General features: G+C 72.8%; 93 protein-coding genes, 3 pseudogenes and 1 riboswitch (2 of these 97 running past the window's edge). Of the genes and pseudogenes, 61 read left to right on the forward strand and 35 right to left on the reverse strand.

The features are described 5' to 3' along the window. The 6 genes from SYYSPA8_RS25410 to SYYSPA8_RS25435 form a co-directional block, all read left to right on the forward strand. Positions 1 to 1,548 carry the 3' portion of a serine/threonine protein kinase gene (locus SYYSPA8_RS25410; protein ID WP_323449618.1) on the forward strand. It extends 798 nt beyond the left edge of the window, so 1,548 of the gene's 2,346 nt are visible here — the last part of the coding sequence; its start codon lies beyond the left edge, outside the window; the stop codon is at positions 1,546 to 1,548. Positions 1,549 to 1,776: 228 nt separating this feature from the next. Beyond that, positions 1,777 to 4,908, forward strand: a complete 3,132-nt coding sequence (locus SYYSPA8_RS25415) for a protein kinase (RefSeq protein WP_456115171.1) — start codon at positions 1,777 to 1,779, stop codon at positions 4,906 to 4,908. A 122-nt stretch (positions 4,909 to 5,030) separates the two neighbouring features. Beyond that, on the forward strand, positions 5,031 to 6,866 hold the full coding sequence (locus SYYSPA8_RS25420; RefSeq protein WP_323449620.1) for a serine/threonine-protein kinase: 1,836 nt from the start codon (positions 5,031 to 5,033) through the stop codon (positions 6,864 to 6,866). Between the two features lie 157 nt (positions 6,867 to 7,023). Continuing rightward, a complete protein-coding gene (locus tag SYYSPA8_RS25425; protein WP_323449621.1) occupies positions 7,024 to 8,826 on the forward strand; it encodes a serine/threonine-protein kinase in 1,803 nt (600 codons plus the stop codon). Between the two features lie 252 nt (positions 8,827 to 9,078). Then, on the forward strand, positions 9,079 to 10,695 hold the full coding sequence (locus SYYSPA8_RS25430) for a succinic semialdehyde dehydrogenase (protein ID WP_323449622.1): 1,617 nt from the start codon (positions 9,079 to 9,081) through the stop codon (positions 10,693 to 10,695). Between the two features lie 66 nt (positions 10,696 to 10,761). Then, positions 10,762 to 12,591: a GMC family oxidoreductase gene (locus SYYSPA8_RS25435; RefSeq protein ID WP_323449623.1), complete on the forward strand. Its 1,830-nt coding sequence runs from the start codon at positions 10,762 to 10,764 to the stop codon at positions 12,589 to 12,591. A 592-nt stretch (positions 12,592 to 13,183) separates the two neighbouring features. Here the strand turns inward: SYYSPA8_RS25435 and SYYSPA8_RS25440 are convergent. After that, positions 13,184 to 13,555: a chorismate mutase gene (locus tag SYYSPA8_RS25440; RefSeq protein WP_407706083.1), complete on the reverse strand. Its 372-nt coding sequence runs from the start codon at positions 13,553 to 13,555 to the stop codon at positions 13,184 to 13,186. Positions 13,556 to 13,906: 351 nt separating this feature from the next. Between SYYSPA8_RS25440 and guaA the strand changes: the two genes are divergently transcribed. After that, positions 13,907 to 15,493 carry a glutamine-hydrolyzing GMP synthase gene (gene guaA / locus SYYSPA8_RS25445; protein WP_323449624.1) on the forward strand — a complete coding sequence of 529 codons (1,587 nt, stop codon included), beginning with the start codon at positions 13,907 to 13,909 and terminating at the stop codon, positions 15,491 to 15,493. A gap of 292 nt (positions 15,494 to 15,785) precedes the next feature. After that, positions 15,786 to 16,313 (forward strand): DoxX family protein, encoded by a 528-nt coding sequence (locus tag SYYSPA8_RS25450; protein ID WP_323449625.1) that lies wholly within the window; start codon positions 15,786 to 15,788, stop codon positions 16,311 to 16,313. Here SYYSPA8_RS25450 and SYYSPA8_RS25455 read toward each other — a convergent pair. Both SYYSPA8_RS25455 and SYYSPA8_RS25460 read right to left on the reverse strand, forming a co-directional pair. After that, positions 16,220 to 16,561, reverse strand: coding sequence for a hypothetical protein (locus SYYSPA8_RS25455; RefSeq protein ID WP_323449626.1), 342 nt, complete (start codon positions 16,559 to 16,561; stop codon positions 16,220 to 16,222). The two genes, SYYSPA8_RS25450 and SYYSPA8_RS25455, sit on opposite strands and share 94 nt — an antisense overlap. Further along, entirely contained in the window at positions 16,551 to 17,849 is a 1,299-nt protein-coding gene (locus tag SYYSPA8_RS25460) for a PspC domain-containing protein (RefSeq protein ID WP_323449627.1), read from the reverse strand. The genes SYYSPA8_RS25455 and SYYSPA8_RS25460 overlap by 11 nt, the downstream gene beginning before the upstream one ends. Positions 17,850 to 18,002: 153 nt before the next feature. Here SYYSPA8_RS25460 and SYYSPA8_RS25465 point away from each other — a divergent pair, with 153 nt between their 5' ends. From SYYSPA8_RS25465 to pcrA, 5 genes are all read left to right on the forward strand, one after another. After that, the gene (locus SYYSPA8_RS25465; protein ID WP_323449628.1) at positions 18,003 to 19,295 is read left to right on the forward strand and encodes a PspC domain-containing protein; all 1,293 of its coding nucleotides are present in this window, start codon (positions 18,003 to 18,005) and stop codon (positions 19,293 to 19,295) included. Then, positions 19,292 to 19,990 carry a response regulator transcription factor gene (locus SYYSPA8_RS25470; RefSeq protein WP_323449629.1) on the forward strand — a complete coding sequence of 233 codons (699 nt, stop codon included), beginning with the start codon at positions 19,292 to 19,294 and terminating at the stop codon, positions 19,988 to 19,990. The genes SYYSPA8_RS25465 and SYYSPA8_RS25470 overlap by 4 nt, the downstream gene beginning before the upstream one ends. 324 nt (positions 19,991 to 20,314) lie before the next feature. Continuing rightward, positions 20,315 to 20,572: a DUF397 domain-containing protein gene (locus SYYSPA8_RS25475; protein ID WP_407706077.1), complete on the forward strand. Its 258-nt coding sequence runs from the start codon at positions 20,315 to 20,317 to the stop codon at positions 20,570 to 20,572. Between the two features lie 108 nt (positions 20,573 to 20,680). Beyond that, the gene (locus SYYSPA8_RS25480) at positions 20,681 to 21,034 is read left to right on the forward strand and encodes a hypothetical protein (RefSeq protein ID WP_323449630.1); all 354 of its coding nucleotides are present in this window, start codon (positions 20,681 to 20,683) and stop codon (positions 21,032 to 21,034) included. Between the two features lie 132 nt (positions 21,035 to 21,166). Beyond that, complete coding sequence (pcrA, locus tag SYYSPA8_RS25485) at positions 21,167 to 23,653, forward strand: DNA helicase PcrA (protein WP_323449631.1); 2,487 nt, start codon at positions 21,167 to 21,169, stop codon at positions 23,651 to 23,653. 154 nt (positions 23,654 to 23,807) lie between these two features. Here the strand turns inward: pcrA and SYYSPA8_RS25490 are convergent, their stop codons facing one another. Both SYYSPA8_RS25490 and SYYSPA8_RS25495 read right to left on the reverse strand, forming a co-directional pair. Then, positions 23,808 to 25,439, reverse strand: coding sequence for a M23 family metallopeptidase (locus SYYSPA8_RS25490; RefSeq protein WP_323449632.1), 1,632 nt, complete (start codon positions 25,437 to 25,439; stop codon positions 23,808 to 23,810). A gap of 297 nt (positions 25,440 to 25,736) precedes the next feature. Continuing rightward, on the reverse strand, positions 25,737 to 26,573 hold the full coding sequence (locus SYYSPA8_RS25495) for an esterase/lipase family protein (RefSeq protein WP_323449722.1): 837 nt from the start codon (positions 26,571 to 26,573) through the stop codon (positions 25,737 to 25,739). 684 nt (positions 26,574 to 27,257) lie between these two features. On the opposite strand from SYYSPA8_RS25495, the gene SYYSPA8_RS25500 reads away from it, so the two are divergent. Next, the gene (locus SYYSPA8_RS25500) at positions 27,258 to 27,671 is read left to right on the forward strand and encodes a cobalamin B12-binding domain-containing protein (RefSeq protein ID WP_323449633.1); all 414 of its coding nucleotides are present in this window, start codon (positions 27,258 to 27,260) and stop codon (positions 27,669 to 27,671) included. 133 nt (positions 27,672 to 27,804) lie between these two features. On the opposite strand, the gene SYYSPA8_RS25505 is transcribed toward SYYSPA8_RS25500, so the two are convergent. Further along, entirely contained in the window at positions 27,805 to 29,427 is a 1,623-nt protein-coding gene (locus SYYSPA8_RS25505) for a DUF5691 domain-containing protein (RefSeq protein WP_323449634.1), read from the reverse strand. A 665-nt stretch (positions 29,428 to 30,092) separates the two neighbouring features. After that, a pseudogene (locus SYYSPA8_RS25510) lies at positions 30,093 to 31,495 on the reverse strand (SWIM zinc finger family protein). A gap of 138 nt (positions 31,496 to 31,633) precedes the next feature. On the opposite strand from SYYSPA8_RS25510, the gene SYYSPA8_RS25515 reads away from it, so the two are divergent. The 5 genes from SYYSPA8_RS25515 to sucD all read left to right on the forward strand — a co-directional run bounded on the left by SYYSPA8_RS25515 (position 31,634) and on the right by sucD (position 39,047). Beyond that, positions 31,634 to 32,761: an ATP-binding protein gene (locus SYYSPA8_RS25515; protein WP_323449635.1), complete on the forward strand. Its 1,128-nt coding sequence runs from the start codon at positions 31,634 to 31,636 to the stop codon at positions 32,759 to 32,761. Beyond that, positions 32,758 to 35,391 carry a DUF5682 family protein gene (locus SYYSPA8_RS25520; protein WP_323449636.1) on the forward strand — a complete coding sequence of 878 codons (2,634 nt, stop codon included), beginning with the start codon at positions 32,758 to 32,760 and terminating at the stop codon, positions 35,389 to 35,391. The genes SYYSPA8_RS25515 and SYYSPA8_RS25520 overlap by 4 nt, the downstream gene beginning before the upstream one ends. Beyond that, positions 35,388 to 36,644, forward strand: coding sequence for a vWA domain-containing protein (locus SYYSPA8_RS25525; protein WP_323449637.1), 1,257 nt, complete (start codon positions 35,388 to 35,390; stop codon positions 36,642 to 36,644). The genes SYYSPA8_RS25520 and SYYSPA8_RS25525 overlap by 4 nt, the downstream gene beginning before the upstream one ends. Positions 36,645 to 36,971: 327 nt before the next feature. Further along, the gene (sucC, locus tag SYYSPA8_RS25530; protein WP_323449638.1) at positions 36,972 to 38,147 is read left to right on the forward strand and encodes an ADP-forming succinate--CoA ligase subunit beta; all 1,176 of its coding nucleotides are present in this window, start codon (positions 36,972 to 36,974) and stop codon (positions 38,145 to 38,147) included. 15 nt (positions 38,148 to 38,162) lie between these two features. Next, positions 38,163 to 39,047 carry a succinate--CoA ligase subunit alpha gene (gene sucD / locus SYYSPA8_RS25535; RefSeq protein WP_323449639.1) on the forward strand — a complete coding sequence of 295 codons (885 nt, stop codon included), beginning with the start codon at positions 38,163 to 38,165 and terminating at the stop codon, positions 39,045 to 39,047. Between the two features lie 138 nt (positions 39,048 to 39,185). Here sucD and SYYSPA8_RS25540 read toward each other — a convergent pair whose 3' ends face one another. After that, entirely contained in the window at positions 39,186 to 40,772 is a 1,587-nt protein-coding gene (locus SYYSPA8_RS25540; RefSeq protein WP_323449640.1) for a sigma factor-like helix-turn-helix DNA-binding protein, read from the reverse strand. Between the two features lie 449 nt (positions 40,773 to 41,221). Here SYYSPA8_RS25540 and SYYSPA8_RS25545 point away from each other — a divergent pair, with 449 nt between their 5' ends. Continuing rightward, on the forward strand, positions 41,222 to 43,003 hold the full coding sequence (locus SYYSPA8_RS25545; RefSeq protein ID WP_323449641.1) for a cell division protein PerM: 1,782 nt from the start codon (positions 41,222 to 41,224) through the stop codon (positions 43,001 to 43,003). Between the two features lie 70 nt (positions 43,004 to 43,073). Here SYYSPA8_RS25545 and SYYSPA8_RS25550 read toward each other — a convergent pair whose 3' ends face one another. Next, entirely contained in the window at positions 43,074 to 43,865 is a 792-nt protein-coding gene (locus SYYSPA8_RS25550) for a hypothetical protein (protein ID WP_323449642.1), read from the reverse strand. A gap of 352 nt (positions 43,866 to 44,217) precedes the next feature. Between SYYSPA8_RS25550 and purN the strand changes: the two genes are divergently transcribed. Both purN and purH read left to right on the forward strand, forming a co-directional pair. Further along, positions 44,218 to 44,874, forward strand: a complete 657-nt coding sequence (gene purN / locus SYYSPA8_RS25555; RefSeq protein WP_407706078.1) for a phosphoribosylglycinamide formyltransferase — start codon at positions 44,218 to 44,220, stop codon at positions 44,872 to 44,874. After that, complete coding sequence (purH, locus tag SYYSPA8_RS25560; protein WP_323449644.1) at positions 44,871 to 46,469, forward strand: bifunctional phosphoribosylaminoimidazolecarboxamide formyltransferase/IMP cyclohydrolase; 1,599 nt, start codon at positions 44,871 to 44,873, stop codon at positions 46,467 to 46,469. Before purN ends, purH begins: the two co-directional genes overlap by 4 nt. A gap of 108 nt (positions 46,470 to 46,577) precedes the next feature. Here purH and SYYSPA8_RS25565 read toward each other — a convergent pair whose 3' ends face one another. Both SYYSPA8_RS25565 and SYYSPA8_RS25570 read right to left on the reverse strand, forming a co-directional pair. Then, a complete protein-coding gene (locus SYYSPA8_RS25565) occupies positions 46,578 to 48,002 on the reverse strand; it encodes a protein kinase domain-containing protein (protein ID WP_323449645.1) in 1,425 nt (474 codons plus the stop codon). Between the two features lie 438 nt (positions 48,003 to 48,440). Beyond that, on the reverse strand, positions 48,441 to 49,025 hold the full coding sequence (locus SYYSPA8_RS25570; RefSeq protein WP_323449646.1) for a hypothetical protein: 585 nt from the start codon (positions 49,023 to 49,025) through the stop codon (positions 48,441 to 48,443). 544 nt (positions 49,026 to 49,569) lie between these two features. On the opposite strand from SYYSPA8_RS25570, the gene SYYSPA8_RS25575 reads away from it, so the two are divergent. The 8 genes and pseudogenes from SYYSPA8_RS25575 (at position 49,570) to SYYSPA8_RS25605 (ending at position 57,521) form a co-directional block, all read left to right on the forward strand. Beyond that, on the forward strand, positions 49,570 to 50,433 hold the full coding sequence (locus SYYSPA8_RS25575) for a bifunctional methylenetetrahydrofolate dehydrogenase/methenyltetrahydrofolate cyclohydrolase (protein ID WP_323449647.1): 864 nt from the start codon (positions 49,570 to 49,572) through the stop codon (positions 50,431 to 50,433). Between the two features lie 30 nt (positions 50,434 to 50,463). Then, positions 50,464 to 51,183 carry a DUF3017 domain-containing protein gene (locus tag SYYSPA8_RS25580; RefSeq protein ID WP_323449648.1) on the forward strand — a complete coding sequence of 240 codons (720 nt, stop codon included), beginning with the start codon at positions 50,464 to 50,466 and terminating at the stop codon, positions 51,181 to 51,183. 460 nt (positions 51,184 to 51,643) lie between these two features. After that, complete coding sequence (locus SYYSPA8_RS25585) at positions 51,644 to 52,810, forward strand: helix-turn-helix domain-containing protein (protein ID WP_323449649.1); 1,167 nt, start codon at positions 51,644 to 51,646, stop codon at positions 52,808 to 52,810. Between the two features lie 407 nt (positions 52,811 to 53,217). Then, entirely contained in the window at positions 53,218 to 54,207 is a 990-nt protein-coding gene (locus SYYSPA8_RS25590; protein ID WP_323449650.1) for a malate dehydrogenase, read from the forward strand. Positions 54,208 to 54,447: 240 nt separating this feature from the next. After that, a complete protein-coding gene (locus tag SYYSPA8_RS25595) occupies positions 54,448 to 55,614 on the forward strand; it encodes a DUF5954 family protein (RefSeq protein WP_323449651.1) in 1,167 nt (388 codons plus the stop codon). A gap of 9 nt (positions 55,615 to 55,623) precedes the next feature. Further along, positions 55,624 to 55,808 (forward strand): annotated as a pseudogene (locus tag SYYSPA8_RS38420) (PLP-dependent aminotransferase family protein); the annotation flags it as partial. A gap of 215 nt (positions 55,809 to 56,023) precedes the next feature. Continuing rightward, positions 56,024 to 56,305 carry a hypothetical protein gene (locus SYYSPA8_RS25600; RefSeq protein ID WP_323449652.1) on the forward strand — a complete coding sequence of 94 codons (282 nt, stop codon included), beginning with the start codon at positions 56,024 to 56,026 and terminating at the stop codon, positions 56,303 to 56,305. Between the two features lie 34 nt (positions 56,306 to 56,339). Continuing rightward, complete coding sequence (locus SYYSPA8_RS25605; protein ID WP_323449653.1) at positions 56,340 to 57,521, forward strand: glutathionylspermidine synthase family protein; 1,182 nt, start codon at positions 56,340 to 56,342, stop codon at positions 57,519 to 57,521. A gap of 100 nt (positions 57,522 to 57,621) precedes the next feature. Here the strand turns inward: SYYSPA8_RS25605 and rocD are convergent, their stop codons facing one another. Next, positions 57,622 to 58,830 (reverse strand): ornithine--oxo-acid transaminase, encoded by a 1,209-nt coding sequence (gene rocD / locus SYYSPA8_RS25610; protein WP_323449654.1) that lies wholly within the window; start codon positions 58,828 to 58,830, stop codon positions 57,622 to 57,624. A gap of 124 nt (positions 58,831 to 58,954) precedes the next feature. Next, positions 58,955 to 59,047: riboswitch (ZMP/ZTP riboswitch) on the forward strand. A gap of 36 nt (positions 59,048 to 59,083) precedes the next feature. Between rocD and SYYSPA8_RS25615 the strand changes: the two genes are divergently transcribed. Further along, complete coding sequence (locus SYYSPA8_RS25615) at positions 59,084 to 60,382, forward strand: serine hydroxymethyltransferase (protein WP_323449655.1); 1,299 nt, start codon at positions 59,084 to 59,086, stop codon at positions 60,380 to 60,382. 224 nt (positions 60,383 to 60,606) lie between these two features. Here the strand turns inward: SYYSPA8_RS25615 and SYYSPA8_RS25620 are convergent, their stop codons facing one another. The 3 genes from SYYSPA8_RS25620 to SYYSPA8_RS25630 form a co-directional block, all read right to left on the reverse strand. Beyond that, positions 60,607 to 61,329, reverse strand: coding sequence for a hypothetical protein (locus tag SYYSPA8_RS25620; RefSeq protein ID WP_323449656.1), 723 nt, complete (start codon positions 61,327 to 61,329; stop codon positions 60,607 to 60,609). Positions 61,330 to 61,591: 262 nt separating this feature from the next. Beyond that, positions 61,592 to 62,401, reverse strand: coding sequence for a hypothetical protein (locus SYYSPA8_RS25625; protein ID WP_323449657.1), 810 nt, complete (start codon positions 62,399 to 62,401; stop codon positions 61,592 to 61,594). Positions 62,402 to 62,686: 285 nt separating this feature from the next. Next, entirely contained in the window at positions 62,687 to 63,289 is a 603-nt protein-coding gene (locus SYYSPA8_RS25630) for an RNA polymerase sigma factor (protein ID WP_407706079.1), read from the reverse strand. Positions 63,290 to 63,344: 55 nt separating this feature from the next. Between SYYSPA8_RS25630 and trpS the strand changes: the two genes are divergently transcribed. Further along, the gene (gene trpS / locus SYYSPA8_RS25635; RefSeq protein WP_323449659.1) at positions 63,345 to 64,421 is read left to right on the forward strand and encodes a tryptophan--tRNA ligase; all 1,077 of its coding nucleotides are present in this window, start codon (positions 63,345 to 63,347) and stop codon (positions 64,419 to 64,421) included. A gap of 468 nt (positions 64,422 to 64,889) precedes the next feature. Next, complete coding sequence (locus SYYSPA8_RS25640) at positions 64,890 to 65,486, forward strand: 2'-5' RNA ligase family protein (protein ID WP_323449660.1); 597 nt, start codon at positions 64,890 to 64,892, stop codon at positions 65,484 to 65,486. A 49-nt stretch (positions 65,487 to 65,535) separates the two neighbouring features. Here SYYSPA8_RS25640 and SYYSPA8_RS25645 read toward each other — a convergent pair whose 3' ends face one another. Beyond that, the gene (locus SYYSPA8_RS25645; RefSeq protein ID WP_323449661.1) at positions 65,536 to 66,291 is read right to left on the reverse strand and encodes a decaprenylphospho-beta-D-erythro-pentofuranosid-2-ulose 2-reductase; all 756 of its coding nucleotides are present in this window, start codon (positions 66,289 to 66,291) and stop codon (positions 65,536 to 65,538) included. Between the two features lie 138 nt (positions 66,292 to 66,429). Beyond that, on the reverse strand, positions 66,430 to 67,830 hold the full coding sequence (locus SYYSPA8_RS25650; RefSeq protein WP_323449662.1) for an FAD-binding oxidoreductase: 1,401 nt from the start codon (positions 67,828 to 67,830) through the stop codon (positions 66,430 to 66,432). 190 nt (positions 67,831 to 68,020) lie between these two features. On the opposite strand from SYYSPA8_RS25650, the gene SYYSPA8_RS25655 reads away from it, so the two are divergent. The 3 genes from SYYSPA8_RS25655 to SYYSPA8_RS25665 all read left to right on the forward strand — a co-directional run bounded on the left by SYYSPA8_RS25655 (position 68,021) and on the right by SYYSPA8_RS25665 (position 70,912). Beyond that, positions 68,021 to 68,809, forward strand: coding sequence for a phosphatase PAP2 family protein (locus SYYSPA8_RS25655; RefSeq protein WP_323449663.1), 789 nt, complete (start codon positions 68,021 to 68,023; stop codon positions 68,807 to 68,809). Next, a complete protein-coding gene (locus tag SYYSPA8_RS25660; RefSeq protein WP_323449664.1) occupies positions 68,806 to 69,783 on the forward strand; it encodes a decaprenyl-phosphate phosphoribosyltransferase in 978 nt (325 codons plus the stop codon). Before SYYSPA8_RS25655 ends, SYYSPA8_RS25660 begins: the two co-directional genes overlap by 4 nt. Positions 69,784 to 69,907: 124 nt before the next feature. Beyond that, positions 69,908 to 70,912, forward strand: coding sequence for a YihY/virulence factor BrkB family protein (locus SYYSPA8_RS25665; protein ID WP_323449665.1), 1,005 nt, complete (start codon positions 69,908 to 69,910; stop codon positions 70,910 to 70,912). Here the strand turns inward: SYYSPA8_RS25665 and SYYSPA8_RS25670 are convergent. Further along, positions 70,881 to 72,143, reverse strand: a complete 1,263-nt coding sequence (locus tag SYYSPA8_RS25670; RefSeq protein ID WP_323449666.1) for a D-alanyl-D-alanine carboxypeptidase family protein — start codon at positions 72,141 to 72,143, stop codon at positions 70,881 to 70,883. The two genes, SYYSPA8_RS25665 and SYYSPA8_RS25670, sit on opposite strands and share 32 nt — an antisense overlap. A gap of 121 nt (positions 72,144 to 72,264) precedes the next feature. Between SYYSPA8_RS25670 and SYYSPA8_RS25675 the strand changes: the two genes are divergently transcribed. From SYYSPA8_RS25675 to SYYSPA8_RS25685, 3 genes are all read left to right on the forward strand, one after another. Beyond that, positions 72,265 to 72,507: an SCO4848 family membrane protein gene (locus SYYSPA8_RS25675; RefSeq protein WP_323449667.1), complete on the forward strand. Its 243-nt coding sequence runs from the start codon at positions 72,265 to 72,267 to the stop codon at positions 72,505 to 72,507. 11 nt (positions 72,508 to 72,518) lie between these two features. Beyond that, positions 72,519 to 74,060 (forward strand): metallophosphoesterase, encoded by a 1,542-nt coding sequence (locus SYYSPA8_RS25680; protein WP_323449668.1) that lies wholly within the window; start codon positions 72,519 to 72,521, stop codon positions 74,058 to 74,060. 132 nt (positions 74,061 to 74,192) lie between these two features. Next, positions 74,193 to 75,746 carry an ABC transporter substrate-binding protein gene (locus SYYSPA8_RS25685; RefSeq protein ID WP_323449669.1) on the forward strand — a complete coding sequence of 518 codons (1,554 nt, stop codon included), beginning with the start codon at positions 74,193 to 74,195 and terminating at the stop codon, positions 75,744 to 75,746. Here the strand turns inward: SYYSPA8_RS25685 and SYYSPA8_RS25690 are convergent. The 8 genes from SYYSPA8_RS25690 to sdhC form a co-directional block, all read right to left on the reverse strand. Continuing rightward, complete coding sequence (locus SYYSPA8_RS25690; RefSeq protein WP_323449670.1) at positions 75,743 to 76,528, reverse strand: TetR/AcrR family transcriptional regulator; 786 nt, start codon at positions 76,526 to 76,528, stop codon at positions 75,743 to 75,745. The genes SYYSPA8_RS25685 and SYYSPA8_RS25690 overlap by 4 nt on opposite strands. Positions 76,529 to 76,539: 11 nt before the next feature. Continuing rightward, a complete protein-coding gene (locus SYYSPA8_RS25695; RefSeq protein WP_323449671.1) occupies positions 76,540 to 76,983 on the reverse strand; it encodes a thiol-disulfide oxidoreductase DCC family protein in 444 nt (147 codons plus the stop codon). Further along, positions 76,980 to 77,414 carry a hypothetical protein gene (locus SYYSPA8_RS25700; protein WP_323449672.1) on the reverse strand — a complete coding sequence of 145 codons (435 nt, stop codon included), beginning with the start codon at positions 77,412 to 77,414 and terminating at the stop codon, positions 76,980 to 76,982. Before SYYSPA8_RS25700 ends, SYYSPA8_RS25695 begins: the two co-directional genes overlap by 4 nt. A gap of 169 nt (positions 77,415 to 77,583) precedes the next feature. After that, positions 77,584 to 78,123, reverse strand: coding sequence for a hypothetical protein (locus SYYSPA8_RS25705; protein ID WP_323449673.1), 540 nt, complete (start codon positions 78,121 to 78,123; stop codon positions 77,584 to 77,586). A 198-nt stretch (positions 78,124 to 78,321) separates the two neighbouring features. Beyond that, positions 78,322 to 79,089 carry a succinate dehydrogenase iron-sulfur subunit gene (locus SYYSPA8_RS25710; RefSeq protein ID WP_323449674.1) on the reverse strand — a complete coding sequence of 256 codons (768 nt, stop codon included), beginning with the start codon at positions 79,087 to 79,089 and terminating at the stop codon, positions 78,322 to 78,324. Next, on the reverse strand, positions 79,089 to 80,843 hold the full coding sequence (gene sdhA, locus SYYSPA8_RS25715) for a succinate dehydrogenase flavoprotein subunit (protein WP_323449675.1): 1,755 nt from the start codon (positions 80,841 to 80,843) through the stop codon (positions 79,089 to 79,091). The genes SYYSPA8_RS25710 and sdhA overlap by 1 nt, the downstream gene beginning before the upstream one ends. A 19-nt stretch (positions 80,844 to 80,862) precedes the next feature. Further along, positions 80,863 to 81,339, reverse strand: a complete 477-nt coding sequence (locus SYYSPA8_RS25720) for a succinate dehydrogenase hydrophobic membrane anchor subunit (protein WP_323449676.1) — start codon at positions 81,337 to 81,339, stop codon at positions 80,863 to 80,865. Between the two features lie 8 nt (positions 81,340 to 81,347). After that, entirely contained in the window at positions 81,348 to 81,728 is a 381-nt protein-coding gene (gene sdhC / locus SYYSPA8_RS25725; protein WP_323449677.1) for a succinate dehydrogenase, cytochrome b556 subunit, read from the reverse strand. A gap of 630 nt (positions 81,729 to 82,358) precedes the next feature. Between sdhC and SYYSPA8_RS25730 the strand changes: the two genes are divergently transcribed. The 4 genes from SYYSPA8_RS25730 (at position 82,359) to SYYSPA8_RS25745 (ending at position 87,605) form a co-directional block, all read left to right on the forward strand. Further along, a complete protein-coding gene (locus SYYSPA8_RS25730; protein ID WP_323449678.1) occupies positions 82,359 to 83,825 on the forward strand; it encodes a beta-N-acetylhexosaminidase in 1,467 nt (488 codons plus the stop codon). A gap of 301 nt (positions 83,826 to 84,126) precedes the next feature. Then, positions 84,127 to 84,729, forward strand: coding sequence for a hypothetical protein (locus tag SYYSPA8_RS25735; protein ID WP_323449679.1), 603 nt, complete (start codon positions 84,127 to 84,129; stop codon positions 84,727 to 84,729). Between the two features lie 567 nt (positions 84,730 to 85,296). Next, positions 85,297 to 86,097 carry an RNA polymerase sigma factor gene (locus tag SYYSPA8_RS25740; RefSeq protein WP_323449723.1) on the forward strand — a complete coding sequence of 267 codons (801 nt, stop codon included), beginning with the start codon at positions 85,297 to 85,299 and terminating at the stop codon, positions 86,095 to 86,097. Continuing rightward, positions 86,097 to 87,605, forward strand: a complete 1,509-nt coding sequence (locus SYYSPA8_RS25745) for a hypothetical protein (RefSeq protein ID WP_323449680.1) — start codon at positions 86,097 to 86,099, stop codon at positions 87,603 to 87,605. The genes SYYSPA8_RS25740 and SYYSPA8_RS25745 overlap by 1 nt, the downstream gene beginning before the upstream one ends. A gap of 219 nt (positions 87,606 to 87,824) precedes the next feature. Here the strand turns inward: SYYSPA8_RS25745 and SYYSPA8_RS25750 are convergent, their stop codons facing one another. Then, positions 87,825 to 88,850, reverse strand: a complete 1,026-nt coding sequence (locus SYYSPA8_RS25750) for a L,D-transpeptidase family protein (protein ID WP_323449681.1) — start codon at positions 88,848 to 88,850, stop codon at positions 87,825 to 87,827. 115 nt (positions 88,851 to 88,965) lie between these two features. Here SYYSPA8_RS25750 and SYYSPA8_RS25755 point away from each other — a divergent pair, with 115 nt between their 5' ends. From SYYSPA8_RS25755 to SYYSPA8_RS25765, 3 genes are all read left to right on the forward strand, one after another. Continuing rightward, positions 88,966 to 90,546: an acyl-CoA mutase large subunit family protein gene (locus tag SYYSPA8_RS25755; RefSeq protein ID WP_323449682.1), complete on the forward strand. Its 1,581-nt coding sequence runs from the start codon at positions 88,966 to 88,968 to the stop codon at positions 90,544 to 90,546. Between the two features lie 93 nt (positions 90,547 to 90,639). Next, the gene (gene leuE / locus SYYSPA8_RS25760; RefSeq protein WP_323449683.1) at positions 90,640 to 91,362 is read left to right on the forward strand and encodes a leucine efflux protein LeuE; all 723 of its coding nucleotides are present in this window, start codon (positions 90,640 to 90,642) and stop codon (positions 91,360 to 91,362) included. 130 nt (positions 91,363 to 91,492) lie between these two features. After that, complete coding sequence (locus SYYSPA8_RS25765) at positions 91,493 to 91,801, forward strand: DUF1876 domain-containing protein (protein ID WP_323449684.1); 309 nt, start codon at positions 91,493 to 91,495, stop codon at positions 91,799 to 91,801. A gap of 123 nt (positions 91,802 to 91,924) precedes the next feature. On the opposite strand, the gene SYYSPA8_RS25770 is transcribed toward SYYSPA8_RS25765, so the two are convergent. From SYYSPA8_RS25770 to SYYSPA8_RS25785, 4 genes are all read right to left on the reverse strand, one after another. After that, entirely contained in the window at positions 91,925 to 92,290 is a 366-nt protein-coding gene (locus SYYSPA8_RS25770) for an ASCH domain-containing protein (protein WP_323449685.1), read from the reverse strand. A gap of 11 nt (positions 92,291 to 92,301) precedes the next feature. Next, the gene (locus SYYSPA8_RS25775) at positions 92,302 to 92,487 is read right to left on the reverse strand and encodes a hypothetical protein (protein ID WP_323449686.1); all 186 of its coding nucleotides are present in this window, start codon (positions 92,485 to 92,487) and stop codon (positions 92,302 to 92,304) included. Positions 92,488 to 92,924: 437 nt separating this feature from the next. Continuing rightward, on the reverse strand, positions 92,925 to 93,557 hold the full coding sequence (locus SYYSPA8_RS25780; RefSeq protein ID WP_323449687.1) for a hypothetical protein: 633 nt from the start codon (positions 93,555 to 93,557) through the stop codon (positions 92,925 to 92,927). A 72-nt stretch (positions 93,558 to 93,629) separates the two neighbouring features. Then, positions 93,630 to 94,040, reverse strand: coding sequence for a helix-turn-helix domain-containing protein (locus SYYSPA8_RS25785; protein ID WP_323449724.1), 411 nt, complete (start codon positions 94,038 to 94,040; stop codon positions 93,630 to 93,632). A 297-nt stretch (positions 94,041 to 94,337) separates the two neighbouring features. Here SYYSPA8_RS25785 and SYYSPA8_RS25790 point away from each other — a divergent pair, with 297 nt between their 5' ends. Then, the gene (locus tag SYYSPA8_RS25790; RefSeq protein WP_323449688.1) at positions 94,338 to 94,907 is read left to right on the forward strand and encodes a hypothetical protein; all 570 of its coding nucleotides are present in this window, start codon (positions 94,338 to 94,340) and stop codon (positions 94,905 to 94,907) included. 429 nt (positions 94,908 to 95,336) lie between these two features. Here SYYSPA8_RS25790 and SYYSPA8_RS25795 read toward each other — a convergent pair whose 3' ends face one another. After that, on the reverse strand, positions 95,337 to 96,110 hold the full coding sequence (locus SYYSPA8_RS25795; protein WP_323449689.1) for a glycosyltransferase family 2 protein: 774 nt from the start codon (positions 96,108 to 96,110) through the stop codon (positions 95,337 to 95,339). A 64-nt stretch (positions 96,111 to 96,174) separates the two neighbouring features. Between SYYSPA8_RS25795 and SYYSPA8_RS25800 the strand changes: the two are divergent. Both SYYSPA8_RS25800 and SYYSPA8_RS25805 read left to right on the forward strand, forming a co-directional pair. Further along, positions 96,175 to 96,675 (forward strand): annotated as a pseudogene (locus SYYSPA8_RS25800) (NAD(P)-binding domain-containing protein); the annotation flags it as partial. 40 nt (positions 96,676 to 96,715) lie between these two features. After that, on the forward strand, positions 96,716 to 96,865 hold the full coding sequence (locus tag SYYSPA8_RS25805) for a hypothetical protein (protein ID WP_323449690.1): 150 nt from the start codon (positions 96,716 to 96,718) through the stop codon (positions 96,863 to 96,865). Between the two features lie 179 nt (positions 96,866 to 97,044). Here the strand turns inward: SYYSPA8_RS25805 and SYYSPA8_RS25810 are convergent, their stop codons facing one another. Further along, positions 97,045 to 97,716, reverse strand: coding sequence for a CBS domain-containing protein (locus SYYSPA8_RS25810; protein ID WP_323449691.1), 672 nt, complete (start codon positions 97,714 to 97,716; stop codon positions 97,045 to 97,047). A 289-nt stretch (positions 97,717 to 98,005) separates the two neighbouring features. On the opposite strand from SYYSPA8_RS25810, the gene SYYSPA8_RS25815 reads away from it, so the two are divergent. Beyond that, positions 98,006 to 98,590 (forward strand): peptidoglycan-binding domain-containing protein, encoded by a 585-nt coding sequence (locus tag SYYSPA8_RS25815; RefSeq protein ID WP_323449692.1) that lies wholly within the window; start codon positions 98,006 to 98,008, stop codon positions 98,588 to 98,590. A 70-nt stretch (positions 98,591 to 98,660) separates the two neighbouring features. Here the strand turns inward: SYYSPA8_RS25815 and SYYSPA8_RS25820 are convergent, their stop codons facing one another. Then, complete coding sequence (locus tag SYYSPA8_RS25820; protein ID WP_323449693.1) at positions 98,661 to 100,082, reverse strand: polysialyltransferase family glycosyltransferase; 1,422 nt, start codon at positions 100,080 to 100,082, stop codon at positions 98,661 to 98,663. After that, positions 100,082 to 101,065: a glycosyltransferase family 2 protein gene (locus tag SYYSPA8_RS25825; protein WP_323449694.1), complete on the reverse strand. Its 984-nt coding sequence runs from the start codon at positions 101,063 to 101,065 to the stop codon at positions 100,082 to 100,084. Before SYYSPA8_RS25825 ends, SYYSPA8_RS25820 begins: the two co-directional genes overlap by 1 nt. 198 nt (positions 101,066 to 101,263) lie before the next feature. On the opposite strand from SYYSPA8_RS25825, the gene SYYSPA8_RS25830 reads away from it, so the two are divergent. The 11 genes from SYYSPA8_RS25830 to SYYSPA8_RS25880 all read left to right on the forward strand — a co-directional run. Continuing rightward, positions 101,264 to 102,577 carry a DUF6716 putative glycosyltransferase gene (locus SYYSPA8_RS25830; protein ID WP_323449695.1) on the forward strand — a complete coding sequence of 438 codons (1,314 nt, stop codon included), beginning with the start codon at positions 101,264 to 101,266 and terminating at the stop codon, positions 102,575 to 102,577. A 164-nt stretch (positions 102,578 to 102,741) separates the two neighbouring features. Then, positions 102,742 to 104,016 carry an acylneuraminate cytidylyltransferase gene (locus SYYSPA8_RS25835; protein WP_323449696.1) on the forward strand — a complete coding sequence of 425 codons (1,275 nt, stop codon included), beginning with the start codon at positions 102,742 to 102,744 and terminating at the stop codon, positions 104,014 to 104,016. Positions 104,017 to 104,125: 109 nt separating this feature from the next. Next, a complete protein-coding gene (locus tag SYYSPA8_RS25840; protein WP_323449697.1) occupies positions 104,126 to 105,106 on the forward strand; it encodes an N-acetylneuraminate synthase family protein in 981 nt (326 codons plus the stop codon). 143 nt (positions 105,107 to 105,249) lie between these two features. Further along, positions 105,250 to 106,371: a hypothetical protein gene (locus SYYSPA8_RS25845; RefSeq protein WP_323449698.1), complete on the forward strand. Its 1,122-nt coding sequence runs from the start codon at positions 105,250 to 105,252 to the stop codon at positions 106,369 to 106,371. A 267-nt stretch (positions 106,372 to 106,638) separates the two neighbouring features. Next, a complete protein-coding gene (locus SYYSPA8_RS25850; RefSeq protein WP_323449725.1) occupies positions 106,639 to 107,982 on the forward strand; it encodes an amidohydrolase in 1,344 nt (447 codons plus the stop codon). A gap of 368 nt (positions 107,983 to 108,350) precedes the next feature. Then, the gene (locus SYYSPA8_RS25855; RefSeq protein WP_323449699.1) at positions 108,351 to 109,397 is read left to right on the forward strand and encodes a BMP family lipoprotein; all 1,047 of its coding nucleotides are present in this window, start codon (positions 108,351 to 108,353) and stop codon (positions 109,395 to 109,397) included. Positions 109,398 to 109,601: 204 nt separating this feature from the next. Next, entirely contained in the window at positions 109,602 to 111,218 is a 1,617-nt protein-coding gene (locus SYYSPA8_RS25860; protein ID WP_323449726.1) for an ABC transporter ATP-binding protein, read from the forward strand. Beyond that, entirely contained in the window at positions 111,215 to 112,327 is a 1,113-nt protein-coding gene (locus SYYSPA8_RS25865) for an ABC transporter permease (RefSeq protein WP_323449700.1), read from the forward strand. The genes SYYSPA8_RS25860 and SYYSPA8_RS25865 overlap by 4 nt, the downstream gene beginning before the upstream one ends. After that, complete coding sequence (locus SYYSPA8_RS25870) at positions 112,324 to 113,613, forward strand: ABC transporter permease (RefSeq protein WP_323449701.1); 1,290 nt, start codon at positions 112,324 to 112,326, stop codon at positions 113,611 to 113,613. Before SYYSPA8_RS25865 ends, SYYSPA8_RS25870 begins: the two co-directional genes overlap by 4 nt. Next, entirely contained in the window at positions 113,610 to 114,005 is a 396-nt protein-coding gene (locus SYYSPA8_RS25875) for a cytidine deaminase (protein ID WP_323449702.1), read from the forward strand. The genes SYYSPA8_RS25870 and SYYSPA8_RS25875 overlap by 4 nt, the downstream gene beginning before the upstream one ends. 103 nt (positions 114,006 to 114,108) lie before the next feature. Beyond that, positions 114,109 to 115,343: the 5' portion of a thymidine phosphorylase gene (locus SYYSPA8_RS25880; RefSeq protein ID WP_323449703.1), read on the forward strand. It continues 43 nt past the right edge of the window; 1,235 of the gene's 1,278 nt are visible here — the first part of the coding sequence; the start codon lies at positions 114,109 to 114,111; its stop codon lies beyond the right edge, outside the window.

Genomic DNA, 115,343 nt, shown 5'->3' on the forward strand with positions numbered 1-115,343 from the left:
GACGGCACCCTGACGCCCCGCAGGGCCGCCGAGGTCGGGCTCGCCATCCTCGACGTGCTGCGCTCGGCGCACCGCGAGGGCATCCTGCACCGCGATGTGAAGCCGTCCAATGTGCTGATCTCCGACGACGGCCGGGTGGTCCTCACCGACTTCGGCATCGCCCAGGTCGAGGGCGACCCGTCCATCACCTCCACCGGCATGCTGGTCGGAGCCCCCTCCTACATCTCGCCGGAGCGGGCCCGGGGCCACCGGCCGGGCCCCGCCGCCGACCTCTGGTCCCTCGGCGGTCTGCTGTACGCGAGCGTCGAGGGCTGCCCGCCCTACGACAAGGGCTCCGCGATCGCCACCCTGACCGCGGTGATGACCGAGCCCCTGGACCCGCCGAGGAACGCGGGCCCGCTGCTGGAGGAGGTCATCTACGGCCTGCTCGCCAAGGACCCCGAACAGCGGCTCGGTGACGCCGGGGCGCGCGCCCTGCTCACCAAGGCGGTGCACGCGCCGGAGACCCCGGCGCGCGCGGAGCCCGCGCCGGAGGCCACCCGCGCGATGGTGCTGCCGCCGATGCCGCCGCCCCCGGCGAGGAAGACCGGGCCGGCCAGGCCCGCGCCGGCCCGCAGGTCCGAGCCGCCCCGGCCCGTGGCCCAGGGCCCGGTCCGGCCGGCCGCCCCCGGGCTCCGGCAGCCGGCCCCCGTCCCGGCGCCGGCCGACCGGCGGCCCGGCCCCGAGCGGGCGCCGCTCACCGATGTGGTGTCCCGTCGCACCCTGGTGTCCATCGCCGTCCTCGTGGCGGCCGTGGTGGCGCTCGCCGTCGTGCTCTATGTGACGGTCGGCCCCGGCGCCGACGACGACCAGTCCACCAGTGGCAAGAAGGAGACCACCACCTCCGCCGGGACCGGCGCGTCCGGCGGCTCCGACGCCACCCCCGACGGCGAGACGGGCCGGACCGCCGACGTCGGCCAGGGCGAGGGGACCACGCCGGACACCGGGGACGCGGCGGGCAAGGAGACCGGCGGGGACGACGGGGCCAAGGACGAGACGAAGGAGGAGGAAGCCGACAAGGACGACCAGGGCGACTCCTCCGACGGCAAGGTCCCCGAGGGATACCAGCAGGTGTCGAACGATCAGTTCCGTTTCGATGTCGCCATGCCCGACGGCTTCAAGATGATCGACGTGGCCGGGCAGGGCTCGGGCGGTATCTACAGCGAGAGCGGCGGCTTCCCCCGGGTCCAGATCGACTTCACCGCGACCCCGGGCGACGACGCGGCCGCCGCGTGGAACGCCGCCGTGCCCGGCACCCGGAGCGCGAGCAAGGGCTACCGGCACATCGGCGTCCGGAGCGTCGAGTTCAACGGCTACCCGACCGTCGCCGACTGGGAGTTCGAGCGCGACCAGCAGGGCCAGCGGATACGCGTGCTCAACCGGGGCTTCAAGGTGGACGGCGGACGCGGCTACGCGATCATGGTCAGCTGCCCGGCGGCCGACTGGAACAAGCCGCAGTGCACCGAGCTGAGGGAGACGGCGTTCGCCACATTCAAGCCCAAGGGCTGATGGGTACACGTATCGTGAGAGCGGACATGCGACGTCGGCAACAGCCGTACGGACGGCCGGAATTGACGCACCGGACACCCGGCCGCCGTGCCGGGGTCGATTCCGGTGCCGGTGCCGGTGCCGATCCCGGCGTCGGTTTCGGTTTCGGCGTCGGTTTCGCGACCGTCGCCCGGAGCGGTCCGTACGGCGCCGGGTGGTGAACGGAGCGTCGGCATGAGGGGAGGGGACGTGCACGACTACGCGGGACGGGTGCTCGCCGACCGTTATCGCCTCCCCCTGCCCCCGTCCGACGAGTACGAACTGGTCGAGACCCGGGCGTTTGACACCTACAGCGGGCAGGAGGTCCTGGTCCGCCAGGTGCCGCTGCCGGAGGTGGTCGAGGCCGAGGTGGTCGACGGCGGCCGGATCCCCGGGCCGGCCGGTGCCCCCGCGCCGCCGAGGGACCGGGGGCGCGGCGTCCGCCGGCCCACCGACCCGGCGGTGCTCCGTGCCGTCGAGGCCGCCCAGGCCGCCGCCGCCATCCCGGACCACCCCCGTCTCGACCAGGTCTTCGACGTCTTCGCGGAGGCCGGTTCGCTGTGGATAGTCAGCGAGCGCGTCGCCGCCCGCCCGCTCGCCGCGCTCCTGGCCGAGCAGCCGCTCACCCCCTACCGGGCCGCCGAGGTGGCCTCGGACGTACTCACCGCGCTGCGGGTCCTCCACGCCCACGGCTGGACCCATCGCAACATCACCGCCCGCACGGTCCTCGTCTGCGACGACGGCCGGATCGTCCTCACGGGCCTCGCGGAGGGCGCGGCCGAGGAGGCGCTGTGCGGCTACGCGCCGGTGCCGACGGCTCCCCCGGAGGGCATGGCCGACGAACTGCCGCTGTACGACGACGGGGACGGGGACGAGGGCCCGTACGGCTACGACACGGAACACTCCGGGGGCGCCGGGGAAGCCGACGAGGACGGCGAGGACGGCGAGTACGCCGACGACGACGGTGACGGCGCCGAGTACGACGACGGGGAGTACGCCGAGTACGAGGAGGAGTACGAGGAGCACGCCGACGGGGCCGACGGCGACGAGGACGCGTACGCCGGCGCCCCCGGGTACGGCGACGACGCCTACGGCTACGGGGACCAGACCGGCGGAGCCGACGACGAGGGCGGCGAAGGTGGCGCAGGCGGCGACCGGTACGCGGGATACGGCGACGACGACACGGACGGCGGCGGGTACGGGGGCCACGGCCCGGGACCGGTCCGGCCCTACGGCGACGACCGGGGCGGCCCCGGGGACGCGCCCGACACCCGGGCGGCCCGCGCGGGCGCGATAGCCGCGTATCGCGCGGGGGCCCGTGCGGGTGCCCAGGCGGCCGGGGCGGAGGACCGCGCGGGCAGCCCCGTACAGACCGGGGCGGACCCGGACTGGTGGGCGCGGCGGCCGGGCGAGGACACCTCGGGGCCCGTTCCCCGGGCGGCGTTCCTTCCCGGTGACGACGGCGGCCCCGGCGGTGGGGGCCGTTCCACCGGCTTCGACGGCCGCGACGACGCGGGCGACCGCTACGGCGACCCCTACAGCGATGACGACGGCGGGGACGACGACGGGGAGGACGGGGCCGGGGCCGGCTTCGGCGCCGACGGCGGCGCGGGCCCCGCGCGGCTGGCGGGGACGTGGCACGACGGGCCGTTCCCCGGCCAGGACGGGCCCCGCGCCCTGCCCGCCGGTGGCGGCACCGGCGCCGGAGGGCTCCGTCCGCTGCCCCCGCCGGGCCGGCCCCTGCCGCTCCCCGAGGGCTTCGGCCCCGCCACCACGCCGCCCCCCGCCCCCGGCTGGACCAGCGACGCCCATCCGCACCGGAACAGCGACCCCTACGGGGTCCGCCGGCAGCCGCCCGCCGCACCGGCCGGGGACAGGCCCGCGCTGCCGCCCGCGCGCTCCGGGGCCGCGTCGCCGCCCCCCGACCGGGGCCGTGGCGGCGCCGGGCCCGACGCGCTGCGCGCCGACGCCCGGCGGCAGCAGTGGCCCGTACCCGCGCCCGCTTCCGAGCCCCCGCCCCCGTCCGGCGGCGGCTGGGACGGACCCGCCGCGCCCCCCGGGGCGTCCGGCTACCGGGGCCCCGCGACCCCGCTGGCCGCCGAGCGGGCCCGGCAGGCGCGGATCGCCGTCGTCGGCGCGGTCACCGAGCGCTGGGCCCCCGAGCAGGCCGGCCCCGTCCATGAGAACTGGCAGCTCGCCGCCCCCGTCGGCCCCGCGACCGACCTGTGGGCCCTGGGCGCCCTGCTCTACCGCTCCGTCCAGGGACACGCCCCCTACCCGGAGGACAGCGCCGCCGAGCTGGTCCAGCTCGTCTGCTCCGAGCCGCCCGCCTTCGCCGAGGAGTGCGGGCCGCTCCGCCCGGTGGTCGAGTCGCTGCTGCGGCAGGACCCCACCGAGCGCCCCGACTTCGAGGAGCTGCGCGGCTGGCTGCGTTCGCTGGTGCGCTCCGCGCCCGAACCGGAGGCCGGTGCCGCCGTCGTCGCCGTACCGCCCGCGCCCGTGGAGGGCAGCCGGCTGCCCGTCGTGCGCCGCCGGGGCGAGCTGGTGCGCAAGCGCCGTTCCGGTTCGACGGAGGTGGTGCACGGACGCCACCGCCACAAGAAGACCAAGGAGCGGGCTCCCGGGGCACTCGGCCGGACCCTGCTGCTGCTCGTTCTCGCGCTGCTGGGCGGGGCCGTCGCGTACGCGGTGTTCTTCCTGCCGGGGGCACAGGAGCGGGCGGGAAGCGGCACCCGCGAGTCCGCCGGGCCGTCGCCGGGCGCATCCCGGGAGCCGGACGCCCCCGCCGAGGGCACGGAGGGGGACACCACGCCCGCCGCGCCGTCGCCGGACGGGCCGTCCCGTACCTCCGGCTCCGAGCAGCAGACGTCGGAGCCGGCGGGCGATCCCCCCGCCGGCTACACCCTGCGCCGGGACCCCGAGGGCTTCAGCGTCGCCGTCGACTCCTCCTGGCAGCGCCGCCCCATCAACGACAGCGGCCAGATCCGCTACAGCGACGGCGACTTCACGCTGATCGTCGTCCCCGGCCGGGACAGCGTCCAGGCGGGCGGCGGCGATCCCCTGGTCTACCAGCGGGACGCCCAGCGCGAACTCCAGCCGTACCGGGACTCGTCCTGGGCCGAGGCGAGCGGGCTGCGACGGATCCAGATCGGCCGGCGGGTGATGGCCGAGGGCCAGTTCACCTGGCAGGACGCCACCGGCCGGCAGGTCTTCGTCCGCAATCTGGTGTCGGTGATCGACGGCCGCTACCACGTGGTCCAGGTGATCGGCCCGGAGGAGCGCCGCGACGAGGTCACCGAGGCCTACCGCGCCGCCGCCGACTCCTACCGCTCGGACGGCTGATCCGATGTCACCACCGGTGCGGTGCCGGGGAAATGCGCGGACCGGCCGTCATGGCGGTTTCCGGTCGCCGTGACCCGTTCCGTAACCTGGGGCGGACCGAGAAGTGGGGCGGGGTAGGGGACGTGGAGAACGTACAGGGCACGGGGGCAGGGCTGTTGCTCGCCGGGCGGTACCGGCTCGGCGAGAGCATAGGCCGGGGCGGTATGGGCCGCGTCTGGCGGGCGTACGACGAGGTGCTGAACCGGGTCGTGGCCATCAAGGAACTGACGGCGGTGATGTACGCGGCCGAGGCCGACCGCACGGTGATGTACACCCGTACGCGGAACGAGGCGCGCGCGGCGGCCCGGATCAGCCACCCCTGCGTGGTGACCGTGCACGACGTGCTCGACCACGACGAGCGGCCGTGGATCGTGATGCAGTACGTCGACGGCCCGTCGCTCGCCGACGCCGTCAAGAAGTCCGGGCGGCTGCCGGTCGCCGACGCGGCCCGGGTGGGGCTCCAGGTCGTGGGCGCGCTGGCCGCCGCGCACGCGGCCGGGGTGCTCCACCGGGACGTCAAGCCCGCCAATGTGCTGCTCGGCCCCGACGGCCGGGCGCTGATCACCGACTTCGGCATCGCGGCCATCGAGGGCGACCCGACCATCACCCGCACCGGTGAGATCGTGGGGTCCATCGACTATCTGCCGCCGGAGCGGGTACGGGGCAGCGACCCGGGGCCCGCTTCCGACCTCTGGTCGCTGGGCGCGACGCTGTACACGGCGGTGGAGGGGGAGTCGCCGTTCCGCCGCCCGTCCCCGCTGACGACCATGCAGGCGGTGGTGACGGAGGACCCCCGCCCGCTGACGCACGCGGGCCCGCTCGCCCCGGTGATCATGGCGCTGCTCGACAAGGATCCCGCGCGGCGGCCGGCGGCGGCGCGGGCGGAGGAGCTGTTCCGGGCGATCAGCGAGGGCCGCACCCCGGATCTGACCGGCCTCGGCACCCCGGCGGGCTTCGCGCCGGGAGCGCCGGGGCCGTTGCCCGATCCGCTGACGGGGGCGACGGCACCGCTGGCCGGGACGGTCTCCCCGGACGCCGCCCGTACCGGGACGCTGCTCGCCGGGGAGACGACGGCGCGACCGGCCGCCCCGGCGCCGCGTCCCCGCCGGGGGTCCCGCGTGGGGACGGTGGTCGCGGCGGCCGTGCTGGTGCTGGCCGCGCTCGTCGGAGCGGGGGCCTGGTACGCGTACGAGAGCGGCGGCGACGAGGGCACGGGGAGGCTGAACGGGGCCGGAGACTCCCTGGCCCCGCCCGAGAACGGGAAGGTTGTCCAGGACGGTCAGGACGGTCAGAACGGCCAGGACGGTCAGAGCGGGCAGGACGGTCAGGACGGCCAGGACGGTCAGAGCGGGCAGGACGGTCAGGACGGGCGCGACGGTCGGGGGAGCACGGCGGAACCGCAGAGTCCGGGTGCGTCGGGCGCCGGGACGCCCACCGCCGACGGGACGGCCGGGGGAGGCGTACCCGCAGGCTGGCGGCGGGTGCAGGACCCGGTCGGCTTCAGTCTCCTCGTACCGCGGGGCTGGACCCGGACGGCGAACGGGAGCCAGGTCGACTACACCTCGCCCAATGGCCGCCAACTGCTCCGGATCGGCATCGACTCCGCGCCCGACTTCGAGAACCCGTACCTCCATCTGCTGGATCTGGAGCGGCTGCTGAAGCCGCGACTGCCCGCCTACCAGCGACTGCACCTGGACACCACGGACTACCGGGACCAGCCGAAGGCCGCGCGGTGGGAGTTCATCTGGACCAACCCGGCGACGAAGTCGGCACCGGGTCCGCGCCGGGCCGTCGACCAGATGTACTTCGACGACGCGGGGACCGAGTACGCGATCTACCTGGAGGGACCCGCCGAGGAGTGGGAGCGGACCCAGGAGCGGTTCGGGACCGTACTCCGGAGCTGGCAGCCGCCGCGCTGAACCGCGTACGGCCGAGGGGCCGGTGAGGGCGCGGCCCGGACCGGCCGGCGGTGGCGCGTGAGCCCTCCGGGGCGCGGGCGTACGCCTGTGGTCACGGGTCTGCATCCGCTGATCGAGCCCGGTGGCAGCGGCCCCGCCCGATCGCCAGGATATGGGCATGACCAACAACCGGGGACGGGCGGACGAACCCACCAGCTACCGGCTCGGGCCGCCCGGCGCGGGGCGGGTTCCGGCGCCGTCCCCGCAGCATCCGGCGCCGTCCCCGCATCCGGTGCCCGCGCAAGTCCCGGCACCGGCCCCGGCTTCGGTACCGGCTCCGGTACCGGAATCCGATCGGCCGGCGGCGCGGGCACGGCCACCGGCCGGTGCCGCCCCGCACGTCCCCGGGCCTGTCCCCGGACACGTCCCCGGGCAGGGGCCCGCGCAAGGCGCCGCGCATGTGGCCGACCCCGGCGCCGGGCGCCGCGTCGGCGGCCGCTACCGGCTCCTGAACCGCCTCGGCGACGGCGGCATGGGCACGGTCTGGCGGGCGCACGACGAGGTGGTGGACCGGGACGTCGCCGTCAAGGAGCCCCGCGTACCCACCCATCTGAGTGCCGCCGCCCGGGACCGCGCCCATCTGCGGATGCAGCGCGAGGCGCGCGCCGCCGCCCGGATCGCCCACCCCTCCGTCGTCACCGTGCACGACGTGGTGATCGAGGACGACCGGCCCTGGATCGTCATGGAGCTGGTCGCGGGCCCCTCGCTCGCCGACCGGCTGCTGGACGGCCCGCTCGACGCGCGCGAGGCGGCCCGCACGGGGCTCGCGGTGCTGGACGGGCTGGCCGCCGCGCACGCGGCCGGGGTGCTGCACCGGGACGTCAAACCCGACAACATCCTGCTGGGCCCCGGCGGCCGGGTGGTCCTCGGCGACTTCGGCATCGCCCGCGTCGAGGGCGAACAGGGGCTCACCGAGAGCGGAGCGTTCCTCGGCTCGCCCGAATTCATCGCGCCGGAACGGGTACTGGGACGGCCGGCCGGCCCCGAGTCCGACCTCTGGTCGCTGGGGGTGGTCCTGTTCACGGCGGTCGAGGGGCTGTCCCCGTACCGCTGTACCAACGCGGCGGCGACGCTCCAGGCCGTCGTCTCCGCCGAACCGCCGCCGCCCGCGCGGAGCACGGGATTCCTTGGTGACCTGCTGACCCGGCTGATGCGCAAGGACCCGGCGGCGCGTCCGGGGATCGCGGAGGTCCGGCACACGCTGGAGACGGTGGCACGGCCGCCGGGGGACGGCGGCGGTACGGCCCCGCGCCCGTCGAACGCGCCGGCCGCCGCCCCCGGAGGCCGCCGGCTGCCGGCGCCGCCGCGCGGAGGCGGCCCCGCGCGGTACGTCCTCGGCGGCGGGGCCCTCGCCGTGGGCGCGGCGCTCGCGCTGCTGCTGCTCACCGACCCCTTCGGCGGCGGCCCGGGAGGGCTGCCGGAGGGCTGGGAGGTCCGTTCCGACCGGGAAGTGGTGGCGGCGGACATCGCCGTTCCGTCCGCGTACCGGAGGGCCGAGGGCGACCGGGGCTCCGTCGTCACCTACCGGGACCCGAGCGGCGTCTTCCGGATCGAGCTGGAACGGGTCGTACCCGCCGAGGACGAGGAGGCGCTGCCGCCGACGGAGGCCGCCTGGCGGCGTCACTACGAGGGGGGCGGCGCGAACGGCACGGAGATCGAGGACGTACGGGTGACCGTGGCCGCCGCCACCCAGCAGGGGGTCCGGGCCTTCGACACCACGGTGGACCACGTGGACGCGCCCGCCGTGGGGGACGACCCGCTGCGGCTGCGCTGGCGGGAGCGGATCGTGAGCCGGGGGGAGGGGGCGGACCAGGTGTACTGGCGGCTGCGGGTGTCCGGCCCGGCCCAGGGGTGGGCGGCCGAGGAGGGCGAGAGGCTCTTCGACCGGGTGACCGGGCACCTGGAGATCCGGGACCTCTGAACCGGCCGTCCCGCGCCATGTGCCCTCCCGGCCGGCCGTCCCTCCCCCTGCCGTCCCCCGGCCCGGCTGCACCGAACACCCGTCCGGGGTGAGTTCCGGACCCCTCCCCGGCGGGTGAACGGGCTCCCCCGCCCCCGACAAGGGCCTGATCAGGGCTTATGTGCCAGCAATCGCTGGCGCGATATCCGGCCACGGCCGAAAGGTGTTACTGGCGGGTACCCAAAGCGTCGACCGCCGCATACGCTCGGGCCCATGACGGACGTGAAGGCCCCCGCCGGCCCCCTGGGCACCAACCCCGTAGCCACCGCTCCGGCCGGAGCGCGCACAGCGGCCGACGTGGTCACACCGGAAGTGGTGGCCCAGCTCACCCGGGACGTCGTCGGTTCCGGCCGGACCGCGAACCACTCGCCCTTCACCGGCGAGAAGCTGGCGGACCTGCCCGAGTCGACCCCCGGTGACGTGGCCGAGACGTACGAGCGCGCCCGCGCGGCCCAGCGCGTCTGGGCGGCCGTCCCCGTCCGTACCCGTACCGCCGTCCTCCTCCGCTTCCACGACCTGCTGCTGGAGCGCCAGGCGGAGGTGCTGGACCTGATCCAGCTGGAGACCGGCAAGGCCCGGCTGCACGCCCACGAGGAGGTGCAGGCCGTCGCCCTGGCCGCCCGCCACTACGGCCGCCGGGGCGCCGCCTATCTGCGGCCCCGCCGCCACACGGGCGTGGTCCCGGTCCTCACCAAGGCCACCGAATTGCGCCATCCGCGCGGGGTCGTTGGCCAGATCGCCCCCTGGAACTACCCGCTGGAGCTGTCCGTCGGGGACGCGCTGCCCGCCTTCGTCGCCGGCAACGCCGTGGTGATGAAGCCCGACACCGAGACCGCGCTGACCGCCCTGTGGGCCCGTGACCTGCTGATCGAGGCCGGTCTCGACGCCGGCGTCTTCCAGGTGGTCCTGGGCGAGGGCCCGGTGGTCGGCCCCGAGGTCGTCCGGCACGCCGACTATGTCTCGTTCACCGGCTCCACCCGCACCGGCCGGGAGGTCGCCCAGGGCGCGGCGGCCCGGCTGGTCGGCGTCTCCCTCGAACTGGGCGGCAAGAACCCCCTGCTCGTCCTGCACGACGCCGACATCGAACGGGCCGCCGCCGGAGCCATCCGTTCCTGCTTCTCCTCCGCCGGTCAGCTCTGCATCTCCACAGAGCGGCTGTACGTCCACGAGTCGGTCGCCGACCTCTTCGTCGCCCGGTTCGCCGAGCGGGCACGGGCGCTGCGCCTGGGCAACTCCCTCGCGTACGGAGCGGACATGGGCTCCCTCGCCGGGCCGCGCCAGCTGGAGACCGTCGTCCGGCATGTGGACGAGGCGGTGGCGAAGGGAGCCACCGTCGTCGCGGGCGGTGTCGCCCGTCCCGACATCGGCCCGCTGTTCTACGAGCCGACCATCCTCGAAGGGGTCGAGCCGCCGATGGCGGTCTGCTCCGAGGAGACCTTCGGCCCGGTGGTCTCGGTCTACCGCTTCACCGACGAGGATGACGTGATCGAGCGCGCCAACGCCACCGCGTACGGGCTGAACGCGAGCATCTGGTCGCGCGACGGCGGGCGGGCCCACGCCCTCGCGGCCCGGCTGCGGACCGGGACCGTCAACATCAACGAGGCGTACGCCTCCGCGTACGGCACCGTGGGCGCCCCGATGGGCGGCATGAAGGATTCCGGTCTGGGTCGGCGGCACGGCTCGGAGGGCATCCTCAAGTACACGGAGGCGCAGACGGTGGCTCAGCAGCGGCTGCTGCCGCTCGCGCCGTCGTTCGGGATGGACGACGCGGGGTACGCGGCGTTCATGAGCCGTTCCCTGCGGGCGATGAAGGCCCTCGGACTGCGCTGACCTCCGCCCCGCCCCTCCCCTCCCGCTGGTTCTCCCCGTTCCTGTGCATCCGTGCTGAGGAGAGCGATGTCCGACCACGGCGACGCCCACGACCACGGCAACGACTACGCCCACGGCAACGATGACGACCACGGCTACGACTACGACGTGATCGTCATCGGCAGCGGCTTCGGCGGCGCGGTCTCGGCGCTCCGGCTCTCCGAGAAGGGCTACCGGGTCGGCGTGCTGGAGGCCGGGCGCCGGTTCACCCGCGAGACCCTGCCCCGCAACTCCTGGGACCTGCGGAACTTCCTGTGGGCCCCCGCCCTCGGGCTCTTCGGTATCCAGCGGATCCATCTGCTGGGCAAGGTGATGGTCCTGGCGGGCGCGGGGGTGGGCGGCGGTTCGCTCAACTACGCCAACACCCTCTACGTACCGCCCCTCGCCTTCTTCCGGGACCCGCAGTGGCGGGACATCACCGACTGGCAGAAGGAACTGAGCCCGTACTACGAGCAGGCGCGGCGGATGCTCGGGGTCCGGCTCAACCCGACGATGACGCCCTCGGACGTCCATCTGAAGGCGACGGCCGAGGCGATGGGGATAGGGGACACCTTCCACCGGGCGCCGGTCGGCGTCTTCTTCGGCGACGGCGAGGACGCCGACGGGGCCACCACGGCCGCTCCCGGCGAGGAGACCGCCGACCCCTACTTCGGCGGGGCGGGACCCGCCCGCCGGGCCTGCACCGAGTGCGGCGAGTGCATGACCGGCTGCCGCCACGGCGCGAAGAACACCCTCAACGAGAACTACCTCCATCTCGCCGAGCGCGCGGGCGCGGTCATCCACCCCATGACCACCGCCGTCACCCTCACCGAGAACGCGCGCGGCGGCTACGCCGTGGGCACCCTGCCGAGCGACGACCGGCGCCGGGTGAAGGGGCGTACGTTCACGGCGGCCAAGGTCGTGGTCGCCGCCGGGACCTACGGCACGCAGACGCTGCTGCACCGGATGAAGGATTCCGGTCTGCTGCCCCGCATCCCGGCGCGGCTGGGCGAGCTGACCCGTACCAACTCCGAGGCCCTGGTCGGCGCGCAGACCGACGACCGGCGCTACCGGCGGCGGCACGGCGTGCCCCGGGTGGACTTCACCCGGGGGGTCGCCATCACCTCGTCCATCCACCCCGACGAGAACACCCATATCGAGCCGGTGCGGTACGGCAGAGGGTCCAACGCGATGGGCTCCCTGACGATCCTCCAGGTGCCCTACCGGCCCGGCGCCCGGGTCGCGGGCTGGCTCGCCAACATGGCCCGGCACCCGGTGCTCGCGCTGCGTTCGCTCTCCGTGCGCCGCTGGTCGGAGCGGACCATCATCGGACTGGTGATGCAGTCCCTGGACAACTCCCTGACGACCTACCGCAGGCCGAGCGGGCCGGGGAAGGGGCTGCTGACGGCCCGGCAGGGGCACGGGGCGCCCAATCCGGAGCAGATCCCGGAGGCCACCAGGGCGGCGTCGCTGCTGGCCCGGGAGATCAACGGCTTCGCCGGGTCCAACGTCGGCGAGCTGATGGGGACCCCGCTCACCGCCCACTTCCTGGGCGGCTGCCCGATCGGCGCGACGGCCGCGACCGGCGTGATCGATCCGTACCACCGGCTCTTCGGCCACCCCGGGATCTCGGTCGTGGACGGCGCGGCGGTCAGCGCCAACCTGGGGGTCAACCCCTCACTGACGATCACCGCACAGGCGGAACGGGCGATGGCCCTCTGGCCCAACAAGGGCGCTGAAGACCCTCGTCCGGCTCAGGGCGCCGCCTATGAACGGGTCGTTCCGGTGAAGCCGGGGGCGCCCGTGGTGCCGGAGGGTGCCTTCGGGGCGCTGCGCCTGCCGTTCCTGGGGATACCGGTGGTGCCGCCGAGGACCTGAGCCCGGCGGGGGTGGCGGGGGAGCGGGAGCGGACGGCGGCCATGGGCAGGGCAAGGGCCCCGTGGGCATCGGCCCACGGGGCCCTTGGGCAGCACCGACGTCAGGGCCTCGTCGGTGCCGGGATGCGGCGCCGGGGGGTTGCGCCGCGTGAGAAAGGTCTGGTGGTCTCCCGGCGCACAGGGGCGGCGGGACAGAGGGCGCGAGGGCGGGCGCAGAGGGGACATGCGCTCCTGTGGGCATCGTGCGGGACGGAGTGCGGCTTGCGCAACCGTTTGGACCGGATTGCGGTCGGCCCCGGGCGTCCCCGGGGCCGACCGCAGGGGGGTGACCGGGCTGCTGTCCCCTGCCGACCGGTCACACGCGCTGGGGCGAGGTCCCACGACGCACCGGGGTGCGTCACACGCTCCAGCGGAGCCACGCGTGGTCTCCTTTCGGGCCCGCCCCTGGCTGGCACGGACATCGGTTCCAACGAAGGCCCGTCGGTTGCGGTCACGCTCCGTACGGGTGAGAGCGGCCCCGAACTCAGGTGCGCCCGGGACCCCCGCACCGCCCGGGGCCCCGGCCCGTCCCGGACCCGGCACCGCCCCGGACGTCAGACACGTCCCCGGGACAGCTCCAGCAGGGTCATCGCCAGCGTGGTGCCCGGCTTGCCGAGCGCGGCGCGGAAGTGCTCCAGGACCTCCATCTCGCGCGCGAGGTTCACCCGCCGGCCGCCCGATGTGATCCGCGCCTCCTGGATCACGGCGGACACGGCCATCCGCTCCTGGACGAGACCGATGATCCGGTCGTCCAGCGCGTCGATCCGCTCCCGGGCGCCCGCGATCAGCCCGGCGGCCTCCTCGGTACGGGCCCCGGTCACCTCGGCGACGGTCTTCCGGGGCCCGGCACCCCGGACGGCGTCCTGGCGGACAGCGCTCCGGTCGGCGGCGCTCCGGCCGACGGTCGTCTCCGCCGCCTCCGGCATCTCCAGCATCTCCGCCTTCTCTGCCGTCTCTGTCATCTTTGTCATCTCTGGGCTCCTGTGGCCGGTGGCGGCGGGCCCGGGACGACACGGTCCGGAAACAGCGAGGCGCCCCGGGCCTTGTCGGCCCGGGGCGCCTGGAATGTCGCTTGTCAGTGGCTCAAGCAGCACGACCATGGCAGCCGGACGGGCCGGTTGCCATAGGTAAAGACGAAGGTCTGCTGCTCGCGCATGGGGCCCAGTATGGCCCCGGTTCCGGCCCCGGACCAAAGCCCCGCCCGGATGATGAGACGGGGACCACATCGCGACCCCGGTAGAATCGGAAGAACCGAACCCCCCGCCGGAAGGCCGCCAGTGTCATCAGCGTCTCCCGCTGCCGCGCCCGATGTCGTACTCGTAGTCGACTTCGGCGCGCAGTACGCCCAGCTCATCGCCCGCCGCGTCCGCGAGGCCCGGGTCTACAGCGAGATCGTCCCGTCCACCATGCCGGTGGCCGAGATGCTCGCCAAGAACCCGAAGGCGATCATCCTCTCCGGCGGCCCCTCGTCCGTCTACGCCGAGGCCGCGCCCCGCCTGGACCGCGCCCTCTTCGAGGCCGGGGTCCCCGTCTTCGGCATGTGCTACGGCTTCCAGCTGATGGCCACCACCCTCGGCGGCACCGTCGACAACACGGGCGCCCGCGAGTACGGCCGCACCGGCCTGCACGTCTCCCAGACCGGCTCCACCCTCTTCGAGGGCACCCCGGCCGAGCAGCCCGTGTGGATGTCGCACGGCGACGCCTGCTCCGCCGCGCCGGAGGGCTTCACCGTCACCGCCTCCACGGACCTCGTCCCGGTCGCGGCCTTCGAGAACGACGAGAAGAAGCTCTACGGCGTGCAGTACCACCCCGAGGTGATGCACTCCACCCACGGCCAGCAGGTGCTGGAGCACTTCCTCTACCGGGGCGCCGGCATCGAGCCGACCTGGACCACGGGGAACGTGATCGAAGAGCAGGTCGCCTCCATCCGTGCGCAGGTCGGCACCAAGCGCGCCATCTGCGGTCTCTCCGGCGGCGTGGACTCCGCCGTGGCCGCCGCCCTCGTCCAGAAGGCCATCGGCTCCCAGCTGACCTGCGTCTACGTCGACCACGGGCTGATGCGCAAGGGCGAGACCGAGCAGGTCGAGAAGGACTTCGTCGCCGCCACCGGTGTGCAGCTCAAGGTCGTCGACGCGCAGGAGCGCTTCCTGACCGCGCTCGCCGGCGTCAGCGACCCGGAGGAGAAGCGGAAGATCATCGGGCGCGAGTTCATCCGCGTCTTCGAGCAGGCCCAGGCGGAGATCGTGGCCGAGGGCGAGGCCGACGGCGAAGAGGTCGCCTTCCTCGTCCAGGGCACCCTCTACCCGGACGTCGTGGAGTCCGGCGGCGGCACCGGCACCGCCAACATCAAGTCCCACCACAATGTCGGCGGCCTCCCCGAGGACCTTGAATTCCAGCTGGTGGAGCCGCTGCGCCAGCTCTTCAAGGACGAGGTCCGGATGGTCGGCCAGCAGCTGGGCCTGCCGGAGGAGATCGTCCAGCGCCAGCCCTTCCCGGGCCCCGGCCTCGGTATCCGGATCGTCGGCGAGGTCACCCGTGACCGGCTCGACCTGCTGCGCGAGGCCGACGCCATCGCCCGCGAGGAGCTGACGGCCGCCGGTCTCGACCGCGAGATCTGGCAGTGCCCCGTGGTGCTGCTGGCCGACGTCCGCAGCGTCGGTGTCCAGGGCGACGGCCGCACCTACGGCCACCCCATCGTGCTCCGCCCGGTCTCCTCCGAGGACGCGATGACCGCCGACTGGACCCGGATGCCGTACGACGTCCTGGCCCGGATCTCCACCCGCATCACCAACGAGGTCGCCGACGTCAATCGCGTCGTCCTCGATGTGACCAGCAAGCCGCCGGGGACCATCGAGTGGGAGTGATCCCCCACCGGGCCCCCTGAGGCCGTCCCCGATGCCGCCGTCCCCCTCCGTGTGGGGGGCGGCGGCATCGGCATGCGGGGTCCCCCCGGCGGGCCCTGCCGGGGGAGGCCCCTCGCACGGCCGCCGACCGAAGCCGCCGAAGCCGCTGGAGCCGCCGAGGCCGCTGAATGCGCCTGAGCGTGAGCCTTGCCGCCCTCCCGTACGTATGGTCAGTTGAGGATCGAACGATCCGAACAATCCGAACGATCGGGTGACGGCGCCGAGGCCGGCAGCGGCAGAAGCGGGGACAGCGATGACACAGACCTATCGGGCGACGGCCGGGCAGGGCGCCCCGGACGCCGCGACGGGCACGGGCGGCTGGAAGGAACAGGCGAGCCGGTACGCCCTGCTGCCGCTGCGGATCTTCCTGGGCATCACCTTCGTCTACGCGGGCATCGACAAGCTCACCGACAGCGCCTTCCTCAAGGCGAGCGGCATCGGCTCCCTCGGCGACCAGATGCGCGGCGTCCGCGACCAGGCCGCCATCCCCGAGATGGTCGACATGGCCCTGAACAGCCCCGTCGCCTTCGGCTATGCCATCGCCCTCGGCGAGCTGGCCGTCGGCATCGGTGTCCTGGCCGGTCTGCTGACCCGCCTCGCGGCGGTCGGCGGCGCGCTGATCTCCCTCAGCCTGTGGCTCACCGTCAGCTGGAGCGTCGAGCCCTACTACCTGGGCAACGACCTCCCCTATCTGATGGCCTGGCTGCCGCTGATCCTCGCGGGGGCCTCCGTGCTCTCCGTGGACGCGCTGATCGCGGAACGCCGTCGGCGCACGCTGTAGACGGCGCCGCTGACCGACCCGGCGACGACGAGCCCCGTGCCGCCGACCGGGAACACCGCCCACCCCGGCGTGGTCCAGAAACCGGCGGCGTCGCCCCCGAACATCAGGGACAGCACCAGCGCCGTCAGCCCGACGATCAGCCGGCCCGGCTGCAACCGGTGCACGGCCCACGGCCGCTGCCGGTCGTCCCCCGGGGACTCGGACCGCCGCTGCCGCTGCCGCTCATGAGGGCGGGTCCTACGATCCACGGATCACCTCCAGCTGTCCGACTCCCACTTCGAGTCGCAGCTCCAGCGTGCCCGACGGAGCGGCGCCCCGGGGTGCGGGGAGCGTGGCATGGCGATCCTGTTCGGGGGAGATGTCGATGTCGTTCTTCGCGTCGCCCGGCAGCCGGATGGCTCCGAGCCCCGCCTCGGCCCGTACGGTCACCGAGACGGACCTGGGTATGAGGACCTTCAGACGGCCCGCGCCCACCTCGGCGGCGGTGGAGACCGTGCTTCCCGCAGGGACGCCGATCCCCCGCAGGTCGAGCGTCCCCACACCCGTGCCCAGCTCGTACCGCTCCTGGACGGCCGCGGCCGACGGCGGCGTCCACCGCGCCTGCGCCCACTCGGTGGAGATGTCCTTCGGCAGGATCGAGGCACCCGCCAGCAGGACCGCGGTGACCAGCGTCATCAGCAGGGTGCCGAAGCCGGTCCGGCCCAGGAACGAGCTGATCGCCATGCCGAGGCCGAACACCCCCAGCGCACAGGCGAGACCGATCTGGAGGCTGGTGCCCAGCGGGCTGCCCTCCCAGCTCAGCCGCGAGCCGAGGAAGCCGGCGATCAGCGCCGCCGTGGACGTCGCGTTCGCCAGGCCGCGCGGGCCCCGGCACTTCCCCGATCCCGGGCGCCGCGCATCACGGGAGGGCGTGCCGTCCACCGCGTCGGACGGTCCCCACAGATAGTCCGTCGCGGGCTCGGTGTCCTTGACCACCGGGTCCCGCCACCAGGACGGGCCGGCGGGGGCCGGCGGGGCCGTGGCCTCCGGCGGGGCGTCCGCCACCACATGGGCGGCCGCCGGATCCAGGGGATGGCTGTCGGGGGCGACCGTCCGCCGCCGGGACCAGACCGCCGCTCCGGCGGTCGTCGCCGCCAGCAGGAGCGCGAACGTCACCACCCCGGCGTTGTTGAGCAGGGTCAGGAAGAGACCGCAGCCGATCAGCGCGAGGAAGACCGCCGTCAGCGCGGCTCCCTCGACCCGGCCGGAGAGCAGCCTGCGGCCCTCGCTGTCCTCGTCGCCGTCCAGGGGGACCAGCAGCCAGGCGAAGCCGTAGAAGATCAGGCCCACGCCTCCGGTGAGGGCGAGCACTCCCACCACGATCCGGAAGATCACCGGATCTATGTCGTAATGCCGTCCGAGCCCGCCGCAGACACCCGCCAGCACCTTCTGGCGCGGTGTGCGGCGCAGCGGGCGCGGCTCGGCGGTGAGCCCCGCGTGCTGCCCTTCGGGGGATCCGCCCGGTCCGTCCCGGCGCGGAGTGGTCGGCTGCGTCATGACTCCATGGTGACGGCCCGGAGGCCGCGACGGCACCGGGGGCGACCCTGGCCCGACCCTGATATCCACCGGCCCTCCCCGGCTTCCGCGCTCAGGGTCGGGCCAGGGTCACCCCTGATACCGCCGCCCCGCCCGGCGTGTGACGATCGGGGCATGCCCGTCGCCCTGTCCCGTCCCGGCCCCGCCCCGCGTTCCCCCGCGGCCGAGGACATACCGCCGCGCAAGCTCTACCGGAGCGCCGAGGGCCGGTTCCTCGGCGGAGTCGCGCGCGGCCTCGCCGGGCACCTGGGGCTGCCGGTCACCTGGGTCCGGCTGTCCTTCCTCGGCCTCTTCCTGGTCCAGGGCATCGGCGCGCTGCTGTACGCGGTGTTCTGGGTCGTCGTCCCGCTCGGGGTCGGCGGCCGCCCGGCCGAGCCCCGCTCGGTCTTCGAGACCACCAGCGACGGCCGGCGCAAGCTGCGCAAGCCCGACAAGGGCCAGCTGTTCGCGATGGTCGTGCTGCTCTTCGGCGCGGCGATCTTCGCGGGTTCCATCGAGACGAAGAGCAGCCGGTACGTGTGGCCGATCCTGCTGATCGCCGCCGGTGTGGTGCTGGTCTGGCGGCAGGCGGACAACGCCCGCCGGGCCCGCTGGACCGAGGCCGGCGGCCGCGGCCGCCGGATGTTCCAGATCGCCCGGGGGCTCGCCGGGGTCGCGCTCGTGGGTATCGGTCTGACCGGCTTCATGGTGGTCCGCGGCTCGGCCGCCCAGCTCGGCAATGTGCTGACCGCCGCGATAGCCGTCATCGCGGGGACGGGGCTGCTCGCCGGCCCCTGGCTGGTGCGGATGACCCAGGACCTCAACGAGGAGCGGACCATGCGCATCCGGGCCCAGGAGCGGGCCGAGGTCGCCGCGCACGTCCATGACTCCGTGCTGCACACCCTGACCCTGATCCAGCGCCGGGCCGGCGACCCGGGCGAGGTCCGCCGCCTCGCCCGCGCCCAGGAGCGCGAGCTGAGGAACTGGCTGTACAAGCCGGAGGGCACCGGCAAGGAGGAGTCCGACGAGCCCGACATGCTCGCCGAGGCCGTGAAGAGGTCCGCCGCCGAGGTCGAGGACAAGCACGGCGTCCCGCTGGAGGTCGTGGTCGTCGGCGACTGCCCGCTGGACGAGAAATTGGTCGCGCAGATGCAGGCCGCGCGCGAGGCCATGGTGAACGCGGCCAAGTACGGTGGTGAGGGCGGTGCCGTCCAGGTCTTCGCCGAGGTCGACGGCCGCACGGTCTATGTGTCCGTGCGGGACCGGGGGCCCGGCTTCGACCCGGACTCCGTGCCGGGCGACAGAATGGGTGTCAGGGAATCGATCATCGGCCGGATGCAGCGCAACGGCGGGACGGCCCGGCTCCGCCCGGCACCCGGAGGGGGCACGGAAGTGGAGCTGGAGATGGAGAGGGCGGCGGAGACATGACGGCGAGCGCGGACGGCGGCAGGGGCGGGGACGGGCGGCGGGTCCGGGTGGTGCTGGTCGACGACCACCGGATGTTCCGCACCGGGGTGCAGGCCGAGATCGGCCGGACCGAGGAGACCGGGGTCGAGGTGGTCGGGGAGGCCGCCGACGTCGACCAGGCGGTCACCGTGATCACCGCGACCCGGCCCGAGGTGGTGCTGCTCGACGTCCATCTTCCGGGCGGCGGCGGGGTCGAGGTGCTGCGGCGCTGTTCCTCGCTGATGACGGCGGCGGAGGCCCCGGTGCGCTTCCTCGCCCTGTCCGTCTCGGACGCCGCCGAGGACGTCATCGGGGTCATCCGGGGCGGCGCCCGCGGATATGTCACCAAGACGATCACCGGCACGGACCTGGTGGGCTCGATCTTCCGGGTGCAGGAGGGCGACGCGGTCTTCTCGCCCCGGCTCGCCGGGTTCGTCCTCGACGCCTTCGCCTCCACCGACGCCCCTCCGGTGGACGAGGATCTCGACCGGCTCACCCAGCGCGAGCGCGAGGTGCTGCGGCTGATCGCCCGGGGCTATTCCTACAAGGAGATCGCCAAGCAGCTCTTCATCTCCGTGAAGACGGTCGAGTCGCATGTCTCCGCCGTGCTGCGCAAGCTCCAGCTCTCCAACCGGCACGAGCTGACCCGCTGGGCCACGGCACGCCGGCTGGTGTGACCCGGGCCGCCCGCCGCCCGTCGGCTGGTGTGACCGGGCCGCCCACCGCCCGCCAGGCGGGCCGGCAAAGCGGCCAACTCCGTGGCCGGCCCGGCGGAGCGACGGCGTCCGACCACCGGAATCCCGGATTCATGTTGTCGCAGGTCGCGCGGGAGGCCGCCCGGGCGACTCCCGCCGTTCCTCCCCGCGCCCCCACCGGCCGGCTCGGCCATTCCCGGACAGGGGCACAACCATCCGGACCGAAGCCCTCCATGGTGACCCACCGCCATGACAGTATCGCCCTGAGCAGTCATCCCAGTTCACCACGGAGTTGACGGAGGGGCCGTGAACGGCACGCAGGTGGGATTCCAGTGCGGCGACAACGACACCGCGGGAGGCATACCCGGGCCCGGGGCCGTCGCGGGGGGCGTCTGGCGCAAGTCCAGTCACAGTGCCAGCGGCGCGGGCCAGTGCGTCGAGGTCGCCGCCCTGCCCCGTACCGTCCGCGTCCGTGACTCCAAGAACACCGGCGGGCCGGTGTTCGGGGTGAACCCGCGGGCCTGGGCCAGCTTCGTCGCCTACGCGGCCGGGCGGACGGACTGACCGGCGGACCGGCCGCTCCCGTCGCCCGGCCGGGGCGCCCGCCCCGGTCCGCGGGTGAGGCATACCTGCCCCGGGAGGGCGGTGGGGCCGGGAGTTAGGCTCCGCCCCATGGACGTACTCATCAATGTCTTCGTCGCCCTGCACATCATCGGTATCGCGTCCCTGCTGGGCGGTTTTCTCACCCAGATGAAGGCGATGGGCGCCGGCACCGCCCGTTTCACCCCGGCCATGCTGCACGGCGCGCTGACGATGCTGGTCACCGGAGTCGCGCTGGTCGGGCTGAACCAGGCCGACGACCAGACCGTGAACAACATCAAGATCGCGGTCAAGCTGGCGGTCCTGGTGGTGGTCCTGGGGCTGGTGTACGTCAAGCGGGACGAGGAGACGGTGGAGAAGGGCCTGTTCGGCGCCGTCGGCGGGCTGACGACCGCGAACATCCTCATCGCGACCGTCTGGACCTGAGCCGCGATCCACCGCCGGGCCGCGCCGGCGTCCCGGCGCCCGGCCGCGCCCCGGCCCGGCTCCCGGGCGCCTTCGGCGTCTTTTCCCAGGGGGCGGCGCGCTGTCAGTGGCTCCGCCTAGACTCGGAGAGCGATGAGCAGCCTCTTTGACGACCACTTCCTGGCGAGCCTCCAGTCCCCCTCGGAGGAGCCCCCGCCGCCCGAGGACCACGAGGGCCCGGAGGGCCACGCCCGCGAGGAGATCCCCGACGATCTCTTCCAGGGCGCCTTCGACGCGCCCCCGGCCAGGGACGCCTACCACCGGGACGGCGCCCCGCGCACGGTCATCGACCCCGAAGCCCTCCTCGACGGGCTGAACGAGCAGCAGCGCGCGGCCGTCGTGCACGCCGGATCCCCGCTGCTCATCGTCGCCGGAGCCGGTTCCGGCAAGACCCGGGTGCTCACCCACCGGATCGCCCATCTGCTGGCGAGCCGCGGCGCCCACCCCGGTCAGATCCTGGCGATCACCTTCACCAACAAGGCCGCCGGCGAGATGAAGGAGCGCGTCGAGCAGCTGGTCGGTCCGCGCGCCCAGGCGATGTGGGTGTCCACCTTCCACAGCGCCTGTGTGCGCATTCTGCGCCGCGAGTCCAAGAAGCTGGGCTTCACCTCGTCGTTCTCGATCTACGACGCCGCCGACTCCAAGCGGCTGATGGCGCTGGTCTGCCGCGATCTCGATCTGGACCCGAAGAAGTTCCCGCCCAAGTCGTTCAGCGCCAAGGTCTCGAACCTGAAGAACGAGCTGATCGACGAGGAGAGCTTCGCCGACACGGCGGCGGACGGCTTCGAGAAGACGCTCGCCCAGGCGTACCGCATGTACCAGGCCCGGCTGCGCGAGGCCAACGCCCTGGACTTCGACGACATCATCATGTCGACGGTCCATATGCTCCAGGCGTTCCCGGACGTCGCCGAGCACTACCGCCGCCGCTTCCGGCACGTCCTGGTCGACGAGTACCAGGACACCAACCACGCGCAGTACACCCTCGTCCGCGAGCTGGTCGGCCAGGGCTACGAGGATCTGCCGCCCGCCGAGCTGTGCGTCGTCGGCGACGCCGACCAGTCGATCTACGCCTTCCGCGGCGCGACCATCCGCAACATCCTCCAGTTCGAGGAGGACTACCCGGAGGCGACCACCATCCTGCTGGAGCAGAACTACCGTTCCAGCCAGACCATCCTCTCCGCCGCCAACGCCGTCATCGAGCGCAACGAGAGCCGCCGCCCCAAGAACCTGTGGACCAACGCGGGCGCGGGCGCGCAGATCACCGGCTATGTGGCCGACACCGAGCACGACGAGGCACAGTTCGTCGCCGACGAGATCGACCGGCTGACGGACGCGGGCGACGCGAAGGCGGGCGATGTCGCCGTCTTCTACCGCACCAACGCCCAGTCCCGGGTCTTCGAGGAGATCTTCATCCGGGTGGGCCTGCCGTACAAGGTCGTCGGCGGAGTGCGCTTCTACGAGCGCAAGGAAGTGCGGGACATCCTCGCCTATCTGCGGGTCCTCGCGAATCCGGAGGACAGTGTTCCGCTGCGTCGGATCCTCAATGTCCCCAAGCGGGGCATCGGCGAGCGCGCCGAGGCGATGATCGATGCGCTCTCGTTGCGGGAGCGGATCACCTTCCCGCAGGCCCTGGTCCGGGTGGACGAGGCCTACGGCATGGCGGCCCGCTCGGCGAACGCGGTCAAGCGGTTCAACGCGCTGATGGGGGAGTTGCGGACCATCGTCGACTCCGGCGCGGGACCCGCCGTGATCCTGGAAGCGGTGCTGGAGCAGACGGGATATCTCGCCGAGCTCCAGGCGTCGACGGACCCCCAGGACGAGACCCGCATCGAGAACCTCCAGGAGCTGGCGGCGGTCGCCCTGGAATTCGAGCAGGCGCGGGCCGAGGCCGAGGCCGAGGGCGAGGGCGGGGCGGGCACGCTCGCGGAGTTCCTGGAGCAGGTCGCGCTCGTCGCCGACTCCGACCAGATCCCCGACGAGGACGAGGAAGGCACCGGCGTCATCACGCTCATGACGCTGCACACCGCCAAGGGACTGGAGTTCCCCGTGGTGTTCCTGACCGGTATGGAGGACGGTGTCTTCCCCCATATGCGGGCCCTGAGCCAGAAGAAGGAGCTGGAGGAGGAGCGGCGGCTCGCGTATGTCGGGATCACCCGCGCCCGTGAGCGGCTCTATCTGACCAGGTCGTCCATGCGCAGCGCCTGGGGTCAGCCCGCGTACAACCCGCCGTCGCGCTTCCTGGAGGAGATCCCCGGCCAGCACCTGGAGTGGCGGCGTACGGGCAGGATGGCCGCCCCGGCGGGGCCGGTGGCCGGATTCGGCTCCCGGTCGGTGTCCTCGACGCCGTCCTCGCGCTCCCGCACGGGCGGCGCGGCCGGCGGCTTCGCCACGGGACGCGGCGGCGCCGAGAAGCCGGTGATCTCGCTGGCCACCGGTGACCGCGTCACCCATGACCAGTTCGGTCTGGGGACGGTCGTGGAGGTCACGGGCGCCGGCGAGCGGGCGGTGGCCGTGGTCGATTTCGGCGACCCCAAGCCGAAGCGGCTGCTCCTGAAGTACGCGCCGGTCGAGAAGCTCTGACGGGTCCGGCCGGGGGCAGGGACGCCCGGCGGCCGGACAGACAGGGGAGGGGCGGGCCGGATCGTGCGGCCCGCCCGCCCGGTGAACACCCCCGGCACGGACCGGCTCCGCCGGGGACGGCGGGATCGGCGGAGCCGGGGGTGGCCGGGACGGATCAGCGGGGGTCGAGGCCCTTGCTCTGGAGCCAGGCCAGCGGGTCGATGGTCGAGCCGCCGCCGGGGCGGACCTCGAAGTGGAGATGCGGGCCGGTGGAATTGCCGGAGTTGCCCGCGTAGCCGATGACATCCCCCGCCTTGACCGGGCCGGAGCGGATCTTGGCGCTGCTCAGATGGCAGTACCAGGTCTCGGTGCCGTCGGGGGCGGTGAGGATGATCATGTTGCCGTAGGCGCTGTTGTACTGCGTACGGACGGTGCCGTCGGTCGCGGCGAAGACGTTGGTGCCGTAGGGCACGGGGAAGTCGATACCGGTGTGCAGCGCCATCCAGTTGACGCCGGACTCCCCGTAGTAGGTGCTCAGGCCCCGGCTCTCCACGGGGACGGCGAACTTGGGGCGGAGGGCTTCGCGCCGCTTCGCCTCGTCCTCGCGTTTCTTGCGGTCCGCCTCCTGGCGGGCCTTCAGGTCGATGCGCTCCTGGGTGCGCGAGGCGCGGTCCCCGAAGTCCCGGGCGCCGGCGCTGAGCGCGGCGAGCTGGGTGTCCATCTTGTTGTTGGCGACGGCGCTCTTGGCCGCGAGGGCCGCCTGGTCGATGGCCGTCACCTTGGTGTCGGTCTTCTTGGTGTCGTCCCCGGCGAGGTTGGTGACGGAGGCGGCGGCGATGCCCGCGACGCCCATCACACAGGCCGAGGGGACGGCGACGGTGAGGAGCGCCGACCGCTTGGCGGGGGTGCGGCGCCGGCCCCGGCTCCCGCCGCCGGAACGGCGCGCGGTCCGGGGGGCGGTGGCCTCGGCGGCCGCGACCGGGGCCAGCTCCGGGGTGTACGCGTAGTCATCGCGGTCGTCCGTGACGACGGGGAGGCTCGCGGTGTCCCCGATGCCGCCGGGCCCGGTGCCCGCTCCGGCCGCCGGACCGTCGAAGTCCGTTTCCGGGAGCGCTTCGGCGTCGTCGCCCTCCGGGAAGCCGGCCTCGTAGGAGGCGTCGCCGTACGCACCGGTGGCGTAGGAGTCCGCGTCGTAGGAGTCGGTGTCGTACGAACCGGTGTAGCCGGGCTGGAAGGCGTGGTCCGCGCCCGGGTCCGGCAGGTCGTCGTACCCGGGCATCCCGGCGGCGAACTCCTGCCCCGCGTCGGTCAGGTGCTCGACCGCCGGATCGAGGGCGAACTCGGAGCCGAACTCGGGGGCGAAGTCCCCCTCGGGAGTGAACTGCGCCGGGACGGAACCCTCCGCCGCGCCCGTGTCGCCGTCCGAGTTCCAGGCGGTCGCGTCGTACGAGCCGGAGTCGAAGGACCCCGCCACCCACTGCCCGGTCGTGTCGTAGGAGAACGCCGTGCCCACGGACGCGAACTGCCCCGTGTCCCGGGACTGGTTCCACGCGGTCGCGTCCCACTGGCCGGTGCCGTCGTACGCGGTGGAGTACTGCTGGACCTGCTCGGCCGGGGGGTGGACCTCGTAGCCGACGCCCTGGTGCGCGCCGGTGTCCCAGGCGGTGGAGTCGTACTGACCACTGTGCCCGGCCTCGTAACCGGCCGAACTGTCCGGCAGCGCCCCGAAAAGCGGGTCGATGCCAAAGCTGCCGGTCGTGTAGTCGTCGTGGCCGACATGCCCGGCATGGGCGTGCTGGTCGTTCACCAACTTCTCTCTCGCCTCGGCAGCAGGAGCTGGATTCTGGGGTCGTGGAACGGCATGGACCCCAGAGGGGAACCAGTGGCGCGACTGTACCCGGCGGTATGCGACGGCGACAATCTTCCCGAGGTTTTGCGGAATCAGGAAACGGGCATTCGAGCGTCTTTCGGGGGAGTGAGGGCACAGCCTTGGCGCTATGTTCGAAACCCGTTCGACGGCGATGACGTCCATTCGGGTTGCTCCGTCGGCCCGGGCGTGCTCGGGCCGGGCCGGCGGGCCGCGGGGGGCGGGCGCGAGGCGCGCTCAGGCGACGGAGAACGTGCCTGCGGAACCGGCCGGACGGGATGATTCCAGCGCTTCCCGGATGCCCGCCGCGACCGCGGGATGAACCGGGAGGGCCAGATGCCCGATGCCGGTGACCCGCACGTTCTCCACGAGGAGGTCGGGATGGTCGAGCCGGGCCGTCTCGACGGGGACCATCATCCGGTCCAGGTCGCTCCAGAAGCTCACGAACCGGGTACGGCAGCCGGGGGCCGGGCCGCGCAACTCCTCGATCAGGGCGGAGCCGGGGCGCATCTGCCGTACGACGGGATGGGCGCTGGCCAGCGGGGCGGCGGTGGTGCCGGCGTGCGGGGTGCCGAGGGTGACCAGGGTGCGCACCCGCCGGTCACCGCCGAGGCACTGGATGTAGAAGCGGGCGATCAGGCCGCCGAGGCTGTGCCCGACCACATCGACCTCGTCCTGGCCGGTACGGGCGAGGACGTCCTCGATCCGGTCGCCCAGGGCTTCGGCGGCGGCCCGGATGTCGCAGGTGAGCGGGGAGTGGTTGAGGCATTCGAGATGCCGCCAGCCGTGCCGGGCGAGCGAGCGGCGCAGCAGCACGAAGACCGAGCGGTTGTCCGCGAAGCCGTGCAGCAGGACGACCGGGGGACGGTCGGGCGCGCCGGGCTTCGTGAGGGCGGCGGCGCCCCGCTCGTCCGCCGTCGCGCCGCGCGGGGAGGGGGCGCGCTGCCGGGCGGAACGCTCCGATGTCACTCCGGTGGGGTAGAGCAGGACATGGCCCGCGAGGATCGCCAGCTCCAGCGCGCCGGCCCGGAACGCCGCCGGCGTCCACAGCTCGCGCAGGCCCTCCAGACCCAGCGCGCCCCAGGAGACCGTCGGACCGGCTCCCGTGCGGTCCGGGCCGGGGCCCAGGGCGCCGAGGCCGAATGTCCCGAGACCCAATGTCCCGAGGGTGGTGCCCAGACCGAGGGTGCCGAGGCGGAGCGCCGGGCAGCGGCTGTCCGGGCCGGGGGAGTCGGTCCCCGTGTCCGTGTCGGTGTCGGTGTCCGTGCCCGCGTCCGTATCTGCACGCAGGGCTTTGTCCGCATGCGGGCCGTTCTCCGTGCACGGGCCCGGGTCGTCACCCGAGTCCGGGGTCGTGCCCTGGCCGGGGCGCGTGCCGGAGCGGGCGGGGCAGCGGGGCAGAACCTTCATGGCCGACCTCCGTACGACACACGGAAGACGGCGATGGCCCCCATGTGCCCTCGTGGAGCCTCTTCGGCGCTGCCGGGTGTTGCGGTCGGTGCGCACTCCGTGTCGGCGGATCGGTCGGTGGCGGCGCTGCCGGCCCCGTGCGACGCGGCTCACGGCACGGTGGACACGGCTTCGGAAGTGCTCCTCGCGACGCCCGCGCGACCGGTGGACCCGGACGCGTGTGCGACGCCGGTGAACATGTCCCACTGTGTGATTTCCCCCTCCGGGCTCCCTGCGAAACGGGTCGGTGCGGGATGCTGGAGATAACGTTCGTTCACTTGCGGCTCAGCCGGGTGTGTGGAGGAAGCGATGGGTGTGACGGGGCCGATCCGTGTAGTGGTCGCCAAGCCGGGGCTCGACGGGCACGACCGGGGGGCGAAAGTGATCGCGCGGGCGCTCAGGGACGCGGGGATGGAGGTCATCTACACGGGCCTGCACCAGACGCCCGAGCAGATCGTCGCGACGGCGATCCAGGAGGACGCGGACGCGATCGGTCTCTCCATTCTCTCGGGCGCCCACAACACGTTGTTCGCCAAGGTGATCGCGTTGCTGAAGGAACGCGACGCCGCGGACATCAAGGTCTTCGGCGGGGGGATCATCCCGGAGGAGGACATCCCGCCGCTGAAGGAGCTGGGCGTCGCCGAGATCTTCACCCCGGGGGCGACCACGTCGGCGATCGTCGCCTGGGTGAACGCCAACATCCGCCAGCCGGCCGGGGCCTGACCCGGCCGGGCGGCCGGCCAGCTGGTCGGTTGGTCGGTTGGTCGGTTGGTCGGCTGGTCGGCGCCCGGACCGATCCGGCCGGGCGGCGGACAACCGGGGCGCGCGGGCCCGCCGGTCGGCCGGCCGGCCCGGATCAGGGTGCGGAGCCGGTCAGTTCACGGTGCATCGCCTCGCGCAGCCGCAGGGTGGAGGTCAGCCGCTGGAACGCCTCCGACCAGTAGCCCTCCGCGCCCGGGGACGACCCCTCGGGCCCGTCCGGGTCCACCGTCAGCGGGTCCAGCCGGGCCACCGCCGACGGATGCAGACAGCGCTCGGCCAGCCCCATCGCCCCGCTGAAGCTCCACGGGTAGCTGCCGGCCTCGCGGGCCGTCTCCAGCGCGTCCACGACCGCGTCGCCCAGGGCCGGCGACCAGGGCACCGCGCAGACCCCCAGCAGCTGGAACGCCTCCGACAGCCCGTGCGCCGAGATGAACGCGGCGACCCAGTCGGCCCGCTCGCCCTGCGGCAGCGTCGCCAGCAGCTTGGCCCGCTCCGCCAGGGACACGGTGCCGGGGCCGTTCTCCGGCGGGATCCCCGGCGGGCCGAGCAGCGCCCGCGACCAGGTGGCGTCGGCCTGGCGCACGGCCGCCCGGCACCAGGCACCGTGCAACTCCTCCCGCCAGCCGTCCGTCACCGGCAGCGCCACGACCTCCTCGGGCGAACGGTCGCCGAACCGGCGCGTCCAGACGGCCAGCGGGGCCGCCGCCACCAACTGCCCCAGCCACCAGGACCGCTTGCCCCGGCCGGGCGGCGGGCTGGGCACCACGCCGTCGTGCTGCATGTCCGTGTCGCACTCGTGCGGGGCCTCGACATGGATCGCCGCCCCGGCACCCCCGTGGTCCGGACCCACGCACGAGGCCGCACGCTCCGCCATCCGTCCGGCGAGCGCCGACCCGGGCAGCGACGACAGCAGCTCCGCCGCCGCGGCCCGGACATTGCGGCTGCGGTCGGCCAGCGCCCGTTCCAGGAAGGGTTCGTCCGCCGGGGACAGCTCCGTGCGCAGGGTGTCGAGGAACATCAGCCGGTCCTCCGCCCGTTCGGTCGCCCAGCTCCCGGAGAGCAGCGCCAGCGCCCGGCCCGGGTCCTCCGCCCGGACGGCCGTCAGCAGCGCCACCCGTTCGGCGAACAGGCCCTCCTCCCAGACCTCGCGAACCTGCTCCGCCGCCGCGGGCTCCGGCAGCGGGACGGTGCTGCCCGGGGCGCCGCGCAGCGCGAACCGCCACTCGGGGTTGAACCGGGCCAGCCACAGCCCCCGCGACCCGGCGAACGCCAGTGTCTGGGGCCGCAGATCGGTCCGGGCCCGAGCCGCGTCGAGCAGCGCGGGCACCAGGGCCACCGGCGCCCGGTACCCCTGCTCCTGGGCGGTGGCCAGCCACTGGGGCAGCAACTCCGTCAGATCGGGTGCGGCACCCCGGCGGCCCCCCGAGGATCCGGCGGCCCGGTCCGCCAGCAACTGCTCCAGCCTGCGGCGCGCGCCCTCGGGCAGCGGCGGCCGGTGGTCGGCCGGCGCGGGCTCCGGTGGTTCGGCGGCGGTCGCGGGCAACAGCCCCGCCCGGCGCCGAACCGTGTGCACGGCCGCCGCGTCCAGCAACGCGACCGCCGCGTCCCCGCCGCCCGGCCCCGCCACGCCGGGCGGCAGGGCCCGGCGGTCGGTACCGAGCAGGGCGGTCGTGACGAGCTGTTCCCACAGCGAGGTGGTGATGGTGGCGCCGGTCATGTCGTCCTCCGTGGAGACGGGTTCGGGCGGTTCGTTCGAAACGGTCGGGCGGTGTACGGGCCGGCAGGGCGCGGCCGACCGGGACGTTCGTCCGGCCTTCGGCACGCGGGGGTGCGTGCGCCGTCGGCCGCCTCGCAAGGGGCACGGACAGTCACGGCCACCGGAGCATGTGGGCCATGGGCCCCGCGCCTGCCGGTCTCCGGCGCCGACCCGCCCGCTCCGGGAAACGGACCCGGAACACGGCGCGGTGCCGATGCGCCTCACGCCCGGACCGAGCCCTGCGGACCGAGCCGGCCCCGGGCTCGCATGCGCCGGCATCGCACCGGCCCAGGACCCGGCGGCCCGGAGATACAGCCACCGCATGGAACCTCCACCTCCCTGCGACACGTCCCCTCGGCCCTGGCGGGCCTGGGGAGACCCCGGTGCCGGATACCGTCCCCCGACCCGGCTCGATCCACGCGACAAGCCCGGCGCCGGCGGGGACGGACCCCGGCCCCGGGACCGTTTCCGCAGGCCGGACGAGGACCATCGGGTGCACTCCGCCCCGGCCACCGGAAAAGGCCCGGGTGTCGGCGTGGCGGAAGACGGGCCGGCACCGGTGGCCGGAGCACGGCGTACCGGCCGGGGTGCGGCAGCCCGTGACCCGCCAGGCCCGCAGTCAGGGGTCAGACGAGGGGGATCATGACCGCCCCCTCCGGCTCCCAGGCCGCGAGCGGCACCACCCCCTGGTGGCCGCACTCGCCGAACACCGTCACCGGGCGGCCGCCGGAGGCCGCGACGAGCCGCCACAGACCCGGCCGGGACCGCGCGGCCGGGGTGAGCGGCAGGGCCGCGCCCCCGCCCCCGTCCGCGTCCGCCAGCTGCCAGCCGTCCCCGTCGGGGACCGGGATCACCTCCGTCAGCGTCACCGGCCAGCCGTCCAGCCGTCCAGCCAGGGATCGTCCCGCAGCGCCCGCCCATAGGCGTCGAGCGCCGCCGCCACCGGACCGCCCGGCGGCGGGCCCACGGCGGGCACGGGCATCCCCAGCCGCTCGCCCGGCTCGGCCCGGAGCTGCGCGCCACCCGGATACGGGGTCAGCTCCGCCTCGATCTCCGCACCGACCGGCAGCGCCAGCCGCGGTGCCCGGCCCGCCGCGCCGAAGGACAGCAGCAGTGCCGCGCGGCCCGACTCCCGCCCGTACACCCATATCCGGCGGGTGGTGAGCTTCCCCTCGGGCGTGTCGTACTGGGCGAGAACCAGCCAGCGGTCCCGGACAGGGGCCCCCGCCGCACCGGCCGGCACCCCCACCCGCGTCCGGACCGTCGCGGCCAGCGGCTCGGGCAGCCGCTCGATTCCCAGCCACGCCGAGTCCAGCAGATGGGTCAGGGCGCACTCCTCCAGGAGCCGCACCGGCCACCCGGGACCCGTGCCCGGCAGCGCCCCCAACTCCCGCACCCGCGCGGCCAGCCCCGGGGCCTGGGCGTCGACCATCCGGGCCGCCGTCTCCTCCCACAGCGCGTATCCCGACCGCTCGGCACCCGCCAGCCCTCCGCGCACCAGGTCCGCGAGACGCCGCTCCAACTCGGTGGCGCCCGCCGATATCCGTGCCGCCCGGCGCTCCGTCCGTCTGCGCGCGGCCTCCGGGTCGGCCGGGCCCGACCGCCGCGCCGTGCCCTCCTCCCCCTCCCCTTCCCCCGCCTGCCCGGCCGCCCGCCGGGCCCGGCCCGCCAGCCATTCCCCCGCCCACTCGGGCGCCTCGCCGGTGCCCACCTCCCCCTCCGCCGCCCAGAGCAGCAGCAGCCCCAGCGCGTGCTTGCACGGGAACTTCCGGCTCGGACAACTGCACTTGTACGCCGGGCCCGAGACGTCCACCACCGTCTGGTACGGCCGGCTGCCACTGCCCTTGCACAGGCCCCACACGGCGCCCGCGCCGCTCGCGCCCGTCCCCGACCACGGCCCGGCCGTGCCGAGCCTGGTCCCCGCCTTCCTGGACGCGGCGTCAGGAGCCGTCGCCAGCACCTGGTCCACCGTCCAGCGCGCCCCCCGCTCCGGGGGGTTCGGGGGCTGTCCCCCGTTCGATCCCAGCATGCGAACGACGTTAGGAGACACCACTGACAATCCGCTCTGAGCTGGGGATATGACCCGTTGTCAGTGGGGTGGTGCAGTGTGGAGAACGCATCGGGTCAAGCGATGCCGACCCATGCCGACCGACACGGAGGGGGATCCATGACTGTGCCCGGAACCACCGCGAGCGAGCCCGCCGGGAGCGACGCGGCGAAGGCCCTGCGGCCCCACGCGGAGGACGCCTTCGCGGACGAGCTGGCCGCGCTGGCGGCCGCCGACGACCGGCCCCGCCCCGTCGGTTGGCGGCTCTCGCCGTGGGCCGTCGCCACCTACCTCCTCGGTGGCGCGCTGCCCGACGGCACCGTGATCACACCCAAGTACGTGGGGCCGCGCCGGATCGTCGAGGTCGCCGTCACCACCCTCGCCACCGACCGCGCCCTGCTCCTCCTCGGCGTCCCCGGCACCGCGAAGACGTGGGTGTCCGAGCATCTGGCGGCGGCCGTCAGCGGGGATTCGACCCTGCTGGTGCAGGGCACGGCCGGCACCCCGGAGGAGGCCATCCGCTACGGATGGGACTACGCCCGGCTGCTCGCCCACGGCCCGAGCCGCGACGCGCTGGTGCCCAGCCCCGTCATGCGCGCCATGGCGGACGGCATGACCGCCCGCGTCGAGGAGCTGACCCGTATCCCGGCCGACGTGCAGGACACCCTGATCACCATCCTGTCCGAGAAGACGCTCCCGATCCCGGAGCTGGGACAGGAGGTGCAGGCGGTCCGCGGCTTCAATCTGATCGCCACCGCCAACGACCGCGACCGCGGGGTCAACGACCTCTCCAGCGCGCTGCGCCGCCGGTTCAACACGGTGGTGCTGCCGCTGCCCGCGACCGCCGAAGCCGAGGTCGACATCGTCTCCCGGCGCGTCGGCCAGCTGGGCCGTTCGCTCGACCTGCCCGAGGCGCCCGAGGGCCTGGAGGAGATCCGCCGGGTCGTCACCGTCTTCCGGGAGCTGCGGTCCGGCACCTCCCAGGACGGACGCACCAAGCTCAAGTCCCCCTCCGGCACGCTCTCGACGGCGGAGGCGATCTCCGTGGTCACCGGTGGCCTCGCGCTCGCCGCGCACTTCGGCGACGGTGTGCTGCGCCCCGGCGACATCGCCGCCGGGATCCTCGGTGCCGTGGTCCGGGACCCGGCCGCCGACCGGGTCGTGTGGCAGGAGTACCTGGAGACGGTGGTCCGGGAGCGGGACGGCTGGAAGGACTTCTACCGCGCCTGCCGGGAGGTCAGCGCATGACGGCGCCGCTGCTGCTCGGGATCCGCCACCACGGCCCCGGCTCCGCGCGCGCGGTACGGGCCGCGCTGGAGGCGGCCGCACCCGCCGCGGTGCTGATCGAGGGCCCGCCGGAGGGGGACGCGCTGCTGCCGCTGGCGGCCGACGACGGCATGCGACCGCCGGTCGCGCTGCTCGCCCATGTCGTGGACGACCCCGGCCGGGCGGCGTTCTGGCCGCTGGCCGGATTCTCCCCGGAGTGGGTGGCGATCCGCTGGGCCCTGGACCGGGGGGTTCCGGTGCGCTTCATCGACCTGCCCGCCGCGCACACGCTGGCACCCGACCCGGAGCGGGAGAGCACCGCGGATTCCGTGGCCGACCCCGAGTGGGACGCCGCTCCCGCCGCCCGGTCGGCCGCCGGGGCCCCGGCCCGCGGCGCCACCGACCCCGAGTGGGACGTCACCGACCCGGAATGGGACCTCACCGGGGTAGCCGCCGTCGACCCCGAGTGGGATCTGACGGCCCACGGCACCGGCGGCGGCCGGCCGGGGGCACGGAGCCCGGCCGCCCTCCGCACCGGCACGGAGCGGGCGGGGGAGGACCCGGCCGCCGCCGACGGGCCCGAGGGGGAGGGCGGGACGGACATCCGGATCGACCCCCTGGCCGTCCTCGCCGAGACCGCCGGGTACGACGACCCGGAGCGCTGGTGGGAGGACGTCATCGAGCACCGGGGCGGCCGGGACGGCGGCGACCCCCTCGCCCCCTTCGCCGCCCTCGCCGAGGCCATGACCGCGCTGCGCGCCGAGTACGGACCCGGCGGTCACCGGCGGGACCTGGTCCGCGAGGCGCACATGCGGCTGAAGCTGCGCGCCGCCCGCAAGGAGTTCGGGGACGCGGTGGCCGTCGTCTGCGGCGCCTGGCACGTCCCCGCGCTCCAGGAGCGGACCACCGTCTCCGCCGACCGGGCGCTCCTCAAGGGCCTGCCCAAGGTCAGGACCGAGACCACCTGGGTGCCGTGGACCCATCGCCGGCTCGCCCGGCACAGCGGCTACGGCGCCGGCATCGACTCCCCGGGGTGGTACGCCCATCTCTTCGAGTCGCCCGACCGGCCCGTCGAGCGCTGGCTCACCAAGGCCGCCGGGCTGCTCCGGGACGAGGGCCTGATGGTGTCGTCGGCCCATGTCATCGAGGCCGTCCGGCTCGCCGGGACACTGGCCGTCATGCGCGGCCGGCCCCTCGCCGGTCTGGGCGAGACCACCGACGCCGTCCGGGCCGTGATGTGCGACGGCTCCGATGTGCCGATCGCCCTCATCGAGGACCGCCTGATCGTCGGGGACGCCCTCGGGGAGGTCCCCGACAGCGCGCCCGCCGTCCCCCTCCAGCGCGACCTCAGCCGTCTCCAGAAGTCGCTGCGGCTGAAGCCGGAGGCGCTGGAGCGCGAGATCGGACTCGACCTCCGCAAGGAGACCGACGCCGCCAAGAGCCGGTTGCTGCACCGGCTCAGGCTGCTCTCCGTCGGCTGGGGCGAGCCCGTCCGCACCCGGGGGAGCACCGGCACCTTCCGGGAGGGCTGGCGGCTGCGGTGGGAGCCCGAGCTGCATGTCCGGGTCGCCGAGGCCGGAGTCTGGGGCACCACCGTCCTCGCCGCCGCCGTCGCCCGCACGAGGAACAGGGCCGCGGCCGCCACCGAGCTGGCCGAGGTCACCGCGCTCGCCGAGGAATGCCTGCTTGCCGAGGTGACCGACGCGCTGCCCGCCGTGCTGCGGGCCCTCGCCGAGCGGGCCGCGCTCGACACCGACGTCGGCCGTCTCGCCGAGGCGCTGCCCGCGCTCGCCCGCTCCCTGCGGTACGGGGACGTCCGCGCCACGGACACGGCCGCCCTCGCCACGGTCGCGGCCGGGCTCGCCGAGCGGATCTGCGTCGGACTGCCCCCGGCCTGCTCCGGGCTGGACGCGGACGGCGCCGACCGGATGCGGGCCCATCTCGACGCGGTGCACGGCGCCATCGGGCTGCTGCCCGGCGCGCAGGAGCTGGGCGAGCGGTGGGCCTCGGTGCTCCACCGGCTCACCGGCCGGGACACCGTCGCCGGGGTGATACGCGGCCGGGCCGCCCGGCTGCTCCTGGACGACGGCCGGCTCGACGAGGACGCGGCGGCCCGGCTGATGGGCCTCGCCCTGTCCGCCGCCGTGGCGCCCGCCGACGCGGCCGCCTGGGTCGAGGGCTTCATCGGCGGCTCCTCCGGCGGAGGCATGCTGCTCGTCCACGACGAACGGCTGCTGGGCCTGGTGGACACCTGGCTGATGAGCGTTCCGGCCGGGTCGTTCACGGACGTGCTCCCGCTGCTGCGGCGCACCTTCTCCGCGTACGAGCCGGGGGTCCGGCGCACCCTCGGCGAGCTGATCGGGCGGCGACCCGGGCCGGCGGCGGGAGGGCGGCGGGGCGCGGGCGCCGCCGCTGCCGGTGCGGTGCCGGGCTTCGGGGCGGGCCTCGACGAGGACCGGGCGGATGCCGTACTGCCGGTGCTCCGGCTCCTGCTCGGCACGCCCGATCCGGTGGGGGCGGCGCCACCGGCAGGGAGCGGCCGGACGGCCCGGCGGAGAGCCGACGGCGGTGCCCAGGACAACGACACGGATCTCGTGGGGGCGGACATATGAGCGGGACGACGACACACGCACGCACACCGCGGGACGCATCGGCCACGCCGGCCGAGGCGGCCCCGTCGACGCCGGGCAGCGGCGGCGGGCCGGGCGCGGTGGACGCCGCCGAGCGGGCGCGGCGCTGGCGTCTCGTCCTCGGCGGTGGCGGCGCCGACGGCATCGGCTGCTCCCTCACCGGGCAGGACGCCGGCATCGACGCTGCCCTGACCGCGCTGTACGGCGCCCCGGCCGACGACGACGGCGGTTCGGGCAGTAGCCGGGCGCGGGGCGCGGGGCTCGGTGCCTCTGCTCCCTCCGTCGCCCGCTGGCTCGGTGACATCCGCGCCTATTTCCCCAGCTCGGTCGTCCAGGTCATGCAGCGCGACGCCATCGACCGGCTCGGGCTCTCCTCGCTGCTGCTGGAGCCGGAGCTGCTGGAGGCGGTCGAGGCCGATGTCCACCTCGTCGGCACCCTGCTCTCCCTCAACCGGGCCATGCCCGAGACGACCCGGGAGACGGCCCGTGCCGTGGTCCGCCAGGTGGTCGACGACCTGGAGAAGCGGCTCGCCACCCGCACCCGGTCCACGCTCACCGGGGCCCTCGACCGGTCCGCGCGGATCAGCCGCCCCCGCCACCGCGACATCGACTGGGACCGCACGATCCGGGCCAATCTCAAGAACTACCTACCCGAGTTCCGCACCGTGGTCCCGCAGCGGCTGATCGGCTACGGCAGGGCCGCGCAGTCGGTGAAGAAGGACGTGGTGCTCTGCATCGACCAGTCGGGCTCCATGGCGGCGTCCGTCGTCTACGCCTCGGTCTTCGGCGCGGTCCTCGCCTCCATGCGCTCCCTCGACACCCGGCTCGTCGTCTTCGACACCTCGGTCGTGGACCTCACCGACCAGCTGGACGACCCGGTCGACGTCCTCTTCGGCACCCAGCTCGGCGGCGGCACCGACATCAACCGCGCCCTGGCCTACTGCCAGTCCCGGATCACCCGCCCCGCCGACACCGTCGTCGTACTGATCAGTGATCTCTACGAGGGGGGCATACGGAACGAGATGCTGAAGCGGGTCGCCGCGATGAAGGCGTCCGGGGTGCAGTTCGTGGCGCTGCTGGCGCTCTCCGACGAGGGGACCCCCGCGTACGACCGGGACCACGCGGCCGCGCTGGCGGAGCTGGGGGTGCCCGCCTTCGCCTGCACTCCCGATCTCTTCCCGGAGGTCATGGCGGCGGCGCTGGAGAAGCGGCCGCTGCCGGTCCCCGAGGCATGAGGACGGCGCGGTTCCGCCCCGGCGGCCCGGTTGCCGCGCCCCGGTGGCGGGCGGCCTCCGCGGTCCGTGACCGGCCCGGTCCCGTCCGGCACTCCCGTAACCGGCGATCCGTGCCGCACCACCTCCGACGAGCTGTGACTGTTATCACCGCCGATGTGTGATCTGCGATTTAGGGAGCCACGGGCCACGGGGATACCCTGCGAGACGGACATGCCGCGTGCCCGGACACCGTGCGCGCCTCCCTTGTGACATCGCAGTCACGTTGCCCTTCGCGGCACGCCCACGCAGACAACGAACCGCGATCACTCAGAAAAGGGACGGACGCGCGTGGACCTGTTCGAGTACCAGGCGAGGGACCTCTTCGCCAAGCACGGTGTACCGGTGCTGGCCGGTGAAGTCATCGACACGCCTGAGGCGGCGCGCGAGGTGACCGAGCGTCTGGGCGGCCGGTCGGTCGTCAAGGCGCAGGTGAAGGTCGGCGGCCGCGGCAAGGCCGGCGGCGTGAAGCTGGCCTCCAGCCCCGAGGACGCGGTCGAGAAGGCCGGTCAGATCCTGGGCATGGACATCAAGGGCCACACGGTCCACAAGGTGATGCTGGCGGAGACCGCCCCCGAGATCGCCGAGGAGTACTACGTCTCGTACCTCCTCGACCGCACCAACCGCACCTTCCTGGCCATGGCCTCCGTCGAGGGCGGCATGGACATCGAGGAGGTCGCGGCCACCAAGCCCGAGGCCCTGGCGAAGATCCCCGTCGACGCCAACGAGGGTGTCACCCCGGCGAAGGCCGCCGAGATCGTCGCCGCGGCGAAGTTCCCGGCCGAGGTCGCCGACCAGGTCGCCGACATCCTGGTGACCCTCTGGAAGACGTTCATCGCCGAGGACGCGCTGCTCGTCGAGGTGAACCCGCTGGCCAAGGTCGCCGACGGCCGGGTCATCGCCCTCGACGGCAAGGTCTCCCTGGACGCCAACGCCGACTTCCGCCAGCCCGGCCACGAGGCCCTGGAGGACAAGGCCGCGGCCAACCCGCTGGAGGCCGCCGCCAAGGCCAAGAACCTCAACTACGTCAAGCTGGACGGCGAGGTCGGCATCATCGGCAACGGCGCCGGTCTGGTCATGTCCACCCTGGACGTCGTCGCGTACGCCGGTGAGAACCACGGTGGTGTGAAGCCCGCCAACTTCCTCGACATCGGTGGCGGCGCCTCCGCCGAGGTCATGGCGAACGGCCTGGAGATCATCCTCGGCGACCCGGACGTCAAGTCCGTCTTCGTCAACGTCTTCGGCGGCATCACCGCCTGCGACGAGGTCGCCAACGGCATTGTGCAGGCCCTGGAGCTGCTGAAGTCCAAGGGCGAGGAAGTCACCAAGCCGCTGGTCGTGCGCCTCGACGGCAACAACGCGGAGCTGGGTCGCAAGATCCTTTCCGACGCCAACCACCCGCTGGTGCAGCGCGTGGACACCATGGACGGCGCGGCCGACAAGGCCGCCGAGCTCGCGGCGAAGTAAGGGATTCACACCACCATGGCTATCTTCCTGACCAAGGACAGCAAGGTCATTGTCCAGGGCATGACCGGTGCCACGGGCATGAAGCACACCAAGCTCATGCTGGCGGACGGCACCAACATCGTCGGTGGCGTGAACCCGCGCAAGGCCGGTACCACCGTCGACTTCGACGGCACCGAGGTACCCGTCTTCGGCACGGTCGCCGAGGCGATGGAGAAGACCGGCGCCGATGTGTCCGTCCTCTTCGTGCCGCCGGCCTTCGCCAAGGCCGCCGTCGTCGAGGCCATCGACGCCGAGATCCCGCTGGCCGTCGTCATCACCGAGGGCATCGCGGTGCACGACTCCGCCGCCTTCTGGGCGTACGCGACCAGCAAGGGCAACAAGACCCGCATCATCGGCCCGAACTGCCCCGGTCTGATCACCCCGGGCCAGTCCAACGCCGGCATCATCCCGGGCGACATCACCAAGCCCGGCAAGATCGGTCTGGTGTCCAAGTCGGGCACGCTGACCTACCAGATGATGTACGAGCTGCGGGACATCGGCTTCACGTCCTGCGTCGGCATCGGTGGTGACCCCGTCGTCGGCACCACGCACATCGACGCCCTGGCGGCCTTCGAGGCCGACCCGGAGACCGAGCTGATCGTGATGATCGGTGAGATCGGCGGCGACGCCGAGGAGCGTGCGGCCGACTTCATCAAGGCCAATGTCACCAAGCCGGTCGTCGGCTACGTCGCGGGCTTCACCGCCCCCGAGGGCAAGACGATGGGCCACGCCGGTGCCATCGTGTCGGGTTCCTCCGGCACGGCGCAGGCGAAGAAGGAGGCCCTGGAGGCCGCCGGCGTCAAGGTCGGGAAGACCCCGACCGAGACCGCCAAGCTGGCGCGCGCCATCCTCGAAGGCTGACGCGACCCGAGCACGGTCGACGGGCCCGCACCCCGCAGGGGGCGCGGGCCCGTCCGCGTATCCGGGGCAGGTGACGGGGCGGGGGCCGGGTCCGGGTCCGGGTCCGAGGCAGGCGCGGGCGTGGGTGTGGGCGCGGTGTCAGCGGGGTTCGGGAGCCAGTCGTTCCGGGCCGCCGGCCATCTCGGCACGGAGCCGTGCCCGCAGCTGTTCGCCCTCCGGACCGAGCCGTTCGGACCCGGCGTGCGCCGGGATGCCCTGGACCGGCCGGCCCGCCGGGACCCCCGGTTCGTACTGGTGGGGCGAGGTCAGCAGGGTGAACCCGGTCGCGCCGACGATCAGCGCCGTGACGGTGAGCGCGGTACGGGTCCAGAGCCAGACATGGCGTTCGCTGCCCTCCCGCACCGAGGGCGCGGGGGCCGGCTCCGGCGCGGGGAAGGCATCGGCCAGCTCGGCGAGGAGCCGGTGCAGGATCTCGGGCGAGGTGAGGCCGGGCACTTGTTCGGCGACCGCCTCCCGGGCGTGCAGCACCCGGTTGGCGGCCGCCGGAGTGCTCGCTTCCGTCTCGGCGGCGGTCTCGGGGAGGTCGAGGCCCAGACCGTCGTAGAGCAGCAGGGTGCGGCGGTACGCGGGCGGCAGTGAGAGCAGTGCGTCCAGCAGGGCGCTCGGGCCGCCCTCCAGCGACGGGGTGTCGGGGTGCCGGTGCGCGGGCCGCAGCCGCTGCCAGGGGGACATCGCGAACTCGTACGCGGCGGCCCGGACCCAGCCCACCGGATCCCGGTCGCGGGCGACTTCCGGCCAGTGCTGCCAGGAGAGGCGGAAGGCGCGTTCCACGCACTCGTGGGAGAGCCGGTGCCGTCCGGTGAGCAGGTACGCCTGGCGGACGAGGGACACGGCGGTGTGGTCGTAGAGGGCGTCGAACGCCTCCTCCGGGGTGAGCGCGTCCAGGGTGGGGGCGTCCCCCGGCGGCCCCGGCGGTCCCGGTGGCGTCGGTGAGGCCTGTGCGGCCGGTGAGGTCGGTGAGAGGGGTGGGGCGGATCCGACCGGTCCGGCGGGCGGGGGAGCGACGGCGGGCAGCGGCTCCGGGGGCAGCCCCGGAGACAGCCCCGGGGGTGGCCCGGGGGCGTCCGCGCGGTTCAGCACGGAGTCGGCCCCGTCCGTTGCGGCCCGTACGGGAGCGATGGTGTCCGGTTCCGCGTGGACGGGCTCGGTCGCCTCGCCGCCGGCTGGCTCGCCTCCGGTCGGCGCGGCGGCGGCGATGACGGGTACCGGGGTGGCCGTCGTCCGCCCCGCCAAGCCGATGCGGGAGCCGCGCGGAGGGCGCGAGTCGACCGGCCCCCGGTGGGCCCTGGCCGCCCGAGGCGCGGCCGAGGGCGGCGCGGCGGCCGCCAGGGATTCCGGCAAGGGTTCCGGCAGGTGCTCCGGCAAAGGCTCCGACACGGGCTCGGCCGCGGCCACGGGCTCGTCAGCAGGAACGGATTCGGCCGCGGGATCGAGTACGGGACCGGGTACGGATGCGGGCGCGGTCAGCAGCCTCGCGTACGCGATCCGGCGCCGTCCCCGGGGATCGCTCCGCCCGGACTCCCAGGCGCGGACGGTGGCCCTGGTGACCCCGAGCGCCGTCGCGACCTCCAGCTCGCTCATCGACTTCGCCTCCCGCAGCCTGCGCCGTTCCTTGGGCGACGGCAGCGGCGATTCCGAGGCGGAGTGGGCCGGGCTCTGGGTCATGAGGGACTCCCGGAAGCGCTGCGCTCGACGTCAAAGTACATAAGCGTATTTTGAGCGACACAGCGGGTATTCGCCCGTTACACGGAGAGAGCGCGTGTCGTTGGCAGCATGGCCGCGTGACCGAGACGACCGGGGCGACCGAGGCGGCAGGGACAGCAAAGGCAAAAGGAACAGCGGATACCGCAGAGACAACAGAGGCGCCAGAGACAGAAAAGGCAGCAGAGGCAGCAGAGGCAACAGAGGAAGCGAAGGCAGCGAAGGCAGCAGAGACCAAAGAGGGGAAGGGGACGGCAGGGACAAGGCGGGCGGCAGGCGCGTCGGAGCCGAGTCCTCCCTTTCCGCGGACCTCCGTACCCGTCCAGGGCAGCCGGAGACCCGCGCTGATCGCCTGCGTCGTACGCGGGGCCACGGCCGCGGGGCTCGGCCTCGGCGTCCTCACCGTCCTGGTGATGATGGTGTGGATCGGCGCCCCCTACCCGGACGACGGCCCCGGGGGAGCGCTGCACGCGGCCGCCGCGCTCTGGCTGCTGTCCCACGGCGTCGAACTGGTGCGCGTGGACACCCTCTCCGGCGGGCCCGCGCCGGTCGGCGTCGTACCGCTGCTGCTGGTGGCCCTGCCGGTCTCACTGATCCACCGGGCGGCGCGGGACGGGCTCAACCCCGATACCCACGGGCGGCGCCCCCGGCCGTCGCCGCAGGGCGCGGTCTGCGCGGTGACCCTGGGATATCTGCTGGTGGCCGCCGTGATCGCGGGTTACGCCGCCGGCGGCTCACCGGCGCCGGACGTGCTGAGCGCCCTGGGACATCTGCCGCTGGTGACCCTCGCCGCCGCGCTGGCCGGGGTGTGGACCGCCCGGGGCCGCCCCTGGGGGCCCCTGCCGGGCTGGCTCCCCGAACCGCTGCGGGTACGGCTCGCACGGACCCGGGTCGCGGTCGCGCTGCGCGCCGCCCTCGCGGGCACGCTGGTCCTGGCCGGGGGCGGGGCGCTGCTCGTCGCCGCCGGGCTGGTGTGGCACTCCGCCGCCGTACAGGACATGTTCCTCCAGCTGTCGACCGTCTGGTCGGGCCGGCTCGCGGTGCTGCTGCTCGCCGCGGCGCTGGTGCCGAACGCGTCGGTGTGGGGTGCCGCGTACGCCCTGGGGCCCGGATTCGCACTCGGCACGGAGGCCACGGCCACGCCCCTGGGGCTGACGGGCGACCCTGCCCTCCCGCCGTTCCCGCTGGTCGCGGCCGTGCCGGCGGCGGGGCCCGGCACGGTGTGGCACGGGGTCTGCCTCGCCCTTCCGCTCATGGCCGCGCTGGTGGTCGCGGCCTTCGTCGTGGCGCGGGCGGCGCCCCGGTTCCAGGACCGTGAGGTGGCGTGGAGCATCCGGGACACAGCGGCGACGGCGTTGCTGGCGGCGGTGGCCTGCGGGGTGGTGACGGCGGTGCTCTCGGCCGCCGCCGGCGGGCCGCTCGGCACGGAACGGCTGGTCGATTTCGGTCCCTTGTGGTGGCTGACGGGTCCGGCGGCGTTCTGCTGGATCACGGCCGTCGCCGTGCCGGTGGCGGTGACGGTACGGATCTGGCGGGTCCTGCTGGCGCGGCTCGCGGGGGCCGGGACGGGCATGGGGATGGGGGTCGCCGGGGTGCTGCGGAGCCTGGGGGTACGGGGGAAGGCGTGGAGAGGCGGGAGGAAGGCGAAGGCGCGAGCGGCGACCGCTGCCGCTCCCTCGGCCCCATCGGCCCTCTCCTCGGCCCCTTCCGCCTCCTCCGGGGCACCGGAACCGAAGGCCCCCCGGGGCTCTGCGGCCTCCCGCTCGTACGACTTCCTGCCGGAGCGTCCGCCGGTCACGGCCACGGCCACCGCCACGGTGCGGCCCGCGCCCACCGGGGACGTCGGAACGGAAGATTCTGAGCAGCAGCAAATCCGCCCGGACAAGGATCAAAAGAGCACGTCAGAAGAGAATTTGGTGGCCGCAGAGTCAGTAGCGGAGCAAGAAACGGAATCAGAGTGTGAGCCGGAGTCGGAACGCCGGTCCGGGCCCGCGCAGGCCCCCGCGCCCCCCTGGGCCGCGCCCGCCAGCCCCTGGCCCGAGGCGCCCGGCTCTTGGGGCGGCGCGGACCACCCCGCAGCCCCAAGCGCCCCTGCTGACTCCGCCGCGTCCACCTCGTCCACCCCGCCCGGAACAGCGAAAACCCCCGGGCCCGAAGAATCCGGACCCGGGGGTGACCGACGTGACGGAGGCTGACACCACCGTCACCGTCGAAGCTTCCCGGTGCTGATGCCTGATGCTGACGCCTGTTACGTGCTGACGCCTGTCACGTGCTGACGCCGAACAGCTCCCGCAGCGGCTCGGGCAGCTTCTCGTTGCACGCGATCTGCCCGTCCTTCGTCAGGGCGTCCCGCTCGCACGTGTAGAAGTCCCGGTAGACCAGCTGCGCGGCGAACGCCACCGCCACGACCATCAGCGCCAGGCCGCCCATCACCAGACCGGTCACCGCGGCCGTCCGCTGCGAGCGGCTCGCGGCCTGCGGCGACCCCGCCGCGCCCGCGCCGCCGTTCGCCCCGGCGGGCGCGGAGATCGCGTCGGCGCCCGGCCGCTTGCCCTTCGCCCGCAGCGAGCTGATGCCCCAGTAGAGCGCCAGCGCGCCCAGCAGCAGCGCGATCTCCATGAAGTCGAAGAGCGTGAAGAAGAAGGCCCACGCGCCCGAGAGCAGCGCGTACCGGGCCCGGCGCTGGGCCGGGTCCGTCGGGTCCCAGCGCAGGCCGGGCGGGGTGCCGCCGCCGCCCGAACCCTGCTGACCGCCCGGCCGGCCGCCGAAGCCGCCGCCGGACGAGCGCCCCGGCTGCCGGCTGCTCCACTGGCTGCCCCAGCCGCCCCGCTCGCCCTGGTCGCGGGAGCCGCCCTCATCGGACCCGGAGGACCCGGAGGAATCAGAAGAACCCGAGGAGTCCGACGATCCGGACTGGTCGTTCCGCGCGGGCCAGCGCGGCCGCCACGGCTGCGCCTGCCTGCCCTCGGGCGGCGCCGCGAACGGGTTGTCGCTGTCGTCGTTGGACTGGCGCTCCCGCGGCAACAGGAGGTCGGTACGGCGGCGTCGGTCCGGCATGTGGTGAACGTCTTCCCCTCAGACCCTGTCGCGCTCGGGTCTTGTGTCGTGGTGCCCGGCCCGGGGACGGGTGGTGTCCAGGGACGGGTGGTGCCCCCTGACGCTACCTCCCGTGCGTGCCCCCGTCCCGTGGGGGCCTTCCCGTGTGCCGGTATCGTTGCTGACGGTCGGCGTCTTCGTAGAGTTCCCCGTACCGGGGAGGACGAGTCATTCGTACGACCATACAAATTCGCACGCTCCGTATCCGCACCGGACCTGCGCAGGGCCCGGCGGCGGGAGGACACGGACGCGCCCGCGACAGACCGCCCCGCGACAGACCAGCGATCCGCGCGCGCCGCGTGCGCGATCCGAGATGCGAGAAAAGAGACCCGCAGTGGCCTCCCCGCCCCCTTCCGCCCGCCCCCTCCGCCTGGTCGTCCTGGTCTCCGGCTCCGGCAGCAACCTCCAGGCACTTCTCGACGCGAGCGTCGCCGATCCCGAGGGCCTCGGGGCCGAGATCGTCGCCGTCGGGGCCGACCGCTCGGGCATCGCCGGCCTGGAGCGCGCCGAGCGCGCCGGACTGCCGACGTTTGTCTGCCGGGTGAAGGACCACGACTCCCGTGACGCCTGGGACGGCGCGCTCGCCGAGGCGACGGCCGCGTACCGGCCGGATCTGGTGGTCTCGGCCGGTTTTATGAAGATCGTGGGCAAGGAGTTCCTGGCCCGTTTCGGGGGCCGGTACATCAACACCCACCCCGCCCTGCTGCCCAGCTTCCCCGGCGCGCACGGAGTGCGTGACGCGCTCGCGTACGGGGTGAAGGTCACCGGGTGCACCGTCCACTTCGTCGACGAAGGCGTCGACACCGGACCGGTCATCGCGCAGCGCGCGGTCGAGGTCCGGGACGGGGACGACGAAGCCGCTCTCCATGAGCGGATCAAGGAAGTCGAGCGTCTGCTGCTCGTCGAGGTCGTGGGGCGCCTGGCGCGCAACGACCACCGCATTGAGGGACGAAAGGTAATTTTCCCGTGACTGTTGACGCTCATGAGTCCGCTGTGACGCCCGAGGCGGGCCGCCGGGCCGTTCGGCGAGCGCTGATCAGTGTGTACGACAAGACGGGCCTGGAGGAGCTGGCGCGCGGGCTGCACGAGGCGGGCGTGGAGCTGGTCTCCACCGGCTCGACCGCCGGCCGGATCGCCGCCGCCGGTGTCCCGGTCACCAAGGTGGAGGAGCTGACCGGCTTCCCCGAGTGCCTGGACGGCCGGGTCAAGACGCTGCACCCGCGCGTGCACGCCGGGATCCTCGCCGACCTGCGGCTCGACTCCCACCGGGAGCAGCTCGCCGAACTCGGCGTCGAGCCCTTCGACCTGGTGGTCGTCAACCTCTACCCGTTCCGGGAGACCGTCGCGTCCGGCGCCACTCCCGACGAGTGCGTCGAGCAGATCGACATCGGCGGCCCCTCGATGGTCCGCGCCGCCGCCAAGAACCACCCGTCGGTCGCGGTGGTCACCAGCCCCGCGCGGTACGGGGACGTGCTCACGGCCGTCGCCGGGGGCGGATTCGATCTGACCGCCCGCAAGCGGCTCGCTGCTGAAGCGTTTCAGCACACCGCCGCGTACGACGTGACGGTGGCCTCCTGGTTCGCCGGCTCCTACGCGCCCGACGAGTCCGCGTCCGGCTCCGGTTTCCCGGACTTCACCGGCGTCACCTACCAGCGCTCCCAGGTGCTGCGGTACGGCGAGAACCCGCACCAGGGCGCCGCGCTGTACCTGGACGGCAGCGGTGGCCTGGCCGAGGCGGAGCAGCTGCACGGCAAGGAGATGTCGTACAACAACTACACGGACACCGAGGCCGCCCGCCGCGCCGCGTACGACCACGCCGAGCCCTGTGTCGCGATCATCAAGCACGCCAACCCCTGCGGCATCGCGACCGGCGCCGACGTGGCCGAGGCGCACCGCAGGGCGCACGCCTGCGACCCGCTGTCCGCGTTCGGCGGGGTGATCGCGGTCAACCGCCCGGTCTCCGTGGCGATGGCCGAGCAGGTCGCGGAGATCTTCACCGAGGTGATCATCGCCCCGGGGTACGAGGACGGCGCGGTCGAGGTGCTCGCCCGCAAGAAGAACATCCGGGTGCTGCGCTGCGAGGGCGCGCCCGCCGCGACCGTCGAGACCCGGCCGATCGACGGCGGCGCGCTGGTGCAGGTCACCGACCGGCTCCAGGCCGCCGGCGACGACCCGGCGAACTGGACGCTGGCGGCCGGTGAGCCGCTGGACGAGGCCGGCCTCGCCGAGCTGGCGTTCGCCTGGCGCGCGTGCCGTGCGGTCAAGTCCAACGCGATCCTGCTGGCCAAGGGCGGTGCCTCGGTCGGCGTCGGCATGGGCCAGGTCAACCGCGTGGACTCGGCCAAGCTGGCCGTGGAGCGGGCGGGCGAGGAGCGGGCGCGCGGCTCGTACGCGGCGTCGGACGCGTTCTTCCCGTTCCCGGACGGGCTGGAGATCCTGCTGGCCGCCGGGGTCCGGGCCGTGATCCAGCCCGGCGGTTCGGTCCGGGACGAGCAGGTGGTGGAGGCCGCGAAGAAGGCCGGTGTGACCATGTACTTCACGGGTACGCGCCACTTCTTCCACTGACACGCGGGATACCCGGGATACCCGGGATGCCTGGGTACGGGGGGTGCGGCACGGTCTCCGGCCGTGCCGCACCCCCCGTCCGCCGCGAGCGGGGGTGCCCGCGGTGGATCAGCAGTTCGGCAGCCACCGCACCGAGCGGATCAGCACCCTTCCGTCCAGATTCCGTCGCTCCAGGGGCTGGAGGCACCCCACCGGCTCCTGGAAGTCGGTGTGCCCGTAGAACCGGGCATGGGGCAGCTCGCCCTCGTACCCGTTGTTCAGCACCGACTTGGGGGCGGTGCTCCGGCCCCACTCACAGGTGTTGAAGCCGGGGTGCCAGTCGCGTTCGTCGTCGTACCACGCGCACATCTCCCCCTGGCCGTTCTCCTCGCTGAAGAAGCAGATGTCTCCGACGGTGCAGCGGTCGTAGCCGGCGGCCTCCGCCATCGGGGCCTCCCGCACCAGCAGTCCTCCCACCACGCCCGCCACCACGACGCCGGTCGCGAGTCCCCAGAGGAGGGCGGAGCCGACCAGGGGGCCGAGCCGGCCGCGCCGGGCGAGCCGTCTGCGGGGCAGCCGTGGTGAGGGCAGCCGCGGCGAGGGCCGGGTGCCCGCCGCCGCCTCGACCCGGCGCAGCAGGCCGGCGGTGTCGATCCGGCCGCGTTCCTCCGGGGTACGGGCCAGACAGTCCCGCACGATGTCCCGCCACGCGTCGGGCAGCCCGGCCGACAGCCGCAGCTCCTCCTCCCCCCGCGCGTACCGCACGGCGGCGTCGCGGCGGGTGCCCGGGGTGGCCCCCGGCAGGGGGTGGGAACCGGTGAGCACCAGATGGGCGAGGACGCCGAACGCCCAGAGGTCGACGGCGGGCCCGACGGGCTGTTCGCGCTCGCCGTCCGCGGACCAGAGGAGTTCGGGGGCGGTGCAGTCGGTGGTCCGGAGCGCGGGGGCGTAGCCGAGGACGGTGGGCGCGCGGCCGCGGCCGGTGCGCCCGGGCTCGGTGGCCAGATGGAAGTCCCCGAGGCGTACGGTCCGGTCGGGCAGCAGCAGCACGTTGCCCGGGGTGAGACCGCCGTGGACCCAGCCGGCGCGGTGGAGCTGGCGCAGCCCGTCGCAGATCTGGGCGAGCAGCCCGGGGCCGGTGACGGGGCACGGCCCGTGCCGCAGCAGTTCGCCGAGCGAACTCTCGGCCCGTTCCATGACGAGCACGGTGGCGCCGTGGAGCAGGGGTTCGGAGGGATCGTCGATGGTGCGGATCTCGTGCGTCCGGACCAGCCGGGGCGCCGGGACGCCGCGCAGCAGCTCCGGCTGGCGCTCCGTGATCCGCCGCAGATGCTGGAGCTGCCGCTCGGTGCGGGTGCCGGGCGGAAGGAACTTCAGCGCGGCGGCGACGGGGGCGACAGCGGTGCCGGAGGTGGTCGAGGTGGTCCCCGAGGGCCGCTCGGCGGCGTACACCGTGGCGAACGCGCTGGTGGCGATGGGTGCGCCGACCTGCCAGGGGCCCACGCGGTAGCCGGGGCGCACCGGCAGCGCCAGGGAGTCGAAGTGGAGGCTCACCGTACGGGCGCCGGTGCCGGTGCGGATGCCGGTTCTGGTGCCCGTACTCGTACTCGTACTCGTACTGGTGCCTGTACCTGTACTGGTGCCTGTACCTGTACTGATACTGATGCCTGTACACATACACCGGTCGTTCCTCGGCGGACCGCCACGGGATCGTGATCCCGGCGGCCTGCCGGTGCGGCCATCACGACGCTGCGCTGCACGGCTGACCCCTCCCCTGAAGCCCCCGTCCGATGGGATGTGCCGCCAGGGTAGGAACCGCCGATAAACGTCTGCACAACGTGGCTTGTGACACCGCGTTGACCGGGGAGTCCGTGGCCGGCCACGACCACTGTCCGCAACGGGTGGGACGGTCGTGGCCTTTCCCGGGTTCCGTGACCGGGCCCGGCGTTTGGGCCCGGAGTTCCGGTCAAGCGTTCCGGTCACGCGTTTCGGTCAGGCGCGGGGCCGGTTGAACCAGGCGGAGCCCGCCGAATTCCCGGTGAACACCGCGATCAGAACGGCAGGGACCAGATGCAGCAGACCGAGGATCGTGAACGGGTAGAGCGCGAGCACGGCGGTCACGATGCCGAAGATCATGATCGTGACGCGCATGCCATTGCGGCCGGCGGAGAAACGGGTGCCGAGGAACGCGGCGAACACGAGCCACACCAGGGCGAAGACACCGAAGGCGTAGAAGACTTCCGCGCCGAAACCCAGTTCTTCGGCGATGCTGACCGTTTCGGTGTCGCTCGTCCCGTCGCTGCTCGTCCCGCCGTTCTTCTCGTCGTCGGCCACGAGGGCGCCGAGACCGAACATCATGGCCGCGCCGAGCAGCTGAAGGGCGACGACGACCCAGGTCAGCACCTGTGCGGCCCGCACGGTGCTCGGCATGGTGAGCGGGCCGGGGCCGCCGTAGCCCCCGTAGCCGTCGGGTCCGCCGTAACCGCCCGGTCCGTACGCCTGGAGCGGGGGCGCCTGCGGAAAGCCGAATCCCGGCTGCTGTCCCGATTGCCCAGGCTGTCCAGGCTGTCCCGGCATGTTCTGCTGTCCGGGATAGGGCGCGGGATTCGGTCCGGGCGCCTGGCCGGGGACCGGTCCTGGTGTGCCTTCCGACTTATGGCCGTAAGGGTTGTTCGGATCGCCGAAGCTCATGACGGGAAAACCTCTGTCGGTCGCGTTATGGGTTCTGCCCGCGGGAAAACGGAACAGTTCCCGGGTGGATACGGGAAGTGCTGAGCGGTACCGGACGCAGACCGGTGCCGTGCGGACCGGCGGAGCGGCTGAGCAGCGCGGCGACAACGGCGGATCCGACCGGGCCGACCGCTGTTTCCGCAGCTCCTCCTCGCCATCGTGGATTTTTGATCAACATTTTGTCCAGCCGGTTGCGGGACGGAACAGAGGATGTTGTGCAAGCGCAACACGGGGTTTTGGGCAGCGGCGCCGGGGCGGGGCGGCGGCCGGTCCCGAGCGGGTGCGCGGGAGCGGGCGGGGGCGGCCGGGGGCGGTTCGGCGGCCGGGCGGGATGGGAACGGGATGGGAACGGGATTGGAACCGGGGCGGGTCCATCCGCCAGGATGGAGCCATGACCGCCCAGATTCTCGATGGCAAGGCCACCGCAGCCGCGATCAAATCCGATCTGACCGCCCGCGTGGCGGCCCTCCAGGCGAAGGGGGTGACCCCCGGTCTCGGCACCCTGCTCGTCGGCGACGACCCGGGCAGCCGCTGGTACGTGAACGGCAAGCACCGCGACTGCGCCCAGGTCGGCATCGCGTCGATCCAGCGCGAGCTGCCCGCGACCGCCACCCAGGAGGAGATCGAGGCGGTCGTCCGCGAGCTGAACGAGAACCCGGAGTGCACCGGCTACATCGTGCAGCTGCCGCTGCCCGACGGCATCGACACCCACCGGGTGCTGGAGCTGATGGACCCGGCGAAGGACGCGGACGGGCTGCACCCGGTGAGCCTCGGCCGGCTGGTGCTCGGCATCGAGGGCCCGCTGCCCTGCACCCCGTACGGCATCGTGCAGCTGCTCCGCCACCACGATGTGGAGATCAAGGGCGCGCACGTGGTCGTGGTCGGGCGCGGGATCACCATCGGCCGGCCCATGCCGCTGGTGCTGACCCGCAGGTCGGAGAATGCGACCGTGACCCAGTGCCACACGGGCACCCGTGACCTCTCGTCGCATCTGCGCCAGGCGGACATCATCATCGCGGCGGCCGGCGTACCGCACCTGATCAAGCCCGAGGACGTGAAGCCGGGCGCGGCGGTGCTGGACGTCGGTGTCAGCCGGGACGAGAACGGCAAGATCGTCGGGGATGTGCACCCCGGGGTCGCCGAGGTGGCCGGCTGGGTGGCGCCGAACCCCGGCGGTGTCGGGCCGATGACGCGCGCGCAGCTCCTGGTCAACGTGGTCGAGGCGGCGGAGCGCGCGGCCGCCGGGGCCCACTGACGGCGAGCGGCGGGCGGGAAGAGGGCCCTGATGGGCGTACGGATGAACGACGACCGCGAGGTGCGTGAGGAGCGGGCGACGGCGGAAGGCGCCGAGCCCGGTTCCGGTTCTGGTTCCGGTTCTGGTCCTGGTTCCGGTTCCGGTTCCCTGCCGGAGTCCGGCGCGTCCTCGGCCGAGGCCCGGGACGCGGACGAGAGCACCGGCCAGGGTCCCGATCGGGGTCCCGACCGAGATCCCGCTCAGGGCGGTGGCGTGGACGAGAACGAGGGACACGGGAACAGCGAGGACGAGGGCGCGAGCGCGGGTGAGGGAGAGGGCGAGGGCGACGGCGGGCAGCCGGCCGCCCGTTCGACCTCCCGTCGGCCGCCGACCGTCACCACGGACACCGCCCGGCCCGAGGGCGGTGGCCGGGCCGCTCCCGGCGATGCCCCCGCCCCGGCCCGTCAGTGGCCCCTGCTCACCGTGGTCGGCCTCACCGGCGTCGGGCTGCTGATCGTCGGCCTGGACCTCTTCACCGAGGCGTTCCGCGTCGGCACGATCCTGATCGGTCTGGCCCTGATCGTGGGCGCGGTGCTGCGCCGGGTGCTCCCGTCCGTGGGCATGCTCGCCGTGCGGTCGCGCTTCACCGACATGATCACGTACGGCCTGATGGGCGTCGCGATCACGCTGCTCGCGCTGGTGGCGCAGCCGAAACCCTGGCTGGAACTGCCGTTCCTGGAGGAGATGGTCCGCTACCTGGTCGGCCGCTGACACACCGGCCACCGGCGCGGACGCACCGGCCGCACGGAGGGTCCGGCCCCCGGGCCCCGATCCGTTCACCCGATCCGTTCACCCGATGTGGGCCGCCACGACGCCCGTCCTTCCCCCGGGGGAGGGGCGGGCGCTGTCGGGTACGGGGGTGGACGCCGTCGCCCCGTCCCGCGCGGCCGCCGGCGCCCACCGTGGCGGAACTTCCCGTTCCGAAGGGGTCCGGCCGTAGTGGTCAACGGTGCGCCGCAGGTGGGAGACTGGGGCGGCGGTCGCGCCCTGACGGATCAGGGCCACAGCGCGTTCCACTCGCTTCCGTGCACATTGCCGTCGGGAACTGACATCCTGACCTTGCGCATCTCATCGGTTGATCCCACCGGGGCCGCCGGGGGACGGCCTGGGCGCACGGTCGCGGTGCGCGGCACGCACCTACGGTCGGGGGACAGAGGGGGGTAGAACCACCATGGCTCGTTGGAAGGCGCTTCCGGAGGATTTGGACCCGGAAGTCCGGGAGTTCGCCGAGCGGCTGCGGCGGCTCGTCGACGGCAGCGGGCTGAGCGTCGCGGCGGTCTCGGACCGCACCGGTTACAGCAAGACGTCCTGGGAGCGGTATCTCAACGGGCGGATCCTGGCACCGAAGGGCGCGGTCGTCGCACTCGCCGAGGTCACCGGCGCGAACCCGGTCCATCTCACCACCCTGTGGGAGCTGGCCGAGCGGGCGTGGAGCCGGGCCGAGGCCCGGCACGACCGCACGATGGAGCAGATACGCATATCCCAGGCGCGGGCCGCGCTGGAGAAGCTCGAATCCGCTCGCGGCACCGGGGCGGGTGCCGGGGGCGGGCGTACCGGGCCTACGCAGGGGAGCGGCCCGGCCGTGCACGGCGACACCGCTGGATCCGGCCAGGCCGGAATGGGTCAGGCCGGAACGGGTCAGGGGAGACGGAGAGCCGCGCCCGCGCGCGGCGGGCGATCCGGCCCCGGTGGCGGTCGCAGGGGTGTCATGATCCTGGCGGCTGCGGCCGGTGTGGTCGCGGTGGCCGTCGCCGCCGTCCTGATCAGCGGGGTCGGCGGTGGTGACGACACGACCGAGCCGGCGGGCCGGGCCGCAGCCGAGCCCCTGGGCCGCTCCGCCTCCTCGTCGGCCTCGGCGCCTGCGGCTCCCTCTGCGGTGAACGACCCGAACGACCCGAACACCGGTACCGGCACCGATGTCGATGACGACACGGACGGCACGGACGACGATGTCGACGACACGGACCTGGACGCGGACGGCGACGACGACGCCGACGACGCGGCCAAGTGCACCGGCGACAGCTGTACCGGCGGCAACCCCGAGGCCATGGGCTGCGGCGGCGACCTCGCCTCGACGGTGTCGTCGGCGACGGTCGGCACCGCCAAGGTCGAGGTCCGCTACAGCAAGGCGTGCAAGGCGGCCTGGGCCCGGATCACCGAGGGCACGGCGGGGGACAAACTGGAGATCAGCACCGACGGCAAGGGTCTCCAGAACGGCGTGGTCGACGCGCAGGGCAACGCCTACACGGCGATGACGGCCGTACCCGAGGGGTCCATGGCGACGGCCTGTACGACGGTGGTGGCCACGGGCGCGAAGAGCTGTACCGACAAGGGGTGAACCCGCCCGGAGGGTGAGGTGGACCCTCCGGGGGCCGCCGCCGGAGGGCTCCGGTTCCCGCCGGGGCCGACGCCGTCCGGCCGCTGTCCAGCCGTCGTCCAGCCGTTGCCGGGCCGTCGTCCGGGCGCTGTTCCGCCGTTGGCCCGCCGCCGTTCCGGGGCCGGGCGGGGACCGGGCGCCAGGGCGTGATCCGCGCCACAAGGGTCCGGGGCCGACGGGCGGACAAGGTCGGATAGCCTGACCGCTGGATGTCTCTTCACATCAAGATTCGTGTGTCCGTGTCACCGAGTGCCCCGAGGTTCCGTCCCCGGGGTACGCGGCGCCGCGCGGGCGTGTGACCTGGTGCGAAGGGCCGTTCCGGACCTGGGGCAGGGACCCCCGACGCCTGCTGTCTTACGGAGATCGCCATGACCCGCACTCCCGTCAACGTCACCGTGACCGGCGCGGCCGGCCAGATCGGTTACGCGCTGCTGTTCCGTATCGCCTCCGGCCACCTGCTCGGTCCGGACGTGCCGGTCAAGCTGCGCCTTCTGGAGATCACCCCGGCTCTGGGCGCTGCCCAGGGCACCGCGATGGAGCTGGACGACTGCGCCTTCCCGCTGCTGCGCGGCATCGATATCACCGACGACCCGAACGTGGCCTTCGACGGTGCGAACGTCGCCCTCCTCGTCGGCGCCCGCCCCCGCACCAAGGGCATGGAGCGCGGTGACCTGCTGGAGGCCAACGGCGGCATCTTCAAGCCGCAGGGCCGGGCCATCAACGACCACGCGGCGGACGACATCAAGGTCCTCGTCGTGGGCAACCCGGCCAACACCAACGCGCTGATCGCGCAGGCCGCCGCCCCGGACGTACCGGCGGACCGCTTCACCGCGATGACCCGCCTCGACCACAACCGCGCCATCTCGCAGCTGGCCGCGAAGACCGGCGCCGCCGTCTCCGACATCAAGCGTCTGACGATCTGGGGCAACCACTCGGCCACCCAGTACCCGGACATCTTCCACGCGGAGATCGCCGGCAAGAACGCCGCCGAGACCGTGAACGACGAGGCGTGGCTGGCCGACACCTTCATCCCGACCGTCGCCAAGCGCGGTGCGGCGATCATCGAGGCGCGGGGCGCGTCCTCCGCCGCCTCCGCCGCGAACGCCGCGATCGACCACGTCCACACCTGGGTCAACGGCACCGCCGACGGCGACTGGACCTCCATGGGCATCCCGTCGGACGGCTCGTACGGCGTGCCGGAGGGCCTGATCTCCTCCTTCCCGGTGACCACGAAGGACGGCCGCTACGAGATCGTCCAGGGACTGGAGATCAACGAGTTCTCCCGCACCCGGATCGACGCCTCGGTGCAGGAGCTGGCGGAGGAGCGCGACGCGGTGCGCGCGCTCGGCCTGCTCTGATCCGTTCCGCAGCGCCCGCAGGTCCGCAGGATCCCCTAGGAGGACTCTTCTGAGCCGGTCCCGGGAGGCTTCGGGCCCGCTCCACGGCCTCGGTCATCTGTTCCCGTGTTCCGCCCCCGTCCGCCTTTTCCCAGGCGGCGGGGGCGGTTCCCGTTCCACGGCGGGTCCTGCCCGCGCGCAGCGCCGTCCCGTTCGGGTATTCGGGGCATCCGTGCGCCGGGGAGCGGACACACTGAGCGCATGAACGAGTACGGTGAGGGAGCACCCGCGTATCTGACCTTCCGGGTGATGCCCCAGCAGGGACCCATCGCGGCCTTCGCGGAGGAGGAGGCGCTGCGGGCGCGCGAGCGCTATCCGGAGCTGATGGGGATGGGGACGACGCCCACGTTCCACTACACCCGGGAGTCGGATCTCGGCGGCTGGGAGATCCTGGACACGGGTGGCTTCACCCCGCAGGACGCCCGTGATGGGCTGGGGTCCCACTTCCGTCAGATGGCCTCCCAGGCGCAGGGCAAGAAGCGGGTCAGGGCCCTGATGGCGGCGGTGGACAAGCTGGATTGGGTCGCCGTGGACGAGATGAGGGTCCTCGGCCGCCGCTACCGGATCGTCCGGGGGGAGCAGTTCATCCGGATGGGGCCCGACGGTCCGGAGCCGCCGCGCCCGTCCGATCCCGACCCGGCGCGCGGCGCGCCGGGGGACTCCCTCACGCCGCCGAGCCGGACCCAGGGCTTCCTGATCGACCCGTACACCGGAACCGGACTCTCCGACGGGCTGCTCCGCTTCGATCTGGCGAACTTCGTGATCACGCCGAGCGCCGTGTCGGAGGAGGTCTTCCGGGACGCCCGTCTCGCCCGGCACACTCACCCCGGGACGGTGCTGCTGCCGGCCGAGTTCGCCATCGCCGAGAAGGAGGGCGGCCGCTGGCGTTCCTACCTGGGCGCCTGCCCGACACCGCAGAGCGCGCGGGCCACGCTGTCGACGCACTTCCGGGTCTTCAAACCGGCCATGGAGGACCTGACCGAGGAGGAGGAGCAGGCCTACGCCCGCGCCGCCGACCGGCTGGACGACGAGCGCGGCATGGGCGTCACGGTCCTCGGGCGCCGCTTCCGGGTCATCCGGGTGGAACAGGTCGTCCGGATCGGTCCCGACGGTCCGGAGCCGCCCCGGCCGTCGGACCACGACCCCGAGCCGCCGCCGTCCGCCCACGTCAAGCAGTTGAAGGACGAGGGCCTCTGGCAGGAACCGGAGGACCTGCCGCCGCTCGAACTGTCGCCTCGGCACGAGCGCATGATGGCGCTGCTGGAGGAGGACCGGGCCCGCCGCAAGGCGCGTGCCGAGGCGTACGAGTCCCGTATGCAGGCCCTCCGTGAGCGCAACCGGAAGGGCGGCGACCTCCCGGCGGAATGAGCCGCGCGCCCGGCGGCGGCCGAGCGCGCGCCCGCCGCCCGGGAGGTACTGGAGACGGAGGGCCTGTCCGCGTTCCGCCCCCCGGATGTATCCCTCGACTGCCCCCGGGGCGGGACGCGCTGGTCGTCGGGTACGGGCGCCCCAGCGAGAGCGCCTGGTCAGGGGCCCTGGACGCGCTCTGCCGGGTGCTGCCCCGAGGTGCGTGTGCGCCCGGTTCCGCACCCCGGACCCGGTCCTGGGAGAGCCCCGGACCCGATCCCGGGAGAGCTGTGGCCACGGTCCGGAACGAGGTGATCGGCGTACCGGCTTGAAACCGACCTCCTGGTTCCCACTAGTCTGGCGGGCGATTCGGCATATTCAGACAGCGGTTCCGCTGTCGAACTCTTCAACGACGGGGGGCGGACGGCTGATGCCACGACGCAGACTGAGGTCCAGCACGGTGGTGCTCGGAGGCATGGGAGTGCTCGCGCTGACGATCACCTCCTGCGGATCGGAACCCGACCGGCGCTGCGCCGACCCGCTCTCCCGGGACCAGCTGCCCAGCTACGAGTGCGGCAGCTCCACCGGCAAGGGCCGCTACTACTACGGCGGCGACATCACGGGCGGCACCGTCGAGGGCGGCAGCTTCGACAAGAGCGCGGTCGAGCGGAACGGCTTCGGCTGCTCCGGTTCCGGCTCCGGCGGCGGCTGAGCCGGCCCGCCCGGCCGGCCGGACCGAGGACCCCATGAAACGCCACACCATCGAACCCCGCCCGGGCTGGCAGGAGACCGTCGAGGAACAGGGCTGCGTCTATCCGCTCACCCGGTTCCCCGACGGCTCGCTGCGCCCCTACTGGGACGAGAGCGCCTACTACGTCTTCTCGCTGTCCGAGGTCGAGCAGCTGGAGGAGGTGGTCGAGGAACTGCACACCATGTGCCTGGCCGCCGCCGCGCACATCGTGGAACGGGACCGCTTCGCCGAGCTGGGCATCACCGACCCCCGGCTCGCCGGTCTCGTCACCGAGTCCTGGCGGCGCCGGGCCGAGCTGCCGTCCCTCTACGGCCGCTTCGACCTCCGCTACGACGGCACCGGCCCGGCCAAGATGCTGGAGTACAACGCGGACACCCCGACCTCGCTGGTCGAGGCGGCGAGCCCGCAGTGGTTCTGGATGGAGGAACGCTTCCCCGGCGCAGACCAGTGGAACTCGCTCCACGAGCGGCTGGTCGGGGCCTGGCGGCGACAGGCCCGGCTGCTGCCGCCCGGGCCGGTGCACTTCGCCCACTCGGACGCGGACGAGCTGGGCGAGGACCTGATGACGGTGGCCTATCTGCGCGAGACCGCCCAGCAGGCCGGGCTGGACACCGAGGCACTGTCGGTGGAGCGGATCGGGTGGGACCGGCTCTCCGGCCGCTTCGTGGACGAACGGCTGCGGTTCATCCGCACCTGCTTCAAGCTCTACCCGTGGGAGTGGCTGGCCACCGACAGCTTCGGCCCGCACGTCCTCGACACCCTCGACAACGGTGGCGGCACCGGGACCACCTGCTGGATCGAGCCCGCCTGGAAGATGCTCCTCTCCAACAAGGCGCTGCTCGCGATCCTGTGGGAGCTGTATCCGGGACATCCGAACCTGGTGCCCGCCTATCTCGACGGGCCCCGGGAACTCGCCGACGGGCGCGGCTATGTGACCAAACCCCTCCTGGGCCGGGAGGGCGCGGGCGTCACCCTGCACCCGCCGGGAGAGCCGCCCGTGGTCCGCGACGAGCCCTGCTGCTACCAGGAGCTGGCCCCGCTGCCCGACTTCGACGGCAACCGGGTGGTCCTCGGCGCCTGGGTGGTCGAGGACGAGGCCGCCGGACTCGGCATCCGGGAGTCCGCCGGCCCGGTCACCGACGGCTACGCACGCTTTATCCCCCACGTGATCCTCTGACCACCGGGCGGCTCGGGCTGCCCGGGCTGCCTGGTGGTCAGGCGGCTCGGCGGCTCGGCAGCCCGGCGGCCCGGTGGTCAGACGGCCGGAAGCCCGGCGGTCAGGCCGAGAGAACCGCTCTCAGCTGGTCCAGACCCCAGTCCAGATCCTCCTTGCTGATCACCAGGGGCGGGGCGATCCGGATGGTCGACCCATGGGTGTCCTTCACCAGGACACCCCGGTCCAGCAGCCGCTCGGAGATCTGCCGGCCGGTGCCGAGGGCGGGGGCGATGTCCACGCCCGCCCACAGCCCGCGGCCCCGGACCGCCCGGACGGCGTCGGTGCCCGCCAGCAGCCCCAGCTCATGGTGGAGATGCTCGCCCAGCTCGGTCGCGCGCTGCTGGTACTCGCCGGTGCGGAGCATCGCGATCACCTCCAGGGCGACGGCACAGGCCAGCGGATTCCCGCCGAACGTGGACCCGTGCTCGCCGGGCCGGAACACCCCCAGCACCTCGCGGGAGGAGACCACGGCGGAGACCGGCACCACACCACCGCCCAGCGCCTTGCCGAGCAGATAGACGTCGGGGACCACGCCTTCGTGCTCACAGGCGAAGGTCCGGCCGGTCCGGCCCAGACCCGACTGGATCTCATCCGCGATGAACAGCACATTCCGCTCGCTGGTGAGCCTGCGGACCCCCGCCAGATACCCCGGCGGCGGCACCAGCACCCCGGCCTCGCCCTGGATCGGCTCCAGCAGCACCGCCACCGTGTTCTCCGCGGTGACCGCCGCGTCCATCGCGGTCAGATCGCCGTAGGGGACGATCTCGAACCCCGGCGTGTACGGACCGTAGTCCGCCCGCGCCTCCGGGTCGGTGGAGAAACTGATCACCGTGGTGGTCCGGCCGTGGAAGTTGTCGGCGGCCACGACGATCTTCGCCAGGTTGTCCGGCACGCCCTTGACCCGGTAGCCCCACTTGCGGGCCGTCTTCACCGCCGTCTCCACCGCTTCCGCGCCGGTGTTCATCGGCAGCACCATCTCCATCCCGCACAGCTCCGCCAGTCGGGTGCAGAAGTCGGCGAACCGGTCGTGGTGGAAGGCGCGGGAGGTCAGCGTGACCCGCTCCAGCTGGGCCCTGGCCGCGTCCAGGAGCCTTCTGTTGCCGTGGCCGAAGTTCAGCGCCGAGTAACCGGCGAGCATGTCGAGATAGCGGCGCCCCTCGACATCGGTCATCCAGGCGCCCTCCGCCGACGCGATGACGACGGGGAGCGGGTGGTAGTTGTGCGCGCTGTGGGCCTCGGCCGCTGCGATGGCACGCTCGGAAGCAGACACGGGATCTCCTCATCATCTTCCTGAGACAGGGCGTCCTGCGTGGGGCGGGGTGCCGCCCCTGGTTCTATCGTCGCTCGCATGCCGGACAGGGAAACCTCCCGGCACACCCACGTCCTAAGGTGGGAGTACGCAGGGCGACTGGCGTAACGCGGAAGGAACCGCGGGGGAGCCGTGCGCGCAGGAACGGTACGAGGCGCCGCCCGCCTGGGCGCCCCGGGCAGCCCTGACGTCACCAGGACCCGGAGAACACGCCATGACCTCCCATCCCCCCGCCCCTTCCCCCTCCTCCCCCTCTCCCGAGCACCCCGCCCTCGCCGCCGCCGACCCGGAACTGGCGGCCCTGATCCACGCCGAGGAACGGCTCCAGGCCGACACCCTCCGCCTGATCCCCAGCGAGAACTACGTCTCCGCCGCCGTGCTGGAGGCATCCGGCACGGTGCTCCAGAACAAGTACAGCGAGGGCTACCCCGGCCGCCGCTACTACGAGGGCCAGCAGAACATCGACCAGGTCGAACAGCTCGCCGTCGACCGCGCACGCGCCCTCTTCGGCGTCGACCACGCCAATGTCCAGCCCTACTCCGGCTCCCCGGCCAACCTCGCCGTCTATCTCGCCTTCGCCGAGCCCGGCGACACCGTCATGGGCATGGCCCTGCCGATGGGCGGCCATCTGACCCACGGCTGGGGTGTCTCGGCCACCGGCACCTGGTTCCGCGGCGTGCAGTACGGCGTACACAAGGACACCGGTCTCGTCGACCTCGACCAGGTACGTGAACTGGCCCTCAAGGAACGCCCCCGCATCCTCTTCTGCGGCGGCACCGCCCTGCCCCGCACGATCGACTTCGCCGCCTTCGCCGAGATCGCCCGCGAGTCCGGTGCGGTCCTGGTCGCCGACATCGCCCATATCGCCGGACTGATCGCGGGCGGCGCGCACCCCTCTCCGGTGCCCCACGCCGACGTGATCTCCACGACCACCCACAAGACCCTGCGCGGCCCGCGCGGCGCGATGCTGATGTCCCGCGCGGAACACGCCAAGGCCATCGACAAGGCGGTCTTCCCCGGACTCCAGGGCGGTCCCCACAACCAGACCACCGCCGCCATCGCGGTCGCCCTGCACGAGGCCGCCCGGCCCGCCTTCCGCGACTACGCGCACGCCGTCGTGGCCAACGCCCGCGCGCTCGCGGAAGCCCTGCTCGCCCGGGGCTTCGATCTGGTCTCCGGTGGCACCGACAACCATCTGATCCTGATGGACCTCAGCCCCAAGGACGTCCCGGGCAAGGTCGCCGCCAAGGCCCTGGACCGGGCCGGTGTCGTCGTCAACTACAACACCGTCCCGTACGACACCCGCAAGCCCTTCGACCCCTCCGGCATCCGCATCGGCACCCCCTCCCTCACCTCGCGTGGACTCGACACCGGGCACATGACCACCGTCGCCGACTGGATCGACCGGGGCGTGACCGCCGCCCGCTCGGGCGACGAGGAAGCGCTCGCGGTCATCCGCGCCGAGGTCGCCGAACTGATGGCCGCATACCCGGCCCCCGGCCTGGCTCCCTGACCCCTGGCTCCCTGGGCTCGTGACCTCCTGACCTCCTGACCTCCTGACCTCCTGGGCTTCTGGGCTTCTGGACCTCTTGGTCCACCCGGTCCCTTCCGGGTCTCCTTGGCCGGGCGGTCCTGTCCAGCCCTGTCCAGCCCTGTCCGGCGGGCCCGGTCGGCTGCCCGCCCCTCCGGCGGGTGCCGACCGCTCGCCCGGCCAGCAGGTGGCCGGGCGGGACGGGGTCAGCCGTCGAGAAGTTGGCGGCGGGGGCCCGGGTCGCCGAGGGTGCCCCGGCGGCGGATGCGTGGCTGAGACAACCTGGCCGCCCAGGGGCGGGCCACCAGCAGGGCCAGGAGCGCGCCGGCGGCCAGCCCCGGCAGGGACCACCACCAGCCCGTGGCCGCCGTGGCCGCATCCGATGACGCGGCCGTCCGCTCCAGGGACCGGGCCGGGGCCTGCTCTCCACCCCCGGTGGCGTCGGAGGCCGCCCCGCCGGTCCCCTCGGCCGCGCTCCCCTCCCCGCTCTGCTCCTGACCCGCATCACCCGGCCCGGACATCAGCCCCAGTTCCTTGAGGAGCGCCCGCAGCTCCTTGGGCCGCTCCGCCTTGTGCCAGGCGCTCTGCATCGTCTGGACATCCTCGATGGTCTCCACCCACAGAACCCCCTTCGGCTGCGGATAGACCCGGTCGACCCGCCAGGGCGCTATCTCGTGCGCCATCCAGGCCACATTGACCTGCCCGTTCTCCGTGGGAAGCTCGCTGACCGACGACGGCCGCTCCGCCCGCCCGCCTCCGGTCGAACGGGTCAGCAGGGACAACAGCCGCTCATAGACGCTGCCCTCACCGTCGTTGTAAAAAGCGGTCGCCCTGGTCGTGGCGGGCGAGGTGAGCAGCACACTCGTCGGCCCGCCCGCCACGGCCGGCGGTGCGACGAAGCAGCTCAGCACGAACATCGTCAGCAGCACGGCGATCCGGCGCGGCCACAGCGGCGCGCGCAGCCCCCGGGGCCGCCCCTCCGGCGAAGACCTCAGCGGTCGTGGCAGCTCCGGCGCTCGCCGTCGCGATCGAGGAAGCAGTCCTGGCTCACGCATCACGTCCCCCATTCGGCTCCCCGGCGCGGCCCCTCCGCGCCGGGTCACCTCTGATACACCGGCCAGCCCGGTCAGGTTCCCTCTCTCCGGCGGAATCCGCCGCCGGGGACGGGATCCCCCCCCCGCTCTCCCGGTTCTACTCGAGGCCGGCGGACCCGCCGTCCGCGTCGGTACCGGTATCGGCGGCCGAGGCCGCGATCTCCTCGGCCCGGGCCTGCTCCCGCACCCCCTCCAGCCGCAGGGTGATCCCGTCCTCCTCGTCGATCCAGAGCAGGGTCGGCCCCGCCTCGCGCCCGCTCTGCGGCCACTCACCGCCCCGGTCGTCCTGGAGCGCGGACTTCAGCCGGTGCGGCCGGTCGAACCAGAGTGCCTCGCTGTCGCCGATGCTCAGCCAGTGCGGTGGCGCGGTGACCGTCTTGGCGAAGCCGAAGCCGATCCTGCCCGGGAACTGGTCGAGCCGGATCGTCCGCCCCCGCTCCCGCCAGCACAGACTGACCAGCGAACGACCCGAGGGCCCCGCCGTCACCGACACGGCGTCCGGCTCGCCCAGCGCCTCCGGCACCCGCACCCGGAACCCCGCGCGGCGCTCCGCGTCGGACCGGGCCACCGTGCTCCCGCACCACGGGACGCGCGGGTCCGACGGGTCCGACGGATCCGCCGACGGCGCGGAAGAGGTGTGCCCGCCGGACCGGGGCGGGTCGTACCGCACCTGCACTCCGCCGAAGCCGAACCAATCCGCCACCTCGGCCCGCACCGGAGGGGTGAGCACCAACACCACGAGGGTGCCGGACGCCAGCCCGGACAGCATCAGGGCCGGTCTGCGCCACCGCCCGAGCAACCACAGCCGCAGCCGCTCCGAACGGCGGGGCGGCGGGGGAGCGGGAGTGGGCACCGCGTCGGCGATCAGCTGCGCGAGGACCCGCTCGGCCATCGTCCCGCCGGACACATCGGGAATCCTGATCCCCCGCCCGAGCGCGCGCAGCTCCTCCGCCAGCTCCTCAGCCCCCGGCGGATCCCCGACAACCGGATGACCGACAGCCGGATCCCTGGAAACCCGCGAGCCTTCCCGACCGCCCAGCGGACCGCCCACCGGAGGACCGTCCCTCATCGCCCCGTGCTCTCCGCTCTCGTCGTGCTGTCCGTGTCCGCCGCGCCTCCAGCGCCACCACGGCCCGCCGGCACCGTCACCACTGCCCTCACCACCGCCGTCGCTCACACCCCTCACCTCCTCTCACCTCCCCTCGGCTCCTATGACCCGCCCCAGCTTGGCCAGCGCGCGGCTCAGCCGGGACTTCACCGTGCCCCGGGCGACCCCCAGCGCCTGGGCCGTCTCCGCCTCGTCCATCTCCAGGAGATAGCGGTAGGCGACCACGGTGCGCTGCTCCTCGCTCAACTCCTCCAGGGCGGCGACCAGCTCCGTACGCCGCTCGACGGCGATGGCGGCCACCGCCGGGTCGGCCGACTCCGGTATCAGCGGCTCGGGCCTCAGGAGCGATGCCTCCCGCCCCACCAGCTCCCGCGCCCGCCCGGCCGACCGCAGTGTGTTCCTGGTCTCATTGACCACGATCCGCAGCAGCCAGGGCCGGAACCGCGCGCCCTCCCGGAACCGCCCCAGCGACTGATACGCCTTGAGGAAGGCGCTCTGCACCACGTCCTCGGCATCCGACCCGGCGCCGAACGCCACGGCGGCCCGCAGCGCGACCGCCGTATGGGCGCGCACCAGCTCCGCGTACGCCTCCGGCTCGCCGGCGCGCACCCGGGCGATCACCGCCCCCTCGTCGATGACGCTGCGGCCCTCCTCCAGGACCTCCACGGCCCCCCTCCGCGTGCTCACGCCTTTTCTACACCGCCGAGCGGAGATCGGTTCCCCACCTGAGAGAATGAAGGACATGGCCCAAGAGCACCCGCCCGTCACCCCCGTACAGCCCTCCCGCGCTCCCCACGGTGACGCCGCACCGCACCGCCGTCCCCGGGCTCTCTCCGGTATCCAGCCCACCGCCGGCTCGTTCCACCTCGGGAACTACCTCGGGGCGGTCCGCCAGTACGTGGCGCTCCAGGAGACCCACGACGCGTTCTACATGGTCGTCGACCTGCACGCGATCACGGTTCCGCAGGAGCCGGCCGCGTTGCGCGCGAACACCCGGCTCGCCGTGGCGCAGCTGCTGGCCGCCGGTCTCGACCCCGAGCGCTGCACCCTCTTCGTGCAGAGCCATGTCCCGGAGCACGCGCAGCTCGGCTGGGTGATGAACTGCCTCACCGGCTTCGGCGAGGCGTCCCGGATGACGCAGTTCAAGGACAAGGCGGCCAAGCAGGGTGCCGACCGGGCCACCGTGGGGCTCTTCACGTACCCGATCCTCCAGGTCGCCGACATCCTCCTCTACCAGGCGGACGCGGTGCCGGTGGGCGAGGACCAGCGCCAGCACATCGAGCTGACCCGCGATCTCGCCGACCGCTTCAACACCCGCTTCGGCGACACGTTCACCGTGCCCGCCCCGCACATCGTCAAGGAGGTCGCGAAGATTTACGACCTCCAGGACCCGGCGATCAAGATGAGCAAGTCGGCGTCCACGCCCAAGGGCCTGATCAACCTGCTGGACGAGCCGAAGGCGACCGCGAAGAAGGTCAAGAGCGCGGTCACCGACACCGACACGGTGATCCGCTTCGACCCGGCCGAGAAGCCCGGCGTGAGCAATCTGCTGACCATCTACTCCACCCTCACCGGCCGCACCATCGCCGAGCTGGAGAAGGAGTACGAGGGCCGGATGTACGGGGCGCTCAAGACCGATCTCGCCGAGGTGATGGTGGAGTTCGTCACTCCGTTCCGGGCCCGGACCCAGGAGTACCTGGACGACCCGGACACGCTGGACGTGATCCTGGCCAGGGGCGCGGAGAAGGCCCGTGCCGTGGCCGCCGGGACGCTGGCCGCCGCGTACGACAGAATCGGCCTGCTGCCCCCGAGGACCTGAGCCCCCGAGGCCCTGAGCCCGCGAGGCCCTGAGTCCGCGAGTGCCTGACCCGGGCCCGCCCCTCCGAGGACCTGATCCCCGGATCCAGGCCCCCCGGACCCAGGCCCTCGGAGCCAGGACCCCCGTGCGGTGACCCCGGGGCAGCGGTCCACCGGCCACTGCCCCGCCGGTCCCTGTGCCCCGGGCACCCCGGGGCACACCTGGATGCCCGTACGACCGGACGCACGGACGTACGCATGCCCGTACGGCCCGGCATCGCCCCCGTACGCCCGGCGCCGGGCCCCGCCGGCGGCCCGGTTTCCGGGGGGCGGGATCGGCACGGGCCGGCCGGGGCCCGGCCCGTGTGTCCAACGCCTCTGGCCACATCCGCCGTACAGCCGCCACACTGGCGCCTGTACGACCACCACCCGATGGTGACCACCGTTCCATGGGCCCGCCCGCGCCCCTGGATGACTGAAGGAGAACGACGTGGGGACCGTAACGCTCGGCGTTTCGATCGCGGTCCCGGAGCCCTACGGCAGCCTGCTCCAGGAGCGGCGCGCGTGCTTCGGGGATCCCGCCGCGTACGGCATTCCCACCCACGTCACCCTGTTGCCGCCCACCGAGGCCGCCCCGGAGCTGCTGCCCGCCGTCGAGGCCCACCTCACCGAGGTCGCGGCCGCGAGCCTGCCGTTCCCCATGCGGCTGTGCGGCACCGGCACCTTCCGGCCGGTGTCACCGGTGGTCTTCGTCAACGTCGTGGAGGGCGCCGCCGCCTGCTCCTGGCTCCAGAAGCGGGTACGGGACGCATCGGGCCCGCTCGAACGCGAGCTCCAGTTCTCGTACCACCCCCATGTCACCGTCGCGCACGCCATCGACGAGCCGGCCATGGACCGGGCGTACGCGGAGCTGGCCGACTTCGAGGCCGCCTGGACCTGCGCCTCCTTCGCCCTGTACGAGCAGGGGCCGGACGGCGTCTGGCGCAAGCTGCGCGAGTTCGCGTTCGGCGGAGGTATCGGCTCCGTTCCTGCCCAGGGCCAGCCGGTCGACGAGCCGGAGCCGGCCGGTCCCGCTGTCACCTCCTGAGTCTGAGCCTGAGCCCGAGTCTGAGTCCTGACCCCGCTCCCCGGCCGCCTCACACATCCAGCCGGCGGAAAATCGCCCTCGGTACATGCCGCAGCGCCGCCATGACCACCCGCAGAGCCCCGGGTACCCACACCACCTCCGAACGGCGCCGCAGCCCCCGTTCGACCGCCAGGGCCACCTCCTCCGGGGTGGTGGCGAGCGGCGCCTCCGGCAGCCCCGCCGTCATCCGCGTACGCACGAAACCGGGGCGTACGACCATCACATGGACCCCGGTCCCGTACAGCGCGTCCCCGAGCCCCTGGGCGAAGGCGTCGAGCCCGGCCTTGCTGGAGCCGTAGATGAAGTTGGTGCGCCGGGCCCGTTCGCCCGCGACCGACGAGAGCACCACGAGCGAGCCGTGGCCCTGGTTCTGGAGGGCTGCCGCGCAGACCAGTCCGGCCGAGACGGCGCCGGTGTAGTTGGTCTGGGCGACCCGGACGGCGGACGGCGGGTCGCCTTCGTCGTTGGCCTGGTCGCCGAGGACACCGAAGGCGAGCAGCACCAGATCGATGTCGCCCTCCGTGAAGACCTTCCCCAGCACCTCCTCGTGCGCGGCGGGGTCGAGCGCGTCGAAGGTGACCGTACGGACGTCCGCGCCGAGCGCGCGCAGCCCGTGGGCCGCCGCGTCCCGTTCGGGTGAGGGCCGGCCCGCGAGCCAGACCGTACGGGTACGGCGGGTGATCAGCCGCCGGGCGACGGCGAGGCCGATCTCCGAGGTGCCGCCGAGGACGAGCAGGGACTGCGGGGTGCCGAAGGCGTCCTTCATGGCTGCTGCTCCTTGAGCGCGTTGTGGGACTGGAGGGACCAGAGGGACCGGAGGGTCGGAGAGATCGAAGGGACCGGAAGGGACCGGAAGGGACCGGAACGGGTCGAAAGGGCTGACGAGGCCAGAAGGGCCGGGGGCTCAGAGGGCGAGGCGGCGGGAGAGGTCGGAGGCGAAGATTCCGTGGGGGTCCAGACCGGCGCGCAGGGCACGGAAGTCACCGAGCCGGGGATACATGGCCGTGACCATTTCCGGCCGCAGCCGGGAGTCCTTGGCCAGATAGACCCGTCCGCCCGCCGCCGCGACCTCCTCGTCCAGCTCGTCCAGAAACGGCCCCAGATCGCTCAGTCCGGCGGGCAGGTCCAGCGCCAGCGTCCAGCCGGGCAGCGGGAACGACAGCCACCCCGGGTCGCCCTCGCCGAAGCGTTTGAGCACGGCGAGGAAGGAGGGGCAGCGGCGTTCGGCGATCCGCCCCACGATCCGCCGCAGGGTCTCCTCCTGGCCGTGGGCGACGACGAACTGGTACTGGACGAAGCCGTCCCGCCCGTAGATCCGGTTCCAGTGCGGTACGGCGTCCAGCGGATGGAAGAACGACGTCAGGGACTGGAGCCGGCCGGTGCGCGAGCGGGGCGCCCCCCGGTACCAGGCCTCGTTGAACAGCCCCACCGTGGTCCGGGTCAGCAGCCCCCGGGGTACGTAGGGGGGTGGCGCGGGCAGCCGGCCGGGGCGGAACGCCAGCGGCGCCCGCCGGGCCCGCGCGTCCAGGGCGTCCAGGGGTGCGTGGTCCCCCCGGCTGAGAACCGAGCGGCCGAGCGCCCGCCCCCGGGCGAGCAGGTCGATCCAGGCGACCGAATAGCGGTAGCGGTGGTCCGTGGCGGCGAGCCGGTTCATCAGGTCGTCGAGATCGGCGGCGCGTTCGGTGTCGACGGACATCAGCGAGGTCTCGACGCGGTGCAGCCGGAGCACCGCCGACAGGATCACGCCGGTGAGCCCCATGCCGCCGGTGGTCGCGTCGAAGAGTTCGGTGCCGGGGTGGAGGGTACGGATCTCGCCATCGGCGGTGACCAGTTCGAGCCGTTGCACATGGCGTGAGAACGAGCCGCTGACGTGGTGGTTCTTTCCGTGGATGTCGGAGGCGACCGCTCCGCCGACGGTGATGTGGCGGGTGCCGGGTGTCACCGGTACGAACCAGCCGAGCGGCAGCAGCACTTCCATCAGGTGGTGCAGGCTGACCCCGGCGTCGCAGTGGACGGTTCCCGCCTCCGCGTCGATGGAGCGGACGCGGCGCAGCGCGGTCATGTCGAGCACCGTGCCGCCGGCGTTCTGCGCGGCGTCGCCGTAGGCCCGGCCGAGCCCGCGGGCGATGCCGCCGCGTACGCCCCATGTGCGCACCGCGTCGGCGGCCTCCTCGGGGGAACGGGGCCGGAGCACACAGGCCGTGGTGGGTGCGGTGCGGCCCCAGCCGGAGACGGTGACGAACGGGTCGCCGGGGTCCGCTTCGGGCGGCGGCACGGGGCCGGGATGGATGTCGGCAGCAGACATAGCTGCGACCGTATCGCCGCTTATGCCCACATTTTTGTAGTGCTCAACGGACTCGCCGAAATGGGTGATTAAAGGAGTGTCATCAAAGAATGGCGTGAATTGTCGGCGGTGGGCCCAGAAGAGTCGGGCCGGGCTCAAGCGAGAGACACGGCGGAAGGCTCCGTGGACGGACCGGCGGAAGGGGCGGCGGATGGGATACGAGGATTGGGCGGCGGTCGACCGGGATCTCCTGGCGCTGACCGTACGCGGCGGGGCGGACCTGCCGGGGATCGCGGCGGCGGCGCGGGGGCTCTCCCTCGCCGGTGAGCACGCGGCGCTCTGGCTCGCGGCAGGGCTCGCGGGCGCGGCGGCGGACCGCGCCCGGCGCACCGCGTGGCTCCGGGCGACGGCCGTCGTCGCCGGGGCGCACATGACCAGCGCGGGGGTGAAACACGTGGTCCGGCGGGACCGCCCGACAGCGTCGGACCGGACGGCCGCACGAGGCCCCGCTGCTGAACGAGGGGCGGACCCCGGCCCCGTACGACGGAGGGACCCCGGTTCCGTACGCGGAACAGCGCCCGCGAACCGGGCCGGCCCCGGCGGCCGGCGGCGCCCCCTGCTCCGTACCACTGGTCGCCGTACCGCTGGCTTCCGAGCCACTGGCCTCCGTATCGCTGGTCTCCGCGCCGCCAGCCTCTGGACCAGCGGCACCAAAAGCACCAACAGCGCCATCGGCCTCCGTGCCACCAGCCGGTACTCCTTCCCCAGCTCGCACGCCGCCTCCGCGGCAGCGGCCGCCACCGTCTTCGCCGCGCTGCTGCCCACGCCCTGCGCCCCCGCCGTGACCGGGCTCGCCGCCGCGATGTGCCTCTCCCGGCTGGTCCTCGGCGTCCACTACCCCACCGACATCGCGGCGGGCGCGGCGCTGGGCGTCCTCGCCGCGCACGCGGGAACCCGGTGGGCGCACACCCCCCGGCAGCACGGGAGCGACCGGTCATGACCGAGCGCGGCGCCGTACTCCTCGACCGGCCCGAGCGCCCCGGGCGGCCGGGCCACCCCCTACCGCAGGGGGCGGGCCGACTGCCCGCCGGTCTGCTCCGTACCGCACGACCCCGGCAGTGGGTCAAGAACGTCCTGGTCGCCGCCGCCCCCGCGGCGGCCGGGGAACTGGACTCGCGCCACAACCTCGCCCAGCTGCTGGTGGTCTTCACCCTCTTCACCGCCGCCGCCAGCGCGGTCTACCTCGTCAACGACGCCCGCGACGCCGCCGCCGACCGCGCCCACCCGGTGAAGTGCCGACGGCCGGTCGCCGCCGGGGAGGTGCCCGCCGCCGTCGCGTACGCCGTGGGCGCGCTGCTCGCCGTCCTCGCCGTCACCGGAGCGGCGGCACTCTGCAACACCATGACGGGGGCGCTGCTCACCGCGTACCTCTCGATGCAACTCGCCTATTGCGTCTGGCTGAAACATGTCCTCGTCGTCGACATGGCCGTCGTCACCACCGGCTTTCTGCTGCGGGCGATGATCGGCGGGGTCGCGCTCGGGATCCCGCTCTCCCGCTGGTTCCTCATCACCACCGGTTTCGGCGCGCTGTTCATGGTGGCGGCGAAGCGGTACTCCGAGGCCGTGCAACTGGCGGACGGCGGAGGCGCGACCCGGGCCCTGCTCACCGAGTACACCACCGGCTATCTGCGCTTCGTCTGGCAGCTCGCCGCCGGGGTCGCCGTGCTCGGCTACTGCCTCTGGGCGCTGGAGACGGGTGGCTGCCCGGCGTCGGCGCCGTGCGCCGGCGGGTCGCTGCTGCCCTGGCGACAGCTGTCCGTGATCGCCTTCATCCTCGCGGTGCTGCGGTACGCCGTCTTCGCGGACCGGGGCACGGCGGGCGAGCCCGAGGACGTGGTGCTGCGGGACCGGCCGCTCGCGGTGATCGGACTGGTGTGGGCGGCGATGTACGCCTGCGCGGTCGCGGGCCTGTGACGACGCCCCGGGAACGGCCCGGCGGTCGGTCCGGCGAACGGCCCCGCGAACGGCCCGGCTCCCGGTCCGGCGGCCGGTCCGGGAACGGTTGTGATCGGCGATCTTCCCGGGGTAGGCGTACGGCATGGACTGGCTGACCAAGGTGCCCGGCGGGGCGTGGCTGATGCGTACCCACGCCTGGCGCAGTTACGAGACCCTGGAGCGGGCGCACTGGGCGCGGCTGGCGGCGGCCATCACCTTCCTCAGCTTTCTGGCGCTCTTCCCGCTGCTCACCGTGGCCGCCGCCGTCACCGCCGGGCTGCTCGGGACCGACCGGGTGGCCCGGCTCGAACAGCGGATCGGGGAGCAGGTGCCCGGCATCTCCGACCGGCTCGACATCGGTTCGCTGGTCGCCAACGCGGGTACGGTCGGGCTGGTCGCGGGCGCCCTGCTGCTGGTCACCGGCGTCGGCTGGGTCGGTTCGATGCGGGACTGCCTGCGGGCCGTCTGGGGCCTGGACGACGAGGACCAGGGGAACTTCCTGCTCCGGAAGGTCAAGGACGCCGGGGTGCTGCTCGGCCTGGGGGCGACCGCCCTGGCCTCGCTGGTCGCCTCCGCGCTGGGTACGTCGGCCGTCGGCTGGGGCGCGGACCGGCTGGGCATCGACCGGGGCGGTGCCGGGGGTGCGCTGCTGGCGGTCGCGGCGCTCGCCGTCGCCGCTGTCGCCGGTTTCCTGATGCTGCTCTATCTGCTGACCCTGCTGCCCGGGGTACGGCCGCCGCGCCGGCGGCTGATCGTCGCGGGGGTGCTCGGCGCGGTGGGGTTTGAACTGCTGAAGCTGCTGCTCAGCGGCTATATGCAGGAGGTGGCGTCGAAGAGCCTGTACGGGGCCTTCGGGGTGCCGGTCGCGCTGCTGCTGTGGATCAATTTCACGGCGAAGCTGCTGCTGTACTGCGCGGCCTGGACGGCGACACCGTCCGCCGAAGCCGAAGCCGAAGCCGAAGCCGAAGCCGAAGCCGAAGCCGAAGCCGAAGCCGAAGCCGAAGCCGAAGCCGACACGGGCACCGAGGCCGACACCGACGCGCCGACAGGTGACACCGGCGCGGGCCGTCCTCCGCTCAGCTCCGGCGGGTCGGCCAGCGCCGGTTGACCACGAAGATCCCGCCCGCCAGCACCACCAGGACACCGCCCATGACCGCGAGGGCGATCCCCATCCCCCCGGACGAGCCCTCGGCCCGCGCCGACGTCGCCGCCGCGGCCGCCGCCGGCTTCCCCCCGGGCGCCAGGCTCGCGCCCTGGGAGGGCCCCGCGCCGCCCGTGTCCCCGAGCGCGGCGGACTTCGGCGGCACCAGTTCGCCCACCGGGGTGACCCGGCCCGCCGCCGAGAACCCCCAGTCGAGCAGCCGTTCGGTCTCCTTGTAGACGGCGTTGTTCTCCTCGGACTCCGGGTTCATGACGGTGACCAGCAGCACCTTCCCGTTCCGCTCCGCGACCCCGGTGAAGGTGGCGCCCGCGTGCGTGGTGTTGCCGTTCTTGACCCCGGCCATGCCCTTGTACGGGGCGAGCCCGAAGTCGCCGGTCAGCAGCCGGTTGGTGTTCACGATCTCGCCCTCGCCGGGGAAGTCCGCACGGACCGTGGAGGAGTACTCGCGGAAGTCCTTCTTCTGGAGGCCGCTGCGGGCGATCAGGGTGAGGTCGTACGCGGAGGAGACCTGCCCGGCGGCGTCGTAGCCGTCGGGAGAGACCACCTGGGTGTCCAGGGCCTGCAACTCCTCCGCGTGCGCCTGCATGTCCCGGACGGTCCGGTCCATGCCGCCGTTGAGGGCGGACAGCACATGGACGGCGTCGTTCCCGGAGCGCAGGAAGACACCGAGCCACAGATCGTGGATGGAGTAGGACTGGTCCGCCTCCACACCGACGATGCTGCTGCCCGGACCCACGTCCTCCAGTTCGGCGGCGGAGACCTTGTGGGTGGTGGCCTTCGGCAGCTTGGGCAGCAGGGTGTCCGCGAAGAGCATCTTCAGCGTGGACGCCGGGGGCAGCCGCCAGTGCGCGTTGTGCGCGGCCAGCACCTCGCCGTTCTCGGCGTCGGCGACGATCCAGGAGCGGGCGGTCAGGTCCTTGGGGAGGACGGGGGCGCCCCGGCCCAGGCTGACCTGGGTGCCCGCCATGCCCAGCCGGGCGCCGCCGACCGTGGACATGGCGGCCGGGGGGTTGGGCTGCTTCCGGGCCGCACTGGTGCCCTGCTTCGCCTTGGGCTTGTCGTCGTGCGTGTCCGAGGCGGCGGGGGCGGCGGCCAGGACGGGGAGCAGCGCGGCGGCGGCGACCACCAGCGCGGTCTTCCTTCCGCTCGCCTTCACGGAGTTCTTCACGACAGACACGCAGGTGAAAGTACAGGCAAAGACAGAAAATATGTTTATCGGGTTCATGACTCGCCGGGGGGACCGCTGAGTCAGCCCACCCGGACGGACGCGCCTCCGCCCCACCCGTGATACTGGTCCCATGAAGCTCAGCCGCCCCGTCTCCATGTTCCTTCTCGCCTTCGGGGTGTGGAGCTGGGCCATTTGGATCACTTTCATCAAGAACCTGTGGGCGGACGGCAGCGGACTGGCGTTCGACGAGGCAGGTGACCCGACGGGTTACTTCTGGGTTCACCTGCTGCTCGCGGTCACATCCCTGATTCTGGGGACGGTCGTGGGAGTCATCGGGTTGCGTGGGGTTCGCGCTCTGCGGCGTGAAGAATAGGGGAGCTGTCTGTGATTGCCGTCGTCTTACTGGTGATGATCGCGGTGATCGCCCTGTTGGTGGGGGCGCACTGGTATGTGTGGCGGAGAATCGTCCGTGACACGACGCGCGGCCCGGGAGCGGCCCGCCGGATCGGGACGGTGGCGATCTGCGTACTGCCCCTGCTGTCGGTGGGCGCGGTGCTCGCCAGCCGGGCCGGGGCGCCGCCCTGGCTGGAACGGCTGCTCGCCTGGCCCGGTTACTACTGGCTGGCCATCCTGCTCTACCTGGTGCTGGCACTGCTCGTGGGTGAGGCCGTACGCGCGGTCTGGCTCCGTCTGGGCGACCGGCGGGCCGGGGACGGCACCGCGGAAACCAGCCCGCCGCCGGATGCGCGGGACGCGGCAGCCCAGGCGGACACGGCGCCCGTACCCCAGGCACCGTCATTCGGAAACGGATCCGGAACAGGAACCGGAGCCCCTGCGGGCACGAGAATCAGTGCGAGTACAGGCACCGACACCGCCACCGACACCGAAACCGCCACCGTGCCGCAGACCGACGGCACCCCTGTGGTGGCGGGCGCCGACGCGGCCACCGCGGACGCCTCGGCGGCCCACGAGATCAAGCCGGCTGCCGGCACGCCCGCCGTCGACACGCCCGCCGTCGACACACCGGCCGCCGAAGCACCTGCCCCGGCTCCGGCCCCCGCCCCCGAGTCCGAGCCCGCCCCGGCGGCGCTCCGTGCCGTCTCCCGCCGCCTCTTCGTCTCCCGTGTCGTCGGGGCGGGCGCTGTCGCCGCCACGCTCGGCACGGTCGCCCACGGCACCCACACCGTCCTGCGCGGCCCCCGGATCAAACGCGTCACCGTCCCGCTCGCCAAGCTCCCCCGCTCCGCCCACGGCCTGCGGATCGCCGTCGTCAGCGACATCCACATCGGCCCCATCCTGGGCCGGAGCCACACCCAGCGGATCGTCGACGTCATCAACTCCGCCCAGCCCGACCTGATCGCCGTCGTCGGCGACATGGTCGACGGCACCGTCGCCCACCTGGGCTCCGCCGCCGAACCCCTCGCCCAGCTGCGCGCCCGCCACGGCTCCTTCTTCGTCACCGGCAATCACGAGTACTACTCCCACGCGGGGGAGTGGATCGACCACGTCCGCGAGCTGGGCCTCAAGCCGCTGGAGAACGAACGCGTCGAGATCGCGGGCGGTTTCGACCTCGCCGGCGTCAACGACATCCAGGGCGAATCGATCGGCCACGGGCCCGACTTCGGCAAGGCCCTCGGCGACCGGGACCGCTCCCGGGCCTCCGTCCTCCTCGCCCACCAGCCGGTAGTGATCCACGACGCCGTCGAGCACGGCGTCGACCTCCAGCTCTCCGGCCACACCCACGGCGGCCAGCTCTGGCCCGGCAACTTCGTCGCGGAACTGTCCAATCCCACCGTGGCCGGACTGGAGCGGTACGGCGACACCCAGCTCTACGTCACCCAGGGCGCGGGCGCCTGGGGCCCGCCCGTGCGCGTGGGAACGGAGTCGGAAGTCACGATCGTCCAACTCGCATCCCGCCAAGCTTAGTTGGCCGGATAGTGGATTGTGAATGGCCCGTTTCGGCTCTGGGCACGGCCCGAGTCGTAATGGTTTCATCCCCTACTCCCGCCGGGGTGGCGTGAAGAGCCGCCGGGGGTGGCTCGAAGGGGACTTCCAATCATGCTGTGGACGCGCTCGCGCGTAGGGATCACCGCCGTTGCCGTGCTGGTCACGGCGATCGGCGGCTGGTTGGCACTGCCGTCGGGAGAGAAGCGGACAAAGCCGATCACCGTGGGCACCAGCGATGTGGTGACCTCCCTCGACCCGGCGGGCGCGTACGACGCCGGGTCCTGGGCGCTCTACAGCAATGTCTTCCAGTCGCTGCTGACCTTCCGGCCGGGCGGGCTGACCCCCGTCCCGGACGCGGCCCGGAGCTGCGGCTTCACCGGCGGCGGGCTGACCACGTATGTCTGCGAACTCCGCGACGACCTGACCTTCGCGGGCGGCGGGTCCGTCACCGCCGCCGACGTGGAGTACTCCTTCGAGCGCATGCTGAGGATCAAATCGCGGCTCGGCCCCGCGCCGCTCTTCAGCACCCTGGAGAGCGTTTCCGCCAAAGGCCAGAAAGTGACTTTCCGGCTCCGTACGGGCGACGCCACCTTCCCGCAGAAACTGGCCACCGGCGCCGGATCCATCGTCGACCGCACCCGCTACCCGGCGGACAAGCTGCGCACGGGCACCTCGGTCACCGGCTCGGGCCCGTACCTCCTCACGACCTACAAGACGGGGGTACGGGCGCGGCTCGAACCGAACCCCGAGTACCGGGGTGCCATCGGCTCCACGGGCGGACCGGTCGAGGTCCGCTACTTCACGACCTCGGAGGAGCTGGCGAAGGGCCGGCGCGCCGGCGGCCTCGACGTCGTCCACCGCCAGCTCCCGGCCGCCGTCCTCGCGAAGCTCGACCCCAGCGACGCCGAACTGCGGATGACGGAGACCCGCAGCCCGGAGACCCGCAGCCTCGTCTTCAACCTGGGCTCCGGCTCACCCATGGCGGAACGGGCGGTACGCCGGGCGATCGCGACCACCGTGGACCGGGGCGCGCTCGCCGACCGGGTCTACCGCTCGACCGTCCAGCCGCTGTACTCCCTGATCCCGCAGGGGATACTCGCCCACAGCAACCCCTTCTTCGACGCCCACCCCGAGGCGGACACCGACCGCGCCCGCGAAATCCTCCAGGACGCCGGGGTGAGCACTCCGGTCCGCTTCACCCTCGCCCACTGGGCCGACACCGGGCCGACGCAGGAGGCCGCCGAGCTGAAGCGGCAGCTGGAGGCCACCGGCCTGTTCCGGATCCGGCTCACGTCGGCGGAGTGGACGGAGTACCAGCGCAACTTCACCCAAGGCGCGTACGACGCCTTCCTCGTCGGCTGGTTCCCCGACTTCCCCGACCCGGACAGCTTCACCCAGCCCCTGGTCGGGCGGAACTCCACGCTCCACACGGGCTACCGGAGCGACACCGTCGACCGGCTGATCGCCGCGACCCAGCGGTACGAGCAGCGCTCCCGCGCCACGCTCGACTTCAAGAAGCTCCAGCGGAAGATCGCGGAGGATGTGCCGCTGCTGCCGCTCTGGCAGCGGACCGAGTACGTCCTGAGCACCCGGGACGTGGGCGGCTCGCAGTATCTGACCGACGGTACGGGCATCTGGCGCCTGTGGTCGCTCACCTGGCTCTAGCGACCTGAGCCCGCCGACTCCCGCCCCCCGTTCCCTCGCTCCTCCCCCTCACCCTCGCCGCTCCGCCTGTCCTTCCGCCGGGCGGCGGTCTGCGCCATGCCGGGCAGCAGATCGGCGAACAGGTCGTGCAGGTCGTGGACGAGCGGACGGAGCACCCGGAACCGGGACAGGACGATGCCGCGCGCGGTGAGCCGGGCCCCCCGTTCGGCCAGCCGGCGGCTGCGCTCCCGGCCCTGTGACCGGTCGAAGACCCAGTAGAGGACCAGCCCCATCTGGGAGAGCCACATCAGGTCCGGGAAGGACTCCTCCAGCTCGGCGGGGACCTTGGTGCGCGCCCCGGCCAGCACCTCCCGGTGGACGGCGACGACCTCCTGCCGGGCGGGCTCCGACTCGGGCGAGAAGGGGCTGAGCGGACTCTCCGGGTCGGCCGCGTTCTTGAAGAACTGCGCGGCGAACTCGTGGTACGGCTCAGCGATGTCCAGCCAGGCGAGCAGCACCCCGGCGAACCGCTTCTCCAGCGAGGTCTCGGTGTCCAGCACGGACCGGACCGCCGCCCGGTGCTCGGCGGCGATCCGGTGGTAGAAGCCCTGGACCAGGTGCTCCTTGGAGGAGAAGTAGTAGTACGCGCTCCCCACCGAGACGCCGGCCTCCTGGGCGATGGCCCGCATGGTGGTCTTGTCGTAACCACGTTCCCGGAACAGCCCGAGGGCCGTTTCGAGGATGAGCGTACGGGTCTGCTCGCTCTTGGGGGTGCTCTTGGAGGTGGGCTGCGCGTCCGTCACGGTGTCCGAGCCTAATGGGGGACGTCGCAGCCGTCCGCGCAGGGCGCCGGGCCCCGCTCCAGGCGCCGCGCGCCGGAGCGCTCGCGGTACTTGGCGGCGGCGAGCAGCGTCACCCGCACGAAGGGCTTACCCGCGGGGGTGGCCAGCCACTTCGCCTTGGCGCGGTATTCGGCCAGCGCCCACAGGCACATGATCCAGGCGGCCTCCCCCCGGTAGACCTGGCCCCGGTCGCCGATGACGGTGATCTCCCGCAGGGTGTCGCCGTGGTCGATCTCGGGATACACCCGGTGCGCCTCGTCGGACCCGGCGGGGACCAGCCGCAGGGGTACGAGCTGGGGCTGCCGCTGGAGCCAGTGCCGCACATGGACGCAGAGGGAGCACTGGGCGTCGTAGAGGACCGTCAGCTGCCGTACCGGTGTGCCGCGCACTCCGGTCACTGCCGTCGCGGTGCTCATGCCCCGGCCTGCCCGGCGGCGGGCGGCATCCGGTCGGCGACCCGGGTCCAGCCCTGGGGCGGGACCGGCGGTGTCAGCTCGCGCTCCATCATCCGGCGGCGGCGGATCCGGCTGAGGACATAGACGTTGCACAGGTGCATGGCGCCGAGGGCCAGCAGGACGACGCCGAGCTTCAGCGAGAGCGCGTCGAACAGGTCGATGACGGTCTCCACATAGCCGTCGCCGCGCAGATAGAGGACGACGAAGCCGAGGTTGACGAGGTAGAAGCCGACCACGAGGAGGTGGTTGACGGCGTCGGCGAGCTTCTCGTCGCCTCGCATCACGTCGGAGAGGAAGACCCGGCCGTTCTTGCTGAGGGTGCGGGCCACCCACACCGTCAGCGCGACGCTGATCAGCAGATAGACGACGTACGAGACCACGTTGAGGTCCATGTCCACGCTCCTTGAACGTGTTCAAAAAAGCTGTCAGGAGTGACGGTAGACCTCCTTTTGAACATGTTCAAGTTGCCCCCGGGTGGGGGTTGATGGGGATGAATGTCATGCACCTGACAATAATTACGCCACGGGATCCCGCACCTCCTGGTACGGGACCCGCCGACTCCTACGCGCTCAGCATGCGGGCGTGGTTGATCTGCCCCATGATCTGCTGGAAGACCATGGGGTTGGTCGCGGGAATCATCGTGGTGTGGTGCCTGCCGCCGCTGGAGACGCTCACCTGGACATAGCCCGAGAGGGACTTCTCCTTGATCAGCAGGAAGAAGAGCCCCACCAGGCAGGCGAGGGTGAAGACGACCGCGAGGACGATGGCGTACGTCGGGATCTTCTCCTCCATCCGCGTCAGGTCCATCGCGTTCCACACCGCGCCCTTCAGCGGCATGCTCCCCGACGGGGTATGGATCTGATCACCCACCACGGTGATGTCCCCGATCACCAGCACCGGCCCGGCCCCGGCCACCGGCGCGGGCCCGTAACCCGGCGCGGGCACGGGCACCCCGGCGGGCTGCGTCGGCGGATACGCGAAGGGCTGCGCCTGCGGATACCCGTATCCGGGCCCGCCCTCCGGCGGATAGCCGTAGGGCTGCGCGGGCCCCCACTGGTACTCCGGCTCACCCTCGTTCTTGTACGGATTCGACTCGTTCATCCCCGCGTCCCCGTTCCCTGCGCACCACCGGTCAGCACCGGTCAGCACCGGCCACCACCGGCCTTCACCGAAGATCCTGCCAGGCGCCCGCGCCGGGGTGAACCCTCCCCCCTGGCTCCGGGACGACGGAAGGGCCCCGATCCCACACGGGATCGGGGCCCTCACGGCGATGGCCGGGCCTTCGCCCGGATGCCGGGATCAGAAGCGGCGGGTGATCAGCGCGCGCTTCACTTCCTGGATGGCCTTCGTGACCTCGATACCGCGCGGGCAGGCGTCCGTGCAGTTGAACGTCGTACGGCAGCGCCAGACGCCGTCCTTGTCGTTCAGGATCTCCAGCCGCTGCTCGCCGGCCTCGTCGCGCGAGTCGAAGATGAAGCGGTGGGCGTTGACGATGGCCGCCGGGCCGAAGTACTGGCCGTCGTTCCAGAAGACCGGGCAGGACGTCGTGCACGCCGCGCACAGGATGCACTTCGTGGTGTCGTCGAAGCGCTCGCGGTCCTCCGCGGACTGGCGGCGCTCGCGCGTGGGCTCATTGCCCTTGGTGACCAGGAAGGGCATCACGTCGCGGTACGCCTGGAAGAACGGCTCCATGTCCACGATCAGGTCCTTGAGGACCGTCAGGCCCTTGATGGCCTCGATCGTGATGGGCTTCTCCGGGTTGAGGTCCTTGATCAGCGTCTTGCAGGCGAGCCTGTTCTTGCCGTTGATCCGCATCGCGTCGGAGCCGCAGATGCCGTGGGCGCAGGAGCGGCGGAAGGTGAGGGTGCCGTCCTGGTCCCACTTGATCTTGTGGAGGCCGTCGAGGACCCGCTCCTTGGGGTCGATCTCCAGCTCGAAGTCCTCCCAGACCGCGTGCTCGGAGAGCTCCGGGTTGAAGCGCCGGATCCGGAAGGTGACCGTGATGTAGGGCGAGGGGGCCTCCCCCGCACCAGGGGTCTCGGCCTTGTCCATGACAGGGGTAGCCATCAGTACTTACGCTCCATCGGCTGGTAGCGGGTCTGGACGACCGGCTTGTAGTCGAGACGGACGGTCTCGGTGCCGTCGTCGCCGACCTCGCGGTACGCCATGGTGTGGCGCATGAAGTTGACGTCGTCGCGGTTGGGGTAGTCCTCGCGGTAGTGACCGCCGCGGGACTCCTTGCGGGCGAGCGCGGAGACGGCCATGACCTCGGCCAGCTCCAGCAGGTTGCCCAGCTCGATGGCCTCCAGCAGGTCCGTGTTGAACCGCTTGCCCTTGTCCTGGATGGCCACGTTCCGGTAGCGCTCGCGCAGCTCCGCGATCTTCTCGACCGCCGACTTGATGGTCTGCTCGGTGCGGAAGACCATGACGTTGGCGTCCATGGTCTCCTGGAGTTCGCGGCGGATGTCCGCGACCCTCTCGCCACCGGTGGCGTTGCGCAGGTTCTCCACCATCTCCACCACGAGGGAGGCGGGGTTCTCCGGCAGGTCGACGTAGTCGGCCGTCGCGGAGTACTCGGCGGCGGCGATGCCGGCGCGGCGCCCGAAGACGTTGATGTCCAGGAGCGAGTTGGTGCCGAGGCGGTTGGCGCCGTGCACGGAGACGCACGCGACCTCGCCGGCGGCGTACAGGCCCGGGACGACGGTGGTGTTGTCGGCCAGCACCTCGCCCTCGACGTTGGTCGGGATGCCGCCCATGGCGTAGTGCGCGGTCGGCTGGATCGGGATCGGGTCCGTGTAGGGCTCGATGCCGAGGTAGGTCCGCGCGAACTCGGTGATGTCCGGGAGCTTGGCGTCCAGCTGCTCCGGCGGCAGGTGGGTCAGGTCCAGGAAGACGTGGTCGCCCTCGGGGCCGCAGCCGCGGCCCTCGCGGATCTCCGTGTAGATGGAGCGGGAGACGACGTCGCGCGAGGCGAGGTCCTTCATGACGGGCGCGTACTTCTCCATGAAGCGCTCGCCGTCCTTGTTGCGGAGGATGCCGCCCTCACCGCGGGCGCCCTCCGTCAGCAGGATGCCCATGCGCCAGATGCCCGTCGGGTGGAACTGGAAGAACTCCATGTCCTCCAGCGGCAGCCCGCGCCGGTAGCAGGCCGCCTGGCCGTCGCCGGTGAGGGTGTGCGCGTTCGAGGTCACCTTGAAGAACTTGCCGGTGCCGCCGGACGCGTAGATCACGGCCTTCGCCTGGAAGACGTGGATCTCGCCGGTGGCCAGCTCGTACGCGACCACACCGGCCGACCGGCGGACGCCGTCCACCTCGGTGATCAGCTGGTCCAGGACGTAGAACTCGTTGAAGAACTCCACGCCCTCCTTGACGCAGTTCTGGTACAGCGTCTGGAGGATCATATGACCGGTGCGGTCGGCGGCGTAGCAGGAGCGGCGGACCGGGGCCTCGCCGTGGTTGCGGGAGTGCCCGCCGAAGCGGCGCTGGTCGATGGTGCCGTCCGGGGTCCGGTTGAACGGCAGGCCCATCTTCTCCAGGTCGAGGACGGCGTCGATGGCCTCCTTCGCCAGGATCTCGGCGGCGTCCTGGTCGACCAGGTAGTCACCGCCCTTGACCGTGTCGAAGGTGTGCCACTCCCAGTTGTCCTCCTCCACGTTGGCGAGCGCGGCGGCCATGCCGCCCTGCGCGGCGCCCGTGTGGGAGCGGGTGGGGTACAGCTTGGTCAGCACGGCGGTACGGCTGCGCTTGGTGGCCTCGATGGCGGCGCGCATGCCCGCGCCACCGGCGCCGACGATGACGGTGTCGTACTTGTGGATCTGCATTGGTTCGTCAGCCCCGGCTCTAGCGGATGTTCGGGTCGAAGGTGAAGATCACCAGCGTGCCCAGCAGGATGGTGAACACCGTGGCGGTGTACAGCAGGCCCTTCAGCCACAGGCGGGTGTTCGGCCGTTCGGCGTAGTCGTTGATGACCGTACGCAGGCCGTTGGCGCCGTGCAGCATGGCGAGCCAGAGCATCAGCAGATCCCAGACCTGCCAGAACGGGGAGGCCCAGCGGCCGGCGACGAACGCGAAGCCGATCTTGGAGACGCCGCCGTCCAGCACCAGCTGGATGACCAGGTGGCCGATGACGAGGACGACGAGCACCACGCCGGAGAGGCGCATGAAGAGCCACGCGGCCATCTCGAAGTTGCCGCGGGTGCTGCGCGGGGTCTTCCCCGTGCGCTTGCGCGGGGCCTCGATGAACGGGGCGGGATTGTCCACGTCGTAGACGGGGGCGGTCTCGACGGCCCCGATGGCGGAAGAGGTGTCAGCAGACATGTCCGGACTCAGCTCCCGAATACTTCGCGTACGGCGTGACCGAGGACGGGGTACAGGGCGCCCACCATCAGCACGATCCAGATGCCCATGACGGTCCAGAGCATCTGCTTCTGGTAGCGCGGGCCCTTGGACCAGAAGTCCACGGCGATGACACGCAGGCCGTTGAGCGCGTGGAAGAGGACTGCGGCGACGAGGCCGTATTCCAGCAGCGCGACGATCGGCGTCTTGTAGACGGCTACGACCTTGTCGTAGTCCTCGGGGGAGACACGGACAAGGGCGGTGTCCAGCACATGCACGAACAGGAAGAAGAAGATGAGGACGCCGGTGACTCGATGAGCCACCCAGGACCACATTCCTTCCCGGCCGCGGTACAGCGTTCCAGCCGGCACGGAAGAACCCTCCGGGAGCGGGGACTGGGGCCTGCCGGCTTGGGGTGTCGGTCTGGCCCGGCCGGGTACGGTCCACCGGCCCCGGCCATCGTAGCGACGACTTGTCGGTTCGTTCGCGCCGGGTCCTCAGGTGTGATCAAACAGGCAATCAAACTGGCTCGGACGGGCTATCGGAATCGCCGCGCTCCGTGCCCGTGCTCCCTGCCCGTGCCCCTTGCCCGTACCGGAGCGCCGGGCGGGTTGTCAGCTCCGTGATCGTCCGGGTCGGTGGGCGATGGCGGCACCTCCGCCCGGGGTGTTGAATCACCCCAGACCATGGCGCGTCCGGGCGAAACGCCCGAAGAACGGCGCCCTCGGCCGTCCCGGACCGCTGCGGCGGCTCCCCGGGTCCACGGGTCAGGAGGTACGCGAGTGATACGGCATTCCTGGCGTCGGGCGGGGCGCGGCAGGGCCGTGCCGTCCGGCGCGGCCGCCGTGGCGGCGGTGGTCTCGCTGCTGCTGGGGGGCTGCTCGGGTGATGAATCCGGCAATTCGAGTGAAACCCATGGAACAGGCCCATTTGATCGTACGTCTGTCGGAGCGGCGGACCGTTCGGCAACCACCGGCCCCTCCAGTCCGTCACCCTCCCGGGTGTATCCGCTCTCGAAGGCCCCCGCGACGATTCCGGCCGTACGCGACCACGAGCCGGCCCGGGGCCCCGGCTGGCGGCCCGGACCCGGCTCCGGCGTCGCCGTCGCCCCCGGGGACGAGGACCTGGCGGACGAGGCCCGGCTGCTCGCCCGGGAGCTGCGGATCGCCTACCGGGGCACGGAACCCGCCCGCCCCGGCGATGTCGAGCTGGCGCTCACCCCCGACGCCCCCACGGAGCCCCGGCCCGCCGCACCGCCCGGACCCGTCGGTTCCGAGTCGTACACCCTCACCACCGCCGACGGCCGGGTCCGGATCGAGGGCCCCGCCGAAGCGGGTGTCTTCTACGGCACCCGCACCCTCAAACAGGCCGTCCGCTCCGGCGGGGCCATGCCCGAGGGCGTGCTCCGGGACGGCCCCGACCGGCCGCAGCGCGGGCTGATGGTGGACACCGCCCGGAAGTTCTTCACCGCCGCCTGGATCGAGGACCGGCTGCGGACCATGGCCGATCTCAAGCTCAACCAGTTCGGCCTGCACTTCTCCGACGACCAGGGCTTCCGGATCGCCTCCGACACCCACCCCGAGATCGTCTCCCCGCAGCATCTGACCAAGGCGGAGGTCCGGCGGATCCTCGCCCTCGCCGCGTCGCTCCACATCACCGTGATCCCCGAGATCGACTCCCCGGGCCATCTGGGCGCGGTGCTCGCCAAGCACCCCGGGCTCCAGCTCCGGGACGTGGCCGGCCGGCCGGTGCCCGGCGCGGTCGACATCGGCAAACCCGCCGCCGGCCGGCTCGTGGACGAGTTGCTGGAGGAGTACGCGGAGCTGTTCGACGGCGCGTACTGGCACCTCGGCGGTGACGAGTACCAGGCGCTGACCCGCCGCGACCCCGAGGCGTCCTTCCCCGCGCTCGCCGCCATCGCGCGCGAGGAGTACGGGCCCGCCGGGCGCATCCAGGACCTGGCCACCGAGTGGATCAACGACCGCGCCACCGTGCTGCGGCCCGGCGGCCGCACCCTCAAGGCGTGGAACGACGGCTACTTCCGGGGCGGGCGGACGCACGTCGACGAGGACATCGAGGTGGAGTACTGGACCGGGAAGGAGATCGGGGCCCGGCCGCCGGAGGAGTACCTGGCCGAGGGCCGGCCGGTGGTCAACCTCAACGACGAGTACCTCTACTACGTCCTCGGCGAGCCCAACGAGTTCCACTATCCGACCGGGCAGCGCATCTACCAGCAGTGGACCCCGCTGGTGCTGCGCGGCACCCGGCCGGTGCCGGCCCGCTATTCGGGGCAGATCCCGGGCGGGCGGTTCGCCGTCTGGTGCGACCTCGCGCGCTCGCAGACGCCCGAGCAGGTGGCCCGGGGGATCGCACTGCCGCTGCGGGCGACCGCGCAGAAGCTCTGGGACCCGCGCCCGCCGGTGCGTACCTGGCAGGACTTCCGCACGCTCGCGGACCGGCTCGGCTGAGGCACGGGGGAGCGGTGTGAGTCCGCTCGGGGGTGTGCGGGCTCACACCGCTGCTGCCCGGCCGCCCGTCGGGGCGCTGCGGCGTCAACGCCGTGGCCCCCGGGCCGAGTTCCGGGTGCGATGAATCTAACAGATGGTTGGTGCATATGCGCTTGGCTCATGCCTACCCGGGGGATATCGCCGTACCGGCGACCGCTGCCGGGCACAACCGCTCAGCTCCGGACAACCCATGGCGGCGGGGGTGCAGACGGGGTACTTTGCGCCAAGCGGCCCGAAAACCGCGCCGTGAGGGGAGGCGTCAGTGGCGTCGAAGTGCCTGAGGGAACTGATCGCGGAAGCCGACGAGAGGGGGCTCGCCGCCAGCGGACTCGCCTGCCTGGAGCGGTGTCTGCCGCTGCTCGCGGCGGAGGCGGACGCACTGCGCCCGCTCTGGGCCGGACTGGCCAGGGGAGGGGACGCCTGGCCCGCCTCCCTGGCGGCGGCGGCCGAGGCGCTGGCGGCGACCGCCGCCCTGGGCGGCGACACGGGCGACCCGGCCGCCGCCCTCGTCCGCCAGATGCTGGACGCGGCACCGTCCGCCTGGGACGCCGGCCCGCTGCGCGAGTGGGCCGACGACTGCTCGGTGGCCGCCCTCGAACTCCACCACCGCCTCGACGCGGGCGGCCCGGGGCGCGGGGAGCCCGCCGCCGCCGACGTCGTGGAGGTGCTCAAGGGCTGCCGCGAGGGGGCGCCGGCCGGCGCGGGTCCGCTGGTCGCCGGCGAACTGCGACGACAGCTGCGGGTGCTGGAGATCCTGGCGGCGGGGGAGGGCGGAGCCGGTCTCCGCCAGGTCCTGGGGGTGTCCACCGAGGGGCAGCGGGTGCTGCGCGCGGTGGTCTCCCGGCAGTCCCGGGTACGGGGCTGACCGGACGGCCCGCGCCGTGCGGACCCGGGACGGTCGCGCGGGCCGCATCGTTCGCGAAAGCCATGAAGGCCGCGAAAGCTGTCGCAGCGTTCGTACTCGTTGCACCCGTCACAGCGGTCGTACTCGTCGTACCCGTCGCAGTGGTCGTACCTGTCGCGGCGGCCGTCTCGGTCGTACGCGTGTTCTCATCACGCCCGTGATGCCCCCGTCCTTCACCGGGAACCCGGTGCCGGGCACGGGTCCGTACGCGCGGACGGGTGTACGCAACGCCCACGTGGGCAGGTGCGGGGGGAGCGGAACGCGGGGAAGGCGTGAGGGAGGACGACCGGGGCCGCCACCCCCCACAGGAGAGACCCCGGTCGTCGTCCGACGGGTGCGCTGTGCGTCCCCGTACTCCCCTCTGCGCCGGGCAAGCGATTTCTGTCACACCCCCGGAAACGGGAGCGCATATTGTTGCAAGTTGTACCAAGTCATGGACGCGGCTGGCGGAACGCCGTAGCGTGCGGATGCGCGTCCCCGTGACGCGGGGCAGTGGTGACCAGCTGCGATTCGGAACAGGTTGAGGTAGTGCTGGGGGACGACGCGGAGCTGACGGCCGCGGTGCTCGCGGCGCAGCAGGGGGACGAGAGCGCCTTCCGAGCTGTGTACCGCGCGGTGCATCCGCGTCTGCTCGGCTATGTACGGACGCTGGTGGGCGACCCGGACGCCGAGGACGTGACCTCCGAGGCGTGGCTCCAGATCGCCCGCGATCTGGACCGCTTCACCGGGGACGCGGACCGCTTCCGGGGCTGGGCGGCGCGCATAGCCCGCAACAGGGCCCTGGACCACATACGGATGCGCGGCCGCCGCCCGGCCGTCGGCGGCGACGAGACGGAACTGACCGGACGGCCCGCCGAGTCGGACACCGCCGACGAGGCCATGGAGGCCCTGGCCACCGACAGCACCATGGCGCTCATCGCGCGGCTGCCGCAGGACCAGGCCGAGGCGGTGGTGCTCCGGGTCGTGGTCGGCCTCGACGCCAAGAGCGCCGCCCGCACCCTCGGCAAACGCCCCGGGGCGGTGCGCACGGCGGCCCACCGGGGGCTCAAGCGGCTGGCCGAGATGCTGGGCGCGGAGGACCCCGTACCGGAGGGCGGTCCCGTACCGGCGAACGGTCAGGACCGGCCCGAATACGCGGATCAGGCCACGAGAGCGTACGGTGCGGACGGCGGCGGAGGGGACGGCCGGCGCTCCGTGCCGGGCCCCGGTGGCCCCCACGACGGCAGTATGGATCTGAACGGCATGCCTCCGCAGCGCCCGTCCCGGCCCGGTGTCACCGCTCCCGCCGGTGTGACGCGCACGCGGCTGCGGACGCAGAGGGACATGTGATGGCCGACGACGGGCATGACTGGCTGGACAAGGACACGGCCGAACGGCTGTTGCGCGGCGAGGCGGCGAAGCTCCCCGGTGGCCCCAGCCGCTCCCGGGCCGAGTCGCTGGACGAAGCGCTGTCCGGGGTCCGCCGTGCCCGGGACGCCCTGCCCACGGGCGACGGCGGGGAGCTGCCGGGAGAGGCAGCCGCGCTGGCCGCCTTCCGTGCCGCGCGGGAGGAGCGGGGCCTCGCCCCCGCCCGGGGGGTGCCGGACACCGCCGGCACCGGCACCCAGGAATCCGGTTTCAGCCTGGGCACCGTGCTGCTGGGCCGGGCGCCCCGGCCCGCGTTCCGGCGGCGGATCGCCCGGCCCGCGCGCTCCGGACTCATCGCGCTGGTCGCCGGGTTCGCCTTCAGCGGGGTCGCGCTGGCGACGGGGGCCGGGGTGCTGCCGTCGCCGTTCGAGGAGACCCCGGTGGGGGCCACCGTCCGCGGGGTCGGGACACCGGGCTCGTTCAGCCCGTCGCCCGGCTCCCCCTCGGAGCGGGGGACGCCCCCCGACGGGGATACGGGTGGAGTGGCGACCGCGCCGGGGATCACCGGGGGGACGGCGGGTCCGCGGCCTCCGGAATCCCCCGACGACCGTACGGGGGAGCCCCGCGCCGGGGACGGCGAATGGTCCGGGAAGCCGGGCTCGCACCGGGGCGAACGGCATCAGCGGTTGCGGAAGGCGTGCCTGGACCACCGGAGCGGCACCCTCGACGGGGACCGGGCCGATTGGCTGGCGCGGAAGGCGTACGGGGCCGACCAGGTGGACGGCTTCTGCAACTCGCTGCTCACCCAGGACCGCCAGCGGGGCCAGGCGAACGGGCCCGCGAGACCGGGGAAGACCGGCAAGGGCGGCAAGGGCGGTACGGGGACCGGCCGGCCGGACGTGGCGTACGGCGACGGGTACGGGAACGAGAAGGGGAACGGGAAGGGGCAAGGGAGCGGGAAGGGGAGCGGGAAGGGGCAGGGGAGCGGGAAGGGCAACGCGGGGCTTCCTGATCCGGGCCGGGGCGAGCAGCCCAGCGGCTCCGCCGGACCGGGCGGTTCCCAGGGCGGCTCGAACAAGAAGGGAAGCCGGCCGGGTGGCGGCTGGGGCGGTCCGGGCACGTCGGCAGGCAGCGGCGGCTCCGGTGGGTCCAGCGGTTCCGGCGGTTCCGGCGGTTCCGGTGGGTCGGGGAAGCAGACCGAGCGCCCCGGCCGTCCCGGCGGCGGCTCCGGTACCGGTTCCGGGCCTGGTTCTGGTTCCGGGCCTGGTTCCGGCTCCGGCTCCGGTTCTGGTTCCGGCTCGGGCAAGCCCTGCGCGGCGGGCGGACCTCAGGTGGAGCAGGCCCCCGGCGGGCCCGTCGCGGACGGCGGTAACGGCGGTGACGGCGGGCAGTCACGGGACCCGCGGCCCATCGGCGACGGCCCCGGCGCGAACCCCGCCGACCGCGTGGACGCCAGGATCTCCGCGCCCCCGCTGGGCACCCCCTGCTGATCTCACCACCCTGCTGACCTGCACTTTCATCCGTCACCACCGAGGGGTGTGACGTTTCTCGGGCCGATGGCGCAGTAAGGAGTGAGCCGACTGGTCATCGGCGGCGCCAGAAGCCGGGGTTCCCCCCGTACCTGCGGCTGGGCGCATCGGCGCGGGTGGGACTCGTTCCCCCGGTCCCGCCCGCGCCACTTCTTTTTCCCGGTCGGCAGGCCGGCCGGGTCACCAGTGGACGACGACCTTGTCACCGGTGCGGACCGCGGCGAACAGCGCGGCGACGGCCCCCCTGTCCCGGACGTTGACACAGCCGTGCGAGGTGCCGTTGTAGCCCTGGGCGGCGAAATCGGCCGAGTAGTGCACCGCCTGACCGCCGCTGAAGAACATCGCGTACGGCATCGGGGTGTCGTACAGCGTCGACACATGGTGCCGCGACTTCCAGAAGACCTCGAACACGCCCTCGCGGGTGGGTGTGTACTCGGAGCCGAACCGCACATCCATGGTGGCCCGGGGGGATCCGTCGACCACCCAGGTCAGGGTGCGGGTGGTCTTGCTGACGCAGAGCACCCGTCCGTTCAGACAGCGCGGGTCGAGCCGGGGCCGGGGCTTCTCCCGCTCCGTGTGGCCGGAGAGTTCGGCGGCGGTCGGCCTCGTGGTCATCCCCAGGAGCCGCGCCCAGGTGACGGTGTCCGTCCGGCCGGTGGCGGGCAGCCCCCGCCGCGCCTGGAACCCCCGTACCCCGTCGGCGGTGAGCCGTCCGTAGTACCCGGTGGGGGCGGAGTGGAACCAGCTGATCTGGGCCAGCCTGGCCTGAAGGTCCCGTACCCGCGAACCCTCGGAACCCCGGTCGAGAAGGACGGGGGCGGCCGGCTTCCGGGGCGCCGGGACACCGGTGGCGGTCGGTTTTCCGCCTGCCTGATTCCCGCCTTCCTGATGTCCGCCCGTCGGGTTTCCGGCTGTCGGTTTTCCGTCCATGGGCGGGCCGGACCGCCGGGCCGGCGTCCGCTGTGACGGCACCTCCCGGGACGGGGTCACGGCGGGGGCGGACGGACTTCGCGCCTCCTGCGGCTGGGGCACGCGCGATGCGGCCGGGGTGCCGCCGTTCCCGCTCGCCGCGCGCGCCGCCGGCCGGTCGGCCGCGCCGCTCGTACCGACCGTGCAGCCCGTGACCGCCGTCAGGACGGCCAGCGCGGCGGCCGACCCCCGTACCCCCGCCGCCGTCCGTCCCGGTATCCCCGCGTGATGCGCCATCGTCGTCCCCCTGTGCTCGTGTGCCACCCCGGCGGGGGCCGTCCCGCCCTGCCCGGTCGCGCATTCCCGCGCATTATGGGGAAGAAATCCCGGAGCGGAAACAGGGGAGGCCGAAATGACACGCCAGTCCGAGTCCGGGCAGCCCATCGAACCGGTATACGACCAGAAATCGCTGGCGGACTGGGACCCCGGCACGAAACTGGGCGCACCCGGTTCGTACCCCTACACCCGTGGCGTCTACCCCACCATGTACACGGGCCGCCCCTGGACGATGCGCCAGTACGCGGGATTCGGCACCGCGGCCGAGTCCAACGCCCGCTACCGGCGGCTGATCGACCACGGCACCACCGGGCTCTCTGTCGCCTTCGACCTGCCGACCCAGATGGGGTACGACTCCGACGCGCCCCTCGCCCACGGCGAGGTCGGCAGGGTCGGTGTGGCGATCGACTCTGTCGAGGACATGCGGACGCTCTTCGACGGCATCCCGCTGGACCGGGTCTCCACCTCCATGACGATCAACGCGCCCGCCGCGCCGCTGCTCCTCCTGTACGAGCTGGTCGCGGCGGAACAGGGCGCTGCGGCCGGCCGGCTCACCGGGACCGTCCAGAACGACATCCTCAAGGAATACATCGCGCGCGGCACCTATATCTTTCCGCCGAAACCGTCGCTGCGGCTGGTTGCCGACATCTTCCGGTACTGCCGCAGCGAACTCCCGCAGTGGAACACCATCTCCATCTCCGGCTATCACATGGCCGAGGCCGGGGCGACCCCGGCGCAGGAGATCGCGTTCACCCTCGCCAATGGCGTCGAGTACGTCCGTACCGCGCTCTCCGCCGGAATGCGGGTGGATGAATTCGCGCCACGACTGTCGTTCTTTTTCGTGGCCAGGACCACCCTGCTCGAAGAGATCGCGAAATTCCGGGCGGCCCGCCGGATCTGGGCGCGGCTGATGCGGGAGGAGTTCGGGGCCCGCGACCCCCGCTCCACGATGCTGCGGTTCCACACCCAGACGGCGGGGGTGCAGCTCACCGCCCAGCAGCCCGAGGTGAACCTCGTCCGGGTCGCCCTCCAGGGCCTCGCCGCCGTCCTCGGCGGTACGCAGTCGCTGCACACCAACGCCTACGACGAGGCGATCGCGCTCCCGACGGAGCGCGCGGCCCGGCTGGCGCTGCGGACGCAGCAGGTGCTCGCGTACGAGACGGACGTGACCGCGACGGTCGACCCGTTCGCCGGGTCGTACGCGGTGGAGTCGCTGACCGACGGGGTCGAGACGGCGGCACGGGAGCTGATGGACCGGATCGAGGCGCTGGGCGGCGCGGTCAGCGCCATCGAGCAGGGCTTCCAGAAGGGCGAGATCGAGCGGAGCGCCTACCGGATCGCCCAGGAGACCGAGTCCGGCGAGCGGGTCGTGGTCGGGGTCAACCGGTACACCCTGGACGAGGAGGAGCACTACGAGCCGCTGCGGGTCGACCCGGACATCGAGGCCCGGCAGAACGAGCGGCTGGCGCGGCTGCGGGCCGGGCGCGACCGGCGGGCCGTCGAGGGCGCGCTCGGCGAGCTGCGGGCGGCGGCGCGGGGGAGTGCCAACGTCCTGCCGCCGATGAAGGAGGCCCTGCGGGCGCGGGCCACCGTCGGTGAGGTCTGCGGGACGCTGCGGGACGAGTGGGGCGTCTACGTGCCCAGTGAACGCTTCTGAGCGCACCGCCGGCCGGCGAGGCGGCGGGGACCGGGGCCCACCAGGGACTTCTGTCCCTACGATGGATCGCACCTCTGTGCGAAACTCGCTCCCATGCTCGGCGTCACGGATCTCCCCACCTATCTCGCGGGTCTCGCCCTGATCATTCTGCTGCCGGGGCCGAACTCGCTGTACGTGCTCTCGGTCGCCGCCCGGCGCGGGGTCCGCCAGGGGTACGCGGCCGCCGCCGGCGTCTTCCTCGGCGACACGGTCCTCATGGTGCTGGCCGCCGCGGGCGCGGCCTCGCTGCTCCAGACCAACGCGCTGCTCTTCGGCGCGATCAAGCTGCTGGGCGCGGGCTATCTGACCTGGATGGCGATCGGGATGCTCCGGGCGGCCTGGTCGATGTGGCGCACCCGCGACGAGCGGGTGGAGGCGGAGGAGGCCGTCACCGCCGAGCACGGAGGTCCTGCCGGTCCTGCTGGTCCTGCTGGTCCTGCCGGTCCTGCCGGTTCCGCCGGGGAGGCGGCCGGGCGGGAGAACCCGTTCCGCCGGGCCCTGGTCATCAGCCTGCTCAACCCGAAGGCGATCTTCTTCCTGCTGGCGTTCTTCGTCCAGTTCGTCGACCCCGCGTACGCCTACCCCGCCCTCTCGTTCCTGCTGCTCGGCGGCTGTCTCCAGCTGGCCAGCCTCTCCTACCTCAGCGGGCTGATATTCACCGGCACCCGGCTGGCCGCCGCGTTCCGGCGCCGCCGGGCGCTGTCGGCGGGGGCGACCTCGGCTGCGGGCGCGCTCTTCCTGGGCTTCGCGGTGAAGCTCTCGCTCAGCAGCGCCTGAGCCCTCTGCCGCCGGCCGGTCCGGGGCGCCGCTGCGCGCGGCGGGCCACGGGGGGATGCTGGAGGGAGTCGGGAGACGCGCCACGGCGGCACCCGCCCGTGCGGCCGGGCGCGGCTGAGGAGGTGCGGTCATGACGGCGGCACGGACACACGCATGGACGGTCGGTCTCTACCTCACCGAGGAGGACGGCACGACCAGGGCACGGGCGGTGCTCGACACCGGCACGGCGACCCTCACCGGCCGGGGCACCGCGCATTGCAGCCCGCTGGACATCGACATCCCGGACATCGGCGACGAGCTGGCGGCCGGGCGCGCGATGCGGGACCTGTCCGGGCGGCTGATGCGGGCGGCCGACCGCGACCTGGAGGCGGTCGGCGCCGGACCGCCACCGCACGCGGTGCAGGCGCCGCTCTTCGGATGGCCGCCGGAGCCCTGTTAGCCGGCTGTACGCCGGGGACTGTCTCCGGATCGCTATGACCTGCACAAACGCCCGGAGACGGTGCTTCCGTGGCTACCTTCATGGCTACCTTGAAAATGCGCCCCCGTTCGGGGACCGGTCCCGTCAGCCCCTTTTCAACACAAGGGCGAGGTGGAGGGCGAAGACGCCGAGGGCTTCCTTCTCTGGCGGGTAGATGGCGCGGATCGCGGCAACGAGTTGGTCATGAGTCATGTCCGGTCCGCCAATCGCGGATGGGTCCTCTGTGTCGAGCATCGCAGCGAAGGACTCGTACTCATTGACGGCGGTGATTCGCGTGGTCACGGACTCGTCCGCGTAGATGATCGTGAGGGTGTCACCGGCGGCGATCCTGCGGATCTTGGGATAGCCGACGCGTACCTCGGTGGTCTTGGCGCCGGACGCGATGAGGTCGAAGTACGGCTTGCGGATGGTGAGGGAGTGATCTCGGGGCCGGGGGTCGTTGGTCGTCATCGCGGTGTCCTTCATGCTCCGGGGGAGGCTGCGGGCAGGGCCGGGCCGACGGCGGCCAGCCGTTCCCTCAGGCCCTCGACGGCGGCCTGGTGGGGATAGCGGCGGTTCAGGAACGAGGTGAGGTCTCCGGCGCGGGGTCGGGTGAGCCGGCCCGGCCCAGGGTCCGTTCCCGTTTGGCCACTTTGGTGGCTGCTCAAGAAATCACACCTGCACGGGAATGGCTTGGACTTTCTCGAAGATCAGGTCAGCGCACCGACGCGGTTGGCGAAGGCCCTGATGCCCGGGAGCCCATGGTCGTGCCGCATCAATCCGGTGGCCATCGTGCGTACGGAACCGCGACGCACTTCCTGGGGTGCCGCCTGTTCGGCGGCCAGGAGAGCCCGGTAGCAGCGATCGGGCTTACCCCACTGTTCGAAGGAGCGGGCGACGTCGATCCAGTAACGGGCCTGGCGCTCGGGAGTGGGCAGTCGGCGGACATCGACCCGTCGGGCGTGCTCGATCGCCTGTCCGGCGTCGCCCAGAAGGTGGCTGATCGAAATCCGGTGGAGGAGGACCTGGCTGTGTCCGAAGAAGGTGGTGCCACTGGGCTGCCCTCCGCCCCCCAGTCGGGTAGCCGTGGTCTCCGCTTCGGTGATCAGTTCCTTGGCCGTGTGCCGGTCTCCTTGCCTGGCGGCGGTGTACGCGGCGGTGGCGTACAGATTTCCCTGGACGGAAAGGCGTTCGCCCTCCGGTGCGGTGCGGTGCGGTCGGCCGCCAATTGCTGTGCGGCGGTCACAGCGACATCAGTGGCGCGGACGTAGTGACCTTGCCGCCGCCAGGCGCTGGAGACCATGCGGTGCGCCTCGGCGATGGTGAGGGCTCCCGCACCGGACAGAGCAGCGGTCAGGGCCCTGTCGGCGGTGACGGCGGCCAGGCCGTCCTCGCCGAGTTTGATACACAGCCGGGTGGCGGTGTTGTACAGCTCGGCGACGGTGGTGGCGGACTGCTCTGCGGCCCCCTGCCGGCCCAGTGCCTGGGCCAGAGCGATGCGGGCGGGCAGCGCGCGGGCGAGGGCGTCGTAGCGACAGGCGCCGAACTCCCGGCGGGAGGCGGCGAGGGCGGCGGCCACCGAATGCGGGGTGGGTTCGACACCACTGGCCGACCCGTGCCGGTGCAGGAGCAGATCCTCCGGCCCGGACAAGGTCGTCCGGGCCGAGGCCGGGGCCGTGCCGAGGACCGTGGTCGCGGCGGTCGTGGCCAGCCCGGCCAGAAGGTTGCGGCGTCGCACGGGGTCCTCACCCTCTCCACCCGACGGCAGTGTTCCGGCCAGCCTAGGTCGTGTCTTGTGGATCAGGCTGGATCAGTGAGCGGGGTCTGGTGCCGTGCATCGCAAGGCGGAGGAGGGAGTCCATGCGGAGCATCGGCGACTGACGACAACGCGGCGAGGTGCGGTGCCAGGGCACGCGAGCCCAGCAAGATCCACAAGGCACGGCCTAGTTGCCGGGCCGGGTGGGAGGGGGGCCGACTCGTACGTCCTGGAGGCCGTGTGTCGGGGCGCGAGCCCGAGCAGTTGGGGCGGGATACCGAGGACCTCCGCGATGCGCCGTAACAGGACCATGTCCCGCATCGGCTGTTTACCTCGCTCCATGCGCGAGATCGAGGCCGCCGTGTAGCCGGTCGCAGCCCCCAGCTCGGCCTGCGTCAGCTCAGCCGCGAGACGTGCCAGCCTGACGACAGCACCGGGATTGTTCTGCGCTATGGCCTCAAGCATCGATGGTGCGTGCCAGACCGGGTGTACATCGTCGAGGGCCACGGTTTCCCACCTTCCGCCACGAGGATTGTCCCGCCCGTACCCACCGGGACGCGAGTCTTTGCACACCGCTTACACGGGGTGCAAACCACGTGCATGCCGTCTGGACGCTTCTCCCCTCACGCGCCGACAGGCGGTTTCCTTCCCTCACCGGCGGCCCGGGACCCGGGCCCTCCACCAGGGAAGCGAGACACGATGATCGCCCGCCCCACTGTGGTGCCGTACGTCGCCCACTGGACCGGCGAGGTTGCGGGTCCTGTGAGCGAGCTGACGGTTGAGCGCTTTCCGCGTCTGCGGCTCGCCTACAAGGACACCGGGAGCGAGGACCGCGATGCCCACGGAGTGCTCTGGGTTCGCCTGTCCGGCTCACCCGGTGACGGCCGTCCGCGTTACGAGTGCATGCACCCGCGCCGACAGCGAGAGTGCATGACCGAGCTGAAGTGCCAGGTGTGCGGCGGGGCCCCGAGCGTCACCGAAGACGGCTATCTGTTCATCGACTGGCACGAGCCCTACCAGCCCCGGAGCTGGCCCGAGCGGGCGGTCACGACGCTGCCGCCGCTGTGCGGGCCCTGTGCCCTGATCTCGGTGCGGCAATGCCCTCACATCGGTCGCAGCAGCTTCACCGTCCTCAGGGCTCGCCGTCCCGTGCCCTGGGGCCTTGGCGGCGCCGTTTACCAGCCGATCGGTCAAGGCAGCCTCGGCGGCCCGCCCCCCAGGGGCCGCCTCCCCTATGGCCACCCCGCGCTGCGCTGGATCGTCGCCTCGCAGCTCGTCATGGAGCTGCGTGAGGTGACCGTCCTCAACCCGGAAGCGCTGGGGGTGTCGTGAAAGGCGGCGGCAGCGATTCCCCATCCGTGGAAATCCTACGGAGGCTTCTTCGACCTGTCCGACGTCGGTGAGGAGTGCAAACCGTTTCCCGTCCTGGACGGCGAATCGGCGGACTCCGGGTTCGTCCGGTTCACAGCCAAGATGCTCACCGAGCCCGGACTCGATGAGGCACACACCTGCGCCGTCAGAGAGCTTGCGGACCAGATGGTCGCTGGTCAGGTCGCCTTCACACTCCAGCGCGGCGACCTCTTGATCGTGAACCGGCACCGATGGGTCCACGGCCGCGAGGCGCTCGCCGCCGGCCAGCACGGCGTCGCACCCGAAACGCCGTCTGCTGCTCCAGTTGTTCCTGCGCGACAGGGGCATCGAGGAACCGGCCGTCTCATAGATCGGGCGCGGAAAATGTCTGGCCGGACCTCGCCGAGATTCCTAGATCCGCGAGTTGCGCAGCGACTGCCACGCAGCTCCGGCCAGCGCCCGCGTCGACCGGGGGACCGACAGCCCCTCGTGCTCGCGGTACAGCTCCCAGTTGTACCGGACCAGCGACAACTTGTTGGAGGACAGCGACCCCGCCTGGTGGGCCCTGTACACCGCGAGCGGCTCGGTCAGACCCCGGGCGTCAGCGCCGTCGCGCATGATCGACAGCCACAGGGCGTAGTCCTGCCGCTTCCGCATCTGCGGCATCAGCCGGGTGCCGAGGACGGTGCGGTCGTACATGGCGGTCAGAGCGCCGATGTGGTCCCGGACCAGCATCGCCCGGTAGTCCACGTGTTCCCGTGCGCGGACCACGCGCCCGTTCGGGACAAAATCGACGCTCTCACCCTCGTAGTCGGCGTCCATCTTGAAGTACGACGTGAACGTCAGAGGCGCACGACCCGCCGCAGCGAATTCGATCTGCCGCGCGGTCTTCTCCGGAAGCCACATGTCGTCACTGTCGAGAAAGGCGACGTAATCCCCACGGGCCCGCTCGATGGCGAGGTTCCGTGCCCGGCCGGCACCGCCCTGTTCCGGTGCCGATTCCGGCAGGACGCGCTTGTCCTGCCGGGCGAACTCCATGAGCAGGTCCATGGAGCCATCGGAAGACTTGTCGTCGGTGATCAGAAGCTCCAGGTCGCTGTGGGTCTGCGTGAGCACCGACCGGATCGCCGCGCCGAGAGTGGCTGCCGAGTTGTACACCGGCATCACGACAGAGACCAGAGGCACAGCGCTTCTCCTTGCGGGTCAGGAACGACGGCCCATTCAAGCACTGCGATCGGCAGGAGCTGCCATGCATGTTGTTGTCGCCGGTCAGGGATACGTGGGGCTGCCACTGGCTGTACGCGCCGCAGAGGTGGGCCACCGTGTCGTCGGCTACGACGTGGACGATCGCCGGATCAGGCGGCTGACGGTCGGCGACTCGTACGTGGAGGATGTTTCCGCCGAGCGGCTGCGGCCGCTCCGGGACGGGGTGCCCGACCTTTCGTACGTCGAGTCATCGGCCCGGCTGCTTGCGCAGCACCTGCGGCCCGGGCCACCGTGGTGCTGGAGTCCACCACCTACCCGGGCACCACCGAGGAACTGCTCGCCCCGCTGCTGGAAGAGGGCTCCGGTCTGAGGGTGGGCGAGGACTTCCACCTCGGCTACAGCCCTGAGCGGGATCGCCCCCGGCAACCCGCACTGGCGGCTGGAGAACTCCCCGAAGGTCGTCTCCGGCACCACAGCCGATGGCCTGGCGGCGGTGGAGGGCTTCTACGGACAGCTGGTCGAGCGTACGGTTCCGGTCTCCTCCTGAAAGGAAGCCGAACTGTCCAAGCTGCTGGAGAACTGTGGTGCGCCGCCTCGGTGAGGCACTCACCGCCGACGCGGTGGTGCTGCTCGTCGACCACGACGCATTCGACTACGAGGCGGTCGAACTGCACGCTCGGTACGTGCTGGACTGTCGGAGGCGGCTGTCCGGCGCGAACATCGAGATCTTGTAAGCGTCGGCGTGCGGAGGGAAACCGCACCGCCTGGTTGCCTGCGGGCCACAATGGCGCCCCACGCTTCATATCTGGAGACCCCAAGGGCCCATGACCAGGTGAAGTACCTGACCTGGGCTCCTCTTGTGGACCGATAGGCGAGTCGGGCCGTACGCCGGGTTCTGTCCGCGGTACGGGCGTCAGTGGCCGGTCGGTGCGTGATCTTCCGGGTCACGGTCGTCCGGGCCGCCGCCGTCGTCCTCTACGCGGTCGTCCGGTCCCTCGTCGTCCGGGTACGTCAGGCGGTCCACCACCTCGACCACGCCGTCGACGCTCTCGCAGAGCCGCACGAACACCGGCAGCACGCTGCGCCGCTCCACCGTCCCGCTGAGCGTCACCCTGCCGTCGGTGACGTCCACCGTCAGCGCCGAGGGCGAGAGCCCCAGCGTCTGGGTCAGGACGTCCTCAAGGATCTCCTCCTGGATCGCCCGGTCCCGGCGGAGGAAGAGCCGCAGCAGATCGCTCCGGCTGACCACGCCGGTCAGCCGTCCGGTGTCGTCCACGACCGGCAGCCGCTTGATCCGGTGGTCCTCCATGACCCGGGCCGCCCGCACCACGCTCCAGTCCGGGCGGGCGACGATCGCCGGGCTCGACATCAGCCCCTCGGCGGTGCTCGCGGTGGTCCGGGACGTCTGGCGGCGCAGCAGGTCCGCCTCCGACACCACGCCGACCGGGCGCTCGTCCTCGTCGATCACGGGTACGGCCGTGATGCCGTACTCGTCCAGGAGACGTGCGATCTCCTTGAACGCCGTCCCGCGCTGGACGCACACGGCGACGGGGGTCATCAGGTCGGCGACCGTGCGGTGCCGCATGGCTCACCCGTCCCTTCCGGATCTGCTCGTCGGATGGTGTTACAGGGCCAAGCCTGCGTCGCTCGGCGGCCCGCCGCACAGGGACCTTGGACCCTTGTACGGCGTACCGGGCCCGTCGTCGTCCCGACGGCCGTTCGACGGGCAGACATTCTGGGGCGAGACCAGGCCATTCACCCCGATAGATCGGGCCATTTCCACCCCTCTCACCCCTTTGCCGATCCGGGTCGGACAAGGCTGCCCGGGTCTGTCTTCCACGGCCTGTCAAGGCTCTTCGAGAGGAATCGAAACCATGAGCGTACGCAGGGGCATCGCCCTGGCAGCCACCGTACTCGCCCTGGTCACCGGCTTGATCACCGGTGTCGGGAGCGGGCCGGCGGCGGCCGGGGACCGGGATGCGGCGAGCGCGCCGGCGCGGACCGGGCAAGCGGCGGCCGATCCGGCGGCGGTCGACGATACGGGGGAGGACGCCGGGGAAGGCGCCGGGGCAGGCGTGGGCGGAAGCGCCCGCGAGGCCGCCGGGGAATCCGCCGCCGAAGGTGCCGGTGAGGGTGCCGGCGAGGACGACGGGCGGGTGGGTGCCGGGGCGGGCGCGAGAGCGCTGCCCCGGATGGTCGCGCGGTGCACCGTCACGGGGACGCACCCCGACCGGACGGCGGGGTACAGCTCGACCAGCACCCGGATCGTGCGGGAGGGCGCGCGCGGGAACGTGGTGCGGGAGATTCAGTGCCTCCTGGACCACTGGGGCGTCTTCCCGCACGCCATCGACGGCATCTTCGGGCCGCTGACCAAGGCCGCCGTCGTCGAGGCGCAGCGGCGCTGTCAGATCGCGCAGGACGGGATCGTCGGGCCGGACACCTGGTACTGCATCCGCTGACACCCCCGGGGCCCGGTCCGAAGGGGTACGCGGCCCGTGCTCCCCGTACCCCTCCCCGTACCCCTTCCCGTCAGCGCAGGGCCGCCCGCTTGAGGCGGCGGGCCCGGCGGACCATCCGCCGGACCGCCGCACCCCGGGGCACCGGCAGTCCGCCCGGCAGCCCGAGCGCGGTCAGCCGCCGCCGCTTGAAGTACCGCAGGGTGCGGCCGTCCCCGGCGCGGGCGGCGAGGAACCGTTCCGCGTCCGCCCGCAGGTCCGGCCGCAGCCGGGGCTGCATCGCGAAGCCGACGGCGGTCAGCAGCCCGGCCGGGTCGTCGTACGAACCTTCCGGCGCCCGGACACCCGCGATCGGCCGGCCGGCCGTATCCGATTCGGTATCCGATTCGGTATCCGCTTCCGGGCCCGGCTCCGGCACCAGCTCCGGAATCAGCGCGTCCACGATCGTCAGCGGCACCCGGTTGCTGTTCTCGTACGGTGTCAGCCGGTCCAGCAGCGGCCGGGTGCCCACCCGCGCCACCGGCAGTCCGAAGAACGCGGACGCCGTCAGCAGCGCCGTGGAGAAGCACCCCACCACCAGCGAGGGGCGCAGCCGCGTGAACACCGCCTCCGCGAGGACCGGGCGGTCCAGCACGGTCAGCTCCGCCGCGAGCGCCGCCGCCTCCCGTTCCAGGGCGCGGGTCCAGGCCGCGGGCGCGGTCGGGTGCGGCTTGAAGACGATGCGGCGGTGGCCCCGGGCGACCGCTCCGCGCACCATCCGCAGATGCAGTTCCTCCTCCTCCTCGGGGGTGAGGATGCCGAGGGCCGCCAGATACTGCCCCAGCAGCAGCGCGGGCCCGTCCCCCGGGGCCGGGTCCTGATCCGTGGGCCCATGCGCCTCCGCCGGCTCCCCGGACGCCTCGGCCAACTCCCCGAACACCTTCACCAGCGCGTCCGACGGCACCACCTCGGCCACCGCCCCGAACTCCGCCAGCAGCAGCGGTTCCAGCCCCGGTACGAGATCGGGGTGGAGCACCCGCCGCACCCGCTCGCCCACCAGGGGGTCGATCCGGTTCCGCGTCGGCCCGTAGCTCATCAGCCCGTCCGCGTACACGTCGAGCGGGGCGTCCGGGAACAGCTGGGCGATCGTCAGCGCCGGGGTGACCTGGAGGGATTCCACGGCCAGCGTCACCCGGTCGTCGCCGAGTCCCCACAGCAGCCGCAGATAGCGGCTCCACAGGGGCCGGTCGTCGGCGCGCGGGGTCCAGCCGCCGGGGTGGAAGGGGGCGATGGCCTCGTTCCACGAGAGCACCCCGTCGAACCGGTCCCGCAGCCGCTCGAAGCCCGGCATCGCGTCGGCCGGTGGCGAGACCTCCGGTGTGGCGGCGTTGTTGGCGATCAGCAGCAGCCGCCGGTCCGTCGCCGGGAAGGCCCCACTGTCGAGCGCCGCCGCGAGCGTGGCGACCCCGTACAGCGAGGAAGCGTAGAAGAGTTGCGTGGTGCGCGCGGTGCCCATCAGGCCGCCACCTCCCCGCCGGCCAGCGGGTTGCGCCGGCGCAGCCTGCGCAGCACACCCGCCCGTTCGGCGTCCATGCCGTCGAGGACGTCGTTCAGCACGTCCTGGGGCATCCGCCGCAGCGCGGCCCCGCCCAGGGAGCGCAGCCGGCGGGCGACCGACGGCTCGAACCGCTCCACCGACCGCAGATGGTGGGCCATGACCGCACAATAGGTCCGCACCGCTTTCGGCAGCAGCGATACGGAATCCCGATCCCGTGCCGTTTCCGCTACCACCTGGTCGAAAGCGGGCAGGAAATCGAGCTGGCGGACATCGCCTATCTGCGTCAGCGAGGAGGCGATTCCCCGGCGGTAGAAGACGCCCAGCAGTCCGACCACGGCGAAGGAATCCGCGTCCCGGTGCAGCCGCCAGATCCAGGGCCGGTCCTCCGCCGTCCGCAGTCCGTCGGTGAAGTGCAGCAGCCCTCTTTCCAGCAGTTCGCGACGGTAGATCCCGGCCCAGGCGTACGGATAGTCCACGGCGGTGGAACGGTCGGCGGGCAGGATGGCGTCGCGGGGGTTCAGCACTTCGCCGCGCCGCCCCACGGGCACCCGCCGCACGGTGCGCGCCCGGCCCGTGCACTGCACATGGTCGGTGCGCACGAAGTCGCAGCCCAGCTCCTCCGCCGCCGCGAGCAGCCGCCCCAGATGGCCGGGGGCCAGCCAGTCGTCCCCGTCGAGGAAGGTGAGATACGCGCCGCGCGCCGCGTCCAGGCCCGTGTTGCGGGCGGTCGCCAGGCCGCCGTTGCGCTCGTGCCGCAGCAGCCGGGCGCCGGGCAGCTCCCCGGCCGCGTGCTGGAGGATCTCCGTGGTCCCGTCCGTCGAACAGTCGTCGACCAGCAGGAATTCACAGTCGTCCCGGGCATTGAGCCGAAGACTTCGCAGGGTGTCGGGCGCATATGTCCGTACGTTGTAGAACGGCACGATGACGGAGAGCTTGACCACCCGCGTGACGTTAATCGGCGGCCGGTCCGGATGTTCTTGACATCAGGAGGATGGCGGATGAACGAAGGGCGACCATCGCGTTTCCCGTGTTCCGCGCAGTGGGCCCACCGGGCCGGGAGCCATTCGTAGGCGCGCTGTTAACCAGCTGTTGCCGTCGCGTTGGGCAGGGAAACGGAATCGATTTCTAGCGTCCTCGACGTGCCTTCACCTACCCGCGAGGCCGTACGCGTCGCCGTACTCGCCGATTCCGACACCCGGTGGAAGTGGGGCGCGCTGACCGCGCGCCGGCTCGCCCCCGGATCACCCGCCCCGACCGGTTTCCTGCTGCGCGGCCGGGCCACGCCGACGGCCCGTCAGCTCGCCGAGGTCGGTGCGGGGACGGAGCCGCCGCGCGAGGTGACGGGGCACGAGTTCCTGCGGGCCGTGGCCGGCGGCGGGTTCGACGTCGTCGTCCTCGCGCTGGTCGGCGGCGGGGTCCAGGCCATGCTGCACGGGATCGCCGCGCTGGGCCCCGGCACCCGGCCCGCCGTCGTCACCGGCTATGTCGGTGTCGTCTACGAGAAGCTGGCCGACGGGCTGCTGCTGCGGCACGGCGCCGATCTCGTACTCGCCAACTCGCGGCAGGACGCGGCACGTTTCCGCGCGGTGTACGAGGGGGTCGGCGCCGATCCGTCGGCCGTGACCGAGGCCGCGCTGCCGTTCCTCGGCGGCTCCCCCCACCGGCCCGAACCGGGCCGGGACACCCTCGTCTTCGCCACCCAGCCGTCCGTGCCCGCGAGCCGCGCCGACCGGCTGTACGTGCTGCGCCGGCTGATCGGGCACGCCCGGCTCCACCCCGGGCGCGAGGTCCTGGTCAAACTCCGCTCCCGCCCCGGTGAGCACACCACCCACCTGGAGGAACACCCGTACCAGCGGCTGATCGCCCGGGTGCCCGGCGGGCCACCCCCCAACCTGCGGTTCGTCCACGGCAACATGGGCGAACTCCTGGACCGGACGGATCTGCTGGTCACCGTCTCGTCCACGGCCGCGCTGGAGTCCCTGCACCGGGGCATCCCCACCGCCGTCCTCACCGACCTCGGCGTCCGCGAGGCGCACGGCAACCACCACTTCATCGGCTCCGGGCTGCTCACCTCCTTCGACCGGCTCGACGCCGGCCACCGCCCGGCGCCGGACCCCGACTGGCTCGCCCTTCAGGGGGTGGCCGCCGACGGGGGGTACGGGACGGCCTTCGACACCGCCCGGCGGCGCCTGGCCGCGCTGCTGGACGGGCCGCCGCTGCCGCCCATCACGCCGTACTACACCCCGGTCAGCGCGCCCGGCTATCTGCCCGGTGTCCTCGCCCGGTACCGGCTGGCACCCGACGGCACCCCGCTCGCGGGCCAGGAGCCGGCGGCGGAGAGCGGCGGCGTACGGCGGGTGGTGCGCGACGCGGTACGGGGGGCCGCGCGCGGCGCGTACCGGCAGGGCGTGCAGCGGGTCGCGCCCGTGATCCGGCGGATGGGGGAGCTGTGAGCCCACCCGTCCCGGAGCCCTCCGCCCCCGCCCCCGGGCCCTCCGCATGCGAGCCCTCCGCGCCCGTACCCGCCCCTGGCTCCGCCCCCGTACCTGCCCCCGCCCCCGTACCCGTCATGCCCGTAGCCGCCGGAAACCGGCCGACCATGTCAGGAGAACAGCCGATGACCGTCCTCGCCGTGATCCCCGCCCGGGGCGGCTCGAAGGGCGTCCCGGGCAAGAACCTCGCCCCCGTGGGCGGTGTGCCGCTGGTCGCCCGCGCCGTACGGGAGGCGCTGGCCGCCCGCCCGGTGACCGATGTCGTCGTCTCCACCGACGACCCGGCGATCGCCGCCGCCGCGCGGGCGGCGGGCGCGCTGACGGTCTCCCGCCCCGCCACGCTCGCCGACGACACCGCGACCAGCGAGGCGGCCGTGCTGCACGCCCTGGACGCGTTCGAGGCGGAACACGGGCGGCCGGTGCGGGCGGTGCTGCTGGTGCAGTGCACCAGCCCGTTCCTCACCCGGGACGAGATCGCGGCCGTGGCGGCGGCCGTGGTGGAGGACGGCGCGGACAGCGCGGTGACCGTGGCCCCGTTCCACGGCTTCGTCTGGCGCGCGGAAGCCGGCGGCCCGGCCGGCGGGGAAAGCGGCACCGGCGATACGGGCGGTACGGGCGGCGGCACCGGCAGTACGGGCGGTACGGGCTGCGGCACCGGCGTCAACCACGACCCGGGCCACCGCCCCCGCCGCCAGGACCGCCCCCGGGACTTCCTGGAGACCGGTGCCGCCTACGCCATGGACGCCGTGGGCTTCCGTACCGCCCGGCACCGCTTCTTCGGCCGCACGGCGCTCGTTCCCACCGACCCCGCCCGGGTCCTGGAGGTGGACGAGCCCCACGACCTGGACCGTGCCCACGCCCTCGCCCCGCTGCTCGACACCGGGGACCTGCCCGCCCCGTCCGGCCTCCCCACCCGCGCCGACATCGACGCCGTCGTCCTCGACTTCGACGGCACCCAGACCGACGACCGGGTCTGGATCGACGCCGAGGGGCGCGAGACCGTCGCCGTCCACCGGGGCGACGGGCTCGCCGTCGCCCGGCTCCGCGAGGCCGGGCTCGACCTGCTGATCCTCTCCACCGAGCGGAACCCGGTCGTCGCCGCCCGGGGCCTCAAGCTGCGGATCCCCGTACTCCAGGGCGTCGACCGGAAGGACCTGGCGCTCAAGCGCTGGTGCGACGAGCACGGCATCGATCCGCAGCGGGTGCTCTACGCCGGCAACGACGTCAACGACCTGCCCTGTTTCGGGATCGTCGGCTGGCCGGTGGCCGTCGCCGACGCGCACGGGCCCCTCCGGGCGGTGGCGCGGGCGGTCACCGCGACGCCCGGCGGCCGGGGGGCGGTCCGCGAGATCGCCGGCTGGCTCCTCGGACCCTCGCTCACCACCGGGGACGACGCCTGAGCCCCGGACCGTGACCCCTTCCCCGTACCCCGTACCCCGTACTCCCTTTCGACCTTCCCCTGTCCCAGCTGAACCCAGCGACGTACCCAGCGACGTAAGGAACCACCCCATGAGCACGTCCCGTCTGCGCACCCTCGGCACCAGGACCGCCGGGCCGGGCCGCCCCGTCTATGTCACGGGCGAGATCGGCATCAACCACAACGGCGACCTGGAGAACGCCCTCGCGCTCATCGACGCCGCCGCCGAGGCGGGGTGCGACGCCGTCAAGTTCCAGAAGCGCACCCCGGAGATCTGCACCCCGCGCGACCAGTGGGACATCGAGCGCGACACCCCCTGGGGCCGGATGACCTACATCGACTACCGCCACCGGGTCGAGTTCGGCGAGGAGGAGTACCGCCGGATCGACGAGCACTGCGCCCGGCGCGGCATCGACTGGTTCGCCTCGCCGTGGGACACCGAGGCCGTCGCCTTCCTGGAGCGGTTCGACGTCCCCGCGCACAAGGTGGCCTCCGCCTCGCTCACCGACGACGAGCTGCTGCGCGCCCTGCGGGCCACCGGGAAGACGGTCATCCTCTCCACCGGGATGTCGACGCCCCGGCAGATCCGGCACGCGGTCGAGGTGCTCGGCAGCGACAACATCGTCCTCTGCCACGCCACCTCGACCTACCCGGCCCGTGCGGAGGAGCTGAACCTGAACGTCATCCGGACCCTCCAGGGCGAGTACCCGAACGTCCCGATCGGCTACTCCGGCCACGAGACGGGTCTTCAGACCACCCTCGCCGCCGTCGCCCTCGGCGCGGTCTTCGTGGAGCGGCACATCACGCTCGACCGCGCGATGTGGGGCTCCGACCAGGCGGCGTCCGTCGAGCCCGGCGGGCTCCAGCGGCTGGTCCGGGACATCCGGACGATCGAGTCCGCGCTCGGGGACGGCGTGAAGCGGGTGTACGAGTCCGAACTCGCCCCGATGCGCAAGCTCCGCCGGGTCGCGGGCGTCGTCGCCGACACGGAGACCCCGGAGACCCCGGGGGCCTCGGAAGCGGGGACGGGGGCCGTCGAGGTCGCGCCGGACCGCGAGGCCGTCGCGGTCTGAGCCCCGCCGCGTGCCGGGGTGCCCCGGAACCTCTCCGGGGCACCCCGCCCGCGCGCCCCACGCCGTACCCCCGAACCGCCCCGCACCGCCGAACCACCCCGTACCGCTGCAACCCACCCCGCCCCCTGCACGAGGTGATCCCAGTGAATCTCGCCTTCGTCGAGAGCCCGGTCCAGCTCCTCAACGTCCTGGAGTGGGCCCATGCCCGGCCGTACGCCCCCACGTCCGACAGCCTCGCGTCCGCCGCCCCCGCGACCGACGCCCTTACGTCCGGCGCCCCCGCGACCGCCGACCCCACGGCCGCCGGCGGCGCCGTGCCGCTGACCCTGGTGGTGCTGTCGCCCGCCGATCCGCTCTCCCGGGGCCAGCTCCGCCGGATGGCCGAGCTGGCCCGCGACGAGGGCCACACCGTCCGCTGGCAGGAGGCCAGGGGCGGAACCACCGCCCCCCTGCGGGCCGTCCGCGAGCTGACGCCCCTGTTGCGCCGGGCCGGCCGGATCGTCATCGGCGACCCCTTCTCGCGCTATGTGCACATGCTGCTCACCCTCGCGGGCGACCACCAGGAGCTGACGGTCGTGGACGACGGCACCGCGACCCTGGAGTTCTCCGGCCAGCTCGCCCGGGGCGAACGGCTGGTGCGCTGGCACCGGCGCGGTACCGGCGGCGCCCGGGAACGGCTCCTGGCCCCGGTCTCCGCGCTGGCCCGCCGACGCCTGGCGCCCGCGCCGGGGCGGCCGTTGGAGATCTTCACCGCGATGCCCGTGGAGCCCACCGCGCACACCACCGTCACCCGCAACGACTTCGCCTGGACCCGGGCCCGCTTCGGGCCGCCGACCGTGCTCCCCGGGGCCGACCTGGTCGGCACGTCGCTGGTGGAGACCGGTGTCGTCGACCCGGGCCGGTACGCGGACGCCGTGCACCGGCTGGCCCGTACGCACGGGGCCCGCCGCTACCTCGCCCACCGGCGGGAGAGCCCGGACAAGCTCCAGCGGCTGGCCCGGCTCACCGGCCTGGAGATCGTCCGCCCCGAGCTGCCGCTGGAGCTGGTCGCCCGCCGGGGCCCCACCGCCGCCACCGTGCTCAGCTTCCCGTCCACCGTGGTGCACACCCTGCCGCTCGCGCTCGCCGGCACCTCCGTCCAGGTCGCCGTCTGCGACATCGCGCCGCAGTGGCTCCGGGACGGGGCCTCGCCCCGGGCCGAGGGCTTCCTCGCGGGGATCACCGGCTCCGCCCGGGGCGTACGGCGGCTTCCGGCGCCCGCCTGAAGGGATCCCGAAGCCGGTCTGGAGGAGGGCTGGTGATATTCCGGCCACCCATCCGGGTGGCCGGGGCCTCCCCGGGGGCCCGGGGCCGTCTCCCGGGCGGGGTCCCCCCAGGTGGGGTACGTTCGAGAGGGGCGCGCAGTCTACCCACGGCAGCCTGTGATCATGCCCCTCCGGACCGTGTTTCTTTCCCCTATCGGATTGAACTTTTGTTGATCAGTGGCCAGTTGGCACCCATCTGGGCCTACTCTTCAACAGGTGAACAAGCTGATGTCCCGCGACCCCGAAACCGATCTGCCCGGGAGCGCCGTACTTCCCGGCACGTTGTCCACCGCCCTCCGCGACGAGCTGATCGCCTTCCGTCGCGATATCCACATGCACCCCGAGTTGGGGAACCAGGAATTCCGTACCACCGCGGCCCTCAAGGCGCGCCTTGAGCGGGCCGGTCTGCGGCCACGGGTGCTCGCCACGGGCACCGGGCTCATGTGTGACATCGGCGTACGGGACGACATCGGCCTACGGGACACCAGTGGCGTACGAGACAGGGACCGAGACCGCGACCGGGACATGGACCGGGACCGGAACCGGGACGGCGGCCAGGACCGGCCCGGCGACGGGCCCCTGACCGGGGAAACACCCCTGCTCGCCCTGCGCGCCGACCTCGACGCGCTGCCCATCCCGGACACCAAGACCGGCGTCCCCTACCGCTCCACCGTCCCCGACCGCGCCCACGCCTGCGGCCACGACGTCCACACCACGGCCGTGCTCGGCGCCGGCCTGGTCCTCGCCGGGCTGCACCGCCAGGGACTGCTGCCCCGCCCGGTCCGGCTGATCTTCCAGCCCGCCGAGGAGGTCCTGCCCGGCGGCGCCACGGACGCCATCGAGTCCGGGGTGCTGCGCGGCGTCGGCAAGATCATCGGGGTGCACTGCGACCCGAAGGTGGACGCCGGTGTCATCGGGCTGCGGCCCGGACCCATCACCTCCGCCTGCGACCGGCTGGAGATCAGCCTGGACGGGCCCGGCGGCCACACCGCCCGCCCGCATCTGACGACCGACCTGGTCATGGCGGCGGCGAAGGTGGTCTCCGACGTCCCCGCCCTGCTCTCCCGCCGGGTCGACGCGCGCTCCGGGCTCTCCGTCACCTGGGGCCGGATCGAGGCCGGCCACGCCTGCAACGTCATCCCGCAGCACGCGGAGCTGTCCGGCACCGTCCGCTGCCTCGACCTGCCCAGCTGGCACGCGGCCCCCGACCTGGTGCACGCCGCCGTGGACGAGATCGCGCAGCTCTACGGGGCGAAGTCCGAGGTCACCTATGTGCGCGGGGTCCCGCCGGTGGTGAACGACCCGGTCGTCACGGAGCTGCTCCGCGAGGCGCAGACGGCCCGCCGGGGCGTCTACTCCGTCGAGGACACCGAGCAGAGTCTGGGCGGGGAGGACTTCTCCTGGTATCTGGAGCAGGTCCCGGGTGCGATGGCCCGGCTGGGGGTGCGCACGCCCGGGGACGGTGCACAGCGCGATCTGCACCGGGGCGACTTCGACGTGGACGAGTACGCGATCGAGGTCGGCGTGGAGCTGTTCACGGCGGCGGCCCTGCTGGACGTCCCCCGCTCCTGACGCCCCCCGACACCATCGGCCGTCGGCCACAGCTCCCGACACGGCCGCCGCGCCCCGAGCCCCGGCCCCGGATCCCCCCGGGCCCGGGGCTCCTCGCCGCCCGCAGCCCCCCGCAGCCGTCCGCAGCCCCCCGGGCCCCCGCAGCCCCCCAGGCCCCCCGACCGGGACCGATGAGCCCCGGTACGGCCGCTTTCCGTGTGCCGCATTCGTACCCGTGGGGCTACTCTGAGTCGCCCGCGAGCCCTGTACGCGACGATCCGATAACGACTCATGAACAGGGCTTTAACTGACATCTACGCGCGTTACGATCGCGGCAAAACCAGCGCCGGAAGAGGCGCTTTCGGTCAGTCTCGAAGGGACCCCTCCTCTTGCGCCGGGTATCCAAGATCACTGCTGCGTGCATCGCGACCGCGGCCCTCGCTGTTACCGCCACCGCCTGCGGCGAGTCGTCCACCGAGGACACGGGCTCGTCGGACAACAGCGGCAAGCTGAAGATCGGTATGGCCTACGACGTCGGCGGCCGTGGCGACAACTCCTTCAACGACTCCGCCGCCCGTGGCCTGGACAAGGCCAAGGCCGAGCTGGGCGCCGAGACCAAGGAGCTGACCGCCAAGCACGGCGAGACCCCCGCCGACCGTGAGGCCCGCCTCGCGTCGCTGGCGGAGGGCGGCTTCAACCCCGTCATCGGTGTCGGCTTCGCCTACAAGGACTCGATCGACAAGGTCGCGGGCAAGTTCCCGAAGACCACCTTCGGTCTGGTGGACTCGGTCTCCGACGCCAAGAACGTCGACAGCATCGTCTTCACCGAGGAGCAGGGCTCCTACCTCGCCGGTGTCGCCGCCGCCCTGAAGTCCAAGGACGGCAAGGTCGGCTTCATCGGCGGCGTCGACCTGCCGCTGATCAAGAAGTTCGCGGCCGGCTTCGAGCAGGGCGTCCTGGAGACCAACCCGAAGGCGTCGGTCCAGATCCAGTACCTGACCACCGGTACGGACCTCTCCGGCTTCGGCGCCCCGGACAAGGGCAAGGCCGCCGCCCAGGGCATGCTCGACAAGGGCATCGACGTGATCTACACCGCCGCCGGTGGCTCCGGTGCCGGCGCGATCGAGGCCGTCGCGGGCAAGAAGGGCACCTGGGCGATCGGCGTCGACTCCGACCAGGCCAAGGACCCGGCGCTGTCGAAGTACGCCTCCTCGATCCTGACCTCGGTCGTCAAGAACGTCGACACCGGCGTCTTCGAGCTGGCCAAGTCCGTCAAGGACGGCAAGCCGCTGACCGGCGTCCACACCTACTCCCTCGCGGAGGACGGTGTCAGCCTCACCACCACGGGTGACCACCTGAAGGACATCCAGCCCAAGCTGGACGAGGCGAAGAAGAAGATCGTCGACGGCCAGATCAAGGTCCGCACCACGACCTGATCCCGTCACCCTCGGGGCCCGGACGAGTGCGGCCGTGCCGCCCTCCCGGGCCCCGACGCGCGTGCGCGAACCCCCTTCGCAACCCCCTCCGTGCGCCCGTTCTTCAACGATTCAGTGGCGCTACGCGCGTAGTTTTTGTTCGACGCGATAGTTTTCGCCACCGACCCGCCTCTGCTCCTCCGCTCCTGTCCTGGAGAGTGCGCCATCAAACCGTCCAGCAGCGCCGCTGAACAGCCCGGCAGCCCCAACGCCGTCGAACTGCGCGGCATCACCAAACGCTTCCCCGGCGTCGTGGCCAATCACGACATCGACATCACCGTGGCCCGCGGTACCGTCCACGCCCTCGTGGGTGAGAACGGCGCGGGCAAGTCGACCCTGATGAAGATCCTTTACGGCATGCAGAAGCCGGACGAGGGCACCATCACCATCGACGGCGAGCAGGTCTCGTTCCACAACCCCGGTGACGCCATCACCCGCGGCATCGGCATGGTGCACCAGCACTTCATGCTCGCCGACTACCTCACCGTCCTGGAGAACGTCGTTCTCGGTTCGGAGAAGCTGCACGGGATCGGCGACCGGGCGCGCGCGAAGATCAAGGAGATCTCGGACGCGTACGGCCTCAATGTGCGGCCCGACGCCATGGTCGAGGACCTGGGTGTCGCCGACCGCCAGCGCGTGGAGATCCTCAAGGTCCTCTACCGGGGCGCCCGCACCCTGATCCTGGACGAGCCGACCGCCGTACTGGTCCCGCAGGAGGTCGACGCGCTCTTCGACAACCTGCGCGAGCTGAAGGCGGAGGGCCTGACGGTCATCTTCATCTCGCACAAGCTGGGCGAGGTGCTCTCCGTCGCCGACGAGATCACGGTGATCCGCCGGGGCACGACCGTCGGCACCGCCGACCCCGCGTCGACCACCCCCAAGCAGCTCGCCGAGCTGATGGTGGGCAGCGAGCTGCCGTCGCCGGAGACCCGCGAGTCGACCGTGACCGAGGTTCCGATGCTGACCGTCGAGGGGCTGCGGCTCACCGCGACCGACCCCGACGGCGTGGTCCGGGCCGTGCTCGACGGCATCGGCTTCACCATCCACAAGGGCGAGGTCCTGGGCATCGCGGGCGTGGAGGGCAACGGCCAGTCCGAGTTGGTCGAGGCGATCATGGGCATGCGCGTCCTGGACAGCGGCACCCTCGTCCTCGACGGCCAGGACATCGCGCGGATCTCCACCCGCCGGCGGCGCGAGGACGGCATCGGAGTCATCCCCGAGGACCGCCACCGGCACGGCCTGCTGCTGGAAGCCCCGCTCTGGGAGAACCGCATCCTCGGCCACGTCAGCGAGAAGCCCAACAGCAAGGGCGCCTTCCTCGACATCAAGGCCGCCCGCGCCGACACCGAGCGGATCGTGCGCGAGTACGACGTCCGCACCCCCGGCATCGACGTCACCGCGGCCTCGCTCTCCGGCGGCAACCAGCAGAAGCTGATCGTCGGCCGCGAGATGAGCCACAACCCCAAGCTGCTGATCGCCGCCCACCCCACCCGGGGCGTGGACGTCGGCGCGCAGGCGCAGATCTGGGACCAGATCCGCGAGGCGCGCCGCGAGGGCCTGGCCGTGCTGCTGATCTCCGCGGACCTGGACGAGCTGATCGGGCTCTCCGACACCCTGCGGGTGATGTACCGGGGCCGGCTGGTCGCGGACGCCGACCCCGCCGACATCACCCCCGAGGAGCTGGGTTCCGCCATGACCGGCGCGGCCAGCGGCCATCTGGAACACCACGAGGACGGCGCCACCGGCGCCGGCGACCCCCGGAACGGGGGAGAGGACCGATGAAGAAGTTCGACAAGGAGCGGGTGCTCCTGGGGATCGCCGCCCCGCTGCTCGCGATCGTCGTGGCGTTCCTCGTCACGTCCGTGGTGCTGCTGGCGACCGGCAAGGAGCCGTTCAACGCCTTCCAGATCATGTTCGACTACGGGTCGAAGTCGGACAGCCAGGTCTACATCCTGAACAAGGCGACGACCTACTACCTCGCGGGTCTCGCGGTCGCCATCGGCTTCCGGATGAACCTGTTCAACATCGGTGTCGACGGCCAGTACCGCCTGGCGGCCTTCTTCGCCGCCGCCGTCGGCGGCGCGGTGACCCTGCCGGCCCCGCTCCAGATCCCGATGATCATCATCTGCGCCATGCTCGTCGGCGCGATGTGGGCCGGCATCGCCGGTCTGCTCAAGGTCACCCGGGGCGTCAGCGAGGTCGTCTCCACGATCATGCTGAACGCGATCGCCACCGCGATCATCGGCTACCTCCTCCAGGAGGGCCGCCTCGGCCACCTGGACTCCGCCGGGACCAAGGTCTCCACCGAGCCGCTGCCCAAGTCCGCGCACTTCTTCGAGTTCCCGACCACCCCGACCCCCGTCTGGGGCTTCATCGTGGTCGCGATCGTCGCGGGCATCGCCTACTGGTTCACCCTCTCCCGTACCCGCTTCGGCTTCGACCTGCGCACCGTCGGCCAGTCCGGCTCCGCCGCCGAGGCCAGCGGCGTCAACGTCAAGCGCATGGTCGTCACCTCCATGCTGATCTCCGGCGCCATGGCGGGCCTGGTCGGCATGCCGACCCTGCTCAACGAGAGCTACGAGTACAGCGGCGACTTCCCGCTCGGCATCGGCTTCACCGGCATCGCCATCGCCCTGCTCGGCCGCAACCACCCCATCGGCATCGCCCTCGGCGCGATCCTCTGGGCCTTCCTGGAGCGCGGCAGCGGTCAGCTCGAATTCCAGGGCTACGACAAGGAGATCGTCGGCGTGATCCAGGGCGTCATCGTCCTGTGTGTCGTCATCGCCTACGAGGTGGTGCGCCGCTACGGCCTCAAGCTCCAGCAGCGGCAGGTCGGCGCCAAGCTCGCCGCCCAGGCCCGTAACTCCGACCAGCAGGAGGTGTCGGCGTGAGTGCCACGGCGACTTCCACCCCGCCGCCCGCGGCCCCCAAGGTGGCCGGCGGCAAGGGCGGCCGCGTCCGCCTCTCCTTCCCCGTCATCCTGCTGATCATCGCGGGCGTGCTGCTCGCCCTGTCCGCGGTCCGCGCCATCACCGGCGCGCAGGACGTCACCTCCTCCGGCCAGATCAGCGCCGCGCTCTCCATGGCGGTGCCGATCGGTCTCGCCGGTCTCGGCGGCCTGTGGGCCGAGCGCGCCGGTGTGGTCAACATCGGCCTCGAAGGCATGATGATCCTCGGCACCTTCTTCGGTGCCTGGGCCGGCTGGCAGACCAACCCCTGGATCGGTGTCCTCGCCGGTGTGCTGGGCGGCATGCTCGGCGGTCTGCTGCACGCGGTCGCCACGGTCACCTTCGGCGTCGACCACATCATCTCCGGTATCGCGATCAACATCCTGGCGCTCGGGTTCACCACCTACTTCGCCAAGCTCTGGTTCAACAGCGGCGAGGCGCAGGCCAAGGGCGGCAGCCCCAAGCAGTCCCCGCCGTCCGACGACATCGGCACGATCACCGTCCCCGGGCTCTCCGACTGGCTGAAGTCGATCGAGAAACACGAGTGGTTCTTCGTCTCCGACCTCGCGGGCATCCTCGGCGGTCTGGTCACCAACCTCTCGCTGCTGACGATCGTCGCCGGGCTCCTCTTCGTCGCGACCTTCGTGGTGCTGTGGAAGTCCGCGTTCGGCCTGCGGCTGCGCTCCTGCGGCGAGAACCCGATCGCCGCCGAGTCGCTGGGCGTCAACGTCTACAAGTACAAGTACATCGCGGTGATCGTCTCCGGCGGTATGGCCGGCCTCGGCGGCGCCTTCCTGTCGCTGGTCACCTCGCACATCTACAACGAGGGCCAGACCGGCGGCCGCGGCTATATCGGCCTCGCCGCGATGATCTTCGGTAACTGGCGGCCCGGCGGCCTCGCCATGGGCGCCGGCCTCTTCGGCTACGCGGACGCCCTCCAGCTCCGCAACGGCGGCCAGTCCGTCCACGCGCTGCTGCTGCTCCTGGTCGTGGTCCTGATCGGCCTCGCGCTGTGGAAGTTCTACCGCGGGAGCCTGCTCCAGGCGTCGATCAGCCTGGTCATCGGCCTCGGTGTGCTGGCCTGGTACCTCGGTACGGACACCGTGCCCACCGAGTTCGTGACCGCCACCCCGTACGTGGTGACCCTGCTGGTGCTCTCGCTCTCCGCGCAACGGCTGCGGATGCCCAAGGCGGACGGCATGCGCTACCGCAAGGGGCAGGGCAAGTGACGACGGCCGGGGCCGACTGGGAGGCCCTGCGGGCCGCGGCGCGGGAGGCCATGGCCCACGCGTACGCGCCCTACTCGGGCTTCGCGGTCGGCGCGGCCGCGCGCGTGGCCGACGGCCGCACGGTGACCGGCTGCAATGTCGAGAACGCCTCCTACGGCCTCTCGCTCTGCGCCGAGTGCGGTCTCGTCTCCGCGCTCCAGGCCACCGGCGGCGGCCGGCTGACCCACTTCACCTGCGTGGACGGCACGGGCGCCGCGCTGGTCCCGTGCGGCCGCTGCCGTCAGCTCCTGTACGAGTTCGGGGGCCCCGGGCTGCTGCTCGACACCCCCGCGGGGATCGTCACGCTGGCGGAACTGCTCCCCCAGCCCTTCGGTCCCGCCCATCTGGCGTGAACCCCTGCCACGGCCCCTCCGCCCCGGTGGAGGGGCCGTGGCGTCTACCCTCGATCTCTATGCGCGTAGAGCGCGCGCGAGCCGCGACTCTGGAGGAATTCCCATGGACGTCATCTCCGTCATCCGCACCAAGCGGGACCGGGGCGAGCTGAGCCCCGGGCAGATCGACTGGGTGATCGACGCGTACACCCGGGGCGAGGTCGCCGACGAGCAGATGTCGTCCCTGGCGATGGCCATCCTCCTCAACGGCATGAACCGCACGGAGATCGCCCACTGGACCGCCGCGATGATCGCCTCCGGTGAGCGGATGAACTTCGCCTCGCTCTCCCGCCCCACCTCCGACAAGCACTCCACCGGCGGCGTCGGCGACAAGATCACCCTGCCGCTCGCCCCGCTCGTCGCCGCCTGCGGCGCGGCCGTGCCCCAGCTCTCCGGCCGCGGCCTCGGCCACACCGGTGGCACCCTCGACAAGCTGGAGTCCATCCCCGGCTGGCGGGCGCTGCTCTCCAATGAGGAGATGCTGGACGTCCTCGACACCACCGGCGCCGTGATCTGCGCGGCCGGCGACGGACTCGCCCCCGCCGACAAGAAGCTCTACGCGCTGCGCGACGTCACCGGCACCGTCGAGGCGATCCCGCTGATCGCCTCGTCCATCATGTCCAAGAAGATCGCCGAAGGCACCGGCTCGCTGGTCCTGGACGTCAAGGTCGGCAGCGGCGCCTTCATGAAGAACATCGAGGACGCCCGTGAGCTGGCGTCCACCATGGTCGCCCTCGGCACCGACAGCGGGGTGAAGACCGTCGCGCTGCTCACCGACATGTCGACCCCGCTCGGCCTCACCGCCGGCAACGCCCTGGAGGTCCGCGAGTCGGTCGACGTCCTCGCCGGCGGCGGCCCCGCCGACGTGGTCGAGCTGACCCTCGCCCTCGCCCGCGAGATGCTGGACGCGGCCGGCCTGAAGGACGCCGACCCGGCGAAGGCCCTCGCCGACGGCTCCGCGATGGACGTCTGGCGCCGGATGATCTCCGCCCAGGGCGGCGACCCGGACGCCGAGCTGCCCGTCGCCCGCGAGCACCACGTCGTCACCGCCCCCGCCTCCGGTGTCCTCACCCGCCTGGACGCGTACGACATCGGTATCGCCGCCTGGCGCCTGGGCGCGGGCCGCGCCCGCAAGGAGGACCCGGTCCAGGCGGGCGCCGGCGTCGAACTCCACGCCAAGCCCGGCGACACCGTGACCGCCGGCCAGCCGCTGCTGACCCTGCACACGGACACCCCGGAGAAGTTCGACTACGCCCTCGCCTCCCTGGAGTCGGCGTACGACGTGGCCCCGGCCGGCAC

Origin of the sequence: Streptomyces yaizuensis (assembly GCF_034961445.1) — a bacterium.
Classification (GTDB): domain Bacteria; phylum Actinomycetota; class Actinomycetes; order Streptomycetales; family Streptomycetaceae; genus Streptomyces; species Streptomyces yaizuensis.

Excerpts from the sequence above, each read along its gene's own strand:
- SYYSPA8_RS25425 (WP_323449621.1), top strand. The coding sequence starts at position 7,024 with ATGACCAACAACCGGGGACGGGCGGACGAACCCACCAGCTACCGGCTC.
- SYYSPA8_RS25430 (WP_323449622.1), top strand. The coding sequence starts at position 9,079 with ATGACGGACGTGAAGGCCCCCGCCGGCCCCCTGGGCACCAACCCCGTA.
- SYYSPA8_RS25435 (WP_323449623.1), top strand. The coding sequence starts at position 10,762 with ATGTCCGACCACGGCGACGCCCACGACCACGGCAACGACTACGCCCAC.
- SYYSPA8_RS25440 (WP_407706083.1), bottom strand. The coding sequence starts at position 13,555 with ATGCCGGAGGCGGCGGAGACGACCGTCGGCCGGAGCGCCGCCGACCGG.
- SYYSPA8_RS25450 (WP_323449625.1), top strand. The coding sequence starts at position 15,786 with ATGACACAGACCTATCGGGCGACGGCCGGGCAGGGCGCCCCGGACGCC.
- SYYSPA8_RS25460 (WP_323449627.1), bottom strand. The coding sequence starts at position 17,849 with ATGACGCAGCCGACCACTCCGCGCCGGGACGGACCGGGCGGATCCCCC.
- SYYSPA8_RS25465 (WP_323449628.1), top strand. The coding sequence starts at position 18,003 with ATGCCCGTCGCCCTGTCCCGTCCCGGCCCCGCCCCGCGTTCCCCCGCG.
- SYYSPA8_RS25470 (WP_323449629.1), top strand. The coding sequence starts at position 19,292 with ATGACGGCGAGCGCGGACGGCGGCAGGGGCGGGGACGGGCGGCGGGTC.
- SYYSPA8_RS25480 (WP_323449630.1), top strand. The coding sequence starts at position 20,681 with ATGGACGTACTCATCAATGTCTTCGTCGCCCTGCACATCATCGGTATC.
- pcrA (WP_323449631.1), top strand. The coding sequence starts at position 21,167 with ATGAGCAGCCTCTTTGACGACCACTTCCTGGCGAGCCTCCAGTCCCCC.
- SYYSPA8_RS25500 (WP_323449633.1), top strand. The coding sequence starts at position 27,258 with ATGGGTGTGACGGGGCCGATCCGTGTAGTGGTCGCCAAGCCGGGGCTC.
- SYYSPA8_RS25505 (WP_323449634.1), bottom strand. The coding sequence starts at position 29,427 with ATGACCGGCGCCACCATCACCACCTCGCTGTGGGAACAGCTCGTCACG.
- SYYSPA8_RS25515 (WP_323449635.1), top strand. The coding sequence starts at position 31,634 with ATGACTGTGCCCGGAACCACCGCGAGCGAGCCCGCCGGGAGCGACGCG.
- SYYSPA8_RS25520 (WP_323449636.1), top strand. The coding sequence starts at position 32,758 with ATGACGGCGCCGCTGCTGCTCGGGATCCGCCACCACGGCCCCGGCTCC.
- SYYSPA8_RS25525 (WP_323449637.1), top strand. The coding sequence starts at position 35,388 with ATGAGCGGGACGACGACACACGCACGCACACCGCGGGACGCATCGGCC.
- sucD (WP_323449639.1), top strand. The coding sequence starts at position 38,163 with ATGGCTATCTTCCTGACCAAGGACAGCAAGGTCATTGTCCAGGGCATG.
- SYYSPA8_RS25540 (WP_323449640.1), bottom strand. The coding sequence starts at position 40,772 with ATGACCCAGAGCCCGGCCCACTCCGCCTCGGAATCGCCGCTGCCGTCG.
- SYYSPA8_RS25545 (WP_323449641.1), top strand. The coding sequence starts at position 41,222 with ATGATGGTGTGGATCGGCGCCCCCTACCCGGACGACGGCCCCGGGGGA.
- SYYSPA8_RS25550 (WP_323449642.1), bottom strand. The coding sequence starts at position 43,865 with ATGCCGGACCGACGCCGCCGTACCGACCTCCTGTTGCCGCGGGAGCGC.
- purN (WP_407706078.1), top strand. The coding sequence starts at position 44,218 with ATGCGAGAAAAGAGACCCGCAGTGGCCTCCCCGCCCCCTTCCGCCCGC.
- SYYSPA8_RS25570 (WP_323449646.1), bottom strand. The coding sequence starts at position 49,025 with ATGCCGGGACAGCCTGGACAGCCTGGGCAATCGGGACAGCAGCCGGGA.
- SYYSPA8_RS25575 (WP_323449647.1), top strand. The coding sequence starts at position 49,570 with ATGACCGCCCAGATTCTCGATGGCAAGGCCACCGCAGCCGCGATCAAA.
- SYYSPA8_RS25580 (WP_323449648.1), top strand. The coding sequence starts at position 50,464 with ATGGGCGTACGGATGAACGACGACCGCGAGGTGCGTGAGGAGCGGGCG.
- SYYSPA8_RS25585 (WP_323449649.1), top strand. The coding sequence starts at position 51,644 with ATGGCTCGTTGGAAGGCGCTTCCGGAGGATTTGGACCCGGAAGTCCGG.
- SYYSPA8_RS25590 (WP_323449650.1), top strand. The coding sequence starts at position 53,218 with ATGACCCGCACTCCCGTCAACGTCACCGTGACCGGCGCGGCCGGCCAG.
- SYYSPA8_RS25595 (WP_323449651.1), top strand. The coding sequence starts at position 54,448 with ATGAACGAGTACGGTGAGGGAGCACCCGCGTATCTGACCTTCCGGGTG.
- SYYSPA8_RS25600 (WP_323449652.1), top strand. The coding sequence starts at position 56,024 with ATGCCACGACGCAGACTGAGGTCCAGCACGGTGGTGCTCGGAGGCATG.
- SYYSPA8_RS25605 (WP_323449653.1), top strand. The coding sequence starts at position 56,340 with ATGAAACGCCACACCATCGAACCCCGCCCGGGCTGGCAGGAGACCGTC.
- SYYSPA8_RS25615 (WP_323449655.1), top strand. The coding sequence starts at position 59,084 with ATGACCTCCCATCCCCCCGCCCCTTCCCCCTCCTCCCCCTCTCCCGAG.
- trpS (WP_323449659.1), top strand. The coding sequence starts at position 63,345 with ATGGCCCAAGAGCACCCGCCCGTCACCCCCGTACAGCCCTCCCGCGCT.
- SYYSPA8_RS25645 (WP_323449661.1), bottom strand. The coding sequence starts at position 66,291 with ATGAAGGACGCCTTCGGCACCCCGCAGTCCCTGCTCGTCCTCGGCGGC.
- SYYSPA8_RS25650 (WP_323449662.1), bottom strand. The coding sequence starts at position 67,830 with ATGTCTGCTGCCGACATCCATCCCGGCCCCGTGCCGCCGCCCGAAGCG.
- SYYSPA8_RS25655 (WP_323449663.1), top strand. The coding sequence starts at position 68,021 with ATGGGATACGAGGATTGGGCGGCGGTCGACCGGGATCTCCTGGCGCTG.
- SYYSPA8_RS25660 (WP_323449664.1), top strand. The coding sequence starts at position 68,806 with ATGACCGAGCGCGGCGCCGTACTCCTCGACCGGCCCGAGCGCCCCGGG.
- SYYSPA8_RS25665 (WP_323449665.1), top strand. The coding sequence starts at position 69,908 with ATGGACTGGCTGACCAAGGTGCCCGGCGGGGCGTGGCTGATGCGTACC.
- SYYSPA8_RS25675 (WP_323449667.1), top strand. The coding sequence starts at position 72,265 with ATGAAGCTCAGCCGCCCCGTCTCCATGTTCCTTCTCGCCTTCGGGGTG.
- SYYSPA8_RS25685 (WP_323449669.1), top strand. The coding sequence starts at position 74,193 with ATGCTGTGGACGCGCTCGCGCGTAGGGATCACCGCCGTTGCCGTGCTG.
- SYYSPA8_RS25695 (WP_323449671.1), bottom strand. The coding sequence starts at position 76,983 with ATGAGCACCGCGACGGCAGTGACCGGAGTGCGCGGCACACCGGTACGG.
- SYYSPA8_RS25700 (WP_323449672.1), bottom strand. The coding sequence starts at position 77,414 with ATGGACCTCAACGTGGTCTCGTACGTCGTCTATCTGCTGATCAGCGTC.
- SYYSPA8_RS25705 (WP_323449673.1), bottom strand. The coding sequence starts at position 78,123 with ATGAACGAGTCGAATCCGTACAAGAACGAGGGTGAGCCGGAGTACCAG.
- SYYSPA8_RS25710 (WP_323449674.1), bottom strand. The coding sequence starts at position 79,089 with ATGGCTACCCCTGTCATGGACAAGGCCGAGACCCCTGGTGCGGGGGAG.
- sdhA (WP_323449675.1), bottom strand. The coding sequence starts at position 80,843 with ATGCAGATCCACAAGTACGACACCGTCATCGTCGGCGCCGGTGGCGCG.
- SYYSPA8_RS25720 (WP_323449676.1), bottom strand. The coding sequence starts at position 81,339 with ATGTCTGCTGACACCTCTTCCGCCATCGGGGCCGTCGAGACCGCCCCC.
- SYYSPA8_RS25745 (WP_323449680.1), top strand. The coding sequence starts at position 86,097 with ATGGCCGACGACGGGCATGACTGGCTGGACAAGGACACGGCCGAACGG.
- SYYSPA8_RS25750 (WP_323449681.1), bottom strand. The coding sequence starts at position 88,850 with ATGGCGCATCACGCGGGGATACCGGGACGGACGGCGGCGGGGGTACGG.
- SYYSPA8_RS25755 (WP_323449682.1), top strand. The coding sequence starts at position 88,966 with ATGACACGCCAGTCCGAGTCCGGGCAGCCCATCGAACCGGTATACGAC.
- leuE (WP_323449683.1), top strand. The coding sequence starts at position 90,640 with ATGCTCGGCGTCACGGATCTCCCCACCTATCTCGCGGGTCTCGCCCTG.
- SYYSPA8_RS25765 (WP_323449684.1), top strand. The coding sequence starts at position 91,493 with ATGACGGCGGCACGGACACACGCATGGACGGTCGGTCTCTACCTCACC.
- SYYSPA8_RS25770 (WP_323449685.1), bottom strand. The coding sequence starts at position 92,290 with ATGACGACCAACGACCCCCGGCCCCGAGATCACTCCCTCACCATCCGC.
- SYYSPA8_RS25785 (WP_323449724.1), bottom strand. The coding sequence starts at position 94,040 with ATGCTTGAGGCCATAGCGCAGAACAATCCCGGTGCTGTCGTCAGGCTG.
- SYYSPA8_RS25810 (WP_323449691.1), bottom strand. The coding sequence starts at position 97,716 with ATGCGGCACCGCACGGTCGCCGACCTGATGACCCCCGTCGCCGTGTGC.
- SYYSPA8_RS25815 (WP_323449692.1), top strand. The coding sequence starts at position 98,006 with ATGAGCGTACGCAGGGGCATCGCCCTGGCAGCCACCGTACTCGCCCTG.
- SYYSPA8_RS25820 (WP_323449693.1), bottom strand. The coding sequence starts at position 100,082 with ATGGGCACCGCGCGCACCACGCAACTCTTCTACGCTTCCTCGCTGTAC.
- SYYSPA8_RS25835 (WP_323449696.1), top strand. The coding sequence starts at position 102,742 with ATGACCGTCCTCGCCGTGATCCCCGCCCGGGGCGGCTCGAAGGGCGTC.
- SYYSPA8_RS25840 (WP_323449697.1), top strand. The coding sequence starts at position 104,126 with ATGAGCACGTCCCGTCTGCGCACCCTCGGCACCAGGACCGCCGGGCCG.
- SYYSPA8_RS25850 (WP_323449725.1), top strand. The coding sequence starts at position 106,639 with ATGTCCCGCGACCCCGAAACCGATCTGCCCGGGAGCGCCGTACTTCCC.
- SYYSPA8_RS25865 (WP_323449700.1), top strand. The coding sequence starts at position 111,215 with ATGAAGAAGTTCGACAAGGAGCGGGTGCTCCTGGGGATCGCCGCCCCG.